General features: G+C 64.8%; 111 protein-coding genes, 3 tRNA genes and 1 pseudogene (2 of these 115 only partly in view). 53 read left to right on the top strand and 62 right to left on the bottom strand.

Annotation, left to right across the window (positions count from 1 at the left end):
• On the bottom strand, positions 1 to 741 hold the 5' portion of the coding sequence (locus BB28_RS05655; protein WP_046252788.1) for an FAD-dependent oxidoreductase. Its footprint begins 465 nt before the window's first position; 741 of the gene's 1,206 nt are visible here — the first part of the coding sequence; it begins with the start codon at positions 739 to 741; the stop codon falls past the left edge of the window.
• A 400-nt stretch (positions 742 to 1,141) separates the two neighbouring features.
• On the opposite strand from BB28_RS05655, the gene BB28_RS05650 reads away from it, so the two are divergent.
• Entirely contained in the window at positions 1,142 to 2,221 is a 1,080-nt protein-coding gene (locus tag BB28_RS05650; protein ID WP_046252787.1) for a beta family protein, read from the top strand.
• Here BB28_RS05650 and BB28_RS25780 read toward each other — a convergent pair.
• Both BB28_RS25780 and BB28_RS05645 read right to left on the bottom strand, forming a co-directional pair.
• Entirely contained in the window at positions 2,163 to 2,786 is a 624-nt protein-coding gene (locus BB28_RS25780; RefSeq protein WP_075874236.1) for a sce7726 family protein, read from the bottom strand. The genes BB28_RS05650 and BB28_RS25780 overlap by 59 nt on opposite strands.
• 97 nt (positions 2,787 to 2,883) lie before the next feature.
• Positions 2,884 to 2,957: transfer RNA gene (locus BB28_RS05645), tRNA-Leu, on the bottom strand.
• Between the two features lie 313 nt (positions 2,958 to 3,270).
• On the opposite strand from BB28_RS05645, the gene BB28_RS05640 reads away from it, so the two are divergent.
• From BB28_RS05640 to BB28_RS05625, 4 genes are all read left to right on the top strand, one after another.
• Complete coding sequence (locus tag BB28_RS05640; protein WP_046252786.1) at positions 3,271 to 5,112, top strand: fatty acyl-AMP ligase; 1,842 nt, start codon at positions 3,271 to 3,273, stop codon at positions 5,110 to 5,112.
• Between the two features lie 85 nt (positions 5,113 to 5,197).
• Complete coding sequence (locus BB28_RS05635; protein ID WP_030094602.1) at positions 5,198 to 5,677, top strand: hypothetical protein; 480 nt, start codon at positions 5,198 to 5,200, stop codon at positions 5,675 to 5,677.
• A gap of 2 nt (positions 5,678 to 5,679) precedes the next feature.
• On the top strand, positions 5,680 to 6,198 hold the full coding sequence (locus BB28_RS05630) for an ImmA/IrrE family metallo-endopeptidase (protein WP_030094601.1): 519 nt from the start codon (positions 5,680 to 5,682) through the stop codon (positions 6,196 to 6,198).
• Positions 6,195 to 7,382: an MAB_1171c family putative transporter gene (locus BB28_RS05625; RefSeq protein ID WP_046252785.1), complete on the top strand. Its 1,188-nt coding sequence runs from the start codon at positions 6,195 to 6,197 to the stop codon at positions 7,380 to 7,382. Before BB28_RS05630 ends, BB28_RS05625 begins: the two co-directional genes overlap by 4 nt.
• Here BB28_RS05625 and BB28_RS05620 read toward each other — a convergent pair.
• From BB28_RS05620 to BB28_RS05590, 7 genes are all read right to left on the bottom strand, one after another.
• Positions 7,309 to 8,181 (bottom strand): sulfite exporter TauE/SafE family protein, encoded by an 873-nt coding sequence (locus BB28_RS05620; RefSeq protein WP_081252214.1) that lies wholly within the window; start codon positions 8,179 to 8,181, stop codon positions 7,309 to 7,311. The genes BB28_RS05625 and BB28_RS05620 overlap by 74 nt on opposite strands.
• The gene (locus tag BB28_RS05615) at positions 8,178 to 9,068 is read right to left on the bottom strand and encodes an alpha/beta fold hydrolase (protein WP_052740111.1); all 891 of its coding nucleotides are present in this window, start codon (positions 9,066 to 9,068) and stop codon (positions 8,178 to 8,180) included. The genes BB28_RS05620 and BB28_RS05615 overlap by 4 nt, the downstream gene beginning before the upstream one ends.
• Before the next feature lie 216 nt (positions 9,069 to 9,284).
• Complete coding sequence (locus BB28_RS05610; protein ID WP_109550658.1) at positions 9,285 to 10,229, bottom strand: Ppx/GppA phosphatase family protein; 945 nt, start codon at positions 10,227 to 10,229, stop codon at positions 9,285 to 9,287.
• 5 nt (positions 10,230 to 10,234) lie between these two features.
• Positions 10,235 to 10,714, bottom strand: a complete 480-nt coding sequence (locus BB28_RS05605) for a DUF501 domain-containing protein (RefSeq protein WP_046252783.1) — start codon at positions 10,712 to 10,714, stop codon at positions 10,235 to 10,237.
• Positions 10,711 to 11,241 (bottom strand): FtsB family cell division protein, encoded by a 531-nt coding sequence (locus BB28_RS05600; RefSeq protein ID WP_030094595.1) that lies wholly within the window; start codon positions 11,239 to 11,241, stop codon positions 10,711 to 10,713. The genes BB28_RS05605 and BB28_RS05600 overlap by 4 nt, the downstream gene beginning before the upstream one ends.
• A 116-nt stretch (positions 11,242 to 11,357) precedes the next feature.
• On the bottom strand, positions 11,358 to 12,650 hold the full coding sequence (gene eno, locus BB28_RS05595; RefSeq protein WP_046252782.1) for a phosphopyruvate hydratase: 1,293 nt from the start codon (positions 12,648 to 12,650) through the stop codon (positions 11,358 to 11,360).
• 82 nt (positions 12,651 to 12,732) lie between these two features.
• On the bottom strand, positions 12,733 to 13,500 hold the full coding sequence (locus BB28_RS05590; RefSeq protein ID WP_046252781.1) for a lytic transglycosylase domain-containing protein: 768 nt from the start codon (positions 13,498 to 13,500) through the stop codon (positions 12,733 to 12,735).
• Between the two features lie 173 nt (positions 13,501 to 13,673).
• Between BB28_RS05590 and efeU (BB28_RS05585) the strand changes: the two genes are divergently transcribed.
• From efeU (BB28_RS05585) to efeB (BB28_RS05575), 3 genes are read left to right on the top strand one after another with little or no spacing between them, the layout of a single operon-like run.
• Positions 13,674 to 14,573, top strand: coding sequence for an iron uptake transporter permease EfeU (efeU, locus tag BB28_RS05585; RefSeq protein WP_046252780.1), 900 nt, complete (start codon positions 13,674 to 13,676; stop codon positions 14,571 to 14,573).
• Positions 14,570 to 15,724, top strand: coding sequence for an iron uptake system protein EfeO (gene efeO / locus BB28_RS05580; RefSeq protein ID WP_046252779.1), 1,155 nt, complete (start codon positions 14,570 to 14,572; stop codon positions 15,722 to 15,724). The genes efeU (BB28_RS05585) and efeO overlap by 4 nt, the downstream gene beginning before the upstream one ends.
• Positions 15,663 to 16,976, top strand: coding sequence for an iron uptake transporter deferrochelatase/peroxidase subunit (gene efeB / locus BB28_RS05575; RefSeq protein ID WP_419894510.1), 1,314 nt, complete (start codon positions 15,663 to 15,665; stop codon positions 16,974 to 16,976). Before efeO ends, efeB (BB28_RS05575) begins: the two co-directional genes overlap by 62 nt.
• On the opposite strand, the gene efeB (BB28_RS05570) is transcribed toward efeB (BB28_RS05575), so the two are convergent.
• From efeB (BB28_RS05570) to mfd, 4 genes are all read right to left on the bottom strand, one after another.
• Positions 16,973 to 18,199 carry an iron uptake transporter deferrochelatase/peroxidase subunit gene (gene efeB, locus BB28_RS05570; RefSeq protein WP_081252351.1) on the bottom strand — a complete coding sequence of 409 codons (1,227 nt, stop codon included), beginning with the start codon at positions 18,197 to 18,199 and terminating at the stop codon, positions 16,973 to 16,975. The two genes, efeB (BB28_RS05575) and efeB (BB28_RS05570), sit on opposite strands and share 4 nt — an antisense overlap.
• Positions 18,200 to 18,216: 17 nt before the next feature.
• Positions 18,217 to 20,271, bottom strand: coding sequence for an iron uptake transporter permease EfeU (gene efeU, locus BB28_RS05565; protein ID WP_046252776.1), 2,055 nt, complete (start codon positions 20,269 to 20,271; stop codon positions 18,217 to 18,219).
• A 104-nt stretch (positions 20,272 to 20,375) separates the two neighbouring features.
• Positions 20,376 to 21,365: a nucleoside triphosphate pyrophosphohydrolase gene (locus BB28_RS05560; protein WP_046252775.1), complete on the bottom strand. Its 990-nt coding sequence runs from the start codon at positions 21,363 to 21,365 to the stop codon at positions 20,376 to 20,378.
• Positions 21,362 to 25,015 carry a transcription-repair coupling factor gene (mfd, locus tag BB28_RS05555; RefSeq protein WP_046252774.1) on the bottom strand — a complete coding sequence of 1,218 codons (3,654 nt, stop codon included), beginning with the start codon at positions 25,013 to 25,015 and terminating at the stop codon, positions 21,362 to 21,364. The genes BB28_RS05560 and mfd overlap by 4 nt, the downstream gene beginning before the upstream one ends.
• Before the next feature lie 107 nt (positions 25,016 to 25,122).
• Here mfd and lysA point away from each other — a divergent pair, with 107 nt between their 5' ends.
• Positions 25,123 to 26,469, top strand: coding sequence for a diaminopimelate decarboxylase (gene lysA, locus BB28_RS05550; RefSeq protein WP_046252773.1), 1,347 nt, complete (start codon positions 25,123 to 25,125; stop codon positions 26,467 to 26,469).
• Here the strand turns inward: lysA and BB28_RS24425 are convergent.
• From BB28_RS24425 to BB28_RS05525, 7 genes are all read right to left on the bottom strand, one after another.
• Entirely contained in the window at positions 26,466 to 26,777 is a 312-nt protein-coding gene (locus BB28_RS24425; protein ID WP_046252772.1) for a hypothetical protein, read from the bottom strand. The two genes, lysA and BB28_RS24425, sit on opposite strands and share 4 nt — an antisense overlap.
• 33 nt (positions 26,778 to 26,810) lie before the next feature.
• Complete coding sequence (locus BB28_RS05545) at positions 26,811 to 27,110, bottom strand: hypothetical protein (protein WP_046252771.1); 300 nt, start codon at positions 27,108 to 27,110, stop codon at positions 26,811 to 26,813.
• 90 nt (positions 27,111 to 27,200) lie between these two features.
• The gene (locus BB28_RS05540) at positions 27,201 to 27,467 is read right to left on the bottom strand and encodes a hypothetical protein (protein ID WP_046255558.1); all 267 of its coding nucleotides are present in this window, start codon (positions 27,465 to 27,467) and stop codon (positions 27,201 to 27,203) included.
• A 118-nt stretch (positions 27,468 to 27,585) separates the two neighbouring features.
• Complete coding sequence (locus BB28_RS24420) at positions 27,586 to 27,825, bottom strand: hypothetical protein (RefSeq protein WP_046252770.1); 240 nt, start codon at positions 27,823 to 27,825, stop codon at positions 27,586 to 27,588.
• Positions 27,826 to 27,930: 105 nt separating this feature from the next.
• The gene (locus BB28_RS05535) at positions 27,931 to 28,230 is read right to left on the bottom strand and encodes a hypothetical protein (protein WP_030094581.1); all 300 of its coding nucleotides are present in this window, start codon (positions 28,228 to 28,230) and stop codon (positions 27,931 to 27,933) included.
• 93 nt (positions 28,231 to 28,323) lie between these two features.
• Positions 28,324 to 28,503, bottom strand: a complete 180-nt coding sequence (locus BB28_RS05530; RefSeq protein ID WP_044104543.1) for a hypothetical protein — start codon at positions 28,501 to 28,503, stop codon at positions 28,324 to 28,326.
• 128 nt (positions 28,504 to 28,631) lie between these two features.
• On the bottom strand, positions 28,632 to 29,225 hold the full coding sequence (locus BB28_RS05525; protein ID WP_030094579.1) for a TetR/AcrR family transcriptional regulator: 594 nt from the start codon (positions 29,223 to 29,225) through the stop codon (positions 28,632 to 28,634).
• A 151-nt stretch (positions 29,226 to 29,376) separates the two neighbouring features.
• Between BB28_RS05525 and BB28_RS05520 the strand changes: the two genes are divergently transcribed.
• From BB28_RS05520 to BB28_RS05505, 4 genes are all read left to right on the top strand, one after another.
• Positions 29,377 to 29,448, top strand: a tRNA-Gln gene (locus tag BB28_RS05520).
• Between the two features lie 16 nt (positions 29,449 to 29,464).
• Positions 29,465 to 30,913, top strand: a complete 1,449-nt coding sequence (gene glmU, locus BB28_RS05515; protein ID WP_046252769.1) for a bifunctional UDP-N-acetylglucosamine diphosphorylase/glucosamine-1-phosphate N-acetyltransferase GlmU — start codon at positions 29,465 to 29,467, stop codon at positions 30,911 to 30,913.
• Positions 30,914 to 31,086: 173 nt separating this feature from the next.
• Positions 31,087 to 32,073, top strand: a complete 987-nt coding sequence (locus BB28_RS05510) for a ribose-phosphate diphosphokinase (protein ID WP_046252768.1) — start codon at positions 31,087 to 31,089, stop codon at positions 32,071 to 32,073.
• A complete protein-coding gene (locus BB28_RS05505; RefSeq protein WP_046252767.1) occupies positions 32,066 to 32,716 on the top strand; it encodes an LpqN/LpqT family lipoprotein in 651 nt (216 codons plus the stop codon). The genes BB28_RS05510 and BB28_RS05505 overlap by 8 nt, the downstream gene beginning before the upstream one ends.
• On the opposite strand, the gene BB28_RS05500 is transcribed toward BB28_RS05505, so the two are convergent.
• Entirely contained in the window at positions 32,703 to 33,881 is a 1,179-nt protein-coding gene (locus tag BB28_RS05500; RefSeq protein ID WP_052740109.1) for an erythromycin esterase family protein, read from the bottom strand. The genes BB28_RS05505 and BB28_RS05500 overlap by 14 nt on opposite strands.
• 41 nt (positions 33,882 to 33,922) lie before the next feature.
• Between BB28_RS05500 and BB28_RS05495 the strand changes: the two genes are divergently transcribed.
• From BB28_RS05495 to BB28_RS05480, 4 genes are all read left to right on the top strand, one after another.
• The gene (locus BB28_RS05495) at positions 33,923 to 34,795 is read left to right on the top strand and encodes an oxidoreductase (RefSeq protein WP_046255556.1); all 873 of its coding nucleotides are present in this window, start codon (positions 33,923 to 33,925) and stop codon (positions 34,793 to 34,795) included.
• Positions 34,796 to 34,950: 155 nt separating this feature from the next.
• On the top strand, positions 34,951 to 35,604 hold the full coding sequence (locus BB28_RS05490; protein WP_046252766.1) for a 50S ribosomal protein L25/general stress protein Ctc: 654 nt from the start codon (positions 34,951 to 34,953) through the stop codon (positions 35,602 to 35,604).
• 37 nt (positions 35,605 to 35,641) lie between these two features.
• Positions 35,642 to 36,208, top strand: a complete 567-nt coding sequence (pth, locus tag BB28_RS05485) for an aminoacyl-tRNA hydrolase (protein WP_081252350.1) — start codon at positions 35,642 to 35,644, stop codon at positions 36,206 to 36,208.
• A 30-nt stretch (positions 36,209 to 36,238) separates the two neighbouring features.
• Positions 36,239 to 37,261 (top strand): beta-ketoacyl-ACP synthase III, encoded by a 1,023-nt coding sequence (locus BB28_RS05480; RefSeq protein ID WP_046252764.1) that lies wholly within the window; start codon positions 36,239 to 36,241, stop codon positions 37,259 to 37,261.
• Here the strand turns inward: BB28_RS05480 and BB28_RS05475 are convergent, their stop codons facing one another.
• A complete protein-coding gene (locus BB28_RS05475) occupies positions 37,262 to 37,870 on the bottom strand; it encodes a TetR/AcrR family transcriptional regulator (RefSeq protein ID WP_046252763.1) in 609 nt (202 codons plus the stop codon). It abuts the gene before it with no gap.
• Between the two features lie 85 nt (positions 37,871 to 37,955).
• Here BB28_RS05475 and BB28_RS05470 point away from each other — a divergent pair, with 85 nt between their 5' ends.
• Positions 37,956 to 38,855, top strand: coding sequence for an alpha/beta hydrolase (locus BB28_RS05470; protein WP_046252762.1), 900 nt, complete (start codon positions 37,956 to 37,958; stop codon positions 38,853 to 38,855).
• Entirely contained in the window at positions 38,842 to 39,489 is a 648-nt protein-coding gene (locus tag BB28_RS05465; protein ID WP_030094569.1) for a maleylpyruvate isomerase family mycothiol-dependent enzyme, read from the top strand. The genes BB28_RS05470 and BB28_RS05465 overlap by 14 nt, the downstream gene beginning before the upstream one ends.
• A 6-nt stretch (positions 39,490 to 39,495) precedes the next feature.
• Here the strand turns inward: BB28_RS05465 and BB28_RS05460 are convergent, their stop codons facing one another.
• Complete coding sequence (locus tag BB28_RS05460) at positions 39,496 to 41,145, bottom strand: fatty acyl-AMP ligase (RefSeq protein ID WP_046252761.1); 1,650 nt, start codon at positions 41,143 to 41,145, stop codon at positions 39,496 to 39,498.
• A 231-nt stretch (positions 41,146 to 41,376) separates the two neighbouring features.
• Positions 41,377 to 42,327: a 4-(cytidine 5'-diphospho)-2-C-methyl-D-erythritol kinase gene (locus BB28_RS05455; RefSeq protein ID WP_046252760.1), complete on the bottom strand. Its 951-nt coding sequence runs from the start codon at positions 42,325 to 42,327 to the stop codon at positions 41,377 to 41,379.
• 83 nt (positions 42,328 to 42,410) lie between these two features.
• On the opposite strand from BB28_RS05455, the gene BB28_RS05450 reads away from it, so the two are divergent.
• Positions 42,411 to 43,328, top strand: coding sequence for a bifunctional helix-turn-helix transcriptional regulator/GNAT family N-acetyltransferase (locus tag BB28_RS05450; protein ID WP_046252759.1), 918 nt, complete (start codon positions 42,411 to 42,413; stop codon positions 43,326 to 43,328).
• Here BB28_RS05450 and BB28_RS05445 read toward each other — a convergent pair.
• Positions 43,325 to 43,987, bottom strand: coding sequence for a TetR/AcrR family transcriptional regulator (locus BB28_RS05445; RefSeq protein WP_046252758.1), 663 nt, complete (start codon positions 43,985 to 43,987; stop codon positions 43,325 to 43,327). The genes BB28_RS05450 and BB28_RS05445 overlap by 4 nt on opposite strands.
• Positions 43,988 to 44,152: 165 nt before the next feature.
• Here BB28_RS05445 and BB28_RS05440 point away from each other — a divergent pair, with 165 nt between their 5' ends.
• The 4 genes from BB28_RS05440 to BB28_RS05425 are packed head-to-tail and all read left to right on the top strand — an operon-like array spanning position 44,153 to position 49,865.
• A complete protein-coding gene (locus BB28_RS05440) occupies positions 44,153 to 44,575 on the top strand; it encodes an MmpS family transport accessory protein (protein WP_109365295.1) in 423 nt (140 codons plus the stop codon).
• Positions 44,572 to 47,511, top strand: a complete 2,940-nt coding sequence (locus BB28_RS05435) for an MMPL/RND family transporter (RefSeq protein ID WP_044104209.1) — start codon at positions 44,572 to 44,574, stop codon at positions 47,509 to 47,511. Before BB28_RS05440 ends, BB28_RS05435 begins: the two co-directional genes overlap by 4 nt.
• Before the next feature lie 49 nt (positions 47,512 to 47,560).
• Positions 47,561 to 48,361, top strand: coding sequence for a serine/threonine-protein kinase (locus tag BB28_RS05430; protein ID WP_046252757.1), 801 nt, complete (start codon positions 47,561 to 47,563; stop codon positions 48,359 to 48,361).
• Positions 48,362 to 48,380: 19 nt separating this feature from the next.
• The gene (locus BB28_RS05425; protein WP_030094562.1) at positions 48,381 to 49,865 is read left to right on the top strand and encodes an amino acid permease; all 1,485 of its coding nucleotides are present in this window, start codon (positions 48,381 to 48,383) and stop codon (positions 49,863 to 49,865) included.
• Positions 49,866 to 49,869: 4 nt separating this feature from the next.
• On the opposite strand, the gene rsmA is transcribed toward BB28_RS05425, so the two are convergent.
• The 3 genes from rsmA to BB28_RS05410 all read right to left on the bottom strand — a co-directional run bounded on the left by rsmA (position 49,870) and on the right by BB28_RS05410 (position 52,809).
• Complete coding sequence (gene rsmA, locus BB28_RS05420; protein WP_030094561.1) at positions 49,870 to 50,760, bottom strand: 16S rRNA (adenine(1518)-N(6)/adenine(1519)-N(6))-dimethyltransferase RsmA; 891 nt, start codon at positions 50,758 to 50,760, stop codon at positions 49,870 to 49,872.
• The gene (locus tag BB28_RS05415) at positions 50,733 to 51,860 is read right to left on the bottom strand and encodes a resuscitation-promoting factor (RefSeq protein WP_046252756.1); all 1,128 of its coding nucleotides are present in this window, start codon (positions 51,858 to 51,860) and stop codon (positions 50,733 to 50,735) included. Before BB28_RS05415 ends, rsmA begins: the two co-directional genes overlap by 28 nt.
• A gap of 73 nt (positions 51,861 to 51,933) precedes the next feature.
• Entirely contained in the window at positions 51,934 to 52,809 is an 876-nt protein-coding gene (locus BB28_RS05410; RefSeq protein WP_046252755.1) for a TatD family hydrolase, read from the bottom strand.
• On the opposite strand from BB28_RS05410, the gene metG reads away from it, so the two are divergent.
• From metG to BB28_RS05385, 5 genes are all read left to right on the top strand, one after another.
• Positions 52,691 to 54,400, top strand: coding sequence for a methionine--tRNA ligase (gene metG / locus BB28_RS05405; protein WP_318278466.1), 1,710 nt, complete (start codon positions 52,691 to 52,693; stop codon positions 54,398 to 54,400). The genes BB28_RS05410 and metG overlap by 119 nt on opposite strands.
• 89 nt (positions 54,401 to 54,489) lie before the next feature.
• Positions 54,490 to 55,647 carry an NAD(P)/FAD-dependent oxidoreductase gene (locus BB28_RS05400; RefSeq protein WP_046252753.1) on the top strand — a complete coding sequence of 386 codons (1,158 nt, stop codon included), beginning with the start codon at positions 54,490 to 54,492 and terminating at the stop codon, positions 55,645 to 55,647.
• A gap of 2 nt (positions 55,648 to 55,649) precedes the next feature.
• Positions 55,650 to 56,555: an RNA polymerase sigma-70 factor gene (locus BB28_RS05395; RefSeq protein WP_046252752.1), complete on the top strand. Its 906-nt coding sequence runs from the start codon at positions 55,650 to 55,652 to the stop codon at positions 56,553 to 56,555.
• A 41-nt stretch (positions 56,556 to 56,596) separates the two neighbouring features.
• The gene (locus BB28_RS05390) at positions 56,597 to 57,415 is read left to right on the top strand and encodes a GNAT family N-acetyltransferase (protein ID WP_046252751.1); all 819 of its coding nucleotides are present in this window, start codon (positions 56,597 to 56,599) and stop codon (positions 57,413 to 57,415) included.
• 4 nt (positions 57,416 to 57,419) lie between these two features.
• Positions 57,420 to 58,685, top strand: a complete 1,266-nt coding sequence (locus tag BB28_RS05385; RefSeq protein WP_046252750.1) for an aminodeoxychorismate synthase component I — start codon at positions 57,420 to 57,422, stop codon at positions 58,683 to 58,685.
• Here the strand turns inward: BB28_RS05385 and rsmI are convergent.
• Positions 58,669 to 59,502, bottom strand: coding sequence for a 16S rRNA (cytidine(1402)-2'-O)-methyltransferase (gene rsmI, locus BB28_RS05380; protein ID WP_046252749.1), 834 nt, complete (start codon positions 59,500 to 59,502; stop codon positions 58,669 to 58,671). The two genes, BB28_RS05385 and rsmI, sit on opposite strands and share 17 nt — an antisense overlap.
• An 86-nt stretch (positions 59,503 to 59,588) precedes the next feature.
• Between rsmI and BB28_RS05375 the strand changes: the two genes are divergently transcribed.
• Positions 59,589 to 61,142 (top strand): dolichyl-phosphate-mannose--protein mannosyltransferase, encoded by a 1,554-nt coding sequence (locus BB28_RS05375; RefSeq protein WP_109550642.1) that lies wholly within the window; start codon positions 59,589 to 59,591, stop codon positions 61,140 to 61,142.
• A gap of 13 nt (positions 61,143 to 61,155) precedes the next feature.
• On the opposite strand, the gene arcA is transcribed toward BB28_RS05375, so the two are convergent.
• On the bottom strand, positions 61,156 to 62,370 hold the full coding sequence (gene arcA, locus BB28_RS05370; RefSeq protein ID WP_030094551.1) for an arginine deiminase: 1,215 nt from the start codon (positions 62,368 to 62,370) through the stop codon (positions 61,156 to 61,158).
• A 53-nt stretch (positions 62,371 to 62,423) separates the two neighbouring features.
• On the opposite strand from arcA, the gene BB28_RS05365 reads away from it, so the two are divergent.
• Entirely contained in the window at positions 62,424 to 63,035 is a 612-nt protein-coding gene (locus BB28_RS05365) for an alpha-ketoglutarate-dependent dioxygenase AlkB family protein (RefSeq protein ID WP_030094550.1), read from the top strand.
• Here the strand turns inward: BB28_RS05365 and BB28_RS05360 are convergent.
• Positions 63,032 to 63,718: a DUF5642 family protein gene (locus BB28_RS05360; protein WP_046252748.1), complete on the bottom strand. Its 687-nt coding sequence runs from the start codon at positions 63,716 to 63,718 to the stop codon at positions 63,032 to 63,034. The genes BB28_RS05365 and BB28_RS05360 overlap by 4 nt on opposite strands.
• 96 nt (positions 63,719 to 63,814) lie before the next feature.
• Between BB28_RS05360 and BB28_RS05355 the strand changes: the two genes are divergently transcribed.
• Positions 63,815 to 64,129, top strand: coding sequence for a hypothetical protein (locus BB28_RS05355; RefSeq protein WP_030094548.1), 315 nt, complete (start codon positions 63,815 to 63,817; stop codon positions 64,127 to 64,129).
• A 269-nt stretch (positions 64,130 to 64,398) separates the two neighbouring features.
• The gene (locus BB28_RS05350; RefSeq protein WP_030094547.1) at positions 64,399 to 64,710 is read left to right on the top strand and encodes a hypothetical protein; all 312 of its coding nucleotides are present in this window, start codon (positions 64,399 to 64,401) and stop codon (positions 64,708 to 64,710) included.
• A 53-nt stretch (positions 64,711 to 64,763) separates the two neighbouring features.
• Here the strand turns inward: BB28_RS05350 and BB28_RS05345 are convergent, their stop codons facing one another.
• The 4 genes from BB28_RS05345 to BB28_RS05330 all read right to left on the bottom strand — a co-directional run bounded on the left by BB28_RS05345 (position 64,764) and on the right by BB28_RS05330 (position 68,032).
• Positions 64,764 to 65,657: a metal-dependent hydrolase gene (locus BB28_RS05345; protein WP_046252747.1), complete on the bottom strand. Its 894-nt coding sequence runs from the start codon at positions 65,655 to 65,657 to the stop codon at positions 64,764 to 64,766.
• 90 nt (positions 65,658 to 65,747) lie between these two features.
• Positions 65,748 to 66,509 (bottom strand): phosphatidylethanolamine N-methyltransferase family domain-containing protein, encoded by a 762-nt coding sequence (locus BB28_RS05340; RefSeq protein WP_052740107.1) that lies wholly within the window; start codon positions 66,507 to 66,509, stop codon positions 65,748 to 65,750.
• Positions 66,510 to 66,538: 29 nt separating this feature from the next.
• A complete protein-coding gene (locus BB28_RS05335) occupies positions 66,539 to 67,171 on the bottom strand; it encodes a sensor domain-containing protein (protein ID WP_046252746.1) in 633 nt (210 codons plus the stop codon).
• Between the two features lie 51 nt (positions 67,172 to 67,222).
• Positions 67,223 to 68,032, bottom strand: coding sequence for a sulfite exporter TauE/SafE family protein (locus BB28_RS05330; RefSeq protein WP_046255553.1), 810 nt, complete (start codon positions 68,030 to 68,032; stop codon positions 67,223 to 67,225).
• Between the two features lie 88 nt (positions 68,033 to 68,120).
• Between BB28_RS05330 and BB28_RS05325 the strand changes: the two genes are divergently transcribed.
• From BB28_RS05325 to BB28_RS05315, 3 genes are read left to right on the top strand one after another with little or no spacing between them, the layout of a single operon-like run.
• Positions 68,121 to 68,876, top strand: a complete 756-nt coding sequence (locus BB28_RS05325; RefSeq protein ID WP_046255552.1) for an AraC family transcriptional regulator — start codon at positions 68,121 to 68,123, stop codon at positions 68,874 to 68,876.
• Positions 68,877 to 68,892: 16 nt separating this feature from the next.
• Entirely contained in the window at positions 68,893 to 69,168 is a 276-nt protein-coding gene (locus tag BB28_RS05320; protein ID WP_046252745.1) for a hypothetical protein, read from the top strand.
• Between the two features lie 56 nt (positions 69,169 to 69,224).
• A complete protein-coding gene (locus tag BB28_RS05315; RefSeq protein WP_046252744.1) occupies positions 69,225 to 69,449 on the top strand; it encodes a hypothetical protein in 225 nt (74 codons plus the stop codon).
• A gap of 29 nt (positions 69,450 to 69,478) precedes the next feature.
• On the opposite strand, the gene BB28_RS05310 is transcribed toward BB28_RS05315, so the two are convergent.
• Both BB28_RS05310 and sepX read right to left on the bottom strand, forming a co-directional pair.
• Positions 69,479 to 69,554: transfer RNA gene (locus BB28_RS05310), tRNA-Ala, on the bottom strand.
• Positions 69,555 to 69,638: 84 nt separating this feature from the next.
• Positions 69,639 to 70,643, bottom strand: coding sequence for a divisome protein SepX/GlpR (gene sepX / locus BB28_RS05305; protein ID WP_046252743.1), 1,005 nt, complete (start codon positions 70,641 to 70,643; stop codon positions 69,639 to 69,641).
• Between the two features lie 271 nt (positions 70,644 to 70,914).
• Here sepX and BB28_RS05300 point away from each other — a divergent pair, with 271 nt between their 5' ends.
• Positions 70,915 to 71,808, top strand: coding sequence for a DUF559 domain-containing protein (locus BB28_RS05300; protein ID WP_046255551.1), 894 nt, complete (start codon positions 70,915 to 70,917; stop codon positions 71,806 to 71,808).
• Positions 71,809 to 71,832: 24 nt separating this feature from the next.
• On the opposite strand, the gene BB28_RS05295 is transcribed toward BB28_RS05300, so the two are convergent.
• From BB28_RS05295 to BB28_RS05285, 3 genes are read right to left on the bottom strand one after another with little or no spacing between them, the layout of a single operon-like run.
• Positions 71,833 to 72,486 carry a GNAT family N-acetyltransferase gene (locus BB28_RS05295; RefSeq protein ID WP_046252742.1) on the bottom strand — a complete coding sequence of 218 codons (654 nt, stop codon included), beginning with the start codon at positions 72,484 to 72,486 and terminating at the stop codon, positions 71,833 to 71,835.
• Positions 72,483 to 73,790: a molybdotransferase-like divisome protein Glp gene (gene glp, locus BB28_RS05290; RefSeq protein ID WP_046252741.1), complete on the bottom strand. Its 1,308-nt coding sequence runs from the start codon at positions 73,788 to 73,790 to the stop codon at positions 72,483 to 72,485. Before glp ends, BB28_RS05295 begins: the two co-directional genes overlap by 4 nt.
• A gap of 23 nt (positions 73,791 to 73,813) precedes the next feature.
• Entirely contained in the window at positions 73,814 to 74,743 is a 930-nt protein-coding gene (locus BB28_RS05285) for a UTP--glucose-1-phosphate uridylyltransferase (protein WP_046252740.1), read from the bottom strand.
• Positions 74,744 to 74,772: 29 nt separating this feature from the next.
• Here BB28_RS05285 and BB28_RS05280 point away from each other — a divergent pair, with 29 nt between their 5' ends.
• The 4 genes from BB28_RS05280 to mscL all read left to right on the top strand — a co-directional run bounded on the left by BB28_RS05280 (position 74,773) and on the right by mscL (position 76,963).
• Positions 74,773 to 75,402: a 5-formyltetrahydrofolate cyclo-ligase gene (locus tag BB28_RS05280; protein ID WP_419894520.1), complete on the top strand. Its 630-nt coding sequence runs from the start codon at positions 74,773 to 74,775 to the stop codon at positions 75,400 to 75,402.
• 90 nt (positions 75,403 to 75,492) lie between these two features.
• Complete coding sequence (locus BB28_RS05275) at positions 75,493 to 75,819, top strand: FmdB family zinc ribbon protein (RefSeq protein WP_030094533.1); 327 nt, start codon at positions 75,493 to 75,495, stop codon at positions 75,817 to 75,819.
• Between the two features lie 64 nt (positions 75,820 to 75,883).
• Positions 75,884 to 76,558: an SAF domain-containing protein gene (locus BB28_RS05270; protein WP_046252738.1), complete on the top strand. Its 675-nt coding sequence runs from the start codon at positions 75,884 to 75,886 to the stop codon at positions 76,556 to 76,558.
• 9 nt (positions 76,559 to 76,567) lie between these two features.
• On the top strand, positions 76,568 to 76,963 hold the full coding sequence (gene mscL / locus BB28_RS05265; RefSeq protein WP_030094531.1) for a large-conductance mechanosensitive channel protein MscL: 396 nt from the start codon (positions 76,568 to 76,570) through the stop codon (positions 76,961 to 76,963).
• A gap of 26 nt (positions 76,964 to 76,989) precedes the next feature.
• Here the strand turns inward: mscL and BB28_RS05260 are convergent, their stop codons facing one another.
• The 9 genes from BB28_RS05260 to rpmF all read right to left on the bottom strand — a co-directional run bounded on the left by BB28_RS05260 (position 76,990) and on the right by rpmF (position 84,195).
• Entirely contained in the window at positions 76,990 to 77,661 is a 672-nt protein-coding gene (locus BB28_RS05260) for a porin MspA (RefSeq protein ID WP_157889426.1), read from the bottom strand.
• 222 nt (positions 77,662 to 77,883) lie between these two features.
• The gene (locus tag BB28_RS05255) at positions 77,884 to 78,489 is read right to left on the bottom strand and encodes a porin MspA (RefSeq protein WP_419952875.1); all 606 of its coding nucleotides are present in this window, start codon (positions 78,487 to 78,489) and stop codon (positions 77,884 to 77,886) included.
• 163 nt (positions 78,490 to 78,652) lie between these two features.
• A complete protein-coding gene (locus BB28_RS05250; RefSeq protein ID WP_371258715.1) occupies positions 78,653 to 79,258 on the bottom strand; it encodes a porin MspA in 606 nt (201 codons plus the stop codon).
• A gap of 369 nt (positions 79,259 to 79,627) precedes the next feature.
• On the bottom strand, positions 79,628 to 79,831 hold the full coding sequence (locus tag BB28_RS25490) for a hypothetical protein (protein WP_075874230.1): 204 nt from the start codon (positions 79,829 to 79,831) through the stop codon (positions 79,628 to 79,630).
• A 4-nt stretch (positions 79,832 to 79,835) separates the two neighbouring features.
• Positions 79,836 to 80,372 (bottom strand): MogA/MoaB family molybdenum cofactor biosynthesis protein, encoded by a 537-nt coding sequence (locus BB28_RS05245; RefSeq protein WP_070943063.1) that lies wholly within the window; start codon positions 80,370 to 80,372, stop codon positions 79,836 to 79,838.
• Positions 80,369 to 81,670, bottom strand: a complete 1,302-nt coding sequence (locus BB28_RS05240; RefSeq protein ID WP_046252736.1) for a S1C family serine protease — start codon at positions 81,668 to 81,670, stop codon at positions 80,369 to 80,371. The genes BB28_RS05245 and BB28_RS05240 overlap by 4 nt, the downstream gene beginning before the upstream one ends.
• A gap of 41 nt (positions 81,671 to 81,711) precedes the next feature.
• The gene (locus BB28_RS05235; protein WP_109550644.1) at positions 81,712 to 83,262 is read right to left on the bottom strand and encodes a HAMP domain-containing sensor histidine kinase; all 1,551 of its coding nucleotides are present in this window, start codon (positions 83,260 to 83,262) and stop codon (positions 81,712 to 81,714) included.
• A gap of 5 nt (positions 83,263 to 83,267) precedes the next feature.
• Complete coding sequence (locus BB28_RS05230; RefSeq protein ID WP_030094525.1) at positions 83,268 to 83,954, bottom strand: response regulator transcription factor; 687 nt, start codon at positions 83,952 to 83,954, stop codon at positions 83,268 to 83,270.
• Positions 83,955 to 84,021: 67 nt separating this feature from the next.
• Entirely contained in the window at positions 84,022 to 84,195 is a 174-nt protein-coding gene (gene rpmF, locus BB28_RS05225; RefSeq protein WP_005063395.1) for a 50S ribosomal protein L32, read from the bottom strand.
• 313 nt (positions 84,196 to 84,508) lie between these two features.
• On the opposite strand from rpmF, the gene BB28_RS05220 reads away from it, so the two are divergent.
• From BB28_RS05220 to BB28_RS05190, 7 genes and pseudogenes are all read left to right on the top strand, one after another.
• Positions 84,509 to 86,224 carry an acyclic terpene utilization AtuA family protein gene (locus BB28_RS05220; protein ID WP_046252735.1) on the top strand — a complete coding sequence of 572 codons (1,716 nt, stop codon included), beginning with the start codon at positions 84,509 to 84,511 and terminating at the stop codon, positions 86,222 to 86,224.
• 5 nt (positions 86,225 to 86,229) lie between these two features.
• Complete coding sequence (locus BB28_RS05215; protein WP_046255548.1) at positions 86,230 to 87,378, top strand: acyl-CoA dehydrogenase family protein; 1,149 nt, start codon at positions 86,230 to 86,232, stop codon at positions 87,376 to 87,378.
• Positions 87,375 to 88,970, top strand: coding sequence for an acyl-CoA carboxylase subunit beta (locus BB28_RS05210; protein ID WP_046252734.1), 1,596 nt, complete (start codon positions 87,375 to 87,377; stop codon positions 88,968 to 88,970). The genes BB28_RS05215 and BB28_RS05210 overlap by 4 nt, the downstream gene beginning before the upstream one ends.
• 13 nt (positions 88,971 to 88,983) lie before the next feature.
• Positions 88,984 to 90,993: an acetyl/propionyl/methylcrotonyl-CoA carboxylase subunit alpha gene (locus BB28_RS05205; RefSeq protein WP_046252733.1), complete on the top strand. Its 2,010-nt coding sequence runs from the start codon at positions 88,984 to 88,986 to the stop codon at positions 90,991 to 90,993.
• Positions 90,990 to 92,159: an acyl-CoA dehydrogenase family protein gene (locus BB28_RS05200; protein WP_046252732.1), complete on the top strand. Its 1,170-nt coding sequence runs from the start codon at positions 90,990 to 90,992 to the stop codon at positions 92,157 to 92,159. Before BB28_RS05205 ends, BB28_RS05200 begins: the two co-directional genes overlap by 4 nt.
• A 12-nt stretch (positions 92,160 to 92,171) precedes the next feature.
• Positions 92,172 to 92,957 carry an enoyl-CoA hydratase family protein gene (locus BB28_RS05195; protein ID WP_046252731.1) on the top strand — a complete coding sequence of 262 codons (786 nt, stop codon included), beginning with the start codon at positions 92,172 to 92,174 and terminating at the stop codon, positions 92,955 to 92,957.
• A gap of 86 nt (positions 92,958 to 93,043) precedes the next feature.
• Positions 93,044 to 93,648, top strand: a pseudogene (locus tag BB28_RS05190) (DUF1707 SHOCT-like domain-containing protein).
• Here BB28_RS05190 and BB28_RS05185 read toward each other — a convergent pair.
• The 7 genes from BB28_RS05185 to sfnG form a co-directional block, all read right to left on the bottom strand.
• Positions 93,602 to 94,837: a cupin domain-containing protein gene (locus BB28_RS05185; protein ID WP_046252730.1), complete on the bottom strand. Its 1,236-nt coding sequence runs from the start codon at positions 94,835 to 94,837 to the stop codon at positions 93,602 to 93,604. The pseudogene BB28_RS05190 and the gene BB28_RS05185 overlap by 47 nt on opposite strands.
• Positions 94,838 to 95,145: 308 nt before the next feature.
• On the bottom strand, positions 95,146 to 96,993 hold the full coding sequence (locus tag BB28_RS05180) for an ABC transporter ATP-binding protein/permease (RefSeq protein ID WP_046252729.1): 1,848 nt from the start codon (positions 96,991 to 96,993) through the stop codon (positions 95,146 to 95,148).
• Positions 96,994 to 97,015: 22 nt separating this feature from the next.
• Positions 97,016 to 98,569, bottom strand: coding sequence for a bifunctional phosphoribosylaminoimidazolecarboxamide formyltransferase/IMP cyclohydrolase (gene purH / locus BB28_RS05175; protein WP_046252728.1), 1,554 nt, complete (start codon positions 98,567 to 98,569; stop codon positions 97,016 to 97,018).
• Positions 98,566 to 99,264, bottom strand: a complete 699-nt coding sequence (gene purN, locus BB28_RS05170) for a phosphoribosylglycinamide formyltransferase (RefSeq protein WP_081252212.1) — start codon at positions 99,262 to 99,264, stop codon at positions 98,566 to 98,568. The genes purH and purN overlap by 4 nt, the downstream gene beginning before the upstream one ends.
• The gene (locus BB28_RS05165) at positions 99,261 to 100,592 is read right to left on the bottom strand and encodes a cell division protein PerM (RefSeq protein ID WP_046252727.1); all 1,332 of its coding nucleotides are present in this window, start codon (positions 100,590 to 100,592) and stop codon (positions 99,261 to 99,263) included. The genes purN and BB28_RS05165 overlap by 4 nt, the downstream gene beginning before the upstream one ends.
• Before the next feature lie 27 nt (positions 100,593 to 100,619).
• On the bottom strand, positions 100,620 to 101,633 hold the full coding sequence (locus BB28_RS05160) for a DUF5336 domain-containing protein (protein WP_030094512.1): 1,014 nt from the start codon (positions 101,631 to 101,633) through the stop codon (positions 100,620 to 100,622).
• 114 nt (positions 101,634 to 101,747) lie between these two features.
• A complete protein-coding gene (gene sfnG, locus BB28_RS05155) occupies positions 101,748 to 102,869 on the bottom strand; it encodes a dimethylsulfone monooxygenase SfnG (protein ID WP_030094511.1) in 1,122 nt (373 codons plus the stop codon).
• A 120-nt stretch (positions 102,870 to 102,989) separates the two neighbouring features.
• On the opposite strand from sfnG, the gene BB28_RS05150 reads away from it, so the two are divergent.
• On the top strand, positions 102,990 to 103,838 hold the full coding sequence (locus BB28_RS05150; RefSeq protein ID WP_030094510.1) for an LLM class F420-dependent oxidoreductase: 849 nt from the start codon (positions 102,990 to 102,992) through the stop codon (positions 103,836 to 103,838).
• Here BB28_RS05150 and BB28_RS05145 read toward each other — a convergent pair.
• The 3 genes from BB28_RS05145 to sucC form a co-directional block, all read right to left on the bottom strand.
• Positions 103,835 to 104,437 (bottom strand): hypothetical protein, encoded by a 603-nt coding sequence (locus BB28_RS05145; RefSeq protein ID WP_030094509.1) that lies wholly within the window; start codon positions 104,435 to 104,437, stop codon positions 103,835 to 103,837. The two genes, BB28_RS05150 and BB28_RS05145, sit on opposite strands and share 4 nt — an antisense overlap.
• Positions 104,438 to 104,728: 291 nt before the next feature.
• Positions 104,729 to 105,631 (bottom strand): succinate--CoA ligase subunit alpha, encoded by a 903-nt coding sequence (gene sucD, locus BB28_RS05140; RefSeq protein ID WP_030094508.1) that lies wholly within the window; start codon positions 105,629 to 105,631, stop codon positions 104,729 to 104,731.
• Positions 105,632 to 105,645: 14 nt separating this feature from the next.
• On the bottom strand, positions 105,646 to 106,809 hold the full coding sequence (gene sucC, locus BB28_RS05135; RefSeq protein WP_030094507.1) for an ADP-forming succinate--CoA ligase subunit beta: 1,164 nt from the start codon (positions 106,807 to 106,809) through the stop codon (positions 105,646 to 105,648).
• A 422-nt stretch (positions 106,810 to 107,231) separates the two neighbouring features.
• Here sucC and BB28_RS05130 point away from each other — a divergent pair, with 422 nt between their 5' ends.
• The gene (locus tag BB28_RS05130) at positions 107,232 to 108,278 is read left to right on the top strand and encodes a M23 family metallopeptidase (RefSeq protein WP_030094506.1); all 1,047 of its coding nucleotides are present in this window, start codon (positions 107,232 to 107,234) and stop codon (positions 108,276 to 108,278) included.
• 58 nt (positions 108,279 to 108,336) lie between these two features.
• On the opposite strand, the gene pcrA is transcribed toward BB28_RS05130, so the two are convergent.
• On the bottom strand, positions 108,337 to 110,691 hold the full coding sequence (pcrA, locus tag BB28_RS05125) for a DNA helicase PcrA (protein ID WP_030094505.1): 2,355 nt from the start codon (positions 110,689 to 110,691) through the stop codon (positions 108,337 to 108,339).
• A gap of 361 nt (positions 110,692 to 111,052) precedes the next feature.
• Between pcrA and BB28_RS05120 the strand changes: the two genes are divergently transcribed.
• The 3 genes from BB28_RS05120 to pgi are packed head-to-tail and all read left to right on the top strand — an operon-like array spanning position 111,053 to position 113,906.
• A complete protein-coding gene (locus tag BB28_RS05120; protein ID WP_030094504.1) occupies positions 111,053 to 111,343 on the top strand; it encodes a chorismate mutase in 291 nt (96 codons plus the stop codon).
• A 43-nt stretch (positions 111,344 to 111,386) separates the two neighbouring features.
• On the top strand, positions 111,387 to 112,226 hold the full coding sequence (locus BB28_RS05115; RefSeq protein ID WP_046252726.1) for a hypothetical protein: 840 nt from the start codon (positions 111,387 to 111,389) through the stop codon (positions 112,224 to 112,226).
• 42 nt (positions 112,227 to 112,268) lie between these two features.
• The gene (pgi, locus tag BB28_RS05110; protein ID WP_046252725.1) at positions 112,269 to 113,906 is read left to right on the top strand and encodes a glucose-6-phosphate isomerase; all 1,638 of its coding nucleotides are present in this window, start codon (positions 112,269 to 112,271) and stop codon (positions 113,904 to 113,906) included.
• On the opposite strand, the gene BB28_RS05105 is transcribed toward pgi, so the two are convergent.
• On the bottom strand, positions 113,903 to 114,244 hold the 3' portion of the coding sequence (locus tag BB28_RS05105; RefSeq protein WP_046252724.1) for a helix-turn-helix domain-containing protein. Its footprint extends 168 nt past the window's final position; 342 of the gene's 510 nt are visible here — the last part of the coding sequence; its start codon lies beyond the right edge, outside the window; it ends in the stop codon at positions 113,903 to 113,905. The two genes, pgi and BB28_RS05105, sit on opposite strands and share 4 nt — an antisense overlap.

Genomic DNA, 114,244 nt, shown 5'->3' with positions numbered 1-114,244 from the left:
GGACCACCCGGCGAACGTGGACCGGATCATGTCGATCGGGCGTTCGGGTCTGACAAAGCCGGACGACCAGGGCAGGTCGAACCACCACTGCACATCGGAACCTCCGGCAGGCCACAGACCGAGGCTTGCATGCTCGCCGATGACGACGAAGGCGACCTGCTCATCGGTGCCGTTCGGGAGGGTCGTCAACCCCTGCCAGCTGCACCATCCGGTCGGCTCCGCCTGGTCTGCGCCGACGACATCGCGAACGAGCGAATGCCTGCCATCGGCGCCAATCACCAGATCTCCCTCGGCCACGCTGCCGTCCGCGAACTCGACCCGCGCGCCGTTACGTCCACCCATCACGGAAACGGCCCGGGCATTACACCGGATACGTTCCGCCGGAAAACCTTTCAGCAGCCGCTCAAGTAGGACATAACGCGGGACCATCCGAATCGGCTCGCCCAGCCGGTCGGCGATCGAGGCCACGTCCAAGGTGGCCAGAGAGTGGCCCGTCGACGTCATGACCCGCACCGTGGACAGCTGCTGGCCGGCCCTGTCCATGTCCACGCCCAGCTGCCGCAGCACCGTGGCGCCATTGGACCAGATGGTCACCGCACCGCCACCGGCGTGCACATCCGGACGCTGCTCGTAGACGGTGACGTCATGGCCGTCGCGCAATAGTCCCCGCGCGATGGAGATACCGCCGACACCGGCGCCAACTACCAGGACCCGCAACGACGGCGCGTGCGCTGCTGGCATCAGCTTCGTGGGTCGGCTCGTGAGCCGTTTTGGCTCCACGGCTCAATGTATGACTGCGGCGAGCGCGCTGTACACGGAATCGAACGGAGGAGGCCGCCAGTAGTACGGCAAGTGCAGGAACGTCCAGCAAGGCCTTCCCCACAAGTGCAGCGACGCCTTCGGTCTAGACCGCCGATAGTGTGAAAGTCGCGTGTCAATCGCCTCGAGAGACGGCACAGTTAATGAGATGTAGTCGTTGACTCAACGGCTTCCCCCGTTTGTTTTCGGGTGCTAGTTCCGGTCCTACTGCCTGGACCTATGGGACCAATGCGCATCATCGAGCAGCAATACAAGCAATCCCTTGCAAACCCATTGCATCCGGCCTTACGATCTCGTCAGTTTGCCGCTAGGGGGTAGTCCTATGGACATGTTCGGACCAAATCATTACGTGCCTGTGCTTCTCACTAAAGCTGGCGAGCGCGATGCGTTAGCCGAGATCGACGATGCCCGCAAAAGCCAATTTGCACCCCTATTCGTGGTGCACCCTATCGACTGGGATTTCGACCTCGACCAACCGAAGAAAACGGTCGACGAGCACCTAAGCAAGCTGCCCACAGCACTTCTGGCAGCTTGGGGAAAGCACGACGCCTTCGTAGATGTCCTCCATATTGACCAGCAGATCATGGCTGACGGCCGGCACCCACTCGAATGGATTGTGGCCGAAGCGGCCACAATCGGCTTGCCGCTCGTACCCGTCATTTCACCCAGCCGCTCGGAGGGTTGCATAGAGGCCGCGCGAAACCTCCTGACCGCGGGCTCGTGCACCGATTTGTGTTTGCGTTTAGAGGCAGAGCACTGGCCGGTGCCACCGCAAAGCGAAGAAATCGACGCACTGATTGCCGCAATCGGTACGGAAAGATCCGCTGTGCATCTGGTCATCGACCTTCGTGACGACACAGCCGCACCGTCACGATTTGCGCTTACAGCAGCCCTACAATCGCTCATCGCACCGGGGGAATGGAAAACACTGACTGTGACCGCGACGTCCACTCCCAAAGCACCTCCCCCGAACCGGGGGCTCCACGAATACCTACGCCAGGAATGGGTGAACTACCGGGATCTCGTTGTTAACGCACGATATGGAGATCGTCAACCGACCTACGGTGACTACGGTATTGCCCACCCCGACCCATTCGAGGAAATCAATCCCCGATTCCTTCAGATCGCCGCCAAGCTTAAGTACACCTGCGATGAGAAATGGCTTGTCGGCAAGGGTGAACTCTTCAAAGCGACAGGCGGGCGCAGCGCAGGAGGCGAGGCCATTCGTGCTGTCGCGCGGGCAATCTCAGTTCACAACGAGTTCACGACAGGCCATTGTGGAAGCGAAGATTGGATTCTCGCCGCCGCTTCCGACGGCCCCGTCGGCAACCCCCAGACGTGGGTCAAAGTCGGCACACGGCATCATTTGCTGCGAGTGCTCGACCAGATTGAATCGAGCTAGAGTCAACCCGCCACCGCCGACGCGCTTTTAACTGCTCACGGACTACCAATCGGAGATCGTCAACTACCGTGACATCCGCTAGACGCTGCCAGAGAAGGTTTCGAGGCTTACTTCGGAAACCCTTTGCTGCACTGAGGGATTCAAGAGCAGCGAGCGCCTCCTCCCGCCACAACAACTGAGCTAGTGCGTATCCATCGATACAGGGGTTCAGCTCCGATGTGGAGAGCACCTCCAGAGCAACACTCTCGCCGTCCCATCTCGCCGCGATGCAGCCCCACCAGGGGGGAAGCATCGCGACCGCGCGGTCCAGATGACACTCCGCTACGACGATCGTGCAGTAGTCGAGTACCCGTGAATAGACCTCAATCTGCGTTGGGAGACGCCGAAGCGTGTCCGCTGCACTTTTCAGCTCAAAGCCCGACAAGGCAGCATTAACAACCGCGACATCCACCCGAACCTCGCCACACAAGCCAAGTTCATCTACAAACAATGTTGAGTCCAGGTCGTCGGCATGCTCCTTAATGAGGAGTGAATGCAGCGCGGAGCGCACGTCACTGTCCCGCATGTTGGCCACGGTAGACCTCACTCAAGTCGAACGACTCAATAGGTCCTGGTAATCCAGGTTGCGAACTGATTCCGATTCGGCGACAGCGGCAGCACCGTGCCCCCAGTCGGACTCGAACCGACACTTGGCGGATTTTAAGTCCGCTGCCTCTGCCAATTGGGCTATGGGGGCCTTGCAGGTCAGCCCTAGTTCTACCCGGCGTATCCCCATGCGCCAACTTCCGGTCCCCACCCCCGCTGACCTACGACGAAGATCACACCCCCGCGCGACACACCCTGGCGTCACATTGAAACTCTCCGATAGATAGTGATACCCCTTGTACAACACCAGGATTCGAACGGACTCTGGTGTGATTCGTCACCAGACCGTGCGAACGCCGACATTGAAAGTTGCCGCCCGCTCCTCGCCCGACGGGTCACCTGCGAACCAAGAGATTCCTTAGTTAGCGCAGGTAGTGTTTTTCATCGTGAGTCGGGAGTTGGATATGTCAGATGCAGTGGCGGTTCGCCAGAGTGGAATTGAGGATTATCTCGACGCCCAGGGCTCGATCGACCTTCCTCCCGGCACCACCCTGCTCTCCAACTTCGCACACAACATCGCCGAATTCGGCGCCACCGCCGCCTACCGCTACCTGGACTTCACCCGCGACGATGACGGTGTCGCACTCGAACTGAGCTGGCTGGAGCTGGACACCCGGATGCGCGCCATCGGCGCCCGCCTGCAACAGGTCACCCAGCCGGGTGATCGCGTGGCGATCCTGGCGCCGCAGGGCCTCGATTACGTCATCGGCTTCTTCGCCGCCATCCAGGCCGGAAACATCGCGGTGCCCCTCTTCGCCCCCGAACTGCCCGGCCACACCGAACGCCTCGACGCAGTGCTCTCCGATGCCACTCCGTCGGTCATCCTGACCACCGACAGTGCCGCCGAATCGGTGAACGCGTTCTTGCGCAAGCTTCCTCGTCAGCGGCGCCCGCGTGTTATCGCCATCGACGCGGTGCCGGACTCGGTCGGCGCGACATTCGTACCCGCTGAACTCGATTCCGAGGACCTCGCCTACCTGCAGTACACCTCGGGTTCCACCCGTACCCCGGCCGGTGTCGAGATCACCCATCGCGCGGCCTGTACGAACGTGCTGCAGATGATCCTGGCCGGCGGCCTGGACACCAACATCCGCAGCGTGAGCTGGCTGCCGCTGTATCACGACATGGGCCTGATCATGATCCTGTTTCCCCCGCTGTGCGGCGGCCACATCACCTTGATGTCGCCATTGGCCTTCGTGCGGCGCCCCCGGCGCTGGGTCAAACAACTGGCCACCGAATCCGCGTTCGGGCGGGTATTCGCCGCCGCCCCCAACTTCGCCTTCGAACTCGCCGCCCAGCGTGGCCGCCCACCGGCCGGCGAGACCTGGGATCTGAGCAATGTCGCGGGTCTGCTCAACGGATCTGAGCCGGTGACCATCTCCGCGATCGAGAAGTTCACCGAGGCCTTCGCTCCCTACGGATTCCCGGCCACCGCGATCAAACCGTCGTACGGCATGGCCGAAGCAACGCTGTCCGTGGCCACCATCGCCACCGACGCGCGCCCCAGCGTCATCTACCTGGACCGCGACCAGCTCGCCGAAGACCGCGCCGTACCCGTCTCACCGGATGCACCCATGGCGGTCCCGCACGTCTCCTGCGGTCAGGTGATCTCCAGCCAATGGCTGACCATCGTCGACCCGCGCACCGGAAACGAACTCCCCGAAGGGGAAATCGGCGAGATCTGGCTGCACGGCGACAACATCGGCCGCGGCTACTGGGGCCGCACCAAGGAAACGCAAGACACCTTCGGCAACACACTGAAGTCGCGACTCACCCAGCGCAGTCACGCAACCGGAACCGCCGCCGAGGCCCGCTGGCTGCGCACCGGCGACCTCGGGGTGTACCTGAACGACAACCTCTACGTCACCGGCCGCATCAAGGACCTCATCATCATCGACGGGCGCAACCACTACCCACAGGACATCGAGGCCACCGCCTCGGAGGCCTCGTCCGCGGTGCGCTCCGGCTATGTCGCGGCGTTCTCCGTCGCGGCCAATCAGCTCGCCGAGGCCGCCATCGCTGACACCAGCGAGCGCCTGGTCATCGTCGCCGAACGCGCGCCCGGATCGGGACGGGCCGAACACGCTCCCGTCGTCGAGGCAATCCGTGCCGCCATCTCACGCCAGCACAATCTGCCCGTGGCCGACGTCCGGCTGGTCGCGGCGGGAGCGATACCCCGCACCACCAGCGGAAAGCTCGCCCGCGGCGCGTGCCGCGCGGAATACCTCACCGACACCTACCGCTAAAACTGGCCTCAACTGTGCGTTGAATCACACTGGGAGTCCGCCCCCTCACGTTGAGAGCGTGCGGCATCGGTGTTTGACTTAGTAGATGGCCACTACGAGCCCGCCGCAGGTGTCCCTTCAGGACGCCAAAGCCGCCGACGCGAACCTCGCTGATCGCATCAATGCGCTCTTCCAGTCGCATCGTCGTCCCGACGGCCGGATGTGGACCAATGATGAGGTCGCCAACGGCATCAAGAAGGCTCACCCCGGCATCAAAGTCGGCGGTGCCTACCTCTCGGCGCTGCGCACCGGTAAGCGCGCCCGTCCCGCCATCGACCTGCTCGGCGCACTGGCCGACTTCTTCCGCGTTCCGCTCTCGGTGCTCACCGATCCCGAGCGCACCTACTCGCTCGATGAGCGTCTCGGTGCGCTGGATGAAACCACGCGGGACGAGGTGGAGCTGATCGCGTTACGTGCGATCGGCCTGAACAAGCAGAGCCTGGAAACAGTCGCCGCCGTGCTCGATCACGTGCGCGCGCTGCAGGGCCTGCCGACGGTGGACAACTCGGTCAGCAACGGGCAGTAATCATGCCGAAGATGCGTTGTGTCACAACCGATCTACGGTCCACTCGCGAACTTCAGGCTATCCACAAGCAGTGCACCCGCAAGCTGGCGGACCTGGGTCTGGACACACTCACGACCGTCGAGGACATCCGCGCCCGCGCCAGTGAACTCAGCGAGCGCGACATCCAGCTGGTGCCCTACGCGCTCTCCGGCAGCGGCGTGCACGGCCTACTGGTCCGCACCGATGCCACCGACTACGTGGTGTACGACAGCGACACCACCACCATGCATCGCGAGCACATCATCCTGCACGAGCTGAGCCATGTGATGTGTGGACACACCAGTTCAAGCAAGCGTGAACTGGCCGAAGTCCTGTGTCGCGAGACCTATCTCGACGACCAGGAGGTCGAGGCAGAAATGCTCGCCTCCATGATGGGGCAGCGCGTCAGTCCCGACAGCCACCGCCCCATTCCCGTCACGAACGCCAACCTGCGGCGCATCCTGGCATCACTCGTGCTGGAAGGCTCACCGGCGGCACCGTGACCTCAGTTTTTGAAGACTCCGCCGCGGCGTATTCGATAGCGGCCGTCTTCAGCTTTGGCGCCGTGGTTGTGGTTGCCGCCGCGATGCTGCGTTCCCGGGTCCGTCCACCCGCCTCGGTGGCACTGTTGTTGTCATTCCTCTTCAAGGGCATTGCCGTCACGTTGGCGACTCCACCGCTCTACGAGAAGTTCGACAACTTGGTCGGCGTGCACAACATGGGCCGGCTCGTCTTGAACCTCTCGGGCGGCATGGCGTGGACCGCATGCGTTCTCACCGTCATCACCTTCTGGGGTGAATCCGGTCCCCGTGCCGTGCAGCGCGCACGGCTCTGGGTCGGCATGGCAGTAGCCATCGGCGCCGCGCTGGTTCTCTGCTGGTTTGTGGCACCGACTTCCGAACTGCCACAGGACTTCTACGCCTCGCACGGCAACAAGCCCGCCTGGGTGCTCTACATGCTGATCTATCTGATCACCTACGGCCTGGGCGCCCTCCTGATCACCGTCAAATGCCTGCAGTACGCCCGTTTTCACGATGTGGCGTGGCTGCGACGCAGCATGCTGCTCACCGCGGCCGGAGCCGCCATGTGCCTGTTGTTCTGCATCATGCGGGCACACTCGGCCATCTACGGCATGATCACCAACGACAGCTACTCCTGGCAGCGTCTGGCCCCTCTGGCCGCCACCATCGGGCAGATCCTCATCGTGGTAGGCCTTGCCGGACCGTCCTTCTCACAGCTGGTCACGTCCGCACGCCAACGCATCCAGGCCTACCGGCAGCACCGTCAACTCGAGCCGCTGTGGACCGCGCTGTATGAGGGCAACGCCCAGATCGCACTGGCACCACCGCAGGCCGCCATCGGCGATCACAATTACCGGCTCTACCGCAGAATCGTCGAGATCCGCGATGGCCTGAGCGCCATCCGCCCCTACCTCACCGAAGACGCGTCCACCACATCCGCGGCGCGCCAAATTCATTCGGCCATCGAACAACAGCGCACCGCACCGCAGCACGACAAGACCTCCGGCACCAAGATCATCGGCGAACGTACGGGTGCCAACCGCAAGGAAGAACTGAACTGGCTCCTGGACGTCGCCCGGGAGCTGCAGAAGATCAACCGCCAACACACGCCTGCGACGCCGGCACCGGACTTGGTTTCTTCGTCGTCCGGGCAGACGAGCTCGTAAACACCCGCACGATCTCGCGGATGGCGATGAACACCAGATAGGACCCAAACACCAGCGCCAGCCAGCGCGCGTTCAGGGCGAGCGCCAGCAGCGCCCCGATGACGGTGCCCGGCAACGCGAATGCTGCCAACCGGAAACCAATCGGAGCATCAGCGGTGCCCTGACGCAGATGTGTAGTCGCCGCGACCAGCGCGTTGGGCAGCATCACCATCAACGAAGTGCCCTCTGCCACGTGCAGATCCGAACCAAACAGCACCAGCATCGCCGGAACCGTCAGCAGCCCACCGCCAAGACCCAGTGCAGCCGACCACGCACCGACCACGAAACCGACCACGGCACCGATAGCGATGACCGATGGCACATGGGCGAGCACAGCATCGGGAAGCAACGCCTCACCCGCCGAAGGGTCGATGCCTGCGGCGCTGAGCAGCAGCTTGAGCGCGGTGGCCAGCAGCACAAAAACGAACAGCGCCTTGAGGATCCACTCGGGAATGCGGGCCACCAGCTTGGCCCCCACCACCGCACCGATCACGCCGCCCGCCATCAGCCCGGCGCCCGCCACCACGTCCACCTTCGCCCCGTGCAGCGCGTAGACGGTGCTGCCCGCGATCGCGGCAGAGACGTTCGGCAGGGTCGAGGTGCCGTGAATGACGGCCCGGCTCAACGTGGTCGCCCGAGCCAGCGAGGGCACGGTGATCACCCCGGTGCCACCGCCCAGCAGCCCGCCCGACATACCGCCGAGCACCCCGATGCGGGCAAGCGTCGCCAGTCTCGGACGCGGCCCAGGATCTCCGGTCACCCGGCCACCCGCAGCTTCTCGATATCGGAGAACTCGGACAGCCGGAAGAACGCCTCGGCGCGATCCAGGATGCGCTCACGCATCGTCACCGTCTGCCCGTGGTTGCAGCCGGCCAGCAGGGCGAAGTAGGCACGCGGCATCCGGACCGCAGCCTCCCGCGACTCGGCCAGCCGCATGGGGTCTTCGGACCCGGCGAAAAACAGTGTGGGCGTCTCGATTTGAAGCAGGACATCTTCGGCGACACCCGGCTCGGCATCCCACTGCCGCAGCAGCGCTGCCAGGCCGCGCTGGCCCAGGGCCTCGATGGTCGCCCGGAATCCCGAGCCCATCTGCTGGCCGCGGTGTGCCTCCCAGCCGTCGACGAAGGCCTCCAGACCGGACTCCTCCACCACGCGAACGGCGTTGGGGAAGATCAGCACGTCCACCGCGCCACGCTGCGGCCGGTGCGAAGACCCCGCCACCACCAGTGAGGTGAGCCGCTCGGGCGCGGTGGCCGCCAGCGTCAGGCCGATCCGTCCGCCCAGCGAGTAGCCGATGTAGTGCGTCCGGTGGATGCCTAGGTGATCCATGACCGCGCAGACATCCCGCGCCGACGAGGCGATGGCGTATCCGCCGGGATGATCGGGCTTCTCGCTGGCGCCGTGCCCACGCACGTCGATGGTGGTCACCCGGTACTGCTGAGACAGCTGCGCGATGTAGCCGTGCTTGGACCACACGGCCGAGTTCTGCAGGCTGCCGTGCACCAACACCACATCGGCGACACCGGGCCGCGCGCGCCCATACGTCCGGTACGCGACCGCGGCACCGTCCGGGTCGGGCCGTCGCACGAAACCTGTTTCCGAAACCCCAATTTCGCGTACTTCGGCCTTCGACATCAATCCGGACATGGGATATCCAAACCTTCCGCACCTAATCAAACGTTGCTGATCCGGGCTCCGCGCGACGCTGCGCTTTCTCAACTGACCGTTCATGGAACTTCAACTGTCCGTTATCGGTCTGTGTTGATATATCAACTGTCAGTTGATTTGATCAACTTGTCAACTGGAGCAGGGGGTACATTGTCAACTGTTACGCAGGTCACACGGTTACGTGTTAAGGCCTGGTTACCTGCGTAAGGACATTGCGATGCCATCGAGGATGTCGTGCTCGCTGACCACCAGCTCGGTGATGCCGGCGCGGGCAGAAAACTCGCGCGCCAGTTCCTGCACGACGATCGATCCACCACCGATGACATCGACGCGTCCCTCATGCATCGGCCCCAGGGCGGCGCGCTGCGCGCGCGGCATCGCGATCAACTCGGACGTCACCTCGGACAAACGCTCCAGCGGCACCCGCGACAGGTGAATCGCGGCGGGATCGTAGGCATCCAGCCGGTGCGCCAGCGCCGCCAGCGTGGTGAAGGTGCCCGCCACCCCCACCCAGGTTCGCGCATCCTGGACCGGCACCACCTCGAAGGTCCGCGCCAGCTGCGCGCGCACCGCGTCGCGTGCTGCCTCGATCTCATCGTCGGTGGGGGGATCCGAGTGCAGGCACCGCTCGGTGAGCCGTACGCATCCGATATCGGCCGAGAAGCTGGCCCTCACCCCATCGGCATCGCCAATCACCGTCTCGGTCGATCCTCCGCCGAGATCCACCACGACATAGGGTCCGGCCGCCGAATCCAACTCGCCTACCGCGCCGGCAAATGACAGCCCGGCCTCCTCGGTGCCCGTGATCACCTCCGCCACCGCCCCCGGAACGACGGATCCGAGCAACTCAGCGGTCATCGCAAAGAATGCCTCGCGGTTCGTGACGTCACGCGCGGCCGAGGTGGCCACCATGCGCACACGCTGTACCCCAAGGGAGCTCATCAATTCCGTGTACGCCTTGAGCGCCACCCGGGTGCGCGCGATGGCCTCCGGCGCGAACTCCCCCGTCGCGTCCACGCCCTGTCCCAGCCGCACAATCCGCATTTCGCGGTGTACATCGGTCAGCCGTCCGGCGTCGTCGACATCCGAGACCAGCAGGCGGATCGAGTTGGTGCCGCAATCCACGGCGCCAACCCGCAGGGCCGTCACCAGACCTCCGGCAGCACACCCGGCATGGTGCCCAGCAGCTCTCGAATCGCCTCATCCCCCAGGGGATTGACTCCGGGCCCCACGGCAAGTGAATGTCCGATCAGCACATGCAGACACTTCACCCTGTCGGGCATTCCGCCCGCGGTCACCGTGGTGCCGAGCGGCTCGATGGCGTCACGCTCGGCGAGGTAGCTCTCGTGGGCGCGCTGATACGCGGCGGCCAGCTCCTCATCGGAGGCAAGGCGATCGGTCATATCACGCATCAGCCCGCCGGACTCCAGACGGCTCGCCGCGGCCGTGAGAGCCGGGTGCGTCAGGTAATACAGGGTGGGAAACGGTGTGCCGTCGGGTAGCCGCGGAGCGGTCTTGACGACGGCGGGCTCACCGTTGGGACAACGGTAGGAGACCTCCAGCATGCCTCGCGGTGCGCGACCCAATTGCCTTGTGACCGCGGCGATATCGTCGTCGGAGATCACGGGATCGGCGCCGGGGCGGTCGGTATGGCCGTGGGCGAGTCGGCGATGTTGTGCCACAGGTTGGTGTACCACGGGTTGCCGTTGTCCACGGGCCCCTGGCTCTGCGGCTTGGCATCGACGGGGGTGTTCGGCAACTGCACCTGGAACGGCACCTCACCCGGCATCACGAACCCCAGCCGCTCGCGTGCCTGGGCGGCGATATAGGCCGGGTCCGCCAGCCGGCGCTTCTTGTCCTCGAGCCCGGCGATCTGGTCGCGCAGCTGAGCTTCCGCCGCCGCAAGCTGATTCCGTTCGGCCTGTTGCGAGAAGTAGGTGCGAACCGGACCGGCCACGGTCAGGGTCAGCGCACACACCACGGCGGCAAGAACAGCGGCCCGGCGTGCGGTGGACCCCAGGCGCTGCTCGGACTGATGCTCGGCACTGCGTTCGATCGACGCGGCCACCGCACCGGTAGCTCCGCCGGTCTTGGCCGCCTTGGCAGGAGCCGCCGGACCGCTGCGGGCGGGGCCTCGGACGACCTTCTGCACCGGCCGCTTGACCGGTGTCCGTTTACGGGCAGCCGGAGCCGGACCCCGCGACCTACCGGACGCGGGGCGGCGCTTGGAATCAGCCATAGCTCGGCCTCAGCCCGTCGGCTTGTCCGCTAGTCGGACGTCTCGATCGAGAACCGCGGGAAGGCAAGGTCGCCCGCGAAACGGGCAGCGTCCCCAAGTGTTTCCTCGATACGCAGCAGCTGGTTGTACTTGGCCACCCGCTCGCTACGCGCCGGGGCGCCGGTCTTGATCTGACCGCTGCCCACCGCGACCGCCAGGTCCGCGATGGTGGTGTCCTCGGTCTCGCCACTGCGGTGGCTCATCATCGTCTTGTAGCCGCTGCTGTGCGCCAGTGTCACCGCATCCAGCGTCTCGGTGAGGGTGCCGATCTGGTTCACCTTGACCAGCAGGGCATTGGCGGCGCCCCGCTCGATGCCCTCTTCCAGGCGCTCGGGGTTAGTGACGAACAGGTCGTCGCCGACCAGCTGCACCCGGTCACCGATCGCGGTGGTCAGTGCCACCCATCCGTCCCAGTCGTCCTCGGACAGCGGGTCCTCGATGGACACCAGCGGGTAGGCGTCGAGCAGCTCGGCGTAGAAGGCGCCCATCTGCTCGGCCGTGCGCTTCTCCTTCTCGAAGCTGTAACCGTCTGCGGCGCTGTAGAACTCGGTGGCCGCGACATCCAGCGCCAGCGCCACATCCGAGCCCAGCTTGAGGCCCGTCGCCTCGATCGCGGTGCTGATCAGATCCAGCGCGGCCCGGGTTCCGGCGACGTCGGGGGCGAACCCGCCCTCGTCACCCAGTCCGGTGGACAGGCCCTGCTTCTTGAGCACGGACTTCAGCGAGTGGTACACCTCGGTGCCCCAGCGCAGTGATTCCTTGAAGCTCGGGGCACCGATGGGCGCCACCATGAACTCCTGGACATCGACCCCGGTGTCGGCGTGCGCGCCGCCGTTGAGGATGTTCATCATCGGCACCGGCAGGATGTGCGCGTTCGGGCCACCCAGGTACCGGAACAGTGCCAGCCCGGCCGAGTCGGCGGCAGCCTTCGCCACCGCCAGCGAGACGCCCAGGATGGCGTTGGCGCCGAGGCGCGACTTGTCCGGGGTGCCGTCCAGATCGAGCAGGGCCTGATCGATGAGGCGCTGATCATCGGCGCTCTCACCGATGATGGCCGGGGCGATCTCGTCGAGCACGGCGTTCACGGCCTTGGTGACGCCCTTGCCGCCGTAACGTGCATCGCCGTCGCGCAGCTCAACGGCCTCATGCTCACCGGTGGAGGCACCCGAGGGGACCGCCGCCCGTGCGAACGTGCCATCGGTCAAGGCGACCTCGACCTCGACGGTCGGATTGCCGCGTGAATCGAGGATCTCGCGGGCGCCTACCTGCTCAAGAATCGGCACTGTCTCTCCTTAGGGGTGCTGCGGTTCCGACGTCGTATGTTGATGAGCCACTCGGGCGAAGAACATCGGGTACAGACTAGTGCTACAGCGACCCGCCCTTGGCGTAGGCCGTGGCCCAATCCCGTACCTGCTCGGCGTACACGTCCGACATGTTGTACGCCCACAGCGCCTTGATCCAGCCCTCGGTGGTGCTCAGGTCGCCACCACGCGAGCACAGGTACCCCGCCGCCGACAGCGCCGCGTCGTCGATGTTGTCGGGACTGGGGTCGCCCTCACCTGCGGCGCGGACGCCGTAGATGCGCCAGGTCTCGGGGATGAACTGCATGGGTCCCATCGCCCGGTCCTGGTTCGCGTCACCGTCCAGCACGCCCTTGTCGGTGTCCGGAAGCCGCAGGTTTCCGTTGGATCCATCCAGGCGCACCCCACGGATCGGGGGCAGTGCGTCGCCGTTGGGGTGCAGCTCGGCACCGTGGTAGGTGCCGTTGTGGCTCTCGACAGTGCCAATTCCGGCCAGCGTCGTCCACGCGATCTTGCACCGCGGATTCTCACGCTCGGCAACCTTGGCCGCGTATGCGTACGCCTCCAGGGCGATGACGGGGATTCCCGTCTTCTGGGCACGCGGGGTGGACCAGTCACGGAGCTGGTCAGCGGGACGGCCATGAATCTGCGCGGGCGGCGTCTCGATATCGGGCACCGGATCTCCGGCAGGCGGCGGCACCCCCTGCGGTAGCGGGGTACGCCCACCCAACTGCCAGGAACAGCCCGCTGCCAGCAGAAACGTCGAAATGGAGACGACGAGCACGATCCGCACTAAGCGCGCCGACAGGGAGCGCACGGCGAGGGACGACACGACGGAACTCCTAGACGGTGCGATGGATTGCTCTCCATCGTCGCATGAGCTGGACACACACGGATGCAGCCGACGCTCTGCCATCGCTTCCACAGGACCTATTCAGGTAAGGTCAGCCGCACCTTGGCAAGCGTTGGCTAGCCAAAGTCACATGAAGGAAAAGGACCCTGGACATGGGCAGTATCGGCGTCCTAGCCGACGGGCCGACTCACTTCTCGCAATACTTCAGCAGCGGCCTCATCGGACTGCGCGAGGGCCTCGAATGCGGGATCGTCGTGATGATCCTGGTGGCGTTCCTGGTCAAGTCGAACCGACGCGACGCGCTGCGCTGGGTGTGGCTAGGTGTCGCCGGCGCCATCGCGATGACCCTGCTCGTCTTCCTGACGATCCACTTCGGCAGTAACACCATCAGCGACCTGGGCGCCGAAGCGATCGCCGGGGTGGCCTCGCTGGTCGCGGTGGCGATCGTGACCACCATGGTGCTGTGGATGCGCACCGCCGCCGCCAGCATCGCCGGCGAGCTGCGTCAGGGTATGGCCCAGGCATTGGAAGCCGGCTCGCTGGCGGTCCTGACCGTAGCGTTCCTGTCCGTCGGGCGTGAGGGCGTCGAGACGGCCCTGTTCATGGTCGGGTACGCCAAGGCCGAAACCGCCTGGCCCCTGGCCGGACTCGTCACCGGAGTCGCGGCCGCGGCCGCGCTGTCCTATGGCATGTACCGCGGCGCGGTCAAGATCAACTTGAGCAAGTTCTTCAAATACACCGGCGCCTTCCTGGTCGTGGTGGCCGCCGGCATCCTGTCCTATGGCATCGGCGCCCTCCAGACCGTCGGATGGCTGCCCGGACTGTCGCACAAGGCCTTTGACATCACCGGCTGGTTCGACTGGAGCGCCTGGTACGGCGAGCTGCTGCGCGGCATCTTCAACGTGACACCGACCCCGACGGTGCTGCAACTGGCGGGCTGGATCACCTACCTGGTGATCGTGCTCGGACTCTTCCTACGTCCGGTGGCCACTCAGCCCAAGGCGCCCACCACCGACACCACAGAAGCCCAACCCGAGAGGACCGCTGGATGAAACCATCACTCGCCTACGTAGCCGCCGCGCTTGCGATGGCCACCGGTACGACCTTGGCGGCCTGCACCCCCAAGGAGCCTGCCGAGAGCGGTGCCGCCGGTGCCGGCCAGGAGATCACCGTGACCGCCACCGACACCAGCTGTGAGGTGTCCAAGACCGAGGCCACCACGGGCCCAGTCACTTTCAAGGTGACCAACAACGGGTCGAAGGTCACCGAGTTCTACGTCTACGACAAGGGCGACCGCGCGCTCGGTGAGGTCGAGAACATCGGCTCGGGCATCAACCGCAAGCTCATCGTGCAGTTCACCGAGCCCGGCACCTACCAGACCGCCTGCAAGCCCGGCATGATCGGTGACGGCATTCGCGGCGACTTCACGATCACCGGAGCCGCGGTGAAGCTCGACGCCGAGGGCAAGTTCAAGGACGCCACGGACCGCTACCGGGGTTACGTGATCAGCCAGGTGGACGCCCTCAGTGAATCCGCCGGCAAGTTCGTCGAGGCGGTCAAGGCCAAGGACATTGCCTCCGCCAAGGCCCAGTACCCGACCAGCCGCGTGTACTACGAGCGGATCGAGCCGGTGGCCGAAGCCTTCCCCAACGACCTGGACCCGCGAATCGACTTGCGCGAGGCCGACCTTCAGCCCGGCGAGAAGTGGACCGGCTACCACCGCCTGGAGAAGGACCTGTGGGTGACCGGCCTGCAGCCCGATACCGACGCCATCGCCGATCAGCTGCTCAAGGACATCAAGGAGCTCTCGGACGGCGTGCGCGCCAAGGACTTCGACATCAACACCACCAAGATCGCCGGCGGAGCGCAGACGCTGCTCGACGAGGTGGCCAGGACGAAGATCTCCGGCGAGGAAGAGGCCTTCAGCCACACCGATCTGTGGGACTTCCAGGCCAACGTGGACGGCTCGCAGAACGCGGTCGCTACCGTGCGCCCCATCCTCGATGAGCGCAAACCCGAACTAGGACAGGCGATCGACAAGCGGTTCAAGGAAGTCGACACCCTGCTGGGCAAGTACCGCAAGGGTGACGGATTCGTCTTCTACGACACGGTGACCCAGGATCAGCGCATCGAGCTTGCACATGCCATCGACGCGTTGTCCAAGGAGGTCAGCGAGGTGCAGGGTGTCATCGCCGGACGGTAACGGCTTCAACCGCCGCAAGCTGCTGGGCGCGGCGGGAGTTACCGCCGCCGTGGCCGGCGCTGCGGGAGCCGGAGTGCTGGGCGGCCGCGCGAGCGCGGCAAGCGTCGGACCGGACAACGTCAAGGTCCCGTTCCGCGGCGAACACCAGGCCGGGATCACCACCCCGGCGCAGGACCGGATGCATTTTTGCGCCTTCGACGTGATGCCCAACGCCACCCGCGGCGAGGTGCAGGCCATGCTGCGTCAGTGGACCGAGATGGCCGAGCGGATGTCCCAGGGCGAGGAGACCACACCGGGCGGTGCGATCGACGGCAATCCCTATGCCCCGCCGACCGATACAGGCGAGGCATTGGACCTGGCCGCCTCCGCACTGACCCTGACGATCGGCTTCGGCCCTTCGTTCTTCCGCAAGGACGGAGTGGACCGGTTCGGCATCGCCGACAAGCTACCGGCGCCACTGCAGGAACTGCCGAAGTTCCGCAACGAGAAGCTGGACCCTGCCCGCTGCGGCGGCGACATCTGCATTCAGGCCTGCGCCGACGACCCGCAAGTCGCGGTGCATGCCATTCGCAACCTGGCCCGGGTGGGCTTCGGAACCGTCGCGGTGAAGTGGTCGCAGCTGGGATTCGGCCGCACCTCCTCGACCAGCCGGTCGCAGGTGACACCGCGAAACCTGTTCGGGTTCAAGGACGGCACCCGCAACATCAAGGCCGAAGACACCGGGAAGGTCAACACCAGCGTCTGGGTGGCCAAGGGCGACAACCCCGAATGGATGACCGGCGGCACCTACCTGGTGGCGCGGCGCATCCGGATGCTGATCGAGAGCTGGGACCGCACCGTACTCAACGAGCAGGAACGAGTCATCGGGCGCGCCAAGGGATCGGGTGCGCCGATCGGCCAGAGCGACGAGTTCGCGGCCATCGACTTCACCGGCAAGAAATCCGATGGGGAACCGCTGCTGGATGTGGACGCGCACGTGCGACTGGCCTCCGCCGAAGAACTGGGCGGTATCGAGATCCTGCGCCGCGGTTACAACTTCACCGATGGGTCGGACGGGTTCGGGCATTTGGACGCGGGGCTGTTCTTCATCGCCTTCGTGCGCAATCCGCAATCGCAGTTCATCCCGATGCAGCGCAAGCTGGCCACCGAGGACGCCCTCAACGAATACATCCTGCACACCGGTTCGGCGATCTTCGCCTGTCCACCGGGCCTGGGCCCCAAGGAGTATTGGGGTCAGTCGCTCTTCGGCTAGCTGAGCAAGGTCCTGCCGTACCAGTCGTTCTCGTCGACGACGCCCGGCAGCGCGAAGAAGTATCCGCCCCCGAACGGCTGCACATAGTCGACGAGGGGCTCGTCGTTCAACCGGTTCTGCACGGTTTCGAACTGGCGCTCGAGGTCCTGCTGGAAACAGACGAAGACATGTCCCGACTGCATGTTCCCGTTCGGTTCCACGCCCAGGTCGTAGTTGTAGGAACGCCGGACCAGCCGCTGGTTGTCAGTTTCGGCGGTGCGCGGGTTGGCCAGCCGGATATGCGCATCCAGGGGAATGGTCTGACCTTCGGGGTCAGTTGTGTAGTTGGGGTTATCGAACTCGTTGTTCCCGTCCAACGGGGCGCCGCTGTCGCGACGTCGACCGAACATCCGCTCCTGCTCGTTGATGGAAACCCGATCCCAGAACTCGACGAGCATCCGGATGAGGCGTACCACCATGTAGGTGCCGTCTGCGGTCCACGCGGGTTCGCCATCGCCCACCCAGATCAGCTTTTCGGCATCGTTTGACACCGGGTTGGCGGTGCCATCCTTGAACCCCAAAAGGTTTCGGCCCGTTCCGGACGGGCGCGGGGGCGAGTTGTACCCCTCGATCCGCCAGCGCATCTGCAGATCGCCCCGCACCGCGCGGGTGATATCGCGCAGTGCGTGATGCACGGTATCCGGATTGTGGGCGCACAGCTGAACCAGCAGATCACCGCGTGTCCACGCCGCATCGGGAAAGTCGTTGGGAAATACCGTCATTGGTTTGAGCTTGGCGGGCTTGCGGTCGGTCAGCCCGAATCGGCTATCGAACAGGCTGGACCCGACCGCCACTGTGACGGTGAGGCCGTCGGCCTCGACCACGGGCCCAACCACCTCGCTATCCGCCGGCGGTTGCCCGACCCCCAGCTCGGGCGGGGTGCCGCCGGTACAGAGGAACCGCGCCCGCTCGGTCAACTTCTTGAAGGCCCCAGCCAGCGCATCCCTGTTCTTGGACGTCACATCGAATGCCACGTGGCAGGCGAAGTTCTGCTTCTCTGCGGGCACCGGGGTGAGGATTCCCGACTGCTTGGCCCCGTGGAATGGGTACCGATTCGGGGGCGCGGCCACTGCCGCCGCGTTCGCGTCAACCTCGGCACCGTGCGCCAGCACCGCACCCGTGACGGCCGTGCCTGCGGCCCCGATGGCCGCGCCGCGGAGGAAGTTCCTGCGGTTGACATCCATATTGCGCGCCTCCTTGGTCATCGGCTCGGCGGAAGTTCGATGAGCAGTGGCACCGAGGCGAGCGTCTCGAGCACCTGCCCCAGCGCGGCATCCACCGCCTGGCGACCGGCCAGCGGCACCTGCTCGAGCGGACGCCACTGTCCACCCTGCTGCGTCGCCTTGAGTGCGGCGTCAAGGATATCGAGCTGGGAGTTGCTTTCCGCCAATAACTTCGGCGCGCGGGCATTGATCAGCGCAGAGAACTGGCCCAGCACCGCACGGGTGGCTTCGACCGCAGCTGCCGCCTCCGCGTACTCGGTTCCCGCTCCCTGGTTCGTGTAGCCCATGAGCTGGAATCGCAAGGTGTCCTCGAGGATTTCGTGTGGGCGTTTCGTCTGGTCGGCCGGCTCGGTCATCACGTCCGCCAGGTTGGCACGCAGCTTGTCGATGGTCGAGACCAATTCGTCTGCCACCGGCACCAACACCGGCGCGGGTTGCCCGTGCCACAACCCGTACTCCAGGCGGCGTAAGCCCTTGAAATCGGGATCGTGCACCCCATCGGGGAGCCCATGCGGCAGCCCGGCGATGGCATCCCCGTAGTCCTTGAAACTGCCGTACGCCGCACCGATTCGGTTCCAGGTCAGAATCGCCGGCAGCCAATCCTTCTTCGCCGCTTCGATGTTGCCCGCGGCGAGGTCGGCACGAAGTGCGCGCGCCTGGGTACCCAGCACCGCCAGGAGATTGTCGGCGTAACGCTGGTAGGCCTGCATCGGCGGCTTGAGATCGTCCTCGGTCACCCTGACCACCGGCTGCGGCGCCCCGGGGTCGGCCTTGCCCCGGACTTGTTGAGATGCAGAGTATCTGGCGGGCTCTCCGGCCATCAGGCACGCGAACTTGTACGTGCCGTCCGAGAGCGTCGCGGTGAGCGTGGCGCTGGTGGAGGGGCCCAGGGTCTCGATCTCGGCGACCACACCGTTGTTGCCGTCCACGAGGTTGATCTCACCGGTCTTGCCCGACTTGTTGACGACAGAGAACGTCTGCAGGCCGGTACCCGCGGACGTCCAGTCGTCGGCGCACCCGTCGGCCGTCACGGTGACTTGCGTATCGGCATCACGGTTGGCGGACGGCAGAATCGCAATCACCACGGCCGCCACGAGTACCGGTACCACCACGATGGTCGCGGCAACCGCGAAGGGGCGCTGGCCGATCACGCGCGCGAAGGCCGAGGGTTCCTCGTCGGGCTCGGACGCGGCAGCGGGCGAATGGTTTTCACGTGATACCCGCAAGAACGGGGGTATCACCAGTATCAGATATCCAGCCCAGGCCACCACCTGCAGCACGGTCATCCGCGGGGTGAGCTGGGTGATGCCGGTGACGATGGTGGCCCACCAGGAGTCCGCGGAGATGCGCTGACTCAGATCGAAGGCGTACCAGGTCCGCCCGGGCAACCAGCCCGCGGTCTGTAGATCCCCGATGCCGTAGGCCAGAATTCCGGCGGCGATCACAATGAGCACGACCGCCGTGCGGGTGAAGAACACTTTGAGGTTGAGCTTCACCGCGCGGCGATACAGCAGCCAGCACAACGTCACCGCGATCGCCAGCCCGAGGGCGCCACCGATCACCGGTCCGGTGGTCTCCCCCGCCGCCTTGGCCGCGGTCCAGAAGAACAGCGTGGTCTCTAATCCCTCGCGGGCGACCGCCAAGAACGCCGTCAGGGCCAGCGCGCCCGCACCGAGGGTGAGCGCGTGCTCCACCTTGCCGGACAGCTCACCGGAGAGGCTGGCGGCGGTGCGCGACATCCAGAAGATCATCGCGGTGACCAACCCGACGGCCAGGATGCTGAGCACGCCGCCCACCACGTCCTGGCCGGTTGCGCCCAGCGAGCTGGTCGTGGAGGTGAGCACCGCCGCGAAGCTGGCCGATACCGAGAGCGCCCCGAGCACGCCCAGCCACACCGGCGCCGTGGCCCGGCGCCCATTGGCCGCCAGCGGTGAACGATGGACGGCGGCAAGCAGGATGCTCACCACAAGTCCTGCTTCGAGACCCTCTCTCAGGCCAATCAACAGATTGGGGACCGCATCCGATAACACCACGTAGATAAGGTATGGCGTACCTAAATGCTGTGCAAATGCTGTGCGGACCATGGTCCCGCGAGGCCAGGCACAAAGTCCCGCCGCACGGTCTCCCGGGCTACGCCCTAGCTCTCGGCGGGTACCTCGACGGCATCGTCGGCAGGAGCCTCAACCGGATTCCTCAGCCAATGCTCGCGCCACTCCCCGGCAGCGACATCACGCAGATCGGCGCTCGCCAATCCGGCGGCGGTGTCCTCACCGCGGCGATCGGCCAGGATGCTCTTCTCGGCGCGACGCACGGTATCCATGAATTCCAAAACATCTGCCCGCAACTGGTTCTCGGCATCCCCATCCAGCTCGATGGTTACCGAAAGCAGCTGCGCCGGGATCAACTCGGTGGGCAGACCAGCGGCCGTCACGCGGCCGAGCACCTTCTGCGTGAGTGCCAGGGCCGGCTGGCTGCTGGACACGCCGTCCAGACACGAGTCGCGATCCTTCTCCTGCGCCTTACGCTCTTCCCATTGCGCCAGTTGCTCTTCCAGCGAGATCGAGCTGGAATCGCCACCGGCGCCGAGGATCACCGGAATGCGGTTACCCAACTTTTTCAGCAGCGCCTCGGCGACATCATCGATGTTGAAGGGATGCTCCGGGGCATCCTCGGCGATGCGCGCGTGGAAAAGCACCTGCAGCAGTACATCCCCCAGCTCTTCACGAAGCTCGTCGACGTCACCGGTACGCACCGCGTCGAACAGCTCGTAGGTCTCTTCAAGCAGGTATCGCCGCAGCGAATCGTGAGTCTGGGTGCCCTCCCACGGGCCGTTCGTGCGCAGCCTGTCCATTACCGCCACCGCGTCGATAAGCTTCTCGCCCTGCCGCACCGGCGGTGCGATGATTGTGGCCCCGGCCGCGATCCGCGCCTTCACCTCCGGATGGTTGCGGTCCGAGGACAACAGCGCCGGGGCGTCCTCACCGATGTACACCGGACGTGCGGTCGACAGCGACCACGCCAGCCGGACGGGAAGCTCCTCGGTGTACTGCAGATCACCGGCAAGCAAACCGACGGCCTCGACCGGCACCATCGACGGATGGCGCGGGTCCACAAGGATGACGGTCATTTGCTCACCTCCACTGGTGTTATATCAACACTGCCCGCCGGACGCCCCGACAACGCCAGCAGCAGATCGACAATCATGTGCACCAGCTCCAGGTCGCGGATGCGCTCTGAGCCCACGCCCCCGTCGCCGGCGCGCGGGATGGGAACCTGCACAACGGAAGTCGTCGCACGATACTGCGCCGCCGGGTGCAAACGCTTGAGGCGCAATTGCGCCGAATCCAGAAGCGGCAACGGCTGTATTCGGATGTTGGTACCGACCACCGAAAGATCGGTGATTTCCATCTCACGACACAGCAAACGCAGCGAGGCCACCGCGACCAGTCGCTGCACCGGAAGCGGCAGCGGACCGTACCGGTCGACGAGTTCCTCGACCGCCGCGCCGATCTGCGCGGCGTCCCCGGCCGCCGCCAGCCTGCGGTACGCCTCAAGGCGCAACCGGTCGCTACCGATGTAGTCGGTGGGCAGGTGCGCGTCGACCGGCAGATCGATACGCACCTCCTTGGGTTCCTCGGCGGTCTGCACCGTCTTGCCGTCGGCCGCCGCGCGATACGCCTCGACAGCCTCGCCGACGAGCCGGACGTACAGATCGAACCCCACCCCGGCGACGTGGCCAGACTGCTCGACGCCGAGCACATTGCCCGCGCCGCGGATCTCCAGGTCCTTCATGGCCACCGCCATGCCGGCACCCAGATCGTTGTTCTGCGCGATAGTCGAGAGCCTGTCGTAGGCGGTCTCGGTCAGCGGCACCTCGGGCGAGTACAGGAAGTACGCGTAACCGCGCTCGCGGCTGCGGCCGACGCGCCCGCGCAACTGGTGCAGCTGCGATAGCCCGAAGATATCCGCCCGCTCCACGATCAGGGTGTTGGCGTTGGAGATGTCCAGACCCGTCTCGATGATGGTGGTGCACACCAGGATGTCGTATTCGCGGTTCCAGAACCCCTCGACGGTGCGCTCCAGCAATTCCTCGGGCATTTGGCCGTGTGCCACAACAACTCTGGCCTCTGGAACCAGATCACGTATGCGCGCGGCGGCCCGATCGATGGAGCTCACCCGGTTGTGCACGTAGAACGCCTGACCATCGCGCAACAGCTCGCGCCGCAGCGCAGCTGCCACCTGTTTGTCGTCATGCGGACCGACGTAGGTGAGCACGGGGTAACGCTCCTCGGGCGGAGTCAGGATGGTCGACATCTCCCGGATGCCCGCCAGACTCATCTCCAGGGTGCGCGGAATCGGGGTGGCACTCATGGTCAGAACGTCGACATGGGTGCGCAGCGCCTTGATGTGTTCCTTGTGTTCGACGCCGAATCGCTGCTCTTCGTCGACGATCACCAGGCCGAGGTCCTTCCACCGCACCGCGGTCTGCAGCAGCCGGTGTGTGCCGATGACGATATCGACTGAGCCATCGGCCATTCCCTCGATGACCAGCTTCGAGGTGGCCGGATCGGTGAACCGCGACAAGCCTGCCACCTTCACCGGGAACCCCGCGGTGCGATTGGTGAACGTCTGCAGATGCTGATCGGCCAGCAGCGTCGTGGGCACCAGCACCGCGACCTGCTTACCGTCCTGGACGGCTTTGAACGCCGCGCGCACCGCGATCTCGGTCTTGCCGTAGCCCACGTCGCCGCACACCACCCGGTCCATCGGAACCGGCTTCTCCATATCGGATTTCACCTCGGTGATGGCGGTCAGCTGATCAACCGTCTCGACAAACCCGAAGGCGTCTTCCATCTCCCGCTGCCACGGAGTATCCGGCGCGAAGGCATGTCCGGGCGCGGCCTGGCGCGCCGCGTACAACGCCACAAGCTCACCCGCGATCTCACGAACAGCCTTGCGCGCCTTGGTCTTCGTATTGGCCCAGTCGCTGCCGCCGAGACGGCTCAGGCCGGGAGATTCGCCACCGACATACCGGGACAGCTGATCGAGGGAGTCCATAGGAACGTACAGGCGATCGCTCTGCCCACCGGCGGCGGCGCCACGCTTACCGGACGCGTATTCCAGCACCAGATACTCCCGGCGCGCCCCGCCGACGGTGCGTTCCACCATCTCCACGAATCGCCCGATGCCGTGTTGATCGTGCACAACGAGATCGCCGGCCGCGAGGGCCAGCGGGTCAACCTGGTTGCGGCGCTTGGCAGGTAACCGCTTGCCATCGGTGGCCGCGACCCGGCTGCCGGTGAGATCCGTCTCGGTGACGATGACGATGTTGGCGCCTGCGAGCACCACACCGTCAGTGAGGTGACCACGCAGCACGCCGACAACGCCCTCGACGGGCTCTGCCCCGGGCTCCAACAGCTTTGCCGGCGTTTCCGTTTCGGCCAGCTGCTCGATGATCCGGTGGGTGGTGCCGGCACCAGCGGCTACCACCACGGCCCGCCCGCCGGTCATCACGTGGGCGCGCAGCATCGCGAAGATCTCCGCCGCACCCTCCTTGTGGCCGCGCGAGGAGGGCGATGGCCGTACCGCGAGATCGATCGCCTGATCGTCGCCCATGCTCAGCGGGCTCAGTGACCACCACGGATGCCCGGTCTCGTCCGCCGCGTGCTTGACGCCATCAAGCTCCCGAAATCCCGAATCCGCCAGCGCAGCAACGTCAATTGGCGCATCGGCGCCGATCGCGGCAACCGACCACGATGCCTCCAGGAACTCCCGGCCGGTGCGCTCCAGATCCGCCGCCCGGGTGCGCACCTTCTCGGGATCGCAGATCAGCACGGGAGTGCCCTCGGGCAGATGGTCTACCAGCATGGTCAGCTCACCCGAATGCAGTACGGGCAGTAGCGATTCCATTCCGTCGACACAGATTCCGTCGGCCAGCTTGGCCAGCATCTCCCCCAGCCCGGTACCGAGCCGGTGCTCGCCCTCGCTACTACCGGAGTCTCCGGCCGCCGCCGCGAGCTCGGCCGCACGCGTGCGCACCTGTTCGGTGAGGAGCAGTTCGCGACAGGGCATCGCGAGCACTGAGGTGACCTGCAGTTCGGGGATCGACCGCTGGTCGGCAACGGAGAAGTAGCGCATCTCGCTGACCTCGTCGCCCCAGAACTCCACACGCACCGGATGGTCTGCGGTGGGACTGAAGACGTCGAGAATGCCGCCGCGCACCGCGAACTCGCCACGGCCGGCCACCATGTCCACCCGGGTGTACGCGAGCTCGACCAGTCGGGCGATCAGCCCGTCGAATTCCGACTCGGCACCCACGGTGAGCTCCACCGGCTCCAGATCGAACAGCTCGGGCGACATCGGCTGCAACAGCGAGCGAACCGTCGTGACAACCACCCGCAGCGGGGGCCCCATCCGGGAGTCCTCCGGATGAGCGAGCCGGTGCAGCACCTGCAACCGGGCACCCACGGTGTCGACGCCGGGTGACAGCCGTTCATGCGGAAGCGTCTCCCACGACGGCAGCAGGGTGACCGAATCGCCGCACACATCGCGCAGCTCGGCGGCGAGATCTTGCGCTTCCCTGGTGGTAGCCGTCACCACCAGGACGGGCGCATCGCTCGCATCGGCCATACCGGTGACGACGAATGGGCGGGCACACGACGGTGCGGTCAGATCAAGGCCGGTCTTGGCGGCGAGGGCCGGGGCAAGAACATCGAATGCGGGATCCCGCAAGGCTGTCCGGATCACCCCGGCGAGAGGCGGGGCAGTCACAGTCATGGTGCGTTCATTCTACGGCGCCCAGATCTCGAAAAGATCGGGCCCATCACCGTCAAGGCCACGTCAAGAAACTCCGCATGGGGTCGCCACAGGCGCACGGTAGATGCATGACACTTCTGGACCTGCTGCCGTCCTTACATAACGTGGCGCGACCTCGCGTCGACCCGGCCGTGTGGCCGGTCACCACACACCTGGACGAGCAGGGCCGGATGTGCGTCGGAGAGACGGCGCTCTCGGAAATTGCCGACCAATTCCGCACCCCCGCCTACGTGGTTGACGAGGAGGATTTCCGTCACCGCGCCCGTCACTATCGCCGCACCCTGCGCGAGATCGAGATCGCGTATGCCAGCAAGGCGCTGCTGACGACCGATATCGCGCGCTGGGTGGCGCAGGAGGGGCTGTCGCTGGATGTCTGCTCTTCCGGCGAGCTGGCGACCGCGCTCGCGGGCGGCTTCGACCCGGAACGAATCATCATGCACGGCAACGCCAAGACCCCTGACGAGCTCAGTGACGCGGCCGCGGTCGGCGTGGGCCGGATCGTGCTGGATTCCAACACCGAGATCATGTTCCTGGCGACTCGGCTCAAGAAACGCCAGCGTGTACTGGTACGGGTCACCCCCGATATCGACATCCACGGGCACGCCGCGGTAACGACGGGCATCACCGATCAGAAGTTCGGATTCCCGCTACACAGCGGGCATGCCACCGAGGCCGTCCGCCGCGTGCTGGACCAGCCCCTGCTGGACCTGGTCGGCCTGCACTGCCACATCGGCTCACAGGTCACCGATTGCACGCTCTACGGCGAAACCATTCGCCGCATGATCGCCGCGATGGCCGATATCCGCGCCAAGCACGGTGTGATCCTGGGTGAGCTCAATATCGGTGGCGGCCACGGCGTTCCCTACCGCTCAGGTGACCCCGAACTCGACCTCGCCGAGCTGCGCGACTTCATCGACGACGCCCTCGACGCCGCCTGCGCGGCCGAGCGCTTCCCGCGCCCGCGCGTCGTCGTGGAGCCCGGCCGCGCCATCTCCGCACGCGCGGGAGTGACGCTGTACCGGGTGGTTTCGGTCAAGACCCAGCCCGGCGGGCGTACCTTCGTGGCCGTCGACGGCGGCATGAGCGACAACCCGCGAGTCTCGCTGTATGACGCGAAATACAGTGTCGCGCTGGCAAACAGGCATCCTTCTGCCCCACCGCAACTCGTGACGGTGGCCGGGCGGCACTGCGAATCCGGCGACGAGATCGCCCGCGATGTCAGCCTGCCCTCTGATGTGCACCCCGGCGACGTGCTGGCAGTGGCCTGCACCGGTGCGTACAACCACAGCATGGCCTCGTCCTACAACCTGGTCGGACGGCCCCCAGTACTCGCGGTCCGCGACGGACGGGTGCGCGAGCTGGTACGCCGCGAGACGATCGCCGATCTGCTCTCACGGGACTGCGGCGCGCGTTAGGGCCAGTGCGCAGTAGGCACCGGTTTGGTCTGTTCGACCGTCAACGGCGGCGTGGCCTCGTGCGCAGGGTCCGGAGTCGAATGAATCTCGGCATTACCCGGCTTTGAACAATCCTGTTGGCTGGGAGCCGACTCCCGGCAACTCGGACGGCTTGTCGCCGACGGCGTCTCGGACGTCGTCGGCAATGAACACGTCGCTGCACCCGGTGCGCATGGATCGGCGTATGAAACGCCCACCACCACCGAACCTCCCATGACGAGGCTCGTCACTGCTACTGACACCGCGGCACGCCTCAGCGACAACCGCATGACTCCACCGTAGGAGCCGGGACTCGCATTCGTCTAGAGCGCGGCACCACTCTTGGTCGGTGCAACCGTCAACGGCGGTGCCGGGATGTGGGCCGTCGGGGTTGAGTGGAGCTCGGCATCACCGGGCTCGGCGCAAACCTCTTCACCCGGCTTGGGCGCACTGCACTTTTCGTGAGCACCCGCCGGCGGGACAACAGCCGTGGGCAGCGCGCATGCGGGCGCACCCGGCGCGCACGGGGGGTCGGCATGCGACACCCCCAAGGCTAGCGGCATACCGATGGTCACACCCGCCGCCACAAGCAGCGCCGCACGCCGTACCAGCACAAACATCATGAGCAAGACGATAAGTCGAGCCGTCTCAAGATGCCATCAGACCGGCACTATTCCCAGCCAGTTCACAGCTGATGCCAACGATGCCAAGGCTCAGGGGTGGTTACGCGCTTCCCCGGGGGCGTTGATCATCTGCCACGGCGGCATGCCGCTCTGCGGGGCCTGCGGCATGTCCGCTGGATTCGGTTTCGAGTGAAGCTCGGCATCCTCGTGCACCGGCCCCGGTGTCGGTGCCTGGCACATCGCCGGATCCGCGCACGGCTGCTCTGCCGCAGCCATCGGGGCAAGTACCGCGGGCGTGACGACCAACGCCGCCGCGGCGGCTCCCGCCACCACCCACCGCATCACTGTTGACGTCATGACGACCACCTCGCCTATCCATCGACCCCAGAGTCTGACTTTAGGCGCTTTTCGCACGTCATACAGCTAGTTCACAGCTTTTTCGAACGTATCGCGAAGGTTCTGGCCCTGAACCACCTCAGAGGTTGTCCGGGCGTAACGGAACGTCAGGCGGCGTCGGCAGATCGGCCGGATCCGGCCACGATCGCAGCTCGGCATCACCCGGAGTTATGCACACTTCCGATCCGGTCCGAGGCTGCGCGCAGTTTCCGTGTCCGCCACGGACGGCACTAGCCACATCCATTGAACTGGCACCGGCAGGTACCGCTGCCAGCAGACCCGCCACTACCACCGCCATGGCATATCGAAGGCCAGGCATGGGACAACACCCCTTAAATGCTTAGATTCCCTAACGACACAACATTAAACTCGTTAGGATCTGAAAGCAACCATCAAGGGCAGTGCTTCCCCCGGGTTTACCGGATTAGTGGCCGCCCATACCGGGGTTACCGAAAACCATCCAGGGCGGAGTCTCGGCCTGCGGCACCGGCGGAATGTCTGCCGGGTTCGGCGAAGAATGCAGTTCCGCGTCCCCCGCACGGGTGCACACCATGTCGTCAGGCCCACCGTTGCAGTTCTCGGGGTTGGGCGGCTCGGACTGACACATCGCCGGGTCCGCGCACTGCGGATCGGCCGCGGCAACCGAAGCCAGCGACACGGGCAAAACGCCCAACGCGGCCGCGGCGGCGCCGACCACAGCCCATCGCACAACTACTGACGTCATGACAAACACCTCATCCTGTGGTCAACCCCAACGACTTAAATTCTAGGTGATCGGCGCATGTCACGCACTGATTCGGTTCGACAGCGCGTGCGCTTATGGGATCCAGATACCCGAGCCGGTACCACCCACGACCAGCCAGGGCGAGGCCTGCGGAACATCAGGGATGAACTCCCGGTTCGGCGTGGAATGCAACTCGGCGTTGCCCGGCTTCACACACACCCGCGCGGTCAGCGGACCACTGCAGTCGTCTGCGGCCGCAACGGGAGCACCCATCAACGCGACCGCGACGGCGGCCGCGGCACCGAGAACCAGGCGAATCCCTGTCACCACCGACCACCTCCTGCGCGTACCACCCGTCATATCCAACGAAGCGCAGCGCTCAGATGTTCCGGTGTGAGGGCTCATTCCTCCTGTAGCTGCGGATCTGCTTCCAGGTGCTTCAAGCCGTGCCAACACAGGTTGACGATGTGCGCCGCCACCACTTCCTTTTTGGGCTCCCGCGCATCGAGCCACCACTGGGCTGTCATCGATACCTGCCCCACCAACGCCTGCGCATACAGCGGCGCCATCTCCGCATCCAGTCCCCGGCGCTGGAAGTCGCCCGCCAGGATGCTCGACACCTGACTGACCGCGTCGTTGAGCAGGCTCGAATATGTCCCCGAGCTGACCCCCGGCGGTGAGTCCCGGATCAGGATCCGGAATCCGTCGGTGCGGTCCTCGATATAGCTCAACAAGGCCAACGCCACCTGTTCCAGCCGCACCCGCGAGCGATAACTCGTCAACGACGAGGTGATGCCGTCGAGCAGCACCGACATCTCGCGATCCACCACGACGGCGTAAAGGCCCTCCTTGCCGCCGAAATGCTCGTACACGACGGGTTTAGAGACTCCGGCGCGTTGGGCGATCTCTTCGATGGACGTGGCCTCGTACCCACGTTCGGCGAACAAGGACCGCGCGACATCGATCAGCTGGCGGCGCCGCTCAGTACCGGCCATCCGGACGCGAGGAGTCCGCCCGGGGCCATCCGGCCTACTAGGTACCGACATGTGCCATCACTTTCCTCGGCCGCACGACCGAGCTTGTTGACCTGATGTCGCTCGGACAAGCCTCGCTCCTTGGTCGACTACAGTCTTCATTCTGTAACAGTCCGTCGTGGTGTAATCGGCAGCACCTCTGATTTTGGTTCAGATAGTTCAGGTTCGAGTCCTGGCGACGGAGCAGTAGGGAGTAGGAAATGCCAGGCAATCCCGCTGGGACTGCAGTAATCGTGCTAGCCGCGGGTGCCGGTACCCGTATGTGTTCGGACATCCCCAAGGTGCTGCATACCCTCGGCGGCCGCTCGATGTTGGCGCACTCGGTACATGCCGCCGCCAGTGTCAACCCCGAACACCTGGTGATCGTGCTGGGACACGACCGCGAACGCATCGCCACCGCGGTGGAGATACTCGCCGAATCGCTGCATCGCGAGATCGCTATCGCCGTGCAGGAACAACAGCTTGGCACCGGGCACGCCGTCGCATGCGGCCTGCAGGCGCTGCCCGCGGACTTCGCCGGCACCGTCGTCGTCACCTCCGGCGATATCCCACTGCTCGATGGGGAAACACTTGCCGGGCTGATCAACCGGCATCAGGCCGAGCCCGCCGCCGCCACCCTGCTGACCACCACCCTGGCCGATCCCACCGGTTACGGGCGCATCCTGCGCACCCAGGACCGCGAGGTCATCGCCATCGTGGAGCAGACCGACGCCACCGACAGCCAACGTGCCATCGGTGAGGTCAATGCCGGGGTGTACGCCTTCGACATCGGGCCGCTGCACGCGGCGCTGTCTCAGCTGCGCTCGGACAACGCCCAGCACGAGTTGTATCTCACCGACGCCGTGTCGATCATCCGCCAGGGCGGAAAAGCGGTGCACGCCAACCATGTTGACGACAGTGCGCTGGTGGCCGGCGTCAACGACCGGGTGCAGCTCTCTGAGATGGGCGCCGAGCTGAATCGGCGGATCATCCGCTTCCACCAGCGCGCCGGAGTCACCATCGTCGACCCGTCCAGCACGTGGATCGATGTCGACGTCCGGATCGGGCAGGACGCGACCATCGCGCCCGGCACCCAGCTGCACTCGCAGACCGTCATCGGCGGCCACTGCCACATCGGCCCCGACACCACCCTCATCGACGTGACGGTGGGCGACTCGGCCACCGTCATCCGCACCCACGGCCAGGGCGCCACCATCGGTGCGCGATCGGTGATCGGGCCGTACACCTACCTGCGGCCGGGCACGGTGACCGACGAGAGCGCCAAGCTGGGCGCGTTCGTGGAGGTCAAAAACTCGACGGTGGGCCGGGGCACCAAGGTGCCGCACCTGACCTATGTGGGCGATGCCGATATCGGCGAGCACAGCAACATCGGCGCATCCAGCGTCTTCGTCAACTACGACGGAGAAACCAAGCGGCGCACCGTCATCGGCTCGCACGTGAAGACCGGATCGGACACTATGTTCGTGGCCCCGGTCACCGTCGGCGACGGTGCGTACACCGGCGCGGGCACAGTCATTCGCGAGGACGTGCCGCCGGGCGCGCTGGCGGTGTCGGCCGGTCCACAGCGCAACATCGAAGGCTGGGTGGCACAGAAACGCCCCGGAAGCGACGCGGCCAGGGCCGCCGAAGAAGCGTCCAGGGATTCCTGACCTCCGAGGGCGAACACGGCCTCCGAAAACCGGGGTTGGACATCTCGCGTTCAAATTCCGGCAACCCGCTCCCAGTCACCGGGGGAAGGTCCGTACCATTATCCCGGCGGGCCGGTACCCGGCGCCGTCCTTGTGAAGCCCAAAATTACGAACCCAAGAGGACTAGCTGCGCCGTGAGCACCGACTGGACCGATAACCGCAAAAATCTGATGCTGTTCTCGGGTCGTGCGCACCCTGAACTGGCCGAACAGGTCGCCAAGGAACTCGACGTCCAGGTGACCGCACAGACCGCCCGCGATTTCGCCAACGGCGAGATCTTCGTGCGCTTCGAGGAGTCGGTACGCGGCTGCGACGCGTTCGTCCTGCAATCGCATCCGGCGCCGCTGAACACGTGGCTGATGGAACAGCTGATCATGATCGATGCGCTCAAGCGCGGCAGCGCCAAGCGGATCACCGCGATCCTGCCGTTCTACCCCTATGCGCGCCAGGACAAGAAGCACCGTGGCCGGGAGCCGATCTCGGCCCGCCTGGTGGCCGACCTGTACAAGACCGCGGGTGCCGACCGCATCGTCACAGTCGACCTGCACACCGACCAGATTCAGGGCTTCTTCGACGGACCGGTGGATCACATGCGCGCCCAGTCGCTGCTGTGCGGATACATCGCCGAGCACTACGTGAGCAATGGCGAAGATGTCGTCGTCGTGTCGCCGGACTCCGGGCGTGTGCGCGTCGCCGAGAAGTGGGCCGACTCCCTGGGCGGTGTGCCGCTGGCCTTCATCCACAAGACACGTGACCCGCGAGTGCCCAACCAGGTCAAGGCCAACCGCGTCGTCGGTGACGTCACCGGCAAGACCTGCGTCATCACCGACGACATGATCGACACCGGTGGCACCATCGCCGGTGCTGTCGGGCTGCTGCACGAGGCCGGCGCCAAGGACGTCGTGATTGCCGCCACCCACGGCGTGCTGTCCGACCCCGCCGCCGAACGCCTGGCCAATTGTGGCGCCCGCGAGGTGCTGGTCACCAACACGCTGCCCATCGGCGAGGAGAAGCGCTTCGCTCAGCTGACGGTGCTGTCGATTGCGCCGCTGCTCGCTAGCACCATCCGCGAAGTTTTCGAGAACGGTTCGGTAACAGGACTTTTCGACGGGAATGCGTAGCGCCGCGCTGGTCGCGGGGTGCCTGATGGCGCTCGCGGCGGCCGGATGCGAGTCGAAACAACCCGAGCCACAAGCCAGTTCGTCAAGCAGCTCGGCATCGAGTACCACGGCGACACCCACCACCACGCCGACGTCGATGAACGAGTACCTGCAAAGCGCCGGCGTCACAGTTGTCCCGGTATCGCCGGAGAGTTCCGCGAACGTGCGCGTCGAGATGCCGCTGCCCGAAGGCTGGGAGAACCTGGGTGCGTTCGAACCCGCCTACCTGGTCAGTGACAAACCCAGCGCGGCCGATCAAGGACGAACACCCAGCGCGGTGATCTACCTCATCAGGCTGGAGGGTGCCCTGGACGCGCGCACGGCGATCACCGAGCACGGGTTCGTCGACGCGCAGAACGCCCAGGGCTTTCAGAAGATCAGCTCCTCCCTGGACGACTTTCAGGGATACCCGTCGGCCGCCATCGAGGGCACCTACGACAACCAGAATGTCCGCGTGCACGCCTGGAATCGGGACGTCATCGTGCCGGACGGACCGCTGCACTACCTCGTGCAGCTCACGGTGACCACCACCGAGGCGCAGGCCTCGGCACTGGCCAAGGACGTCGCCCTCCTCACCGGAGGTCTGAAGATCACGAAGCGCTGAGGCACCGAATGAATGCGATGGCGTCCACGCCCGTGAGCTGGCCGGGGTCAACCGGGTAACAACCCGTCTGCGGGGCCACGTCCTGGCGGGCGAGCAGTCCGTCCGGTATCTCGCTCATGGGAAACAGGATCCGATCGGATTCCCAGCTCCACATCCATCCCTGCAGAGTGGCAGCGTGCGGCACACCGATGTTGGCGGCCTCATGGGTGCCGAAATCGCTGGCGATGACCGCGTACGGGACACGAGCGGCCGAAGCCACCAGCGCTCCGGCACACCACCAACTCGCCTGCGCAGGACCCATGGACACCGTGCTCTGATGTCGCTGCAGGTGCTCGTTGTGGGCGAACACCAACGTTGGGCCCCTATGCATTTCGGCCTCGGCGATAGCCTCCAGATTCTCGGCCATGAGCGCATCCCGGACACCCAGCATGGTGGACATGCGATCCGGGCCAGGATCGGCCATCGCGAAATGTGACCGCAGCAGGCTCACTGCCGCGCGAGCGACGGTGCACATCTGCCAGAACTGCTGCGGCGAGGTTGAGGCGCGCAACGCGGGGGCATGCCTGGACAACGCGATCACGAGTTCATCGGCGATCAGCCGCAATGCACGTGCCGGAGCCGAACGGCCGATCGAGACGGTGGCATCGAGCATGGCGTCCGGATGAGACCAGGCGGCATCGTCACCCGCCAGATCAGTGATCACCTCCTCCGAGTAGGGCAGGGCGGCGCCACCGTTCGACAGATACCTGTGCACCGCAAGGAGGGTGTCGCGCGGACTCGGCGACGCCATCATCTCGGTGGTGGCATCGAAACCGTAGAAACGCACCTGTTCATCGGGGCCTCGGCTGCTGTTCCAGTCGCGTAGCCACGCGATGAGCTCGCGGCTGGCCGGGTACGCACCGAACCCGTGACTGAATCCGGCGTCGAGCACGTCGTCGAGAGTGCCCTCCCCTGCGGTCACATACCGGTCGACGTCGAATCCGGCCACGGCATCACTCTCCAGCGCGACCGACCGGAAGCCACGCTCGACCACAAGGTGGCGAAGCAGCCGGTTGCGCAGATACCCAAACTCCTGCGGCCCATGGGTCGGTTCTCCGATACCGAGCAGGCGGGGCGGGGTGCGCAAGCCCGAAAGGAAGGCGTCGACGTCTGCCTCAAAAGTCACACCCTCGACGGTATCGGCCTTGACCGTTAGGGTCAGCTCCCGTGACCAAATGGACCGCCGCAGCGCTGCCGTCATTCGAAGGCCGCACCGTCATCATCACCGGAGCCAATAGTGGACTCGGTCTGGAGACCGCCCGCGAGCTGGCTCGCGTGGGCGCTCATGTCGTCATGGCGGTGCGTAACACCGAGAAGGGCAAGGCCGCCCAGGCCTCGATCACGGGAAGCACCGAGGTGCGTCAGGTCGACGTCGCCGATCTGGCATCGGTGCGCGCCTTCGCCGACACCGTCGATGCCGCCGACATCCTGGTGAACAACGCCGGCATCATGATGGTGCCGCAGGCCAAGACCGTCGACGGCTTCGAAAGCCAAATCGGCACAAACCATCTCGGCGCATTCGCACTCACCAATCTGTTGCTCCCCAAGATCACCGACCGTGTGATCGCGGTGGCCTCGGTCGCTCATCGCGCCGGGAAGATCGACCTCGCCGACCTCAACTACGAGCGGCGCGGATACACCCGCGCCGGAGCGTATGGCGCATCCAAGCTCGCCAACCTGCTGTTCACCAAGGAACTGCAGCGCCGGCTGAGCGCGGCCGGGTCGTCGGTGCGCGCGCTGACCGTCCATCCGGGTGTGGCCGCCACCGAGCTGCAGTCGCACAGCGGGAACCCGATCTTCGAGATCGCCCTGAAGACCGGCAACCTTTTCGCGCAGGACGCCGCACACGGCGCCCTGCCGGCGCTGTACGCCGCATCCCAGGACCTGCCGGGCGACACGTACGTCGGACCGGATGGCCCGTTCGAAGCCAAGGGCTACCCCAAGCAGGTGGGCCGCAGCCGCAGAGCCCAGGACGCCGAGAGCGCTAAGGGCCTATGGGACCTGTCCGAGCAGCTCACCGGGGTGTCCTTCCCGCTCTGACGACCACGCTGATTGGTCTTTCAGGCCCGGGCTCGGCTACTCTGAACGGGCTGTCACGGCGAGGGTGGGTCTTCCCACCGTTATCGACGGGATCATGGGCGTCATCCTGATGTCCTCCCTGCGCCGTGTCTCACGAAACGCAAGGAGTTGACCAGATGTCCAAGAAGAACGCCCCCACCAGCAATAACCTCGCTGTCACCGTCCGCACCGACACCGGTAAGGGTGCCTCGCGCCGCGCCCGCCGAGACGGCCTGGTGCCCGCGGTCCTGTACGGCCACGGCACCAACCCCGAGCACCTGAACCTGCCGGCACGCGACCTCGCGGCGGTGCTGCGCCACTCCGGCACCAACGCCGTCCTGACCTTGGACATCGAAGGCCGCGAGCAGCTGGCCCTCACCAAGACCATCGAGATCCACCCCATCCGCCGCAACCTGGTACACGCCGACCTGCTGGTCGTGCGCAAGGGCGAGAAGGTCACCGTCGAGGTGAACGTCCACGTCGAGGGCGACGCCGAGAGCGGCACCCTGGTCACCCAGGACGCCAACACCCTGGAGATCGAGGCCGAGGCCCTGTCCATCCCCGAGTTCCTCACCGTGTCGGTTGAGGGCCTTGCCGCGGGCACCCAGATCACCGCCGGATCGGTCGAACTGCCCAAGGGCTCCACCCTGGTCTCCGATCCCGAGACCCTGGTCGTCAACGTCGTCGCGGCCCCGACCGCCGACGAGATGGACGCTGAGGGTGGCGGCGGCGAAGGTGACGCCGAGGTTCCCGCCGCGGACGAGGCCGCCGAGGGCTCCTCCGAAGAGTAGAGCGGAGTAAGACGTGCCCGACGTATCCGACGACGCCGTGCTGGTGGTCGGCCTGGGCAACCCCGGGCCGACCTACGCCAAGACCCGGCACAACCTCGGATTCATGGTCGCCGACCTGTTGGCGGCCAAGGACGGCGCAACATTCAAGCCGCACAAGAAGTCCGGCGCCGAGGCGACAACGATTCGCCTCGGCGGCCGGGCCGTGAATCTGGCCAAGCCACGCACGTTCATGAACACATCCGGCCCTCAGGTGGCCGCGCTGGCCAAGTTCTTTTCAGTTCCCCCCGGGAACGTCATCGTGATGCACGACGAGCTGGATCTCGATTTCGGCACCGTGCGTCTCAAGCTCGGCGGCGGCGAGGGCGGCCACAACGGGCTGCGCTCGGTATCGCAATCACTGGGCACCAAGGACTATCTACGGGTCCGCCTGGGTGTCGGTCGCCCGCCCGGACGCAAGGATCCGGCCGCCTTTGTGCTGGAGAACTTCGCCAAGACGGAGACCGAACAGGTTCCGTTGCTCTGTGAACAGGGCGTCGACGCGACCGAGCTGCTGATCCGCCTCGGCCTGGAGGCAGCACAGAATCAGGTGCATGCCTGGGGTTAGACATCCGGGCGGCCCCGCTATGGTCTCCTCATGACCGACATCGCGGAGATCACCGGCATCAACAAGATCGGCCTGCTCAGCCTGGGGGCATACCGTCCCGAACGCGTCGTCACCAATGAAGAGATCTGCGAGCGCATCGAGTCCTCGGACGAGTGGATCTACACCCGCACCGGCATTAAGACCCGTCGGTTCGCTGCCGAGGAAGAATCCGCCCAGACTCTGGCCATCGAAGCCGGACGTAAGGCCATCGCCAACGCACTGCTCACCGGCGCCGAGATCGACGCGGTGATCCTCGCCACCAGCACGCACTACCTGCAGACGCCGGCGTCTGCCCCAGCCGTCGCCACCGCGCTGGGGGCCCAGGGTGTTCCGGCATTCGACCTGTCCGCCGGCTGCGCAGGGTTCGGATACGCGGTGGGCGTGGCGGGCGACATGATCCGTGGTGGCAGCGCCAGCAAGGTGCTGGTCATCGGCTCTGAAAAGCTCTCCCCCGCGCTGGATATGACCGATCGCGGCAACTGCTTCATCTTCGGCGACGGGGCCGGCGCGGTTGTCGTCGGCGAGACCGCCGAACAGGGCATCGGTCCCACGGTATGGGGCAGTGATGGCAGCCAGGCCAACGCCATTCGTCAGGACATCGACTGGATGGACTTCGCGGCAGCACCCGACCCGGAGGGCCCGCGCCCCTACCTGCGCATCGAGGGCACCTCGGTATTCCGTTGGGCCGCATTCGAAATGGGCAAGGTGGGCCAGCGCGCCCTGGAAGCAGCCAAGGTGGGCCCGGAGGATATCGACGTCTTCGTCCCACACCAGGCCAACAGCCGGATCAACGAACTGCTGGCCAAGAACCTGCACCTGCGTTCGGATGCGGTGATCGCCAACGACATCGAGCACACGGGCAACACCTCTGCCGCTTCGGTCCCGTTGGCCATGGAGGGCCTGCTGTCCACCGGCGCCGCCAAGCCGGGCGATCTGGCCCTGCTCATCGGATACGGCGCCGGACTGAGCTATGCCGCTCAGGTGGTCAGGATGCCACCCGTTCCGTTCGAGTAATCAGCGCTTACGCATCGCGATGCCATCGAGAAGCATCATGATGCCGAGCTCGAATTCTTTAGCCGCACTGGTTCGCCGTGCCACGTCCGCCAGGGCCGCCACGTTCGGATAGACATCACCGGCGACCCCGCCGATCCGAGTCGCGGCTCCGCTGCTGTCATCCCCCAGGCCGGCCTGCGCGGAGCCAAGCGCGAACCCCAGCACCGCCCGGAACGCGGCCAGCCGACTCTCCTCGTCAAGCCCAGCGCGGCCAAGTGCCGCAATAAGTGCATCGATCACCGCGAAACCGGCGGGCGAGGACATTCGACGTGTGAGCACCAACGGGATGGCCGCCGGGTGCTTACGTACCGCAGTCCAGATGCCCCGTGCGATCCGTTCGACGTCGACGCGCCAATCGGTAGATGACCTGGGTGTCGGCACGGCGGCCATCACCGCCGTCACCACCAGCTCCTCCAGTCCTTCCTTATCGTCGACATAGTTGTAGAGCGTCATCGGCCCGGTGCCCAGCGCCGTCGCCAGCGATCGCATACTCAGCGCAGCCAACCCCTTGGCATCCACGAGTTCCAGTGCGGTAGCGGCTATCTCATCCCTGGTGAAGCGCGCTTTCATCGACCTCCCTTGACAAGTACATCGTACGTATTGCAGTCTCAATCTATACGTACATCGTACCTATAGAAACCCAGGGAGCGACCTCATGACGCCGTCCACTACCGAACGTGTCGGATTCTCATCGGCGGGCGTTCGATGCGCCGGGTGGCTCACCCGTCCCGCCGAACCCGGGCGCCGTCCCGCGGTTGTACTAGTGCACGGCCTGGGCGCCACCCACGACATGATGCTGCCGCAGTACGAGAGGCACTTCGCGTCGGCCGGAATCGCCACGTTGGCATTCGACTACCGCTACACGGGCGCCTCCGGAGGTTTACCTCGCCAACAATTCTCAATGCGAAAGCAACGCCACGATGTCGAGTCGGCCATCGCGTTCCTGCAGAACCACCCGGATATCGATGGCGATCGCATCGCGTTGTGGGGCACCAGCCTCGGCGCCATGCACGTGACGCTGGTGGCCGCCGGTCGTGACGATATCGCCGCAGCGGTCATCCAGTGCCCCATCGTGCACGGGCCCGGGGCCGCGCGCACTTCCAGCCTCTGGTCGATGCTGCGGCTCGGCCTCCCAATCATCGAAGATCTGCTGCGCAAGGCATTCGGTCGGCCGAGACGGTACGTGCCGATTGCGGGGCCGCCGGGAGGCTCAGCATTGGTGAGCACCGATGGCGCCCTGGCCGGCTGGGAGTCCACCTGCCCACCCGGCCATGAGTTCGACAACCGGATGGCGGCCGCCGACGCGTCCACACTGGTATTCACCTCTGCCCTGCGTCGCGCACGGAGAATTACCGCACCGCTACTGGTCTGCGTCTGCGACCGCGAGGAACTGATGAATCCCCGCTACGCCGAGCTGGTGGCGCGTCGCGCGCCCCACGGCGTCGAATTCCACTACGAATCAGGCCATTTCGATATCTACCAGCCACCGGTGCTGGAGCGTGCGCTGGCCGACCAAACCCTGTTTCTTCGAGAGCACCTCCATGTCGCGCGCTGACATCCTTCGCGTCAATGACGCGAGATTCCTCGATGCCGTGGCGGATCTCAGCCAGACGGACTGGCTGGGCCCCAGCCTCTGTACCGAGTGGTCGAACCACGAGGTGTTGGCGCATCTAGTGATTGGATGCAGCGCCTCGGTACGAGGCATCACCGCGGGAGTGGTCCGACAGCGGTCCTTCGACCGAGAAAACACCAGGACGGCAAGGTGTCTGGCCGCCGATCGCTCGCCCGAGGAACTCCTGGACGATTATCGCGGGTTCATCAACCGACCCACCGGAATCGGCAAGGTGTTTCCGCGCAGCCTGCTCCTGGGCGATCACGTGGTCCACGAACTGGACATCCTGTTCGCGCTCGACCGCACCTCGTCGATACCCACGGGCATTCTCGTCAAGGTGCTCAACACGCAAGTGGGGCTGCCGAATCCGTTTGTCCCCGCGTACTTCACCGCACGTGGGCTCCAGTTGCGCGCGACAGACGCCCGCTGGGCTCACGGAAGGTCGGGCCCTGTCGTGCAAGGCCCAGCCGCCGCACTCACATCGGTACTGGCCGGCAGGCCACGAATGCTCACATACCTGACCGGTGAGGGCGCCGCGGTACTCGCGGAACGACTCGGATCACGTGCGCGACGCTAACGGCACCTAGATGACGAGGGCCACCGACGTCGAGCGGCGCAGCTTGCCCGACGGGGTCTTCGGAATGCTGCCCGGTCCGAGCACCACGACATTGCGCGGCCGCACATCAACCTCGGCAACGACCTCGTGCGCGACCTGCTGCTCGATCCGGCGAACCTCATCCGCATTCTCGAATGCGTTGGACTCCACCACAACCGCGAAGGTCTCGCGCTGATTCTTGGGATCCACCCCGGCTTCCAGTCGCACGGCGACCGCACAACCGGGCCGCACACCCTCGACGCGGCCGGCCGCACGTTCGATATCGGTCGGGTAGATGTTGCGGCCCGCCATGATGATGACGTCCTTGACGCGACCGCAGACCACCACGTGCCCACGCTCGGTCAGGTAACCGAGATCGCCCGTGTTGTACCAACCGTTTTCGTCCTGCGCCGCCAGGAATCCGCCCATGGTGACGTAACCGGGGGTCACCGACTCGCCCCGCAACTCGATGACGCCGACGCCGCGCGGGGGCAGCACATTCAAGTCCTCATCGATGACACGCGCCTCGATGCCGGGTAGCAGCGGGCCGAGTGTCGCCAGGTGGCGCAGATTTCCGCGGGTGGCGGGAACGGCGCGGCGCAGCGCGGCCAACAGGTCGGCGTCAACCTCGTCGACGATGAGACCGGAAGCCTCGACCTCCGAGAAGGACACGGCCAAGGCGGTTTCTGCCATGCCGTAGGCAGGAACCATCGCGGAGGGCTTGAAACCAAACGGCTTTCCGGCATCGCACAGGTCGTGGACCACGGCCGGATCCACCGGCTCGGCGCCGGAAAGCACGAATCGCAGGGTCGAGAGGTCGAAGTCGCCCGGCTTCGCCTGGTTGCGTAGCCGCTTGGCGAATAGCGAGTAGGCGAAGTTCGGGGCGGCCGTCATGGTGCCCTTGTACTTATCAATCAGCCTGCTCCACAACAAAACGTCGCGCATGAAGTCCATCGGGGTGATCTTCACCAGCTCGGCACCGAAGAACATCGGCACCGTGAGGAAGCCGACCATGCCCATATCGTGGAACAGCGGCAACCAGCTGACCATCACGTCGGACTCGGGCTTGTACTTGGAGGCGACGTACATGCCGTGCGCGTTGGCGTACAGGTTGCGGTGGGTGATCTTGACTGCCTTCGGGGAACCAGTCGACCCCGAGGTCAGCTGCATGAGCGCGACGGCATCCTCGTCGACATCCAGGGGCTCGATCGCATCGGCATCCCACAGATCCTTGATCTGGACGACGATGACGCCCTTCTCCTCCAGTACCGGCGCGGCGGCGTCGAACGGCGCGGACACGATGACGGCCTTGGCGCCGATCATGTCGACAACCTTGAGGGTGTCCTCGGCCCACACCGCGAGGTCGGTGCGTGGAGTCGGCTGGTGCAGCATCGTCAGCGAGGCACCACGCATCCACACCGCCTGGATCGCCGGGGCGATCTCGACGGGCATACCCACCAACATGCCGATCGCATCGTCAGGCCCGAGACCCGCGGCGGCCAGACCACCGGCGAGCTGCTTGGCGCGCTCGTGGACCTGCTTCCAGGTGTGCCGAACGGGAGTATCGGGTTCGCCGGTGACCATGCCCTTGCTGCTGGACAGCGCATTGGCGTAGAGCTCGTCGGTAAACCTGCTCACAGTTCCTCCTGGCCTAGGCCTGTTGGGCGAGTCACGCGTCCTTATCGGATGGTCCGCCACAGCTGCCGCGACGCGCGGTAGGCGCGCGCGGGGCCGTTAGCAGCGGATTCATATCGTTCAGGTGACAGTCCGGATGCCTTCGTACGATCCCGTAGCATCTTAGGCTTTTCTTAATCGCCGTCAAAACCCACTGTGATCTGGCCGTTCGGCGTGTCGCATTGTTCGGCGTGTCTAGCCGTCGCTGCGGCCCTGGATGACCTGCGCGCCATGCACGGGCCCGCTGGCCACCCGGACGGTCCGGCACACGCCGGCGCCCGCGAGTTCGGCACCCACCTGCACCGCATCGTCGGCCGAGGTGCACAAGAACGCACACGTGGGGCCGGAACCGGACACGATTCCGGCGAGGGCGCCCGCGGACTCCCCTGCCCGGAGCGTGCGCCGCAGCCCCGGATTGAGACTCACCGCAGCGGCCTGCAGCTCATTGCCCAGTAGCGGCGCCAGTCGGCGTGCGTCCCCGGCAGCGAGCGCCCCGAGTAGTTCGTCGGACTCGTCGAGCCGCGGCGGATCGCCGTTCTCACGCAGCCGGTCAATCTCCCGGAACACATCGGGTGTCGACAAACCCCCGTCGGCGAACGCGAACACCCAGTGAAAGACGTTGCGCGCCAAAACCGTGGCCAGCTGCTCGCCCCGGCCCGTGCCCAGGGCTGTTCCCCCGTGCAATGCGAACGGGACATCACTGCCCAGCCGCGCGGCCAGCTGGTGCAGATCGCGGCGCGGCACACCGGCGCGCCAAAGCTCGTTCATCGCGACCAGCACCGCGGCCGCATCGGCGGATCCGCCGGCCATTCCGCCCGCGACCGGTATGTCCTTGTTGATGAAGATCGACACGTCGGGGGCGCGGCCCACATGGTCGGCGAAGAGCTCGGCAGCCCGCCAGGCAAGGTTGCGCTCGTCGGTGGGGACCGTTCCCTCGCCCTGCCCGACGACGTCGACCGACAGCACGTCGGCATCCCGAACCGTGACGTCGTCGGCCAGTGACACCGCATGGAAAACGGTGGTCAGCTCGTGATAGCCGTCCTCCCGCAGGTCGCCGACGGCGAGGTACAGGTTGACCTTGCCGGGCGCCCGAACGGTCACCGCGCCGGTGGGCACCCAATCGGAGACGGTCTCGGACACGCCCATGAGGGTACGTTCTGGCGGCGCACTTGGCCGTGACCCGTCGAACAACGAAGACATCGCGGCTTTATCTGACTAAAGTCAGGTAAATGACCGATGCCCTGGTCGACGGGCTGCGCAGCTTCAACAGAACCGTCACCCAACGAATAGGCGTCCTCGAGAGCGAATACCTCACCCGGGACCGCCCGCTGGGGCAGTCGCGGGTGTTGTGGGAGATCGGCGCCAACGGTTCCGGACTCTCGGGGGGATGCGACATCCGCGAGCTACGCGCCCGCCTGGGACTGGACTCGGGGTACCTGAGTCGGCTGTTGCGCGCCCTGGAAGGCGGAGGGCTCATCGAGGTGAGCGCCGCGGACGGCGACACCCGGGTGCGCACCGCGCGCCTGACACCCGCCGGGCACACCGAACTCGCCGAGCTGGATCGCCGCTCGGACGACCTGGCGCGTTCAATCCTGGAGCCGCTCAGCATCAATCAGCGGCAACGGCTCGCCGATGCCATGGCCGAAGTCGAACGACTCTTTGTGGCCTCGCAGGTTCAGATCGCCGTCATGGACACCCGCTCCCCGGAGGCCCGGTATTGCATTCGCGCCTACTTCGAGGAGATCTCGGCCAGGTTCGCCGGCGGGTTTGATCCCGCACTGACGCTCCCCGCCGGCGATGCCGAACTCTGCGCTCCCGCCGGCCTGTTCCTCGTCGCAACTCTGCACGAAGAGCCCGTCGGCTGCGGTGGGCTCAAGCTGCTCAGGAACGCCGGCGGCATCATCGAAACGGCCGAAATCAAACGAGTGTGGATCTCCCCCAATGTCCGCGGCATCGGGCTCGGGAAGCGCATTCTCGCCGAGCTCGAGCAGCGGGCGATCACCCACGGCGCCCGCACGATTCGCCTGGACACCAACCGGGCGCTTACCGAAGCGATCGCGATGTACCGCTCGGCGGATTACGGCGAGGTCGCCGCGTTCAACGACGAGAAGTACGCACACCACTGGTTCGAAAAGCGCCTGGGTTAAGGCGTTTTCGCGGCGCCGATGCAGGTGGCGGTGAGCAGCCGCGTGAGCGTGCTGGCGAAATCCGTGTCCCAGTCTTGCGGAAAGCCCGGCTCTTCCTTGAAATCGTGCTCAAGCCCCTCGGGGGGATGAGTGAACTGCCACAGCATTCCGGAGAGCGCGAAGGCCGAAGTGACGATGTCGAGCGCGCTGTTGCGGTCCAGCTCCGGCACCGCGCGTTCTATCGCATCGACCATCGTCATCGCCGCCGCCTGGTTGACGCGCTGAGCCTCCCGGACCTGGCCGAGTTCCACCTCGTGCTCAAGGTGCAGATAATGGCTGCCCAGCAGATCGCAGAACAGCGGCGCCTCGATGAGAGCACGCGACAGCACGGCACCGACGTCTGCGGGCGACCGTTCCTGCGAGCCGTCCAGTGCCGAGCACACGGATTCGGCCAACGCGGCCATACCTTCTGTCGAGAGCCTCAGCAGCACCTCTTTATGGGAGCTGAAGTAGCGGCGCACCGCGGAGTGATGGACACCCGCACGATTGGCCAAACCCGTGAGAGTGACCGACGCGACACCGGACTCCAGCGCCAGCGAGCGCGCCGCTTCCACGATCGTTGCCGCACGTTGACGCTTGTTCTCCTCCGAACGTGCGCGCCGGAAACCCAGATGTGTCATCCACCTCAAGATAACGCACGGCGTGTGACTTGCGGGCGCACTTACCCGCTGGTAGGTTGCCTGTAACGCACACGCTATGCGTTATACGTGAACGCTTCATGCACTTTCCGGTAATCGATCTGTTCGACAGCACACGGGTGAAGGGGTCCTGCGATTCTCAGCGCATTGAAGCGGGCGTGGATCCCGGTGGTCATGGTGCTTGTCCTGGCCATCGCGGGTTTTGCGGTATGGCGCATTCGCGGCATCTTCGGCTCTCACCAGCTGCCCACCTACGCCGGCAGCATGACCGACGACAAAAACAACTCCAAGCCCAAGCACGTGGTCTACGACATCTTCGGCCCGCCCGGAACCATCGCCGACATCAACTACATCGACAAGGAAGGGGAGCCCCACCAGATCAACGGGGCGACGCTACCGTGGTCGATTGAGATCGTCACGACGGCACCGTCGATGACGGGCAACATCCTGGCTCAAACCCGCAATGCTGACGGACTGGGCTGCCGCATCACGGCCAATGGCGAGATAAAAGACGAGAGGTATACCAACGAGGTGAGCGCCTACGTCTACTGCTTTGTGAAGTCCGCATGAGCGGGGCACACGCCAACGGCGAGCCCACATTCATCGCCAAATGGATTCGGCGCCTGTCGGTTCCCATCGTCATCGCATGGGTGGCAGTCGTCGTCATCCTCGCTCTCTCGGCACCTCAGCTGGAACAGGTAGGCCAAGAGAACACCGTTTCGCTGAGCCCCAACGACGCGCCGTCGATGAAGGCCATGAAGAACATGGGACGGCTCTTCCAGGAGTCGGACTCCAACAGCGCGGCCATGATCGTGCTCGAGGGCGACCAACCGCTGGGCCCCGGCGCACACAAGTTCTACGACGAAATGGTGACGCAGCTGCGCGCCGACACCAAACACGTTCAGCACGTGCAGGACTTCTGGGGCGATCCGCTCACCGAGTCCGGCGCCCAGAGCACCGACGGCAAGGCCACCTACGTACAGCTGAACCTGGCCGGGGACATGGGCGAAACGCTCGCGAATGAATCGATCGAGTCCGTCCGCGCCATCATCAAGAAACTGACCACCGACGCGCAGGGCAACCCCAAGCCGATGCCGGACGGACTCAAGGTCTACGTCACCGGGCCCGCCGCCCTGCAGACCGACTTGGCCCACGCCGGCGACAGCAGCATGATCAAGATCACCGGGCTGACGTTCATCGTCATCATCGTGATGCTGGCGTTCTTCTATCGATCGTTCTTCACCGTGCTGTTGGTGCTGCTTATGGTGGGCATCCAGTTGGGTGCCGCACGCGGAGTGATCTCGGTGCTCGGCGACAACCACATCATCGGACTGTCCACCTTCGCGGTGAATCTCCTTGTGGTGCTGGTCATCGCGGCGGGAACCGACTACGCCATCTTCCTCATCGGGCGATATCAGGAAGCCCGGGTGAAGGGGCTGGATAGCGAAGCCTCGTACTACGACATGTTCCATGGCACAGCACATGTCATCTTGGGCACGGGATCGACGATCGCCGGCGCCATGTACTGCCTGAGCTTCACCCGCATGCCCTACTTCCAGACCCTGGGCGTGCCCTGTGCCGTCGCGGTTCTGACGGCCGTGGCCGTGGCCCTCACCCTGGGACCGTCGCTGATCACCATTGGAAGCCGCTTCGGCCTGTTCGAGCCCAAGCGCGCCATGCGAATTCGAACCTGGCGTCGCATCGGCGCCGCGATCACCCGCTGGCCGGGCCCGATCCTGGCTGCATCGATGGCGATCGCGATCATCGGACTGGCCGCGCTTCCCGGCTACCAGACCAGCTACGACGACAAGAAGTACATACCCAAGGACATCCCCGCGAACCAGGGCTTCCAAGCCGCCGACCGGCACTTCGACCCGGCCCGGATGAACCCGGAAATGCTGGTGCTGGAGTCAGATCACGATATGCGGAACTCCGCGGACTTCCTGGTGATCGACAAGCTGGCCAAGGCGGTCTACAAGGTGCCGGGAATCGCACGCGTGCAAGCTATTACGCGCCCCCAGGGCACCCCGATCGAGCACAGCTCCATCCCCTTCCTCATCAGCGCCCAGGGCGTCGGCCAGGTTCAGAACATGAAGCTGATGAAGGACCGGATGGCCGATATGAAGGTCCAGGCCGACCAAATGGGCCTCATGGTGAACACCATGAAAAAGATGCTGGCCAACATGACCGAGCTCACCGGCGTGATGCACCAGATGATCGTCGAGATGCACACCCTGCAGGGCACCATCCACGACATGCGGGACAGCCTCGAGAACTTCGACGACTTCTTCCGCCCCATCAAGAACTACTTCTATTGGGAGAAGCACTGCTTCGATATCCCGGTCTGCCAGGCGTTCCGATCGATCTTCGAGGTGCTCGACAAGATCGATGAGCTCACCGAGAACATGGACGGCATGGTCCTCTCGATGGAGAAGATGGACGTCATCATGCCCCAGATGGTTGCCGATATGCGGGACATGATCCCGCTCATGGAATCCATGCAAAACATGATGCTGACGATGTACAGCACCATGGGCGGCATGTACAACCAGATGGACGAGATGAGCAAGGACTCGACCGCCATGGGCAAGGCCTTCGACAAGGCCAAGAACGATGACTCGTTCTACCTGCCGCCGGAGATCTTCGACAACCCGGACTTCAAGCGCGGCCTCAAGATGTTCCTGTCCCCCGACGGCAAGACGCTGCGCATGATCATCTCGCATCGCGGTGATCCGACGTCGCCCGAAGGACTTTCACACATCGAGCCCATCAAGCTGGCCGCGATCGAAGCTGTCAAGGGCACTCCCCTTGAGGACGCCAAGATCGAATTGGGTGGCACCGCAGCGACATTCAAGGACATGTCCGACGGCGCCCGATACGACCTGATGATCGCCGGCATCTCCGCGCTGTGCCTGATCTTCCTGATCATGCTGCTCATCACGCGAAGCTTCGTGGCCTCGCTGGTGATCGTCGGCACCGTGTTGCTGTCCCTGGGCGCGTCATTCGGCCTGTCGGTCATCATCTGGCAGTACATCCTGGGGCAGGAATTGCACTGGATGGTCATGCAAATGGCGATCATCGTGCTGCTCGCCGTGGGCTCCGACTACAACCTGCTGCTGGTGTCCCGGCTCAAGGAAGAACTACCGGGCGGGTTGAAGACGGGCATGATCCGGGCGATGGGCGGCACCGGCAGTGTGGTGACCTCCGCCGGCCTGGTCTTCGCCTTCACCATGATGGCCATGGCCATTAGCGATCTGACGATCATCGGACAGGTGGGTACCACCATCGGTCTGGGTCTGCTCTTCGACACCCTGGTGGTGCGGTCGTTCATGACACCAGCCATCGCGACCCTGCTGGGCCGCTGGTTCTGGTGGCCGCTGAATGTGCGCACCCGTCCCCTGCCGCCGCCGAGGACACCGCAGCCGGCAGGTTCGGTACCGCCTCCCCCAGCGCCTGTCGGCGCGGGACCAGATCCGGTGACCACAGAGTTCCCCAGACACGCGTAGTAGGACGAAATCCGCCACCACGCTGGGCTACTCGTGACACCCTCGGTGCATGCCGGTACCGGGTGGCGAATTCCATGGCTACGTCATCGATGCTGTGGCGGGCCGTGGCGGGACGGCACAGGTCTTCCTGGCGCACCGCGATGACGGTCCGGACGTCGCCCTGAAGGTACTGGATCCACGGCATCGAAATCCCGAGAGTGTCGACCGTTTGCATCGGGAATTTGATTTGGCCCAACGGTTTTCGCACCCCCGCATCATCACGGTCTACGAACGCGGTGAGGATTGGCTGGCCATGGAGGCGCTCACCGGCGGTTCGGCGAAAGACTTGGTGGGCACAAATCAAAGCTGGATCATGCCCATAAAGCTAACTACCCTCCAGCAGATCGCCGGAGCGCTGGACTATATCCACGACGCCCAGGTGGTGCATTGCGATGTGAAGCCGTCCAACATCATGCGTCGGCGCTCAGGCGGCGCCGTACTGACCGATTTCGGTATCGCGCAGGAACTTACCCTCGCCTCCGGGCCGCGCAGGCCCGTCGTGCAGACATCCCTCCCCTACGCGGCACCCGAGGTGCTGCGTGGGCAACCCGTCACAGCGGCCACCGACCAGTATGCGTTGGCCTGCACCGCGGTCGAACTGTTCGACGGCAAACCCCCCTTCACCGCGCGCACCGCGATGAGACTCGCTGACCTGCACCTGAACGCCACTCCATGGCCGATCTCATACCGCCATAAGGACATCCCCCGAGCGTTCGATTCGATCGTCGCCAAGGCCATGGCCAAAGATCCGTTAAGCCGCTATCCGACATGTACGGAGTTCATAACACTTTTGACACACGCGATGACCTAATCCCCGGTACCGTCGCCCCATGGCATCTCCAGCTAATTACGATACGTCCGCCCTCACTCGCGAGGACGAGGGATATCACAAAGGCCTGAAGAACCGCCAAGTCCAGATGATCGGGATCGGCGGCGCCATCGGCACCGGCCTGTTCATGGGCGCCGGAAAACGTCTACATGAGGCCGGGCCAAGCCTGTGGCTCGTCTACGCCGTCTGCGGCATCTTCGTCTTCTTCATGCTGCGCGCCCTCGGCGAGCTGGTGCTGCACCGCCCGTCTTCGGGGTCTTTCGTGTCGTACGCGCGCGAATTCCTCGGGGAGAAAGCCGCTTACGTCGCCGGCTGGATGTACTTCGTCAACTGGGCGGCCACCTCGATTGTGGATGTCACCGCGATCGCCCTCTACATGCACTACTGGGGCTCCTTCAAGGCCATTCCCCAGTGGACCATCGCACTCATCGCCCTAGTCATCGTGCTCACCATGAACATGATCAGCGTCAAGCTGTTCGGCGAGATGGAGTTCTGGGCGGCACTTATCAAAGTCGTTGCACTCGTAGCCTTCTTGATCGTCGGCATCGTGTTCTTGGCGGGACGATTCACCGTCGAAGGTGCCACCACCGGGCCTTCAATACTCGCCGACAACGGTGGACTCTTCCCCACCGGACTATTGGCCCTGGTAGTGGTCACCTCCGGTGTGGTCTTTGCCTATGCCTCAGTGGAATTGGTGGGCACCGCGGCGGGTGAGACGGAAAACCCCGAGAAGGTCATGCCGAAGGCCATCAACGCCGTAGTGATTCGTATCGCCGTCTTCTATGTCGGCTCATTGATCCTGCTGGCACTACTGCTGCCCTACACCCTCTACAAGGAGGGTGAGAGCCCGTTCGTGACGTTCTTCTCCCGGGTGGGTCTGCCCTACGCCGGGGACATCATGAACTTCGTGGTGCTCACTGCCGCGCTCTCGAGCCTGAACGCGGGCCTGTACAGCACCGGCCGCATCCTGCGTTCCATGTCAATGAATGGCAGTGCACCGCAACTCTTGTCCCGCATGTCATCCAACGGCGTCCCTTTCGCGGGCATCGCACTCACCGCTTGCTTCACCGTCGTCGGCGTCTTCATGAACATGGTCATCCCGGCCAAGGCGTTCGAGACCGCGCTGGATGTGGCAGCACTTGGAATCATCGCCTCGTGGGCCACCATCGTCATCTGTCAGCTGCGGCTGTACCAATGGACACAGCGGGGCATCTTGCGACGCGGCAAGTTCCAGATGCCCGGCGCCCCCTACACCGGGTACGCGACGCTCATTTTCCTGCTGGTGGTGCTGGTGCTCATGTGTTACGAAAACTATTGGAACCTGGTGGCTCTGGGAATCTTTACGCCACTGCTCATCATTGGCTGGTACCTATCCAAGGAACGCGTCATGCAGCTGGCCCGCGAGCGAGTGGGCTACACCGGGCAATACCCGGTGATCGCGGAGACCCCGATGATGGACGACCCGCCCAACCTCGGTGACAAGTAGAAACCTAGACGATCGCCGAACGCTCCAGCAGCCGGGCGAAATCCGCCACATCCAAGGTCTCGCCGCGACGCGCCGGATCGATGCTGGCGGCCAGCAGCCGGCGTGCCGACTCGTCACCCGAGCCCGCCCATTCCGCGAAAGCGTTACGAGAGGTCTTGCGGCGCTGGGCAAATGAGATGTCGATCAGGTCGAAGAGCTCCTTACGGAACCCGGCATCAGAGGGCCAGATCGCCTCAGGATGGCGGTCGATGCGCACCAGACCCGAGTACACCCGCGGAATCGGCCAGAACACCGCAGGAGACACCGTGCCGAGACGCTTCACCTTGCCGAAGTAACGCACCTTGACACTCGGCACACCGTAGATCCGCGAGCCCGGCTCCGCCGTCAGCCGATCGGCCACCTCGGACTGGACCATCACCAAAATGGTCTTCACGGACTCGAATTCGGTCAGAATCCGCAGCAGCGCCGGCACCGCGACGTTGTAGGGCAGGTTGGCCACCATCGCCGTCGGCGGATCCCCGGTGATATCGGCGGGCGTGAGCTTCAGTACGTCTTGGTGAATCACCGAGAACCGATTGAACTCGCTGTGCGAATGTTCCTTGACGGTGGCCGGAAGGCGTCGAGCCAACACCGGATCCAACTCGACCGCGGTCACCGCGCAGCCCTTGTCCAGCAGCCCCAGCGTCAGTGAGCCCAGGCCGGGCCCCACCTCGATGACGTGATCGCCCTTACCGACACCCGATGCCGACACGATCCGGCGAATGGTGTTGGCGTCGTGAACGAAGTTCTGGCCCAGCGTCTTCGTCGGTCGGAAATCGAGATCCTTGGCCAGTTGTCGGATCTCGGTGCGGCCGAGCAGCCTGATGGTCAGCGGGCACCGACCCTCGCGCTGCATACCGGCCAAGCGCCCCAACCCTGCACAGCCAGCGTCTTCTCGGCGATGGCGATCTGTTCCTCACGCGTCGCGAGGTCGGCACGCGGTGCGTACTTGGCGCCGCCGTGGGCCAGCCAGGTCCCGTAATCGAACTGCACGCCGCCGTAGAAGCCGTTGCCCGTGTTGATGGCCCAGTTGCCACCGGCCTCACAGGAAGCCAGGGCGTCCCACGCCGAGCCACGGGTCACCGCGGGCACCTCGGTGCCCGGCTTGGCACCAACCCGCAGCACCGAGTCGCGGGCGGGGGTCAGCACGTTGTTGGACACCGGCATCCGCCCGGTTTCGCGGCCATTGACCGTCAGCACCGAGTACACGATGTCCTGGGTACCGGGAGCGCCCGGGTCTTCGACGACCGAGCGGCTCATGTTCATGTCGGCGTCTTCGATCTTCTGAGGAGTCGGAGCCAACGGAGCCTGTTCGGTCACCTTGCTGACGCGGATACGCGTCACAGTGATCGGCATATCGGCGGTCACGGGAGTGCTCGGCGCGGGATCGACGGTGTCGAACTGCTGCAGCGGGTTACCGGTGGCCTCCAGGAGCGTTCCCACGGTGGGCGCGGCGATACGCGGGGTGCTGATCGCGCCGCCGTCGTTCAGGCGCACGGTCTTGGCACTGACCACCGCCAGCGACATGCCCTCCAACGGGAGACGGCTGCCACGTGTGGCGGCGGTCGGAGCGGTGTCGGTCATGGACAGCTGAGACAGCGCGTCGTTCACCGTGTTGGCGGTGGTCCAGACCTGCTGGGTGCCCTGCCCGTCCACGGAGATGTCCAGCGGGCGCGAGCGCTTGAGCACGATGGTGTCGCCATCGCGCACCGCGTCGTGCTTGGCGGGAGCGACATCGTCACGATCCGTCAGCGCGTACCCGTAGTCGGCCAGGACCTCGGACACCTGCGACTTGACGGTCGTGACCGTCATGGCGTTCCCGTCGACGTTGAGAGTCAGAGTCTTGTGCGCAGCGATGGCGTAGCCACCGCCCGCGCCGATCACCACCAGCAGGGCGGCCACAAGAGCGCGCAGCAAGGGCGATCGCGTTGCGTTGAGCTTCGTCAGTGCATTCACGAGTAGGAGATTCCTGCGTTCGTTTCGGTGCCTCGATACCGGTAGTCAACGGTGACACCACCCGGCAATCTGATCACGACACGGTAACGAAAGCATCGCGCCGAGGCAACTCATCAACCATCTTGAACACCCTTACTGCCGTCGCCGTGGACGCGGCCGCTAATCGCTCCGGGCGTTGCCCGGTTATCTCGGCGAGGGCCCGGACGGTGTACGGCAGACAGTACGACTCATTCGGTGCACCCCGATACGGATGGGGAGTCAGGTAGGGGGCATCGGTCTCTACCAGCAGTTGTTCGTCGGGAATGAGCGCGGCGGCCTCCCGAAGCGCATGCGCGTTCTTGAAACTCACCGTCCCCGACAAGCTCAAGATCCAGCCCTCAGCGACGCATCTCTTCGCCATCTCAGCATCCGATGAGAAGCAGTGGAAGATAACCGTGGCCGGCGCGCCCTCGGACTTCAGCACATCGAGCACTTCGACGTCGGCATCGCGGTTGTGAATCATCAGCGCCTTGCCCGTCCGCTTAGCCAGTTCGATATGCCAAGCAAATGCTTCGCGTTGAACCGAGGGCTCCGCGCAGCCCTCCAATCGGCCCGGCCAATACAGATCCAAACCGGTCTCCCCGATGGCCACGACGCGGGGATGTGCGGCCAGATTTTCCAACTCCGCACGCGCGCCGTCGGTGAGATCACCGGCACGGGTGGGATGCAGCGCCACGGCGGCGTACACCCGCGGATCACTCGCGGCGGCCGACACCGCCCACCGCGCCGACTCAAGGTCATCGGCCACTGTCACCACACGTCCCACACCCACGGACTCCGCGTGATCGACGATGGCACGCACGTCCTGGTCCGTGACGGCGCCGCATGCATCCAGATGGGTGTGCGCATCGATGAGGGGCGCGAGCGGCTCAGGGTTGGGCGGGGCTTGCCTCTTATTGCCGGGCGTCATCAGAACACCAGTCTATAAAGTTGCTCAGACCATGCCTGAATCATTGGATCCGTTCTACATCACCACCGCCATCGCGTACCCCAACGGCGAGCCGCACATCGGCCACGCGTACGAGTACGTCGCGACCGATTCGGTCGCCCGCTTCAAGCGGCTGGACGGCTTCGACGTGCGTTACCTCACCGGTACCGACGAACACGGCTTGAAGGTGGCGCAGACGGCGGCAGCCGCCGGAATTCCGACGGCGGAACTGGCCCGGCGCAACTCCGACGTGTTCGAGGCGTTGCAGCGCAAGCTCAACATCTCCTTCGATCGGTTCATCCGAACCACCGACCCCGATCACTACGAGGCGTCGAAGGCGATCTGGCGCCGGATGGCCGATAACGGCGACATCTATCTGGACACCTACTCGGGCTGGTACTCGGTGCGTGACGAGGCGTATTACACCGACGCCGAAACCACCGTGGCCCCCGACGGCACCCGCACAGCCACCGCGACGGGAACCCCGGTCGACTGGACTGAGGAACATTCCTACTTCTTCAGGCTGTCGAACTACCAGGACAAACTGCTGGCGCATTACGAGGCCCATCCGGAGTTCATCGGCCCGGCAGTGCGGCGCAACGAGATCGTCAGCTTCGTCTCCGGTGGTCTGCGCGATCTGTCCATCTCCCGCACTACGTTCGACTGGGGTGTGCCGGTGCCCGACCACCCCGAACACGTCATGTACGTATGGGTGGACGCCCTCACCAACTATCTGACGGGGGTGGGCTTCCCCGACACCTCGTCGGACTCGTTCACGCGGTACTGGCCCGCCGATCTGCACATGATCGGCAAGGACATCAGCCGGTTCCACACCGTGTACTGGCCGGCATTTCTGATGTCGGCCGGAATCGAACTGCCCAAGCGGGTTTTCGCACACGGCTTCCTGACCAACAAGGGCGAGAAGATGAGTAAGTCGATCGGCAATGTGGTCGACCCGATCAACCTCATCGACACCTTCGGACTGGACCAGGTGCGCTACTTCCTGCTGCGCGAGGTTCCCTTCGGCCAGGACGGCAGCTACACCGAGGACGGTCTGATCGGGCGGATCAACGCCGACCTGGCCAACGAACTGGGCAACCTGGCACAGCGATCGCTGTCCATGGTCGCCAAGAATCTCGACGGCATCGTGCCCGAACCGGGCGACTTCGCACCCGAGGATCTGGAACTACTCAGCGCCGCGGATAGCCTGCTGGAACAAGCCCGCACCCATTTCGAGGTGCCGGCGATGCATCTCGCGCTGGAGGCGATCTGGCAGGTGCTGGGCGCGAGCAACCGGTACTTCTCGGCGCAGGAGCCCTGGGTGCTGGGCAAAAGTGACAGCGCCGAGGATCAGCTGCGGTTCGGCACCGTGCTGTACACCACGTTGGAGGTGGTGCGGATCGTCGCGCTACTGGTGCAGCCGGTGATGCCCGAGTCCGCGGCCAAACTGCTGGATCTGCTGGGCCAGTCCGAAGATCAGCGGGACTTCTCCGCGATCGGGACGCGGCTCAAGCCCGGTGTGAGCCTGCCCGCACCGACGGGTGTGTTCCCGAAGTATCAGGTGCCCAAGTAGGTCGCAAAAGTGATCCCGGTCACGGTCTGTCACAGATTTCGTCGCGCCGGTGTCTTAAGGGCATCAGCGACTGAAAGGAAGTCACCGAAATGACCGAGAACACCCGAGTGATCGTGATCGGCGGAGGCTACGCGGGAACCCTGGCGGCCAACCAATTGCTCGCCAACAAGAACCTGACCGTGACCCTCGTCAACCCCCGGCCGCACTTCGTCGAACGAATCCGGCTGCATCAGCTGGTCGCCGGAAGCAGCACCGCGACCGCCGACTACGACACCCTGCTCAACCCGGCCATCCGCCTCGTGGTCGACAAGGTCACCCATATCGATGCCGGTGCCCAGAAGCTGGAGCTCGCCTCCGGCACGGTGCTGCCGTACGACTACCTCGTCTACGCCGTCGGAAGTACCACCACAACCCCCGACATCCCCGGTGTGGCAGAACATGCGTTGTCCATCAACGAGTTCGAACACGCCCAGCAGGTACGGGCCCGGTACGAGAGGCTGGGGCCGGACGCGCCGATCGTGGTCGTCGGCGCGGGCCTGACCGGCGTCGAGCTGGCCGGAGAACTAGCCGAGGCCGGTCGCCGCGTGACGCTGATCTGCGGCACACAACTGTTGCCGTCCCTCGGCGATCCGGCCCGACGCGCGGCCGCCAAGCGACTGGACAAGCTGGGCGTCGAGGTGCTGGTGCCCGCCACGGTGGTGCGGGTGGACGAGGATTCGGTGACGCTGTCCGACGGACGCGTGCTGCCGACCGCGCTCACGGTGTGGACCGCGGGATTCGGGGTGCCACAGCTGGCCGCCGACAGCGGCCTGAGCACAGATGCCCTGGGCAGGCTGCTCACCGACGAAACGCTGGTCAGCGTGGACAACCCGCGCGTCATCGCGGCCGGGGACGCCGCCAGCCCCTCAGGTGTGCCGCTTCGGATGAGCTGCCAGGCCGCCGGACCACTGGCTGCCCGCGCCGTCAAGACGGTGTTGGCGCTGGTCGATGGTCTGCAGCCGGAGACACGGAGCCAAATCTTCACCGGACAGAATGTCAGCATCGGGCGCAACGCTGCCGTCATCCAGTTGGGCCACACCGACGACACCCCCCGCAAGCTGTATGTGGGCGGGCGCGCAGGCGCCGCCATCAAGGAAATGGTGTGCAACGGAACGCTTTCCATCCTGGCAACTGCCGCAAAACACCCCACGTGGTACTTCTGGCCCCAGGGCGGCAAGCGCGCCGAGGCCCTCAAGGTGCAGGCCTAGCGGTGTCCGACTCCGCCCATGCCGAGCTGTTCACCCACCTGCGCCCGCTGCTGTTCACCATCGCGTACGAAATGCTGGGTTCCGCAACGGAAGCCGACGACGTACTGCAGGAGAGCTATCTGCGGTGGGCGCAGGTGGACCTGAACACGGTCACCGACACCAAGGCCTATCTGGCGCGGATCGTCAGCCGCCAATCACTGAACACCTTGCGGGCCAACAGCCGTCGGCGCGAGGAGTACGTGGGACCATGGCTGCCGGAGCCGGTGCGGGTGACCTTCGACGGCAGCACCGACGACGCCTCGACCGACGTGGTTCTGGCCGAGTCGGTGTCCATGGCCATGCTGGTGGTGCTGGAAACGCTGGCGCCGGATGAGCGTGCCGTGTTTGTCATGCGGGAGGTCTTCGGCTTCGACTACGCCGAAATCGCCTCCACGGTATGCAAATCGGAGTCCGCGGTACGCCAGATGGCGCACCGCGCCCGCGAGCATGTGCAGTCGCGCCGGCGCCGGTTCACCCCTACTGATCAGCAGACCGAGGAACTGACCACCAAGTTCCTGCTGGCCGCCGCGGGCGGCGATGTCGACGCACTGGTGGAAATACTCGCCCCCGACGCGGTGTGGACATCGGACGGCGGCGGGAAGGTCAGTGCCGCGCGGCGGCCGGTGTACGGGGCCGACAGAGTGGCGCGCGTCGCCATCGGGCTTTCGCGGGCGGCCGCGTCATTCCCCGACGTGCGCATGGAACTGAGCACGTACAACAGCACGCCCGCGCTGCTGATCTACAGCGAAGGCCGCCTCGACGCCGTGCTGGCGGTATCGATCACGGACGGCAAGGTGGCGCACGTTTTCGCGATCCGCAATCCCGACAAGCTGGCCACCGCCGAAACAGCGCGCCACATCAGCAGATAACCGGTGGCGGCCCCGGCGGGTTGTCAGACACAATCACCGGCGTGTTCTGTGACATCGATACCGCCGCGCGCATTGAGCGCGCCGAAGCCGACACGATTGCCGCGGGAACCGCGCGATGTGACGACGGTGTCGTGATACCGCTGGCCGGGGGCGTCGCGTCCTATGCCGGACCCGATTCACCGATGAACAAAATCGCCGGACTCGGGTGGGGTGGCGTGCCCACCGCATCCGAGCTTGAGGCCGTCGAGCAGATGTTCGCCGACCGCGACACCCCGGTGCAGGCCGAGGTCTCGAGCCTGGCCGATCCGGCGATCGGCGAGCTGCTGACCCGGCGCGGTTACCTGCTGGTGTCGTTCGAGGACGTGCTGGGCCTGACGCTGCGCGATATCCCCGCGCCGGTGCTCCCGGATGACATCACGGTGCGCCACAGCGGGGTCGATGAGCTGGCCAGCTGGCTCGACGTCATCGTCGAGGGGTTCGCGGTCCCCGATGACCAGGGCGTGGCCTCCCACGAATCGTTTCCCCGCGAGGTGCTCTCCCGTGCGATCGATGCACTGTCGACGACGGAGGGTGTGCGGCGCTACATCGCCCTGCGGCAGGGCGTTGTGGCGGGCGGCGCAAGCATGCGCATCCTCGACGGGGTGGCCCAGCTCAACGGCGCGGCGACCGCCGCGCCACATCGCCGGCGCGGTATCCAGTCAGCACTGCTGACCACCCGGCTTCACGAAGCCGCAAGTGCCGCTGCGGATCTGGCCGTGGTCACCACACAGCCCGGATCGAAATCTCAGCAGAACACCCAGCGTCAGGGCTTCTCACTGCTGTACACCCGCGCGATCCTGGTGAAGGGTCTGCGAAACTAGACCCATGCGCGTCCAGCAGCTCGGCGATCTCGGCGCACCGCCAGCCGTGCTGCGATCCCTTGCCGTCGCCGCGCGCGAGACGGGACGCCCGGCACCTGCCGCATTGACCGGATGCTGGTTCGACTCACGGGCGATCATCGCCCCGTCCCTCGCCGCCCGTGCGGTGCTGCCGCGACAGGCGTTCAGTGGCAATACTTCTCATGTGAACACCGCTCCGCCGGGCGCGGTGGGAGGCGGTTGGATCGGCTATCGGGCATATCCGGACCTGACCGCAGACGCCCGGGCCCCACGGCTCCCCGCTTCGGCCGGAGGCTGGAGTGATGCGGTATTGCGCCTGGATAATGACGAATGCTGGTGGTATGAAAGCCTTCTCGACGAAGAATGCCCTGCGTGGATAGTCCAGGGGCTCACCCATCCCCGCGATCCCGAGGTGTGGTCCATCGAGTGGACAGCTCCCGATCGCGAGCGCCATCGCACCGCCGTCGGCCGCTGCCTGGAGGCCATCGCAGCCGGGGAGGTGTACCAGGCCTGCGTGTGCACGCAATTCCGCGGGGCATTGACGGGAGATCCGGTGGACTTCTTCGCCGATGCGATCACCCAGACCGCGCCGGCCCGAGCCGCCTTCGTGTCGGGCGCCTGGGGTGCCGTGGCCTCGCTGTCACCCGAATTATTCTTGCAACGCAACGGATCTGATGTGCGTTCCAGCCCTATCAAGGGCACCCTCGCGGCGACCGAGGACCCCGCCGCGTTATTGAACTCGGTGAAGGACGTCGCCGAGAACATCATGATCACCGACTTGGTGCGCAATGACCTCGGGCGCATCGCGATCACCGGCACTGTCACCGTTCCCGAACTTCTCGCCGTCCACCCGGCACCCGGTGTGTGGCATCTGGTGTCCACCGTCGCCGCGCAGATACCTACAGAGGCCACTGCAGCAGATCTGCTGGCGGCCGCATTCCCGCCCGCCTCGGTGACCGGAACACCGAAAACCCGTGCCCGCCAACTACTGCGCCAATGGGAATCGGATAACCGCGGGGTGTACTGCGGCACCGTCGGCATGCTGTCGCCGGTGGCCGGCCTGGAACTCAACGTCGCGATTCGCACCGTGGAAATCGCACCCGACGGATCCGCCGTACTCGGCGTCGGGGGCGGTATCACCGCAGACTCCGATATCGAAGCCGAATGGCAGGAGTGTCTGCACAAGGCCGCTGCCACGGTCGAGCTCACCGCGATCGCATTGCTCACACCCGGGCTCAAGCCCGCGCTTTGACCACCGCGTCGTAAAGGTCGCGCCTGGACAGCGTCGCGCCGGACTCCCCGATGGCCATCGCGCACGACTCACGCAACCCCATGCCGTCGTCCATCAGCTCCTCCACCCTGGTCACCAGGGTGTCGATTTCGGGGACGGCGGGGCGACCACCGTCGAGCACCACCGTGATCTCCCCCAGCACCTCGCCCTCGGCCCAGACGGCCAACTCACGCAGGGTGCCCCGCAACACCTCTTCATGGGTCTTGGTCAGCTCGCGGCATACCGCCGCACGGCGTTCGGGGCCCAGCACCTCCACCGCATCGGCCAGAGTCTCGGCCAGCCTGCGCGGCGACTCGAAGAACACACAGGTGCGGGGCTCCCCCGAAAGCTCGGCAAGCCAACGCCGCCGCGCCCCCTGCTTGCGCGGCGCGAACCCCTCGAAACAGAAACGGTCGACCGGGAGCCCCGAAACGGCCAATGCCGTCGTCACCGCCGACGGCCCGGGTAGGCATTTGATCGGTATCCCCTGTTTCACGCATGCGGCGACCAAGCGATACCCCGGATCACTGATCGAGGGCATCCCCGCGTCGGTGACCACCAGCACGTCGTACCCGGCCTCCAGATCGGCCAGCAGCGGCTCGATGCGGCTGGCTTCGTTCTGGTCGTAGAAACTGATGATCTGGCCGCTGATCTGCACATCCAGCGATTTGGCGAGCGCCCGGACCCGACGAGTGTCCTCGGCGGCCACCACCGCGGTCTTGGCCAGCGCCTCACGCAATCGGGGCGAGGCATCCCCAGGCTCCCCCAGCGGTGTCGCCGCCAGCAGCAAGTTCCCCATCACGCAAGACTAAATCCCCTCGTCGCTCTCGCTCCAGCCCGCCGCACCAACAGGCCCGGGCCGGGCCCTCCCTTACGATCGAGCGTGTGACCGTGCCCGCAACCCTGCCGCCTACGGGGGAGACGTCTCGGAGCTCGGACGGCACCGAGTCCCCGGGGCCCCGGATACCGCCTGCGGATTTCGGGCCCACCGACCGGTTCCAGGGCTGGGTGATGACCGCCGTCATCACGGCAATTGCGGCGCTCACACGATTCATCAATCTCGGCGCCCTCACCGATCGCGGCACCCCTGTCTTCGACGAGAAGCACTACGTGCCACAGGGCTGGCAGGTGGTCACCAACAACGGCGTCGAGGACAATCCCGGCTACGGGCTGGTGGTGCATCCGCCCATCGGCAAACAGATGATCGCCCTCGGCGAATGGCTCTTCGGATACAACGCATTCGGCTGGCGGTTCGCCGCCGCACTCTCGGGCACCATCCTGGTGCTGCTGGTTGCCCGGATCGCCCGGCGGATCGGCCGGTCCACCCTGATGGGCGCCATCGCGGGACTGCTGCTGATCGCGGACGGCGTCAGCTTCGTGACCGCGCGCACCGCACTGCTCGACGTGTATCAGGCACTGTTTGTGGTGGCCGCCTTCGGCGCGCTGATCGTCGACCGTGATCAGGTGCGGGAGCGGCTGTACAACGCATACCTCGACGGGCGCATCGGCGAGACCGCGTGGGGGCCGCGGCTGGGCGTGCGGTGGTGGCGTTTCGGCGCCGGAATCCTGCTCGGATTGGCCTGTGGCACAAAGTGGTCAGGGCTGTACTTCATCGCATTCTTCGGAGTGCTGTGCATCGCCTTCGATATCGCGGCACGGCGCGCCTACGGCGTGCAGCGTCCCTGGGCAGGCACCGGGGTACGCGATCTGGGGCCGGCCCTATATGCGCTGGTGGTCATTCCGTTCCTCGTGTACATGGCCTCGTACTGGTCGTGGTTCGCCTCCGAGACGGCCATCAATCGGCATGCCGAGGGCCGTCAGATCGGTGTCGGCAGTTGGGTACCCGATGCCCTGCGCTCGCTGTGGTACTACACGCACAGCGTCTACACATTCCATTCGACGCTCACCAACGCCAACGGCAATCATCATCCGTGGGAATCCAAGCCGTGGACGTGGCCGATGTCGCTGCGACCATTGCTCTACGCCATCGAAGACAAGAACATTCCCGGCTGTGGCGCCAATTCGTGTGTGCGCGCGGTGCTGTTGGTCGGCACCCCCGCCATCTGGTGGCTGGCGGTCCCAGTGCTGTTGTGGGCCACCTGGGCGACGGTGGTCCGCCGCGACTGGCGCTATGCGGCGGCACTGGTCGGCTACTGCGCGGGATGGCTGCCCTGGTTCGCCAACATCGACCGGCAGATGTACTTCTTCTACGCCACCCCGATGGTGCCGTTCCTGGTGATGATGATCGCGTTCATCATCGGCGATTTCCTGCGCAGGCCGGTGGCCAATCCGGAACGAAAAACGTTGCGAATGTTCATCGCCACGTTCTATCTGGCGGTAGTGGTCACCAACTTCGCGTGGCTGTATCCGATCCTCACCGGCGCCGCCATCTCACCGTTCATGTGGAACATGGAGATGTGGCTGCCCAGCTGGCGCTAGCCCATCTCGGCGACTAGAGGAGGTCGCGCGATATCGGACAGGACATGCAGCGGGGTCCGCCCCGGCCCGTGCCCAACTCCGATGCCGAGATGGCAAGCACCTCCACACCCGATTCCTCCAGGCGCGCATTGGTCTCCACATTGCGCTCGTAGGCGACAACCACACCGGGAGCCAAGGCCAGGGTGTTGTTCCCGTCATCCCACTGCTCGCGTTCAGCGGTCACCGGATCCAGACCGGTATCGATGACACGCAGCTTCCCGATGCCCATCGCGTCGGCCGCCGCCTCCACGAACGGTGCCGAACCCGAAATGCTGACCCCACCATCGTTACGACGAATGGTGAACGCCGACAGCGAATCCTGAATCGCCGGATACATCACGACGGCGTCGGTGTCGACCATGGTGCAGACGGTGTCCAGGTGCATGGACGCGCGTTCCTGCGCGATGGGCACCGCGAGCACGGTGTGGGCCAGGTCGTCGTCGAACAGGCTGCGCGCCAGGGCTTCCGCACCGGCGGGGGTGGTGCGCTCCCCCACACCGACTGCCACCACCCCGGGCCCCAGCAGCAGCACATCGCCGCCTTCGACGGGAGCCGAATGCGACTCATAGGCCCGCCGCACCCCAAGGAACCGCGGGTGGTGGGCATAGATCAGGTCGGTGAGCGAGGTCTCGCGGACGCGCGCCGGAAGTGCCAGCGAGGTGATCGCGAACTTACGCCCGATCCAGAAGGACGAGTCGCGCGTGAACAGCAGATTGGGTAGGGGTTCGATGACGAAGTCCGATCCGTGGTGCATGGTGCGCACCAACGATGGCTGCGCCACCTTGCCGCCCACCGGTAGTTCGTCGAACGTCATCCCACACATCAACACGTAGGCAAGATCGGCCGCGTCCAGCGACCGCAGGTATTCCGAAAGATCCTGCGCAAGCGCATAACCCAACCTGCGTGCGTTCACCGCCGCCGATATGCCCTGCACCCTGGCGGCGCCACTGGCCAGCGCCTCACGCAATAGTTCGGAGAGCAGCAGCACCTCGACACCCCGCGAGCGCAGCACCTCAGCGAAGGCATCGTGCTCCTCCTGAGCGCGCGCCACCCAGGGCAGACCATCGAACAGCAGTTGGTCGTTGTTGCGCGGAGTCAGCCGCTTGAGCTCGTCACCGGGCCGGTGCAACACCACCGCCCGCAGCCGTCCCACCTCTGAATTGGCACCCAGCACTGGCGCATCCGTCATGAGAAGACGCTAGCTTGCCGCGCAATCGAACATGTGTGCGATATCATGAAGGTGTGACAGCCTCTCCACACGCTGTGCAGGCATCCCTGTTCGGCGCCCCACCGGTCCCGCGCCGCGAGTTGGCAGGCGGCGCTTGGCTTGAGGTACACCATGAATGGCTTGGACGTGCCGACAATCTCATGGGTCAGCTGTTGGCGCAGGTACCGTGGCGCGCCGAGCGCCGCCGCATGTATGACCGCACCCTCGACGTCCCCCGGCTGGTCAGCTTCCATGATCTGACCGCGGGCCCGCCACCGCATCCGGTGCTGGAGGCGATCTGCGACCGCCTCAACAGCGAGTACACCGCCGAACTCGGCGAACCATTCACCACGGTGGGCCTGTGCCAGTACCGGGACGGCACCGACAGCGTCGCCTGGCACGGTGACACCATCGGGCGCGGGCTACGCGAAGACACCATGGTCGCGATCGTAAGCATCGGCGCGACACGCACTTTCGCGTTGCGACCACGCCTCGGGGGCGAATCGATTCGCATCCATGTGGGCCATGGCGACCTTTTGGTGATGGGCGGTACCTGCCAACGAACCTGGGAACACGCGATCCCCAAGACGTCCAAGCCGGTGGGTCCGCGGATCAGCTTGCAGTACCGGCCCCGCGATGTGCGTTAAGAACGGACGGCGGCCACTGCCTTGACCAGTAGATCCGATGCGCGCTTGCCGTCGGGCAACGCGGGCGGCACCTTGCCGACCGCAACCGGGCTGACCGTGACGACCACCATGTAGCGACCGAGATATGCCGAGTAGTTCAGCACCTCTTGGCCCACGGCCCTGCCCGAGGTTCCGCTGAGCACGTCCCGCTTCATCGCGAGGGTGCGTGCGCCCTCGATGGCGGGTGCATCGATCACCTCGGTCTGCCCGGCGATCCCATTACCGCGGAAGCCGACCTTCTTGCATTCCGCCGACACCGCCGGATCGAAGGGGACCTCCTGCGAGGTTTCCACCGCGACCGCCACGTACTGATTTCCGGCGCCCGTGGCGGTGAGTGCGGCCATGTTCCCCTTGAGCCCGGCGGGTACGGCACTGCCGCCGCTGTACTTGGCGCAGCCGGGAGGATCCACCGTCATCCCCGGAGGCAGCGGCGCCGGGGAGAGCAGCTTGGGGTCCATCCCCGCGGGTTCCATGGTCTTGACGACGAACTCCGGTCCGAACTGGCTCTTCAGTGAGGCGATGTTTCCGATCTTCACGTTGTGATTGACGGGGTTCTGGACGGTTCGGCCGCAGCTCGGCACAACGAGCGCCAGCACGCAGGTGGCCCAGATTCCCCAGCTCTTGACGGTCACCGGCTTCAACACCCGGCCACTGTATCGATTCGGGCCCAAAAATCGATGGCACCTATAGGGAACAATGTCTGTGTGGCCAAGAGTTAACACCTGTGAGGACGGTATGAGATGAAGACGGCGACTCGCCTAGCGGCTGCGGCACTCGGTGCCGGAGCGTTGATGGCTCTCACTACCGGGACGGCGCTCGCCGATGACGCGCAATCGGTCATCAACCAGTACCAGTCGCAGGGTTATCAGGTCATCATCGACCGAAACGGCTCAGCCCCCACCAACAAGTGCACGGTGTCCAACATCCGGAACGGGCAGGACGTCTACCGCACCGAGTATCAGCGCACCTGGATGCCCAGCGGCAAGTGGCTGGTGCTGCCGGTCCGCGTACTCGACCACAAATTGGTGTACATCTCCCTTAACTGCAACGCCTAGTTAGCCTAACCTAACTGGATTTGCCAGTTCGCTGGGTGCAGTGCGCCCCACGGGCCGTTACGCGCGCCGCCTGAGAGCGGCCGCAGACGTAAGTATGAATTTGGCGTTAATTTCCCCGATCGGGAATCAATCTGGGTATTAGTACGTTGGACTGGACAGATTCACGAGCGTTGATGATTTGGCGAGTCGGGGATCGGGCATTCGTGTGGTATGCGGACACATTTTCGTAACAGCGATGCCACGAGGAGTGAGGCGAGAGGAGTGAAATCGTGAAGAGATTGTTATTTGCAGGCATTGCCGCAGTTGGCGTCATCGGGGCGTCGCTGGGATCGGCAAGTGTCGCGCTCGCCGGACCGTCGGGATCGGGCGATGCCAACGCTGTCATCAATGACCTCAAGACCAATGGGTACCGAGTGATCGTGTCCAAGACGGGCGCTGCGGACCTGAGCAAGTGCACCGTGGCGTCGGTCACGCAGGAGTCGCCGGTGAACAACGTGCAGCCGGCCCGGGATGTGCGTAACAACCCCACCACCGTGCCGACTGTCGACCGCAAGGTCGCGCATGTCGCACTGAGCTGCTGACGCAGCAGACACCTGACAATGGCCCGGGCCACAAGCCCGGGCCATTGTTGTCTCTACTTCAAATGATCGACCAGAGTGCCCTCGGCACCGAACAGTTCGGCACGCCACTGCTCCAGGAGCACCTCGGTGTCGAGATCGTCGGGATGGAAGTCCTTCTTCATGTAAACCGCCAACCTGCCGATCATCCCGTCGTTCAACAGCGGTCCGCGGATCAATCCAACCGTCTCGCGCAGCACGCGCCCGGGTTGGCGCCGGCCATCCGGATCGCTCCACGCAATGGAGAACCAGGAGCCCGCGGTGGCGAATGGCACCGTGCCCGTCCAGATGGCGGCCATCACCGCACGTCGCAGCCATTCCGGCCCACCGACCGCGCGGTAGACGTCGAAGGCGACCGATTTGTGCTCGAGCTCCTCGATCGCATGCCAGTACAACAGGTTTCGCACCTCGTCGTCAGTCACCATGGCCTGCAGGTCGCCGCTTTCCAGCAGACGCTCCGCCAGAACCGCGGTGTAATGCTCAAGTGCCGCGGTCGCGGCCAGCATGGTCAACCGGACGTATTTGAGGCGGTCCATGTTGGGTAGGTATTTGTCGACCAGGTCTTCGACCTTGCCTGATCGCCGCCCGATGGTCTCGACCATCTTGCTGCGGTAGCCCATTTCCGTGAGCTTCTCATTGAGCTCGCGATGGTGCAGACCGTGCGTGACTTCTTGACCGATGAACCCAGCGACACGCTTTTTGAGCGTGGGCTCGGTGATCCTGTCGGCATAGCGACGCACGGATCGGACGAAGAACTCCTCCCCCGGCGGGAACACCGCGGAGGCACCGGCCAGTACATGACTCAACGCGATGTCATTGTCGGCGAAGTGCCTTCGCATCGGGACCGGGTCACCAAACCAAAACCTGATGCGTCGCGTCTTCGGGTATGAGGCCGTTACCGGAGCAGCCATATCGCACACCTCCACCTTGATCGTGTAACTCAGTGTTACACGAATCGCTTACGTATTGAAGTAGTGCGTAAAAGTTGGTGGCCTAGGTCCCTACAGCAGCCCCGGAATGATCGCCTTGCGCCCGCGCGGATACTCGTCAGGGAATGTTTCGCGGTACCACCGATGGATCGACAGCGCCCGCGGCAGCAGATTGGCAATGGAAAACAGCACGAAGATCAGACCGGGCAGCGTCCACGCCATCGATGCCCAGCCGGCCCAGAGGATGATCTCGCCGAAGTAGTTGGCCGCCGAAACCCACCGGAACGCACCGCCATACGGAATGCGGTATCCATCGAAACCATCGGCTCGCAGGTTGATGAGGATGCGGTCAGCCTGGAAGTTCACCAACCAGCCACCGAGGGCCACAAGGACTCCGAGAATGAACCGGGGGTCGGTGAACCAGGCGGCACTCTGCAGATGCGCGGCGAAGGCGACCGCATATCCGTTGGCAAAACCATTGACCGCGTTGAAGACGAAGCCGAAGGCAATCCCGCTGTAGGGGAATCGCTTTCCGCTGCCCTTTCGGGAGAGCGGATAGATCAGTCCGCGGTACAGGTAGTGGCTCTGCCACAACGCATACAGCACGAGCGCCGGTGCGCCGTGGTGGTGCGCGACGGTCCAGAAGGTGACGGTGAACGCCCACCACTGCGGGCATTCAAAGATCAGCCAACCGATCTTGGCGGGTGCGGTAAACCTCTCGTCAGGCTTGGCGAACCGGCCGTAGGGATTGGTGAACCAGAAGCCACTGACGAAGGTGACGATGGCCAGGACCACCAGAAAGACGACCGCAGCGTGATACAGCTCTGTAAGCACACCGGGACAGTACCGAGTGGACGCTCGTTCTAAGCAGGGTCGATGATGTTCGTCTTCATTTGATTGGCAATCTGACCGGCGACCTCAGCGTTGTCGGCGGCACCGGACGAGGTCACCCCGTACACCACATTGCCCGTGGTGTGGATGTGCGTGGCACCGGCGTTGTCGGCCCAGGTGATCGTGATCGGGTTGCGCATGCCGAACGTGTACGCGCCGGGCGAATGCGCCTTGCATGTGTTGAAAGCCTCTGTGATCCTGCGGAATTCGGCTTGAGCGGCGGGCTTGTCGGGATAAATCGCGATGGCCTCGTGCAGTGTCTGATGCGGGTCCACACTGCTGTCGACATTCAGCTGGCGAAATGCCAGCCAGCCGTCGCCCAAGTCACCCTGCGACGCCGCGTGCAACACACCGCAGGGGTCCGATGGGTTGATCGCAGGACCGTAGACCGGTGCCGTGTCGGTATGCGTGGTGTCCGCCGTCGGGAAGCCCAGCGACTTGACCACATCGATCCCGGCGAATAGCGAATCCGCGGCAGCGGCACTGACTTTGAGCTCGGTTACCTCAGGCGTGGAGGTTTCCACAACCAGACTCGCAGGCTGCGAGCAACCGGCAACTGCGACGAGTGCGAGGAGGCCCGATCCGACCCATACTGTCCGCGCCATCTGAGGATTGTGGACTCTGAACCTGGGAAATTCCTGGGTGTTCGGGGTCTATCAGGTGAAATCTGACGACAAGACCCCCGGCGAGAGCACCACCGCAAGGGCCGAAACGATGAGCAATGCGACATATGCCCAGGCATGCGTGACATCAGGAATCCGCGGCGGATGCCGCCGCAGCCACACCACGATCGGCAGCGCTCCGATCAGAAGCGCAGCGGCAGATCGCACATCCACCGCACCGATGACGTACGGATCGTCCGCAGCTGCTGACGTGCCGGTGAGAAAGACCGCCAATGCCGGCACGCTGATCGCCAGCGTCAACGGATTCGCCAGTGCGGTAGCCGTACTCATCGGCTGTCCGCTGCGGCGCAGCAAGGGAACCGTCATCACGCTGCCGCCCACTCCCAGGAATGATGCGAGCGCACCGATAGGCACACCCAGCAATGGCGAGATGGCGAACTCAGGTGGGAAACCCTCGATCCTGTTGGGGCGACGCAGAAATCCGGGACGTGCCAGCACATCGGTGATCGTCACCGCGAGATAGAGCACGAATCCCCACATCGCTAGGTGCGGTGGTGCCAACCTTGCCAGCCCCGCACCGAGGACGCCCCCGCACCCCAACAAGGCGATGAGCGCTGCCGCACTTCGCAAGTGCGCCAGTAATGCTCGTGAGGTTGCCACGGTGGCGGTCGCCGCGTTCACCACCATGACCACCGCCGAGGTCGCCACCGCCACCTCGGCCGTACCCGCGGCGAGCGCACTGTCGGCCCAGAGGATCACCGGAACAGTGATGAATCCGCCGCCGAAACCGAACAGCACCGTGGTGAGCCCCGCCAGAATCCCGATCACCACCAACACGATCACGCCCATGAGGCCAGTCCAGCCGACCGGAATCGTGCAGACAATCGAATGCCGGCTCGATTCATTCGAGTTTCAGCCATACCCTGTGGGGATGCGGAACGTGCCGCTCGCCGATGTCGACCATCTACCCCGCGATGTGCTGCCGATCGCCACGGACTACACCAACGGGCAGCTGCTGGATTGGCATGAGCATCGACGCGCACAGTTCCTCTATGGATCCACCGGGACGATGATCGTGGACACCGACGCCGGAACCTGGACAGTGCCCACTCGTCGCGCGGTCATGATCCCCGCGCGCACGCGCCATCGAGTCCGGATGCTGGAGGTACGCACCGGAAGCCTCTACATCGAGCCATCGGCCGTTCCGTGGTGGCCGTCGTCGTGCGTGGTCGTCGAGGTCAGCCCGATGGTGCACGAACTGCTGGGCGCGGCAGCGGATCTGGCCGCCGATTACGACCTCGCGGGACGCGACGGTGCACTTACCGCGCTCCTGCTGCATGAGCTGGCGTCCTTCGCCGCGCTGCCGCTGCATGTCGATGTGCCGCGGTCACCCGACCTAGCGCGGCTGTGTCACGAATACCTCGACGCTCCGGAGGTGTCGGTCTCCAATGCTCAATGGGCGCACCGGCTGAACACCAGCGAGCGCTCGCTGACTCGCCGGTTCCGCGATGAGGTCGCGATGAGCCCGGCGGCGTGGCGGGTGCGGGCGCGACTACTCGCAGCGGTTCCACTGCTGCGGCAGCAGTCGGTGACCCAGGTTGCCGGACGGCTCGGCTATGCCACACCCGCCGCGTTCTCCTACGCCTTCACCCGCGCATTCGACATTGCCCCGTCCAGCATCCGATGACCTAGAGTTCACAGCTATGAGCCGGACCGCGATCATCATCATCGTCGGAGTTATCGCAGCACTGGCGTTTCTCGCCGTCGGCGCGCTGGTCAAGCAAGTCGGCATACAAGCGGCCGTCACGCACTTCCTGGTTGCCTGGGCCAGCGTTGCCGTGTTCAACATGGGGGTGGGCGTGTTCGAGGCCGGGTACGGCGTCGCCGAGGAACTACCCGTGTTGCTGGCGGTGTTCGGGGTGCCGGCGGCGGTCGCCGGACTCGGCTGGCTTGGCGCCCGGCGCCTCGCGCGGTCCTGACGGCCCACGCCACAGCCTCGACGCACAGGTCAGCGCTTGACGATACTGTGGGGCGTATGACGACAACGTTCGTCGGGATAGCAGTGATCGTGGCGATGACCTTTATCGGTATCGGCATGAATGCTGGGCTCTTCAATACCCGCAGGGCACGACAGGCGATTCCGCCGTTGGTGGCTCGGGCGGCAGCTCCTGTGTATGCGCTTAACCGCCGTATCGGCAATCCGGGTCGCGCCGCCAAGCCCAAGGAAGAACCCGAATCACCGGGCGAACCGCAGAAATGAAAATCCCCCGGGCAAGCCGGGGGTTCTCTTGGTGGAGCTAAGGGGAATCGAACCCCTGACCTTCTCGATGCGAACGAGACGCGCTACCAACTGCGCTATAGCCCCAAGACGCTAAGACCTTACCAGCCGGTCCCGCGTCAGACCGAATCGTGCGATGAGCCGTAAAGAGCGAAGACCGTCAGCCCCGGCCTACTGACCGACAGCGTGCGGCATGCGGTACTGCCGTGGTTCGTCGTAGTAATCCAGGTGCTCGAAAACCGGGTCCTCGTCATCGATTTCGAGGACGGCGGCGCCCGGACGGCGCAGCCGCTGCGGGACCACATCGAGCTCGCGGTCCGCGACGTTCTCCACGCCGACCACACGCGCCCGCTGGTAACGCGCGGCGCGACGACGACGCAGCTGCTCCTCGATGCGGGTTTGGCGACGCAGGTAGCCCAGGTAGAGCACCGCCGCCACACCCAGACCGCCGCAGGCCCACCACGCGGTGCTGGTCGCGGTCGCCGCGACTACCCCGGCGATGACCATTGCCGCGACCAGACCCATCAGCACACGCTTACGGAAGGCGAACTTGCGCGCGTTCTCCTTGGCCATGACGTCGGGGTCGAATCGGCGGCGACGCGACGAGCTGTACACCGGCGGAGCCTGGTGCCGTTCCCGTGTGGGCTCGGCAGGGATCGCCAGACCGGAGGTGTCGTCCACGTACTCGTACTCATAGCTGCGCGAATCGGTTTCAGCGACGGGCGCCTCTTCCAGATCCTCGAGGTCGTCGGACAACGCGGCCTCGCCCGCCGGCAATGCGGTCGCGTCCTCGTCGATGACGTCGACGTCTACGGGCTCGTCGGTCTCGATCTTTTCGGGACGAACCTTGCGCACGGCCATGGCCTTGACGGCCTGCGCGGCGTCGTTGTCTTGCTCGGTGGGCTCGCTGGCGATGACGCCGGTCGAGTCTTCGTCATCCTCGTCGTCGAGTTCGTCGATGTCCTCGCGACGGAAGTCGGGGTCACTACGGTGGCCGGCAGCGGGGCCGGTGCGCCGCAGCAGCTTGGCGGCCTTCCCGTTGAGAACCCGGGTGGCGAGGGCGACGTCGCTTGTGCGCTTCACCACGTCACGCTTGTTGATCAGCATCGGCACCAGGACGAACAGCCACAGCACGACCAGTCCGATCCACAACACCGATTGGGGGATGCTCGGCATTTCGGCCTGCTCCTTTCTGTGCGCGTCAGGTGTGCCTCTGCGCCTTAAGCCTCAGGTCAAGGCTAGGTTGGCGATCTGCGCACGTTATGAGGCGCGCCGATACCAATTACACACCTGTAATTCTACAGGGGCAAGCATCACAGGCCCCAATAGTCACATCAGTCTCAGTAATATCTCGCGAGCCTGCGCCTCACGACGGTTTTTCCCCCGAAAGCGTCACGAGACGCAGACTCGCCACGGGGTGTCGGAGCGCGGTGGGACGCTGCGCGCCATGGGGGACATTCCGTGGCCATTCCGCTCAGCCGACGTACTCGCATCCGGTGCAATCTCCGAACGCCGGATGCGCCGGTTGTATCGGCAGCTGTACCCCGGCGTATTCGTGCCAAGAGATGCGCAGCTCTCGGCGACCGAGCGAGCCGTCGCGGCCTGGTACTGGTCGCGACGCCAGGGCATTGTCGCCGGACTGTCGGCATCTGCACTACACGGTGCGAAATGGATAGACGGCGATCGACCAGCTGAACTCGTGTTTGACAACTACCGGACACCGTCCGGATTAACAGTCCACCAGGATTCACTACTCGCCAACGAAATCACCGAGGTCCACGGCACGAAATCCACGACGCCCGCACGCACGGCGTTCGACCTCGGGCGGCGGCTGACCCTCGGCCACGCCGTGGAGAGAATCGATGCCCTGATGAACGCGACCGGCCTGACCACCCCCGAGGTTCACGCGGTGCTGGCCGGCCACCCCGGCGTCCGCGGCGTCGTACGCCTACGCGAAGTGCTTGAGCTCGTCGACGCGGGAGCCGAGTCGCCACAAGAGACCCGCACTCGCCTGCTCCTGGTCCGCAGCGGATTCCCTCAACCGCAGACGCAGATACGTGTGCTCGACAGATTCGGTGACTTCGTCGCACGCGTGGACATGGGATGGGAGGACGCGAAAGTAGGAATCGAGTTCGACGGCGCGCAGCATTGGACGGACCCACGCCAACGGTCTCGGGACATCGACCGTGCCGCAGCACTCACGGATGAGGGCTGGACGATCATCCGGGTGACCTCAGAACTGCTTCGGCACCGTCCCGGCACGATCGTCGGCCGCGTCGACGAAGCACTTCAGATGGCGAGCCTGCGTCTCACGACGGTTTTTCCCCCGAAAGCGTCGTGAGACGCAGACTCGGCAGGAACGAGCTCAGGCCCAGGCGGCGTTTCCGGATCGCACCAGCATCGCGGCCACCGATCCACGCACTTCCTCGACGGTCATCGCCACCAACAGATGGTCACGCCAGGCACCATCGACGTCGAGATACCGCTTGAGCAAGCCTTCCTCGCGGAAGCCGACCTTGGACAACACCGCACGGCTGGCCCCGTTTTCCGGCCGCACCGTCGCCTCCACCCGATGCAGGGTGACGGGCCCGAAACAGTGGTCTAGCCCCAGTGCGAGCGCTGCGGTTGCCACCCCTTGCCGGGTGACCGTACTAACCACCCAGTACCCGATCCAGGCCGAGCGCAACGCGCCATGCGCGATATTGCCGATCGTCAGCTGCCCGACGAAATTCCCGTTCAGCTCGATCGCGCACGGAATCATCCGCCCCTTACGCGCCTCGGCCCGCAGACCCGAACACAGCGCGGGCCAGGACGACACGCCATGTCGCGCCATCCAGTCGACCTCCGAGGACGGTTCCCACGGTTGGAGATGCGTCTGGTCGGCCAGCCGTGCCCGGCTCCACGCCATCCCGTCCCGCAACCGGATGGGCCGCACCGACACCACTCCCGTGGGCACGCGCAGTTTTCCCAGCGGCATCGGCCAACCAGGATGTGCACTCTCTTGACGCCAGACGCTCATCCGCGCTGCGCCAGGAACGCGACCTCGACGATCTCCCCGGTACGAACCTGTTCCACCTCGGCGGGCACGATCACGAGGCAATTGGCCTCCGCAAGCGTCGCGAGAAGATGCGAGGACGCACCCGGCGCGCCCAAGATCTGCACCAGATACTCGCCGGTGTCCTGATCGCGCATCAGCTGGCCACGCAGAAAACCCTTGCGCCCGGCGATAGAGGTAATAGGAGAAACTGTGCGCGCCTGGACAATTCGGCGCTGCGCGTGCCTGCGCCCCAGGGCAAGGCGGATCAGCGGCCGCACCATCACTTCGAACACCACCAAGGCGCCCACCGGGTTCGCCGGCAGCAGGAAGGTCGGCACCGCGTCACGTCCCAGCTGACCGAAGCCCTGCACCGAACCCGGATGCATCGCGATGCGCCCGACCTCCATATCCCCCAGCGCCGACAGCGCCTCGCGAATCCCTTCCGCGGCGGCACCGCCGACGGCGCCGGAGACGACAACAACCTCGGCCCGGTTCAGCTGACCCTCGAGCACCTCGCGGAATGCGGCAGGCTCGGCGCTGACGATGCCCACCCGGTTCACATCGGCGCCGGCATCGCGGGCCGCAGCAGCCAGCGCATAGGAGTTCACGTCATATACCTGGCCGTTGCCGGGCGTGCGGTCGACGTCGACAAGCTCGCCACCCACGCTGATCACCGACAGCCGAGGCCGCGGATGCACCAGCACCCGGTCACGCCCCACCGCGGCCAACAACCCAACCTGCGCGGCGCCGATGATCGTGCCCGCACGGACCGCGACATCACCGGGTTGCACGTCATCACCGGTGCGCCGCACATAGTCACCCGAACGCACCGCGCGCAGCACCTTGACCCGCGACTCACCACCCTCGGACCAGCGCAACGGCAGCACCGCATCGGCCAATGTCGGCATCGGGGCGCCGGTCTGCACCCGCACGGCCTGCCGGGGCTGCAGCCGAGTGGGGGTGCGCTCGCCTACCCGCACCGTCCCGACCACAGGCAATTCGACCGTTCCGATCTCGCCGCTAGATTCTTCGAGGTCGTCTTCGTCCTCCGGGGCGCCACCTTCACCCGGGCTGATCACGCGCACCACACCACCGGCGGCCTGCACATCAACGCTGCGCACGGCGTATCCATCGATGGCGGCCTGATCAAATCCGGGTAGCGGCCGCGCGGTCACCACTTCCTCGGCGCACAACAAACCCTGGGCTTCGGCGATCGCCACCCGAACCGGGCGCGGCGCGACCGCAGCCGCCGTCACTTTGGCCTGCTGCTCCTCGACCGAACGCACTGGTGCCCTTCTCTTCTTGAGCGTTACTCGGAATCAGGCAGCGTGGTCGGTCCCAAGCCCAGCCTCTCGACCAGCCACTGCCGCAAGCCCGGACCGTAATCGTCGCGGTCCAACGCAAAGTCAACAGCAGCCTTGAGATAGCCGCCAGGATTTCCCAGGTCGTGTCGTGATCCGCGATGCACGACGACATGCACCGGGTGTCCCTCGTCGATCAGCAAGGCGATGGCGTCGGTGAGCTGCAGCTCGCCGCCCGCGCCCCGTGGAATCCGCTTGAGCGCATCGAAAATGACCCGGTCCAGCAGATAACGCCCGGCCGCGGCATAGTTCGACGGCGCATCCTCTGCCTTTGGTTTCTCCACCATCCCCTTGACGCGCAACACATTTGGATTGGCCGCGTCGGGGACGATCTCGACGTCAAATGCGCCATAGGAACTGATCTCGTCGGGGCGCACCTCGATGGCGCAGAGCACCGAGCCACCGCGCTTGGCCCGAACCTTGGCCATGGTTTCCAATACGCCCCGCGGCCACACCAGGTCATCAGGCAGCAGCACCGCAACGGCGTCTTCATCGTCGTCAAGGACAGGCTCCACACAGCCCACCGCATGCCCGAGGCCTAGCGGCTCGGCCTGGACCACCGATTGCACCTTGATAAGTCCCGGTGCGCGGCGCACCTTCTCAAGCATGGCGTGCTTACCGCGGTCCTCGAGCGTGCCCTCCAGCACCAAGTCCTCGACGAAATGCGCGACGACGCCGTCCTTGCCCTCCGAGGTGACGATCACCAGGCGTTCGGCACCGGCCTCGGCCGCCTCCTCCGCTACCAGCTCGATACCCGGGGTATCGACCACCGGGAGTAGTTCCTTGGGCACAGTCTTGGTTGCCGGCAGAAACCGGGTGCCCAGACCTGCGGCGGGCACCACGGCGGTGCGCGGGATGGACACGTCAGGGGCCGTCATAGCCACTCACCCTAACCACTGACCACGGGATTGCGTGGGTAAGGCGGTACCGTCACGGAATCGGCTCTCCCCAGAACACCCCAGAGAACATCAAGGACGTCCTGCGGCAACAGATTGTGCAGGCACGACGGGCGATGTCGCCTACCGATCGCGAAAAACAGAACGCCGCACTCGCCGCGCATGTCGCAACCGCGACTTCGGGGCTTTCGGTGGTCGCCGCCTACCTACCGGTCGGATCCGAGCCCGGGACGGTGGAGATGCTCGACGCTCTAGCGACCCGCGGTGTCCACGTTCTGCTACCCGTCGCACGTCATGACGAGACGGGGACCCCAACATCACTGAGCTGGGGTCAGTACCGACCCGGAGAGCTCATGGACGCACCCTTCGGGCTGCGGGAACCGGCGCCGCCGGTGTTCGGTCCCGCTGCCCTTGCCGACGCCGAGCTGATATTCGTCCCGGCACTCGCGGTGGACAGACGGGGAAACCGGCTGGGCCGTGGCGCGGGCTTTTATGACCGATCACTGAGGTTCGCCGCGCCCTCCGTGGTGCTGATCGCACCCCTCTATGTCGGCGAGATACTCGATGACATCCCGGCCGGTCCGCACGATGTGCCGGTGGCCCAGGCGCTGACGGCAGACGGATTGGTCACACTCGGCTGAATCCCCAGGTCGCCCAGTGGCGGACCTAGCACTCCAAACGGTAGAGTGCTAGTGGCGTTTCATGGCTTGCCAGTTCCTGGAGGACCCCTCATGCCCACCTATTCCTATGCGTGTGCCGACTGCGGCGACAAGTTCGACATCGTCCAGGCGTTCACCGACGATGCCCTGACCGTGTGCCAGAAGTGCTCGGGCAAGCTGCGCAAGCTGTTCAACTCGGTGGGCATCGTGTTTAAGGGCAGCGGCTTCTACCGCACCGATAGCCGCTCGGGCAGCGTGGACGCCGCCTCGAAGAGCGATTCCGGCAGCAAGAGTGAATCCAAGTCCTCCGAGTCCTCGGCGAGTAGCTCATCGACGTCGAGCACCTCAAGTTCCTCCAGCTCGACATCCACCGCCACCGCATCCGCTGCCGCCAGCTGACGAGTTATCCACAGCGGCACATTGCCTGCTGACGTGGGGATGCACGTCGACCTAGCGTGAGGGCATGGCCCGTTCGCCTCTCGATCCCACTGCGCTGCAGCGCGTATCGGCGGCACTTCGCCCCGATTGGGCACGCTCAGCATTGGCCCGGCGAATCGCGGCGGCGATCCTGGTGCTGTTCGCGGCCGTGCTGGCATTTCGTCCCGATCCGGCGAACGATCGCGTCGAGGTGTTGGTCGCCGTCCATGACCTGCATCCCGGCACGATCCTGACCGGCGATGACGTACGACTCGAAAGGCGTTCCTCGACAATCCTTCCCGACGGGGTCAGTACCAACACGGGAACCCTTGTCGGTGCGACGCTCGCCGGGCCGGTTCGTCGAGGGGAAATGCTCACCGATTTACGCGTGTTGGGCCCGCGATTGGCCGAGTCGGCTGCCGGCAAGGACGCGCGCATCGTCCCGGTGCCGCTGGGCGATGCCGCCACCCTCGACATGATCCGCACCGGAGATATCGTCGACATCCTCACCGTGGCCGATCACGGGCCCGGTGCACCGGATGCCGCGCCACCCGAACCCGCCGTGCTGGCCACCGGCGCCGTGGTGGTGCTGGTGTCACCGAAACCCTCAACCAAAGGCGTTGGGACGCAGCGGGTGGTAATGGTCGCATTGCCGCCGCAGCAGGCAAATCGTGTCGCCGCAACTGCGTTAGTACAAGCGATAACGCTGACCTTGCGTTAGTGTCAGACCATGCTCAAGGGATTCAGAGATTTTCTGCTGCGCGGCAACGTCATTGACCTCGCGGTCGCTGTGGTCATCGGCGCGGCCTTCACCGCGTTGGTCACCAAGTTCAGCGACGCCGTCATTCAGCCGCTGATCAATCGGATAGGCACTGGCCCCGATTCGGATCACCCTGCGCTCAAGGTGGGGATTGGCGGCGGCCAGTATCTGGACTTCAACGTCCTGATTACCGCCACCATCAACTTCATCCTGATCGCGGCGGTCGTCTACTTCCTGGTGGTGCTGCCGTACAACACGATCAAGGAGCGGTTGGCCAAGTCGGGTGAAGAGCCTGCCGCTCAAACCGAAGCCGAATTGCTCGTCGAGATCCGCGACCTGCTGGCCGAGCAGAAGAAGACGTCCTAACTCTTCTGCCCGGCCCGCCAGGGCAATTACTTCATGTCCCAGGTTTCGCCGTAGGTGGTGACACTGTCACCAGCGCTACTGATCAACCGGGCGTAGGGACGCAGCAGCACACCACCGGCCGCACCGGTCACCGTGCCATGCGCATTACTGACCGCAACGGCACCCTTAGGGCCCGCGATCGCCACAGAGAACGTCGCCACTTCCTGGATGCCAGGGCCGTTGCCCAAGTCAACATTGATACCCGCCGAAGGCAACAGGTTGGTGGTCTGAATGTAGGAGGCTTCCGGATTTCCACCGAAGGCGTTCGGAATACCGTAAAGAATCGAGGTATTGGGGGTCGTGTAGTTGAAGTTCAACCCCACACCCAGCGACCAGGGGTAACCCACCTGATAACCCAGCTCCAAGGTGCCCTCGAACGCATCGGCTCCAGGGCCAGTCACCTCATAGACCGCACGGCCCGAATGAAACCACTCACGGGTGAGGCGGTTGCGGTCGAGCGGAAACACACCATTCAAGAACGTGTCCCACTGCTGAATCCGCAGCGTCCGACCCTTGCCATCAACCAGCGTCAGCTCATCATCCAAACCCGCATGCGCCGTCGCCGTCCCGATCACTGCCAGCCCCACCACGCCAGCCACCGCGAGTACCAATCGCATGAGGGTGTTGTGCATGACCTGCCAGATGCCACCTGTTCTCATTTAGCTCCCTCAATACTCGGGCGGATACACGCCTGGACAATGCCTGTTTCGCCAGGACCACATTGTTGCCCAAGCGGGCCAAACGTAACGGCCAAATCATCCCTGCGAGTTTCCCGAATGTTTCCGGCAAGCTAACTCACAGCCGATACACAGATTCTGTGATTACGCGCCGTTATTAACTGCGCAGCGTCCGGCCGCAGCATTCCTATTAAGTAATGGCAATTACTTCATGTCCCAGGTTTCGCCGTAGGTGGTGACACTGTCACCAGCGCTACTGATCAACCGGGCGTAGGGACGCAGCAGCACACCACCGGCCGCACCGGTCACCGTGCCATGCGCATTACTGACCGCAACGGCACCCTTAGGGCCCGCGATCGCCACAGAGAACGTCGCCACTTCCTGGATGCCAGGGCCGTTGCCCAAGTCAACATTGATACCCGCCGAAGGCAACAGGTTGGTGGTCTGAATGTAGGAGGCTTCCGGATTTCCACCGAAGGCGTTCGGAATACCGTAAAGAATCGAGGTATTGGGGGTCGTGTAGTTGAAGTTCAACCCCACACCCAGCGACCAGGGGTAACCCACCTGATAACCCAGCTCCAAGGTGCCCTCGAACGCATCGGCTCCAGGGCCAGTCACCTCATAGACCGCACGGCCCGAATGAAACCACTCACGGGTGAGGCGGTTGCGGTCGAGCGGAAACACACCATTCAAGAACGTGTCCCACTGCTGAATCCGCAGCGTCCGACCCTTGCCATCAACCAGCGTCAGCTCATCATCCAAACCCGCATGCGCGGTGGCAGTGGCCGTGAATGCCATCACGACGAGCATGAATACCGCGGCCAGCCATTGCAGTGGCCGACGCACACCACCTCGCATAAAAGTTCCCCTTGAGTGACTGCGCGACGGCGCCTCGACCTACGTAAGGCCGTCAATCTAGCAGGAGGAACCCCAGTGTGAAAACGCTTGTTGTCCAGACGTCAGCGAAGTCCCGCTACTTCATGTCCCAGGTTTCGCCGTAGGTGGTGACACTGTCACCAGCGCTACTGATCAACCGGGCGTAGGGACGCAGCAGCACACCACCGGCCGCACCGGTCACCGTGCCATGCGCATTACTGACCGCAACGGCACCCTTAGGGCCCGCGATCGCCACAGAGAACGTCGCCACTTCCTGGATGCCAGGGCCGTTGCCCAAGTCAACATTGATACCCGCCGAAGGCAACAGGTTGGTGGTCTGAATGTAGGAGGCTTCCGGATTTCCACCGAAGGCGTTCGGAATACCGTAAAGAATCGAGGTATTGGGGGTCGTGTAGTTGAAGTTCAACCCCACACCCAGCGACCAGGGGTAACCCACCTGATAACCCAGCTCCAAGGTGCCCTCGAACGCATCGGCTCCAGGGCCAGTCACCTCATAGACCGCACGGCCCGAATGAAACCACTCACGGGTGAGGCGGTTGCGGTCGAGCGGAAACACACCATTCAAGAACGTGTCCCACTGCTGAATCCGCAGCGTCCGACCCTTGCCATCAACCAGCGTCAGCTCATCATCCAAACCCGCATGCGCCGTCGCCGCCGTCGCAAAGAGAGCAACAAGAGTCATGACTAGGGCGCCAACCGCCAACAGACCGTGGCGGGCCCAGCCCGATACCTTGCTCAACAGCTTCATTCTGTTCCTATCAGTCCACTCATGGCGAACATGAGAAATTCCTAAGCGACGGACAGAAGGATGATATCGGCACGGTGACCACGCGGCAATCTGAACGCGAGTTCTGTTCGCGGTGGAGTCACCCAACTCCTGGCACGTATGTGAAGCCGAAGTTAGCCGAACCCAAGACATCCCCGGGTTAACAATTGGGTGAACGAGCAATTTGCTGGGAAACGCCCCGGTACTACGGGGGAACCGACACCCCGAATGGGTATCCCGACTTCGCGACCTGCCAGATTTACGCGTTCGATATGCGGGAATTCCTTAGCCGTGATGGGGCGGCACGTTATCGCGCAACCACCGATCACTTTCGTGCACGCCGCGCGAATCGTTCACATCGCGTTCATCTGGACCCAAAGACGGCATCGCCTGGCCGAAGATCCTGTCGATGTCCGCATTGCTGACCCTTGTTCCCCCTTCGCCACTTTTGTGGCGAAGGTCACAATCAGGGCCCTCGGGGGTCGGCACCCGATCAAATCTCCAGACTCGATAGCTGCTCGATGATCTGAATCGCCATCGGTGTCACCGTGGCCATTCCATCGCGCACCGCAGCACGCGTTCCCGCAATGTTGACCACCAGGGTGCTTCCCGAAATACCCGCCACGCCGCGTGACAGACCAGCCTCGGTGACACCCGCCGCAAGCCCCGACGACCGGATGGCCTCAGCGATCCCGAGCAGCTCGCGGTCGAGCAGCGGCTGAGTGGCCTCAGGGGTGACATCACGCGGGGTGACGCCGGTGCCACCCACGGTCACCACGAGATCCACACCGCCGATGACCGCGGTGTTGACCGCGTTCTGAATCTCGGTCAGGTCTCCCTCGACCGCCACCACACCGTCGACCACAATCCCGGCCTCCGAGAGCAGCTCAGTGACCAGCGGACCACTGGTGTCCTGGTCGCCGTGGGCCGTTCTGTCGTTGACGATGACGACCAGAGATCGCCCCACCGGTAGCACCTCAAGCTCTGTCATGGAAGCAACCGTAACGGCTCGCAGGGACATCTGAGTCATCGGGCGACCTCACCCAATGTCACATCCACGGTCTTCTCCGGGCCGCCGTTGCCATCGGTGTACGTCAGGGTCACCTTGTCGCCCGGCGCCTTGGAACGCACTGCGGCTACAAGTCCGTCGGCGCTGTTCACCGGGCGGTTGTCCACCTTCGTGACGACCGACCCGTTGGGCACTCCGGCCTTCTCGGCGGCACCACCGGCAACCACCTCGACGATCTTGGCGCCCTGGATCTCCTTCTCATTGCCAACCCGAACTCCCAGGGAAGCGTGGGTGGCGTGGCCGTTGGCGATCAGTTGATCGGCGACCCGCTTGGCTTGGTCGACCGGAATCGCAAAGCCCAGGCCGATGGATCCACCTTGTGTCTCGCCGCTGGAATCTCCACCCATGGTCGCGATGGCGGAGTTGATGCCCACCAGCTCGCCGTTCAGGTTGACCAGCGCACCACCGGAGTTACCCGGGTTGATCGCGGCATCGGTCTGGATGGCGTCCAGCACGGTGTCCTGGTTACCTGCCTGTCCCGCGGTGAATACGGGGCGGTTCAGCGAGCTGACGATGCCTGTGGTCACCGTGCCGTCCAGACCCAACGGAGAACCGATCGCGACAACCGACTGCCCCACAACAAGATTCGCGGACGAGCCGAGTGCGACGGGCGTCAGGCCCGAAGCGCCGGTGATCCGGATCACGGCGATGTCGGTGGCGGGATCGATCCCCACCACGGTGAAGGGCGAGTTCTTGCCGCCCGCGATGGTGGCGGTGGTCTTGGCGCCGGGTTCGCCCGCCGCCTGAACGACGTGCGCGTTGGTAAGCACCAAACCGTCGGCCGAGAGGATGACCCCTGATCCCTCTTCACTCGAACGACCCATGATCGTTTCGAGCTTGACGACACTCGGAAGCACCTTGGCCGCAACCTGTTCCACCGATCCCGCGGGCAGCGCGGACACCTGTTGCGCGGCAGGCTGACGGCCCGGAGCGATAGGCGTCAAGCCGGTGCTGCCGCTGGTGACGACGGGCGCCTTGTGTTGGCGGTCGGCGACGACGGCACCCACGGTTCCGCCCAGCCCACCGGAGACCAGGGCCAGGACGGTCGCACCCACCACGAGCCCACCGCTGCGCTTCCCCCGGGGCGCTTGATTCTGCGGCTGAGGGGGACGCTGCTGATTCGGCGGCTGCTGCGGCGAGTATCCGTATGCCTGGCCCTGATAGTGGTGGCCGGACTGCGCATGATGCGTCGGCGCTTGTTGCCCGGAGTAGTGACCGGACGGCCGGTAGGCCCAATTGCCGTGGGGGTCGTTGGTCATAGGTACTTCCTCACCCGTCCTTCATAGGCGTTCACGATCGACTAGCTCGGGTGCCACGCTGCCGGAGCGGACTGAGAATCCACTGAGATCTCCCTCGCGTTTGGCGCAGACTTCCGGCGCCCGGCGGCGCCACCCCCGTCGGGGTGCCCGATGGGTCCGGGACGGCCCGGAAGGAGCACGTGCATCGACGTACCCGGGGCCGGACTGCCGTCGACCACCGCACCGGGTTCCGTCTCCTCGACCTTGATCGCGCCACCATGTTTGAGCACAACTTGCTTCACGATGGCCAACCCCAAACCCGATCCCGGCATTCCCCGGGCCGGGGTGGCCCGGTAGAACCGTTCGAAGACCAGATCCCGTTCGGCGGGCGGAATCCCGGGCCCACGATCGGAGATCACCAGCTCGGCGTGCGCCGCGTCCACCTGGGCCAACCGCACCGACACCGTGGTACCCGATGGGCTCCACTTCGCCGCGTTGTCGAGCAGATTGAGAACCGCGCGCGAAAGTCCTGCCGCGTCTCCGTAGACCTGCCACGGCTGCATGACGACGTCGAATTCGATGTCATTGCGGCGGCGGCGGACTCGTTCCAAAGTGCCCTCGACCACCTCGACCAGGTCTACCGGCTCATGCACGATGTCGGCACCGTCACCACGCGCCAGATCGACCAAATCGCCTACCAAGGTGGACAATTCCTCGATCTGGGCGATCACATCGAGTTGCAGCGCTTCCATTTCCTCGTCGGGTAGGCGGGGGGCGCCCGGTTGCATGGCGGCCATCAGTAGCTCGGTATTGGTGCGCAACGAGGTCAGCGGCGTGCGCAGCTCGTGACCCGCGTCGGTCACCAGACGTGCCTGGCGGTCTCGGGACTCAGCCAGGGCCCGCAACATGGTGTTGAAACTGATTGTGAGCCGCGCCAATTCGTCGCTGCCGGTGACGGCAATGGGGCGCAGATCATCTGTTCGGGCTACGCGTTCGGCGGCATCGGTGAGCCTGGCCACCGGCCGCAACCCGGTGCCGGCCACCACGGCTCCAGCGGCTGCCGCTACCGCCACGCCCACGCCGCCGACAATCAGCAACACCCAGCCCAGTCGGCGTAGCACGGTATCGGTGGGGTCGAGCGATTTCGCCATGATCAGCGTGCTGCCATTGTCGAGCCTAAGTGCAAGCACGCGTTGATGATTGACGGTGCGCAGCGACTGCTCCAGCTCGCCGCGGGTCACCGCCTGCTCGGGAGCGCCATAGGGAATGATCTGTCCCTGCTGTGTCGCCGAGAACGTGATGAGCCCCGGAAAGATCAGCTTGGCGTTGACATCGGCGGAGTACGCGGTCCCTTCGATTGCGCGACGTGGGTCCACCGACAGCAACCCACTGCCGATAAGCAGGTTGGCACGATCGTTGAGCTGCTTGTCGACATCGCGATACAACGCCGTGGACACCAACAGGTATGAAGCCACGGCCATCAGCACCACGACCATCGCCACCATCGACATCGCAAGCAGCATCACGCGCCAGCGCAGCGATACCGATGAGCTGGTTGCCCGTAGTGGAGAGAACATTGCAGACGTCGGTCTGCGCATCCGTAGTGTCGCCATAGGGATTACGGAGGGGTCTCCCGCAGCACGTAGCCGACACCGCGAACGGTGTGGATGAGCCTGAGCTCCCCCTCGGCTTCGGTCTTGCGCCGCAGATAACCGACATACACCTCAAGTGCATTACCGGACGTCGGAAAGTCGAATCCCCACACCTCTTCGAGGATGCGGCTGCGCGTGAGCACCCGCCGGGGGTTCGTCATGAGCATTTCCAGCAGCGCGAATTCGGTACGGGTCAGGCTGATCGACCGAGTGCCCCGGTACACCTCGCGGGTAACGGGGTCGAGCGTGAGATCACCGAAGCTCAGCGTGGCAGCGTCTGCCGATTCGTCGACAGTGGTCCGGCGCAGCAGCGCCCGCATCCGGGCCAAGAGTTCCTCAAGCGCGAAAGGCTTGGGGAGGTAATCATCCGCGCCCGCATCCAGACCCGCCACGCGCTCGGAGACCGAGTCTCGTGCGGTGAGCACCAGGATCGGCAGATCATCTCCGGTGCTGCGCAGGCGACGGCATACCTCGAGTCCGTCGAGCTTGGGCATCATCACGTCGAGCACCAGCGCATCAGGCCGGTCGGCCGCGATGACATTCAGCGCATCGACGCCGTCCTCGGCCAGATCCACCGAGTACCCATTGAAGGACAAAGACCGTCTCAACGACTCGCGCACAGCGCGGTCATCATCGACTACAAGAATTCGCACAGGTACCAGTGTTAACCGTGCGGCTGAGATATTACTGAGGAAGCCTGAGAATCAGGTCTCGCGTCGTTCAGCGACGGTCGAGATCGATGAGCCCGAGGCGGGCAGCCTTGAGCAGGCGACGGGGAACCTTGTGGTTCTGTCCGCCGACAGTGACATTGACCAGCTCAGTGGCAGTGGCCTTCCACTGCGAGCGCCGGCTACGGGTATTCGAGCGGGACATTCTCCGCTTGGGGACGGCCATGGTCGCGCCCTCTCCTTATTTCTCAGGTTTCTGTGTCATTCGCCCGCGCCGCGCCAACATGTCGGGCGCAGCGAGCGACAATCACCACACGATAGCCGGTGGCGGACGTGAGCTGCAAATTTGCTCGGATCAATCCGCGCCGACACGCCGTATCGCGGCGGATTCGTATCGCATTTCCTCACCACAAGACGGCGTGTCGATGCCGCCACCTGGGCTCGGCCAACCACTTGGTTGGACCGCTAGATTGACGTTTTAGTGCGTGGGGTAATTTGGCAGCGCACGAGCAGTCGATGCCGACCTCGAGAGGACCACCGTGACCACTGCGCCGGTACGAATTGGGAACTGTTCAGGCTTTTACGGTGACCGAATATCGGCCATGCACGAGATGCTCACCGGCGGTGAACTCGACTACCTGACCGGCGACTATCTGGCCGAACTGACGATGCTCATCCTCGGGCGCGATCGCGCCAAGGCCCCCGAACGCGGCTACGCCAAGACGTTCCTGCGCCAGCTCGAGCAGTGCCTGGGCCTGGCCCAGGACAAGGGCGTCAAGATCGTCGCCAACGCCGGCGGTCTGAACCCCGCGGGTCTGGCGGAGGCCATCCGCGCACTCGCGGAAAAACTGGGAATCGCGGCCAACGTCGCACATGTCGAGGGCGACGATCTGCTGCCCCGTGCCGCAGAGCTCGGACTGGGGTCACCACTGACCGCCAATGCCTATCTCGGCGCCTGGGGCATCGTGGAATGCCTCAATTCCGGGGCTGACATCGTGGTCACCGGCCGGGTCACCGACGCCTCCGTGATCGTCGGCCCCGCCGCCGCACACTTCGGGTGGCGCCGCGACGACTACGACAAGCTCGCCGGTGCGGTCGCGGCCGGGCACATCATCGAGTGCGGCACCCAGGCCACCGGCGGCAACTACGCCTTCTTCACCGAGATCCCTGACCTTTCGCGTGCCGGGTTCCCGCTGGCCGAGGTACATGAGGACGGTTCGTCTGTCATCACGAAGCACACGGGTACCGGCGGCGCGGTCAGCGTGGGCACCGTCACCGCACAGCTGCTCTATGAGATCACCGGGGCGCGGTACGCCAACCCTGATGTCACCACCCGGATCGACAGCATCGAGCTGACCCAGGAGGGCCCCGACCGGGTGCGGGTCTCCGGTGTGACGGGCGAGGCACCACCGCCGGACCTGAAGGTGTCGCTGAACGCCTTGGGCGGCTTCCGCAATCAGATGACGTTCGTGCTCACCGGACTCGATATCGACGCCAAGGCGGATCTGACCCGCAAGCAGTTGGAATCCGCCCTGTCGTCCCCCTCCGGAGCACCGCAGGACATCCAATGGACGCTGGGCCGCACCGATCATCCGAATGCCGACACCGAACAGGCGGCCAGCGCCCTGCTGCACGTGATGGTGCGCGACTCCGACCCGAACAAGGTGGGTCGGCAGTTCTCCAACGCCGCGGTGGAGCTGGCCCTGGCGAGTTACCCCGGCTTCCACGTCACCACCCCTCCCAAGGACGGCGAACCGTACGGCGTGTTCACGCCGGGATACGTCCCCGCAGAGAAGGTTCCGCACGTGGCCGTGCTGGCCGATGGCTCGCGTATCGATATCGCACAGGCCTCCCAGACGCTGCCCCTCGCCGACGCGCCGGCAGCGGCGCTGCCCGAACCACTTCCGGCCGGGCCGGTACGCCGAATCCCGCTGGGCACCCTTGCGGGTGCTCGCAGCGGCGACAAGGGCGGCAGTGCCAACGTCGGCGTCTGGGTGCGCACCGATGAGGAATACCGCTGGCTTGCGCATGCCCTGACCATCGACGCGCTGCGAGAGCTGCTGCCGGAAACCGAGCAGTTGGAGGTGGCGCGCTACCTGCTGCCCAAGCTGCGGGCCGTGAACTTCGTCATCCAGGACATCCTCGGCAAGGGTGTGGCCTATCAGGCCCGGTTTGACCCACAGGCCAAGGGAATTGGCGAATGGCTGCGTTCCCGTGAGATCGACGTCCCCGAATCCCTATTGGAAGGAAAGTGACCGCCGTGAATTCCTGGAACACCCCGGAGCGCAAGGCGCTTCGGGAGACCGTGCGCGACTTCGCCGAGCGCGAGATCTTGCCGCATGTCAACGAATGGGAACGTGACGGCCTGCTTCCTCGTGAATTGCACCGCAAGGCTGGCGATCTGGGCCTCCTCGGCCCAGGTGCGCCGGAGGAGGTCGGCGGTGGCGGCGGAGATGCCATCGATCCCGTGATCGTGTGCGAGGAACTGCACTATGCCGGTGTACCCGGCGGCGTGTTCGCGTCCCTGTTCACCTGCGGCATCTCCACACCGCACATCATCGCCTCCGGCGATCAGCGACTCATCGACGAGTACGTGAAGCCCACCCTGGCCGGTGATCTCATCGGATCGCTGGCCATCACCGAACCCGGCGGCGGGTCCGATGTCGGGCATCTGACCACCGCGGCCAAGAAGGACGGGGATCACTACATCGTCAACGGCGCCAAGACCTTCATCACCTCCGGCGTGCGCGCGGACTACGTGGTGACCGCGGTCCGCACCGGCGGCCCGGGGGCCGCCGGAGTCTCCCTGCTGCTGATCGACAAAGACACGCCGGGATTCGAGGTCGCCCGCAAGCTCGACAAGATGGGCTGGCGCTCCTCGGATACCGCCGAGTTGTCCTTCACCGATGTGCGGGTGCCCGCCGAGAACCTGGTGGGTGGCGAGAACACCGGCTTCGCGCAGATCGCCGGTGCCTTCGTATCCGAGCGAATCGGTCTTGCCGCCCAGGCATATTCGAGTGCGCAACGCTGCCTGGACCTGACTGTGGAATGGTGCAGAAACAGGGAGACCTTCGGGCGCCCCCTCATCTCCCGTCAATCCGTACAGAACACCCTCGCGGAGATGGCCCGCCGCGTCGATGTGGCGCGGGTGTACACCCACGCGCTGGTCGACCGCGCGATTGCCGGTGAAACCAACCTCATCGCCGAAGTCTGTTTCGCCAAGAACACCGCCGTCGAAGCCGGCGAGTGGGTGGCCAACCAAGGCGTTCAATTGTTCGGAGGCATGGGCTATATGACCGAGAGCGAGATCGAACGGCAGTACCGCGACATGCGCATCATCGGGATCGGTGGCGGCACTACCGAAATCCTCACGTCGTTGGCGGCCAAGCTCCTGGGGTTCCAGTCGTGACAATCCTGCGCACCGCCGTCAACACCAACTCTCCCGAATACGTCGACGCAGCCGCGGCCATGGCGACCAAGCTGGTCGAGGTCAATGCCGAGACCGCGAAGGCGCTCGCCGGTGGCGGCGACAAATACGTTGCCCGCCATCACGAACGCGGCAAGCTGCTGGCACGTGAGCGCATCGAGCTGCTCATCGACCCCGACTCCCCGTTCCTGGAGCTGTGTCCGCTCGCGGCCTGGGGCAGCGACTTCACCGTCGGGGCCTCGCTGGTCACCGGCATCGGCGTGGTCGAGGGCGTCGAGTGCATGATCGTGGCCAACGACCCCACCGTCAAGGGTGGCACCAGTAACCCCTGGACACTGCGTAAGGTACTGCGGGCCAACGATATTGCCTTCAAGAATCGCCTGCCTGTGATCTCACTGGTGGAATCCGGTGGCGCGGACCTGCCCACCCAGAAGGAAGTATTCGTTCCCGGCGGACAGATGTTCCGCGACCTCACCCGGCTCTCGGCCGCGGGCATCCCGACGATCGCCCTGGTGTTCGGAAACTCGACCGCCGGTGGTGCCTACATTCCCGGCATGTCGGACCACGTCGTGATGATCAAGGAACGCTCCAAGGTGTTCCTGGCGGGCCCGCCGCTGGTCAAGATGGCGACCGGCGAGGAGTCCGATGACGAATCGCTCGGCGGTGCCGAAATGCACTCCCGCGTTTCCGGTTTGGGCGACTACCTGGCAGCCGATGAACAGGACGCCGTACGGCTCGGACGGCAGATCGTTGCGCGCCTGAACTGGGTCAAGAAGGGCCCCAAGCCCGCGGCGGTGATCGAGCCCCTCGCAGACCAGGAGGAGCTACTCGGCATCGTCCCCGGGGACCTGCGTATCCCGTTCGATCCGCGCGAGGTCATCGCGCGGATCGTCGACGGTTCGGAATTCGACGAGTTCAAGGAGCAATACGGCTCCTCATTGGTCACCGGCTGGGCAAGGCTGCACGGGTACCCGATCGGCGTCCTCGCCAATGCGCGCGGCGTGCTGTTCAGCGAAGAAGCGCAGAAGGCCACTCAGTTCATCCAGTTGGCCAATCAGACCAACACACCACTTCTTTTCGTACACAACACCACCGGATACATGGTGGGTAAGGAGTACGAAGAGGGCGGCATGATCAAGCACGGGTCGATGATGATCAACGCCGTGTCGAACTCGACGGTGCCCCATCTGTCCTTGATCGTCGGGGCCTCCTATGGCGCCGGGCATTACGGCATGTGCGGCCGCGCTTACGACCCCCGGTTCCTGTTCGCCTGGCCCAGTGCGAAATCCGCGGTCATGGGCGGCACTCAGCTGGCTGGCGTCATCTCCATCGTGAGCCGTGCCGCCGCGGCGGCACGCGGCCAGGCCGTCAACGAGGACGCGGACGCCGCCATGCGGGCTGCCATCGAGGCACAGATCGAGGCAGAGTCGCTGCCCATGTTCATGTCCGGACGCCTGTATGACGACGGGGTCATCGACCCCCGCGATACCCGAGCGGTGCTCGGTATGTGCCTGTCCGCCATTGCCAATGGACCGATCGAGGGGACGTCGAACTTCGGCGTCTTCCGGATGTGAGGGTTTGAAACACATGACTGCGCCTTCGATCACCTCTGTTCTGGTCGCCAACCGCGGCGAGATCGCCCGCCGCGTCTTCGCCACCTGCCGCAAGCTTGGGCTCGGAACTGTCGCCGTCTACTCGGATGCCGATGCCGACAGCCCACATGTGTCCGAAGCCGATGCCGCGGTGCACCTACCCGGCACCTCGAGTGCCGAGACCTACCTGCGCGGTGAGCTCATCATCGCCGCGGCCAAGGCCACCGGAGCCGACGCGATCCATCCCGGTTACGGATTCCTCTCCGAGAATGCCGATTTCGCTCGCGCGGTGGCGGACGCCGGTCTGACCTGGATCGGCCCACCGGTCGCGGCAATCGAGTCAATGGGCTCGAAGATCGAGTCCAAGAAACTCATGGAAGCCGCCGGCGTACCGGTGCTGGGCCAGCTCGACCCCGACACCGTCACCGCCGACCAGCTTCCGGTGCTCGTCAAGGCCTCCGCCGGCGGCGGTGGCCGTGGCATGCGGATCGTCGACAAACTCGCTGACCTGCCGCACGAAATCGCTGCCGCACAGCGGGAAGCCCAATCGGCGTTCGGGGACCCGACGGTCTTCTGCGAGCGCTACCTGGGCACCGGCCGGCACATCGAAGTACAGGTGATGGCCGACACCCACGGCACCGTGTGGGCCGTGGGTGAGCGCGAGTGCTCCATCCAGCGCCGTCACCAGAAGGTCATCGAGGAAGCACCGTCCCCCTTGGTGAACCGAATCGATGGCATGCGAGAGCGACTCTTCGAGGCGTCACGTACCGCCGCGGCGACAATCGGTTATGTGGGCGCGGGCACCATGGAATTCCTGGCCACCGAAGACGGCGAGTTCTTCTTCCTCGAGATGAACACCCGCCTGCAGGTGGAGCATCCGGTGACCGAGTGCACCACCGGTCTGGACTTGGTGCTGTTGCAGATTCAGGTGTCCGACGGAGGACGACTCGATCCGGAACCTCCTGCCATTCAAGGCCATTCGATCGAGGCGCGGCTGTATGCGGAGAATCCCGCCGCCGAGTGGCAACCACAAAGCGGTACTGTGCGGCGCTTCCACATACCCGGGGCCAGCTCGGAATTCCAGGTGCCCGGACATCCGGGGCGCAATGGGATTCGCCTGGACTCGACCATTGTCGACGGCAGCGTGGTGTCGGTCCACTACGACCCGATGCTCGCCAAGGTCATCACGGTGGCACCGACGCGCACCGAGGCCGCCCGGCTGTTGGCCTCGACGCTGGAACGCGCCCGGATACACGGGCTGACCACCAACCGTGATCTGTTGGTCAATGTGTTGCGTCACCCCGCGTTCGTCGCCGGCGACACCGACACGTCATTCCTGAACAAGCACGGCCTCGACATCCTTGCCAAACCGCTGGCTGACGATGCGGCACACCAGTATTCGGCGCTTGCCGCAGCACTTGCCGACGCCGCCGCGAACCGGGCCTCGGCGGTGGCCTGCGCCGCCCTTCCGAGTGGCTGGCGCAATCTGGCGTCGGGCTTCCAGACCAAGGAATTCGCGGCCGGCGAGAGCGTCATCTCCGTTCGGTACCGCCTGACCCGATCCGGCCTGGAGCTTGACGGCGACTGGCCATCCGTCGACTTGGTCTCGGCGACACCGGATCATGTGGCGCTCGTCATCGACGGCGTCCGGCGTGGATTCGACGTGTCCTTCTACGGGGCGACCGTGGATGTCGACTCCCCACTCGGTCCGGTGGCACTGGCCGTGGTGCCCCGATTCACCGACCCCAGCACCGAGGTGGCGGCGGGCTCGCTCATCGCGCCGATGCCGGGAGTGGTGCTGCGGGTGGGTGCCGCGGTGGGAGACACCGTCACCGCGGGCACACCCATTGTCTGGCTGGAAGCCATGAAAATGGAACACACCATCGTCGCCCCCGCCGACGGCGTTCTGGAGATCCTCAACGTCGAACCGGGACAACAGGTCGAGCTCGGCACCGTACTAGCCCAGTTGGCCGCGGAGGCCAACACCGAAGGAGAGCCCACATGACGCAGACCAATCCGTACGTAGAGTCCGACGAGCGTAAGGCGCTGCGCCAGGCGGTGGCCTCGCTCGCCGGTAGCTACGGCCACGAGTACTACCTGGAGAAGTCCAAGACCCACGCACACTTGAACGAGCTGTGGGATGAGGCAGGAAAGCTCGGCTTCCTGGGAGCGAACATTCCGGAGGAGTACGGCGGCGGCGGCGCCGGCATGTACGAGCTTGGACTCGTGTTCGAGGAGCTCTCGGCGGCCGGGTGTCCGCTGCTGATGATGGTCGTCTCCCCCGCCATCAATGCCACCATCATCGCCCGTTACGGCACCGATGAGCAGAAGAAGAACTGGCTGCCCTCGATGGCCGACGGCACCTTCACCATGGCGTTCGCCATCACCGAGCCCGACGCCGGCTCGAACTCCCACAACATCATCACCACCGCCAAGCGCGACGGCGGCGACTGGATTCTCAACGGGCGCAAGGTCTTCATCTCCGGCGTCGACCAGGCCAATGCCGTGCTGGTGGTGGCGCGCACCGAGGAGGCCAAGACCGGCAAGCTCAAGCCGGCGCTGTTCGTGGTGCCTACCGACACCAAGGGATTCGAGTACACACCCATCGATATGGAGCTCACGCTCCCGGAACGGCAGTTCCAGGTGTTCCTCGACGACGTGCGCGTGCCGGGCAATGCGCTCGTCGGCTCCGAGGATGCCGCGCTGATGCAGCTGTTCGCCGGTTTGAATCCCGAGCGAATCATGGGCGCCGCCAGCGGGGTTGGCCTCACCCGGCTCGCGCTGAACAAGGCAACCGACTACGTCAAGACGCGCCAGGTGTGGAAGACACCGATCGGCGCACACCAGGCCATCGCGCACCCGCTCGCCGAGATCAAGGTCGAGCTGGAGCTGGCCAAGCTCATGATGCAGAAGGCCGCCACCCTCTACGACCACGGCGACGACTGGGGCGCAGCTGAGGCCGCCAACATGGCCAAGTACGCCGCGGCGGACGTGGCCTGCCGGGCCGCCGACCGGGCCGTGCAGTCCTTGGGCGGCAACGGATTGACCTCTGAGTACGCCGTGGCGCCGCTGTTGAACCTGTCACGCTTCGGGCGTATCGCCCCGGTGAGCCGGGAGATGATCCTCAACTTCGTCGCGCAGACATCACTCGGCCTGCCCCGCTCGTACTAAAGGAGACACCCCATGAGTGACACTCTCGTCCAGTACGAGGTGGACGGTCGCGCCGCCCGCCTGACGCTCGACTCACCGCATAACCGCAACGCGTTGTCCAGCGGCTTGGTGCGGCAATTGCGGGAGGGACTGCAGCGGGCCGCCGCCGATAAAACGGTGCGTGCCGTGGTGCTCACCCACACCGGCAACACGTTCTGCGCGGGCGCCGATCTGTCGGAGAGCTCAGCGGCATCATCCGATCCTCAGGATGTCGCCAAGGATCGGGCGGGCCAACTCACCGCACTGCTGCGCGACATCCTGGAGCTGCCGCTACCCGTCATCATCGCCGTCAACGGCCATGTGCGAGCCGGTGGCTTCGGCCTCGTCGGTGCCGCCGATATCGCAGTGGCGGGACCCGACTGCACCTTCGCACTGACCGAGGCACGCATCGGCGTGGCGCCGTCGATCATCTCGCTGACGCTGCTGCCGCGGCTCACCGGCCGGGCTGCCGCGCGCTACTTCGTCACCGGCGAGAAGTTCGACGCACGGGTGGCCGCGGAGATCGGGTTGGTCACCAAGTCCGTCGACAGCTCCGAAGCAGTCGAGGCCGCGGTGACGTCGTTGGTCGATGACATCGCGCTCGGTTCGCCCCAAGGGCTGGCGGAGTCCAAGAAACTCACGACCGCGCCGATCCTCGCCGATTTCGATGCTCGTGCAGTCGAGTTGACAGAAACGTCGGCGCGTCTGTTCGTCTCGCCGGAGGCTCAGGAGGGCATGTTGTCGTTCCTCCAAAAGCGTCCTCCCGCCTGGCAAGTGTGAACCAGTCGGCACTACGCGTGTAGTGCGCTGAGCAACACGAATGAACCGCGTGCCTTTAAGCGCCGTTCGTCGTAGGCTCGGCGGTGATGAGCAACCTCCCTGAGCGGGTTACCGCATCGATGCGGGCCGCAGACGCCGATCGCATGCGTGTCGCGCAGCTGTTATCCGACGCCGCGGCGCAGGGACGGCTGGAGCTCTCCGAATTCGAGGAACGTCTCACCAAGGTGTACTCGGCAAATACATACGGTGAGCTTGATCAGCTCAGCGCGGATCTGCCCGCAGTCGCTACCGCCCAGGTTCGAGGTAAAGACAGCAAGCCAGCACCCTCGACAGTGCTGATGGCGATCATGAGTGGATTTGAACGACGGGGCCGCTGGAACGTGCCCGGCAAGCTCACTTCATTCGCGCTGTGGGGTGGCGGCGTGCTGGACCTGCGTTACGCCGACTTCACCTCCAACGAGGTCGAGATCCGCTCGTTCTCCATCATGGGTGGCCAGACGATCCTCTTGCCTCCAGAGGTCAATGTGGATGTCAGGGGTGTCGCCGTGATGGGTGGCTTCGATCACTCCGCGAGCGGCACCGGGGTACAGGGCGCACCACATGTGACCGTCACAAGGGGTTCTCACTGTGGGGCGGGGTAAACGTCAAGCGGAAGCGGCGCAAGCGTCGCGAGTCGATGGAAGAGCGCTGACGGCATCCAAAGCACCGAAGCGCCACAGCGTATTCACAATCTGACGGCGCCGATCGACATCCAGCGCTGATGCGAGGACGGCATCAAGGTCATTCAGGGTGAACTCGCCGGCCAGCGCTAGGAGTCCGTCAAGATTCACCACGCCTCCGAACGCTATGTCGCGACCACGGGCCACCAGATGGGTCCGATCCGCACCGGCGATCGATTGCACCACCGCGGGGTAGGCCCAGCCGAGCGGGACACCCGCAGGGGGATCGTCGGTACGCAAGGCCGCCACCTTCGGGGGCCGCAGATACCCGGCGGTGCGCTGCTTGGCCGCCGCCAGTTCCATGGTTGTCGCCAGTCCCGATATGGCCTCGGGGTCGCCGAGCGTGTCGAGCACCAGCCGGCGGACGTCATCGAAGCTGCGCGGCGCGTGTGCTGCGTCGAGCCGCGCACCGAAATGGTCGATCATCCAGTCCGAGAATGACTTCCGGATGTTGGGCGGGAAGAGTGTAACTCCCAGGAATACAGAGGGGCCGGCGTTGCGGAACAGGTGATAGCGCCCCCGGGGAATGCATATGAAGTCACCCGGGGTCAGGGTGTAGCGGTGCGCGCCGGGCAGCAGTCGGTCGAAGTCAAACGAGACCTTGCCCAACGACGGGTTCTCGAACAACTGGTGGTGGTCGATTCCATCGGCGGGCCACACCCAGAGGTCCTTGACACCGGGGCCCAGATGGAAGATCAGCGATGGCTCGTCGTCCTTGTGTATCCCGAAGGGAGTCCATTCCACATCGGCGATAAACGTGTAGATATCGGCGCCGGACACCAGATCTCGTCCCGGAACAAGGCTGCGCACCAGGGTCTGAGCGAACGCGCCGAGGCCCAGATCCCATGAGGAGATGTCGTTGATGGCGACGCATGCCGGACGGTCATCGGAGTTCTCGGCGAGCCATTCGGTCAACGGCTGCGCGCCTTGCGGCGCGGTGCGGGCAAGCCGCTCGGTGAGCTTGAAATCGAATTCGCTGCCCCGGAATCCGCGTAGTCGCAACCCCTTTCCACCTGCAATGGTCGCCGTAGCCACCGCCGCGGCGATCCGGCCGCTGATCACACTCGGGTCTGTCACCAATCCGGGGAGGAAGACCGTTTCCTCATACCCGGGGGCCCACTCCCGGACAAACTGACGCCAGCGCGGGTCTTCGACGAACACTATTTCGCCTCCATGGCTGCGTCCGGGCGTGCATAGCCGGGGGACGACCATGCACGCCCGGCGTCCACTCTTAGTGGCTGGCAACCATTTCCGTTGCGGTAACGATCTCTTCGTCCTCGACAACGATCTCAACAGCGATTTCGCGCATGGCGGTTCCTTTCCTTCGAACGGTTAACTGCCGAACTCATCACAGGCACCGTGCTGGCATCCGTCGCGTGGAGCCACCGCGGTGGACGTACGCCCAGCCCACAGACGCCGTCATTAGATCAGTCGCGCGGTCGTGGCCGAAAGTTCCCGCCCGGCTCGATTCACACCGGTGAGAGCTCCCATGCGCCGCTGCCGGTCAGCTGCAACCGCGACCGGTGGTGACGGTCGATCGTCGACCTGTGTCCCACGCTGACAACCACACACTCGGGTAGCCGTTCCCGCACCAGTGCGTACATCGCATCCTCCAGCCCCTCGTCCAGCGCCGAGGTCGACTCGTCGAGGAACACCACCGTCGGGCGCACCAGTAGCACCCTGACGAAGGACACCCGCTGCTGCTCCCCCAGCGAGAGCACGGCGGCCCAGTCGGCTTCCTGATCCAGCCGCTCGGTTAGGTGCCCGAGCGAGACATCGCGCAGCGCCTGCATAAGCTCCTCGTCCGAAACATCCTCCACGGGAAGTGGATACACCACGGTTTCGCGCAGGTTGCCCAATGGCAGATACGGCAGCTGCGGCAGGAACAGTGTCGCCCACCCGTCGGGGCGCTCGACCAGTCCGGAGGCCTGTGGCCACAGCTGCGCCAGGCTGCGCAGCAAGGTGGTCTTCCCGCAGCCCGATGGACCCTTGACCACGACACTGTCACCTGCGGTCAGCGTGAGGTTGAGGTCCGCGATCATGTCCAGCCCCTGGAGATCGCGGACCTGGACATCGGTGAGTATCAGGGCGTCGTCGGCGCCGGTCACGTTGATCCGTGGCAGTTCACGGGCGCGATGATCGCTATCGAGCATCTGATCGATACGCAGGAGCGCAGCCCGGTAGACGGTGAATTCGTCGTAACTGTCTCGGAAGAAGGACATTGCGCCGCAGACGTTTCCGAATGCGGCGACGGTCTGCAACAGGTCACCGACTTTGATCTGCCCGGTGAAGAATCGAGGCGCCTGCACGATGTACGGAATCATGCCGGTGGTCACGTCGCCGATACCGCGGTTCCATCCGTTGAGGCGCAGCTGTGCGTACACGATGCGCCACATATTGGCGATGATCTCGCCGAAACGTGAATGCAGCAGCCGTCGTTCACGTTCGCCGCCCCGATAGAAGGCCACCCGCTCGGAGCTATCGCGCAGCCGCACCAGCGCGTACCGGAAGCTCGCGCTGAACCGTTCGTTCAAGAAGTTCAGCCGCACCAGTGGACGGCCGATCCAGAATGCGATAACGGTCACCGTGATCGAGAAAACGAACGCGATGAAGACCATGGCTCGAGGGATCTCGATTCCCCACAACAACAGTGGACCCGAGAGCTGCCACAGCACCCCGGTGAACATGACGATCAGCAGTGTCTTGTTCACCGCACCCAGCGTCAGATCCACCGATTTGGTGGTGTGCGTCTCGATGTCGATCTGGATCCGCTGGTCGGGGTTCTCCACCGGAACATCCAGAAAACGGTTGCGGTAAAAGGCATCCTTGCTCATCCAGTCGTCAACGAGCCGTGTGTTGAGCCACACCCGCCACCGGATGGCGAACACTCTGCGCAGGAAGAAGTCCACCACCGTATAGGTGACCGTGAGCACCACGAGAATGCCGCTGATCGCGAATGAGGTGAAGAACGCCTGGCGCGCATCGGCCAGCAGAGCCGAGTTGTGGGTGACGAGCGCCTCCGAGCCAACCTGCAGCGCATTCATCAGGTCCTTGTACTGGTACGTGAAGATCACCGTCACGCGTGCCATGTACACCGTGTGCCACATGATGAATGCCAGCAATGCCCACGTGCGCCAACTGTCACGCCCCCGGAAGAAGGGCGCGTTGACTCGCCAGAATTGCTGTCCCCATTGGGTAAACCGGGCGATAGCGAAAGCCACCGCAAGGAATACCACCATGGTGACCGCCCAGGCTTGCAGCGTCCACACCAGAGAGCGCAATGGCTCGCCCGGCCAATCCAAACTGGGCTGAACCATGGGCTCTCCCTATCGTTGCGCCCTAATGGGCGAAGTGACGTGCTCCAGTGGTGTACAACGTGATTCCCGCAGCCTTAGCAGCATCGGTCACCAACTCATCGCGCATGGATCCGCCCGGATGCACGATCGCTCGAACTCCGGCCTGCGTCAGCACCTCCAGGCCATCGGGGAACGGGAAGAAGGCGTCCGAGGCCGCTACCGCGCCGGAGACTCGATCCCCACCACGAGACACCGCCAGCTTGGCGGCGTCTACCCGGTTGACCTGTCCCATTCCGACGCCGATGGTGGCGCCGCCGGAGGCCACGACGATCGCGTTGGACTTGACGGCCCGCCCCACCTTCCAGGCGAAAGCCAAGTCCGCCAACGTGTCCTCGTCCACAGCGGCGCCGGCCACCAACGTCCAGTTGGCCGGATCGTCACCCTCGGCGTCGAGCGCATCGCGCTCCTGCACGAGCAGGCCACCACTGATTTGTCGCCACTCGGTGTACCCGGACTGCGGCGGCGCCGCGCGCAGCAGACGCACGTTCTTCTTGCGACTCAGCACCTCCACCGCGCCGTCCTCGTAGCCCGGCGCCACAATCACCTCGGTGAAAATGTCGGCGACCCGCTCGGCCATCTCCACGCTCACCTCGCGGTTGACCGCGATCACGCCGCCGAAGGCACTCAACGGATCGCATTCGTGTGCCTTGAGATGCGCATCGGCGATCGAGATGTCCGACACCCCGATACCGCATGGGTTGGCGTGCTTGATGATGGCCGCGCAGGCCTTGTCCTGGTCCCACGCGGCGCGCCAGGCAGCATCGGCGTCCGTGTAGTTGTTGTACGACATCTCTTTTCCGTGCAGCTGCTCGGCCTGCGCCAGACCATGCCCCGCGGCGCCGGTGTACAGGGCCGCCTGCTGGTGCGGGTTCTCCCCATAACGCAGCACCGCAGAACGATTCCACGTGCCGCCGATCCATGACGGCAACTGGGCGCCCTCGGGCTCCGCCACGGACGACAGCCAGCCCGCGACCGCCACATCGTACTCGGCGGTGTGGCGGAACGCCTTGGCCGCCAGAATCTTCCGCGCCTCCAGGGTGAATCCCCCGGCATCGACCGCAGCCAGGACCGCACCGTATGAGGCGGGGTCCACGACCACCGCGACGCTCGGGTGGTTCTTCGCAGCGGCACGCACCATCGAGGGGCCACCAATGTCGATTTGTTCGACACATTCGTCCTCGGACGCGCCCGAGGCCACCGTGGCGGCGAACGGGTACAGGTTGACGACCACCAGCTCGAAGCCCTTGACGCCCAGCTCCTCGAGTTGGGTCAGGTGCTCCTCGCGGCGGGTGTCGGCCAAGACGCCGGCGTGCACATGCGGATGCAAGGTCTTCACCCGGCCATCCAGCACCTCCGGAAACCCGGTGACCTCTTCCACAGGTGTCACCGGAATTGACGCGGCAGCAATGGTTTTCGCGGTCGATCCGGTGGATACCAGTTCTACACCGGCGGCGTGCAGCCCGCTGGCGAGCTCTTCCAGTCCGGTCTTGTCGTAGACACTGATCAATGCCCGCCGTACGGGTCGCTGCGTACTCACTTGATGGAGGCCCTTCTTCCGTTCCAAATCAAACCTCTGGTGGCCACCGCGGCCAGCACATCTACCAGCAGCGCGCGTTCCACCACCTTGATGCGTTCATGCAGGCTGGCCTCGTCGTCATCCCCATGCACGGCGACGGCCTGCTGGGCAAGGATCGGCCCGGTATCCATCCCGTCATCGACCAGGTGCACCGTGCAACCGGTGACCTTGACCCCATGCGCCAGCGCGTCGGGGACGGCATGCGCGCCGGGGAAGGACGGCAATAGCGCGGGATGGGTATTGATGACCCGACCCAAGAACTGTGAAAGAAACCGTGGCCCAAGTATCTTCATGAATCCGGCCGAGACCACCAGATCGGGCCGGTGGGCGGACGTGGCGTCGGTGATGGCGGCGTCCCATTGTTCACGGGAGTCGTAGTCCGAGAGCCGCACGGTGTAGCTGGGCAGCTGCGCGCCGGTGGCGATATCGACGGCGGCGCATTGCCGGTCGGTACCTACGGCGACGATCCGGGCCGGGAAGTCATCCGTCGCCGCGTCAAGCAGGGAACGCAGCAGGCTTCCAGTGCCGGACGCCAGGACCACGACCCGCGCCGGGGCAGATGGGGCGATCTCAACGGGCGACTTGGGCTCCGAGGAGCCACCCGCGCGAGGAGAATCCGACACCGACACGCCGCTGAGCGTAGCCGGACTGGTCACTTGGCCTGTTCCGGAGGGTCGCTGGAGTCACTCTCGGCTGGGGGTTGGGCCGGTGCCTCCGGGTCCGGTTCGGCTTCCACCTCTGATTCGGCTTCGGGTTCCGGCTCAGGCTCGGGCACCGGTTCGGGTTCTAGCTCCGTTTCCGGTTCCGGTGCTGGCGCTGGTTCCGGTTCGGGCTCTGGCCGGGCTTTAGCCGGGAGACGGGTGGCTCCGCCCAGCATGAACACCGTCAACAGGCCGATGACCAGGAACCAGAAGAACACCCCGGGGCCGAACGTGCCCTGATCGATCCCCAGGCGTCCGAAGTTCCCCAGCTGCCCGCCGGCAAGCTTTCCGGCGATCGCCAGGAATGTTGCCGCGAGCAGCGCCGCCGTGACCACCTTGTGGATCGCCGTCGGCCACGGAACGGGTCGGCGCGCGCATTGCTGACCGACGGCCACTCCGGACGCCGCACCGATGATCATCAGGGCCACCCACGCGGGACCGAGAGGTGGCGTGGGGACCGCTGCCAGGATCGGCACCGCCGGCAGTTGTCCACCGAAAACAGCGAACGCACTAAAGGCCGCGGTACCCACATGCGCGCTTGATCCGACCGCCAGGGCGCAGCCACCCAGAATGACGTTGGGCGCGTAGAGGATCGCCAACAACGTCAGGCTCAGCTGACCCACGAAATCGTTGGTGACCGAGTACAGCTGATCCATAGTCGCCCAATGGACCACCAAAGACCCCGCGGTCACGGCCGCGGACAGCCCGAAGAGTGCGAGCACCCCGGCGACAGCGCCGCGAGCCGCGTCCATTGGCCATGACGGCAGCTGTAGGAGCACCGCAAGCCGCCTGCCGACCCGCAGCAATACGCCGACAATCGCACCGGCGGCATGGACTCCGAGGACAGAACCGAATGCGCGCAAGGCATTCGGTGATTGCAGCTGCGTCAGAACCGTCGATGCGTCGTGAATGATCGCCAGCGATATCGCCGTCATCAAGAGCGGGCCGGCCAGTGCCGAGGCGATCACCCACCGAATCACGTACCAGGAAGCGGTGGGTGCGATTGTCGAGGCGACCGTTCGGGCAACGCCCCAAACCATCGCCGCCGTCGGCAACAGCGGCAGCACCTCGATGACTCGCCCACCGATCGAGATGGGTACCAGGTGGGTGCCCAGCCACATGCTGGCCACCGCACCGAACGTCCCGGTCATATCGCTGTTGGCAATTACCAACTGCACCAAGACGATTGCCGCAATGACGACCAACGCAACTGCTGACGGGCCAAAGGCAACCGTCAGCAGTGCGCGAGCCTGTGCGGGATTGGCGCGCGAGGTTTGATTCACGCGCCGATCACGGCAGTAAACACGGTCTTAGTTGGAAGGACGCGAGGTGCCGAACAGATCGTCACCACTGGCAGAGGACGAACCACTGCTAGCGCCCGCGCCGCCCTGCTCGCCTCCGGGAGCCTGACCACTGGCACCACCGAAGGTTGGGTACTGCTGGGTCGGCTGCGAGGATCCGGCCTGCTGGGTCGGCTGCGCTGACGGCGGAGTGAAGCCGGAGCTGCTGAAGCCCTGCGGCGGGGTCGGAGGCGCAGACTGCGGCTGCTGCTGACCGTAGCCACCGTACGACGGCGGGGCGGCAGGCGTGGGCTGCTGCTGGCCGTACCCCTGAGCGCTGGCCTGGCCATAGCTCGGAGCAGGCTGCTGGCCGAAGCTCTGCTGCTGGCCGTACCCCTGAGCACCGGCCTGACCGTAGCCCTGCCCCTGCTTGGGCAGTTGCTGCTGGGGCTGCTGCTGCGCCGGGGTGTAGTACTGACTCTGCTGCGGCTGGTACTGGCTACCGAACGGATTGGTTGCGGGCGAGGCAGTCTTGGCCTTGACCACGCCGACCTCGCTGAGCAGGGCATACACGGCGGCTGCGGCCTGCAGGCCGGACACCACGGCGAGCGTGATCAGGCCCCACCCAATACCGACCTCACCGAAGGCGGCCGCAAACGGGTTGCCGAACAGGCCGCCGAGAACAAAGAGGAATCCGACGATCGACAGGATGGCGACGGGCGCCTGCTTGTCGTCCTTGCCGGAGAGGAGCGAGACTCCTGCGGTCAGACCGGCGAGCAACAGCGCGAACTGAGCGAAGCCGAAGACCGGCGACAGCGCCAGCAGGTCGAATCCGCCGAAGCTTCCCGACGTCCCCGAGCTGGCCTTCCCGGTGTAGAACGGCCCGAAGCCGGCAATGAAGCCGATCAGGCTCAGCACCAGGACACCACCGGGCAGGTAAACCCCTAGCGCGCCCGTGTTGGGCTCGGCCACAAAGGACGGGGTGCCGTACGGATTGGACGGCTGCGCGGGCTGGTATCCGGGCCCACCGGTCGAATACGTCATTACATCTCCTACATCACGGTTTCGGTCGTGGTCTCGGGGTGGATCGCCTCCACGCTACTGCACCCGGCGTCGGTACGGACGCAGACAAGGCCAGACACGGCCGAGGCACATCGGTTAGCTCAAAACCGGTACGCGATATTCGCTGTGGGTTTCCTGAGCATCGGCTGCCTCGATCTCGCGGACCAGTGGCAGCACCTTGGCGCCGAAGTATTCGATCTCCTCCTGGAAGTGCAGGAAGCCGCCCAGGATCAGGTCCACACCCCGTCGGCGGTAGGCGACGATCCGCTCGGCGATCTGTTCCGGGGTTCCGATGAGCTGGGTACGAAATCCGTCGTTGTACTGCACCAGATCCTCGAACGAGGAATCCGCCCACATGCCCTTCTTGTCGCCGGTGGCCGAGCCCGCCTGCTGAACGGCCGCGCGGAAGCCCTCGACGGCGGGGCGATTGGCCTTCGCGACGATTTCCCGCAGGACCTCGCGCGCTTCGGCCTCGGTGTCTCTGGCGATGATGAAGCCGTTGAGCCCGACGCTGACCTCGCGGCCGGCAGTGCGGGCGTGGTCACGGACCTCCACGATCTGGTCGGTGATGCCCGCGAAGTCCTTGCCGTTGGAGAAGTACCAATCGGAATAGAGGCCGCCGTTGCGCCGCGCGGCCGTGGAGTTGCCTCCCTGGAACAGCTCGGGAGTGTGCAGTGGCTTCGGCTTCAGCGTGAAGTCGTGGATTCGATAGAAATCGCCCCGGAAGTCGACGTCGTCCTCGGTCCAGATCTTGCGCAGCACCTGAAGGAATTCGCCACTTCGGCGGTACCTCTCGTCGTGCTCTAACCACGGTTCGCCCAAGTGAGTGAACTCGTCCTTGAACCATCCGGATACCACGTTGACGGCGAAGCGACCGCCGGATAGGTGATCGGCGGTTGCGCCCAGCTTGGCGAGCACGCCCGGCTGCCAGAGTCCGGGATGGACGGCGGCGATCACCTTGAGGCGCTCGGTGGCCAGCAGCAGAGCAAGAGAGAAGCTGGTGGATTCGTGTTGGTACTCGGCGCCGTAGCTGGCCTCGTAACGCACCTGGGTGAGCGCGTATTCGAAGCCGTTCTTCTCGGCCGTGCGTGCCAGCGTGACGTTGTAGTCGTAGCCCCAGTCCGTGCGCTGCTCGATGGTGCTGGTGACCAGGCCACCGCTGACATTGGGGACCCAGTACGCAAATTTGACGTGGTCGGATATCCGTTCGGTCGTCATGGAGTTATGCAAACAGCGAACCCTGCGGACGGTCATCCGTCTTACTCACCGTGATCCGTTCCCGGCACCATTTGGAGCCCCACCCTCGACAACAAAACTGGAACACGTTCTAATTGGTGGATGGACTACGGCCTCGTTCTGTTCACCAGTGACCGCGGCATCTCGCCGGACATCGCCGCCAAGGCCGCCGAGGACGGCGGGTTCAGCACCTTCTACGTGCCCGAGCACACGCACATCCCCGTCAAGCGCGAGGCCGCCCACCCCGGCACCGGCGGCGCCGAACTGCCCGACGACCGCTACATGCGCACCCTGGACCCCTGGGTGTCCCTCGGCGCCGCGTGTGCGGTGACAACAAAGATCCGGCTTGCGACCGCAGTCGCGATCCCCGTCGAGCACGATCCCATCACCCTTGCCAAATCGATTGCCACCCTTGACCACATGAGCGGCGGACGGGTCACCGTCGGTGTCGGATACGGCTGGAACACCGACGAGTTGGCCGACCACAACGTTCCCGCGGGTCGTCGCCGCACCATGCTGCGCGAGTACATCGAGGCGATGCGCAAGCTCTGGGAGAACGAAGAGGCCAGCTACTCAGGCGAATTCGTCAATTTCGGCCCCAGCTGGGCCTGGCCCAAGACCGTGCAGAAGCATGTGCCGGTGATCGTGGGCGCGGGCGGCACCGAGAAGAACTTCAAGTGGATCGCCAAGAACGCCGACGGCTGGATGTCCACCCCACGCGACGAGGACATCACCGGCAAGATCGTGGCACTCAAAGCGGAATGGACGGCGGCAGGCCGTGAGGGCGATCCGCTGATCTACGTACTGGCCGGCAAGCCGGACCCCGAACAACTCGCCGCCTGGCGCGAGTTGGGCGTCACCGAGGCGATTTTCGGGATGCCCGACCGCTCCGAGGAAGAGGTGCGGGCGTACATCGAGCGGTTGTCCGGAAAACTGGCCGCGTTCGCCTAAGGCACCGAGAACGGCGGCAGCGCGGCGAACTTCTGTTCCACACTGATGGTCGGCGTCACCCTTGCCACCCATCGCCGCAGGCGCGACAGCGGGTGGTCAGGGAACCTGATGTCCCAACGTATTTCGTCGGCGATGTTGTACGGAATACCCGGCTCCAGATCGGGTGCGTAGGGATGCGGCGGCCACATTTTCGACGACGGACCACCGGCCGCCAACAGCTCCTCGAGCACGGCCGCCTCACGCAGCCCGGTCACCGGCCCCTCCGCGAATGCCCCGCAAACCATCGCATATGAATGCGCGCGCGGAACAACTATCGAGGCCATGAAGGTGAGCCCCTGCGGGGCATCGGTTTTCGGAACCTTCACCACATACAGCAGTCCGGGCAGCGTATCGACGCCGACGATGTACGCCTCGATCACACCCGCACGGCGTTTGAGCACCGCCTCGACAAGCGCGCGGCGCACGGCGTTCAGATCGTCCAGTGGTACCGACAGGTAAGCGCCGCGCGAGTGGGAGACCCAGAACTGATCGCCCGTCGCCGGGTCGTACCAACCATCCTCACTCGGCACCAGTCCGGATGCGTCGAACGAGAGGTCCACGAATCGAGAAGATAGTCGCTGATCAGCGGTTCACAGGCAGCGTCATCCGATTGTTCATGCGTAAGTCACACAATCTCATTGAATGAAACCGAATATCGCCTGCCAGGAGATTCATTGTCTTCAGAGGGGCGAATTACCCTGCCGCGGAGCAAATTTCACCGGCAGGCGACCGCGCGCGAGCGCATACCGTACGCGGCGCCCAGGCCTGAATCAGCCGCACCAGGTATGCGGTCGGCGAAACAACAAGGGCCCCAACCGGAAATCCGGTCGGGGCCCTCGCGTAAAGAACCGTTACAGGCTCTGCAGGATCTCGCGAGCCAGCTTGGCAGTCTCGGACGGCGTCTTGCCGACCTTCACACCGGCGGCCTCCAGGGCCTCCTTCTTGGCCTGGGCGGTACCCGAGCTGCCGGACACGATGGCGCCGGCGTGGCCCATGGTCTTGCCCTCGGGGGCGGTGAAGCCCGCGACGTAACCGACGACCGGCTTGGACACGTTGGCCTTGATGTAGTCGGCCGCGCGCTCTTCGGCGTCACCACCGATCTCGCCGATCATGACGATGATCTTGGTCTCCGGGTCCTTCTCGAACGCCTCGATGGCGTCGATATGGGTGGTACCGATGACCGGGTCGCCGCCGATGCCGATGGCGGTCGAGAAACCGAAATCGCGCAGCTCGTACATCATCTGGTAGGTCAGGGTGCCGGACTTGGACACCAAACCGACCGGACCGGTGCCGGTGATGTTGTTGGGGGTGATACCCACCAGGGCCTCGCCGGGGGTGATGATGCCGGGGCAGTTGGGCCCGATGATGCGGGTCTTGTTGCCCTTCTCGACGTTGTAGGCCCATGCATATGCGCTGTCCTGCACCGGGATTCCCTCGGTGATGACAACCAGCAGCGGGATCTCGGCGTCGATGGCCTCGATGATCGCGTCCTTGGAGAACGCGGGCGGCACAAAGGCGATCGACACGTCGGCGCCGGTCTCCTTGATGGCCTCGGCCACGCTGCCGAACACCGGCAACTCGACGTCGTTGCCGTCGGCGTCCTTGTGCGACACGGTGGTTCCGGCCTTGCGGGCGTTGACGCCACCCACGACCTGGGTACCGGCCTTGAGCATCAGCGCGGTGTGCTTGGTGCCCTCACCGCCGGTGATGCCCTGGACGATGACCTTGGATTCTTTGTTCAGGAAAATGGACATTGATTCAAGCTCCCTTACTTGCTCGCCAGCTCGGCGGCCTTGTCGGCACCGGCGTCCATGGTCTCGGCCTGGATAACCAGCGGATGGTTGAACTCGGCCAGGATCGCCCGTCCTTCTTCGACCTTGTTGCCGTCGAGACGGACCACCAGCGGCTTGCTGGCCGTGTCGCCGAGGGTCTTGAGGGCTCCGACGATGCCGTTGGCCACCGCATCGCATGCGGTGATGCCACCGAACACGTTCACGAAGACGCTCTTGACCTGAGAGTCGCCCAGGATGACGTCGAGACCGGCGGCCATCACCTCGGCCGATGCGCCACCGCCGATGTCCAGGAAGTTGGCGGGCTTCACACCGTTGTGGTTCTCGCCGGCATAGGCGACCACGTCCAGGGTGGACATGACCAGACCCGCGCCGTTACCGATGATGCCGACCTGGCCGTCAAGCTTGACGTAGTTGAGGTCGTGCTCCTTGGCCTTGAGCTCCAGCGGATCGGTGGCGTCCTTGTCCTCGAACTCGGCGTGGCCGGGCTGACGGAAGTCGGCGTTGCCGTCCAGGGTCACCTTGCCGTCCAGCGCCAGGATCTGGTTGTCGGGGGTGCGCACCAGCGGGTTGACCTCCACCAGGGTGGCGTCCTCGCCGACGAACACCTCCCAGAGCTTCTGAATGGTCACCGCGGCGGAGTCCAGCACCTCGGCGGGCAGCTTGCCCTTCTCGGCGATCTCGCGCGCCAGAGCCAGGTCAACGCCCTTGACCGCGTCGACCGGCACCTTGGCCAGCGCGTCGGGGTTCTCCTCGGCGGTCACTTCGATTTCCACGCCGCCCTCGACCGAGCACATAGCCAGGTAGGTGCGGTTAGCGCGATCCAGCAAGAAGGAGATGTAGTACTCCTCGGCGATATCGCTGGCCTCGGCGACGAGGATCTTCTTAACGATGTGGCCCTTGATGTCCAGGCCCAGGATGTTCTCTGCGTGAGTGAAAGCGTCATCGGGAGTGGCGGCGTACTTCACGCCACCGGCCTTGCCACGTCCACCGACCTTGACCTGTGCCTTGATCATCACTGGCTTGCCGATTTCCTCGGCAATCGCCTTGGCATCCTCGGCGGTGGTGGTAACCCGGCCCGGGGTCGTCGGCACGTTGTGCTTAGCGAACAGCTCCTTGGCCTGGTACTCGAATAAATCCATCTAGCTAGCCCATCTTCCTCGTCGAACGTCGGGTCGGCACTATTGCACTAGGGACTGTAGCCAAGGCCACAGCGAGGCCCCTCACTACTTCTGAGTAAGTGGCCGAATTCACCACCTGGTCACCCGCAGAATTCACCCGCTGGCCATCCCCCGGCAGGACTCGAACGCATCTGTAACCGGTTTCAGTTCGGTCACGAGGGGTCGCCATACGGCCGTGATCTGTGGTGAGGTAGCCCCGGCGAGATTCGGCAACGATGCCCGGGCTCGGGAGCCCTATCAGCGACTTCGTGACACAAGTCACATTTATATGCGTTTCCACGCATTGAGTTGCGACTCCCCTTGCCCAACCGTTACCTTCTCTTGGGTTAGATCACGTTTTGGTCACGCTAAGTCGTGACGCCGAACGGAAGACTGGCAGGGTTTTGACACAGCATCGAACGACACGCACGCGTGGTGGTCGGAGCACGGCACCGACCGAGAACGAGATCACCAACATCGTGCCGATCGACGAGTTCGGCCTGAGTGACGCTCTAGAGCGCCCAGAGCTCGAGGACTACGACGTCTACGAGGACGCTCCCGAAGAGGGCGCCGAGACCGAGCAACAGACCGCTCTCGATCAGATCGAGCAGGACTGGGAAGAAGACACCGACGAGTCCGATCGGATTCGTGCCTCCATCGAGGCCACCGCGGACTGGTTCGCCGCCTCCGCGGCACGCACCAGGGACCCCCGTGACACCCCCACCGACAAGCTGCCCCGGATCAGCAGCGGAGGCGTTCATCGCCGCCGCGAGATCGGCCAGGTAGGCAAGACACGCATCGCCCTGGCGGCCATGGCCGCCGGCGCCGCTGCCGCCGCCGGATACACCGCCCTCAGCGAGCACGATGCCGCGACGGCCGCCGATCATCACAGTCTCGCGTTGGGTAGCTCCGCAGCGGTGATGGCCGCCCACGGACCGCAGTTGATCTCCGCTCCGCTGGCCACCGACACCTCGATCACCGACGAGCAGCTGGCGAAGGCCACCGCCTTCGCTTCTGAGCGGGCGGACCGCGAGAAGCGTCTGCTGGCTCCGCGCTTCGTGATGCCGACCAACGGAACCTTCACCTCCGGTTTCGGATACCGCTGGGGTGCGCTGCACGGCGGCATCGACATCGCCAACAGCATCGGCACTCCGATCGTGGCCGCCGCCGACGGCGTCGTCATCGCGACGGGCCCGACCGCTGGTTACGGCGCCTGGGTCAAGATCCGTCACTCGGACGGCACCGTGACGCTGTACGGCCACATCAACACGTGGGAAGTATCGGTGGGTCAGCGCGTGATGGCGGGCGATCGCATCGCCACCATCGGTAACCGCGGTAACTCCACCGGCCCGCACCTGCATTTCGAAGTGCTGCTGGGTGGTTCGCAGCGCATCGACCCGCAGGGCTGGTTGGCCAACAAGGGCATCACCTTCAGCCGCTTCGGCGACTGATACATAGCTTTCAACACCGGGTGTGAGCATCGACGCTCACACCCGGTGTTTTTTTGTTCTAGAGCTTCTGGACGGGCGCGAAGTTATGCATCAACTTCACACGTCCGTCACTGCCGAAGTCGATAAGCGATGTGGCACTCTCGCCGACACCGGTGACCTCCATGACCTTGCCCAGCCCGTACTTGTCATGACTCACGCGGTCACCGGGCTCCAACACCAGCAGCGGCTTGGTGCGCTTCTTGGAGGGAGCACCCAACGATCCGCCGCCACCGCCGAATCCTCCGCGTGATCCGCTGGAGCCGTAACCACCGCCGCCGTAGCTTCCGGCGCCCGTCGCGATACGGCCCGGCAGCGGATCGGTGCGCCGCCAGTCGATCAGGTCTTGCGGAATCTCTTGCAGGAAGCGCGATTCCGGATTCATCATGGGCTGCCCCCACGATGAACGCACCTTGGCCCGACTCAGATACAGCCGCTGGCGGGCGCGCGTGATCCCGACGTAGGCGAGCCGGCGTTCCTCGGCCAGCTCCACAGGATCACCGAGGGCGCGCATGTGCGGGAACATGCCGTCTTCCCAGCCGGTCACGAAGACCACCGGGAATTCCAGCCCCTTGGCCGTGTGCAGGGTCATCATCGTGACCACACCGGCGGTGGATTCGGGCAGCTCGTCGGCATCGGCCACCAGCGACACCCGTTCCAGGAACGCCTCCAGGCTTCCCGGGGGCGCACCGACATCCTCGTCGTCGACCGGCAGATCCTCACCGGCCGCCTGGGCGTTGGCCGCATCAGCACTGAATTCGTGTGCAACGCTGACCAATTCATTGAGGTTGTCGAGTCGCGCCAGCTCCTGCGGGTCGCTGCTGTTCTCCAGCTCGTATCGATACCCGGTGTGGTTGAGCACGGCGTCCACCACATCTCCGATATCGGGAAGCGCCCCCGGATCAGTGCGCAGTGTGGCCCGAATTTCATCGAGCATATCCATGAAGGCGGCAATTGCCTTCTCGGAGCGAGAGTTCAGCATCGCTACCTTGCCCGCCGCGGCGTCCGCGAGCGCCTCCCCGAAACCGATCCCGGCGGTCTCGGCGTGTACGGCAACGCACGCCTCGGCACGGTCCCCGATACCCCGGCGCGGGGTGTTGAGGATTCGCCGCAGGCTCACCGCGTCACCCGGGTTGGTCAGCACTCGTAAGTACGCGACGATGTCGCGAATTTCTTTACGCTCGTAGAACCGCACTCCCCCAACGACTTTGTACGGAATACCGGTTCGAATGAAAATCTCTTCAAGCGACCGGGAGTTGTTGTTGGTGCGATAGAACACCGCGACGTCGCCGTAGTTGGCGTCGCTGCGATCGAAAAGTCCGTCGATCTCCCGGGCAATGAACGACGCCTCGTCGTGTTCGTTGTCCGCGACGTAGCCGACGATCAGCTCGCCCTCACCGGAATCAGTCCACAACCGCTTCTCCCTGCGGTTCGTGTTCTTGGCGATAACAGCGTTGGCGGCACTCAATATGTTCTGCGTGGATCGATAGTTCTGTTCCAGCAGAATGGTTTTCGCGTTGGGATAGTCGCGCTCGAATTCCTCGATGTTACGAATCGTGGCACCACGGAACGCGTAGATGGACTGGTCGGCGTCGCCCACCACGCACAGCTCCGCCGGTTCCGGGCTGTCCGGATCAACCGCGCGGTCCACGTGCGCACCCGCTAGTTCACGGACCAACACGTACTGGGCGTGGTTGGTGTCCTGGTACTCGTCAACCAGGATGTGCCGGAACTTGCGGCGGTAGAACTGCGCGATCTGCGGAAACTGCTGCAGCACGGCCACGGTTTCACCGATGAGGTCGTCGAAGTCCAGGGCATTGGCCGCACGCAGGCGCCGCTGATATTCGCCGTACACGTCGGCGACGATTCGGCGCAGCTCACCGGCATCGTCGTCGACGCTGAGGTTGGCCACCGCCTGCTCCGGTGAGATGAGCTCGTTCTTCAGGTTCGAGATCGCGGTGGCCAGCAGGCGTGGTGAGTAGCGCTTGATATCCAGGCTCATATCGCGCCCGATCATCTGCAGCAGCCGCCGGGAGTCGTCGGAGTCGTAGATCGAGAAGTTGGAGTTCAATCCGGGCAGCAGCGAAGCCTGGTTCCGCAGGATGCGCACGCAGCTGGAGTGGAAGGTCGAAACCCACATGGAGTTGGCACGTCGGCCCACGAGGTTCGCCACGCGCTCGCGCATCTCGGCGGCGGCCTTGTTGGTGAAGGTGATGGCCAGGATCTGACCTGGGCTCACGTCACGCTCGGCCAAGAGGTAAGCGATGCGACGGGTCAACACCGCGGTCTTCCCGGACCCGGCGCCGGCGACGATCAGCAGCGGCGTCCCCTGGTGTGCGACGGCGGCCCGCTGCTGCGGATTCAGGCCATCGAGCAAGGCATCGCTGTGCGAACTCGAGTCGCTGGGCATGTCGAAGAGCGCGGGCTCGGGGAGGGCCGATGAACCGCTGGAGCGAAGAGAATCAGGTGTAGCCATGACCGATCTAACTTACCGCTGACGAGGGACAATCTTGGCCTGACGCTCTTCGCATCGGCGTTCATCGCACGTCAGCTACACTCTTTGATGTGCTTGACCACCACGAGCGATTTTTCTACGGGTACCGGACTCCGGTGCCCGTGGTCTAGCCGATTCACGAGCCCCGCAGTCCGCTACCGGACTACGGGGCTCCTCTCTTGTGAGGCCGGATTCCGGGGCGCCATTGCGGATCGAACCGCTCCAAGAGAAAGTGTGAGACAGAATGACTACTCAAATGACCGAGAACGCCGCCAACAACGCTGCCGAGCCCGCGCCGGACATCGATGAGCTGCGCAAGGAGATCGACCGGCTCGACGCGGAGATCCTCGCCGCGATCAAGCGCCGCACGGAGGTCTCCCGTGAAATCGGCAAGGCCCGGATGGCCTCGGGTGGCCCGCGCCTTGTGCACAGTCGCGAGATGAAGGTTCTCGAGCGCTTCAGCGAACTCGGCCAGGAAGGCCATACCCTGGCCATGCTGCTGCTGCGTCTGGGTCGCGGCAGATTGGGACACTGATCCGACGCATCCCAGCGGGGATCGGCGATGAGGGAGGGATCCGTTGAGCGACCAAGACAAGAGTGCGGATAAGCCTGATGCCGCGGATGACGTCGCCGCGGACAAGCCCACCCCGGAGGACGGCACGACCGGAGATGGCGACCGTGAACCGGTGGACTACGAGCTGGAGGCGGCCGTGGCCGCCGAGCCAACGCCCACGCGCCGGTTCGTCGCCAGGCACGCCACGAAGATTGTCATCGGGGTACTGGCGGTCTGCCTCGTCGCGGTGACGGCAGTTGCGGCGGGCCTCTGGGTCGAGAACAACCGGACCATCGAGGACACACCCCAGTCTCGACCGACCGTCAAGCTCGGTGTCCCTCTGGTGAACCCTGCGGCGCCCAGCACCAGCACGACGACGACCACGAAGAAGTCGCGGACCCGCACGAGCAGCGCCACCACCAGCTCCGCCAGCACGTCGACCAGCGGCGCAAGCTCAACCTCTGCCACGCCAACCACGGCCACCACCACAACGGGCACGGGGACGGCCACCACCAGCATCTCGGTACCGGGCCCCACCACGTCGTCGGTGCCGCGCGAGGGCACCAAGGAAGAGGAGCGTGAGCTGACGAACGTGCTCAAGGCGTTCTATGCCGCGCTGGGCGCCAAGGATCTCGACGTGCTCAACGCGCTGTCCTGCGTGAAGATCACCGACGAGGACCTCCAAGGCCAGCCCGATGATCTGAAGATCAACGTGGACAAGGTGGAAAAGACGGTCGTGAACGGCGATACCGCCTCTTCTCGGGTGACGATCACCGCGTCGGCCGACGGGAAGACCGAGACCAAGACCGGTATCGCCGGGTTCGCCCGGATCAGCAGTCGATGGGTGACCTGCGCCAACCAGTAGGCAGCACTGCGCCGTCCGAGCCCCACTACTAGGCTCGGTCGCATGACACTCGCAGCGGCGTGGCAGGCACTGGAAACTCATCACAAGCAGATCGCCTCCACCCACCTTCGAGAGTTCTTCGCCGACGACCCGACCCGGGGAACCGACCTGACCGTGACGGTCGGTGACCTGTACATCGATTACAGCAAGCACCGCCTGACTCGCGAAACGCTTTCGCTGTTAGTCGATTTGGCCAAAGCGGCCGATCTCGAAGGGCGCCGCGATGCGATGTTCGCCGGCGCGCATATCAACACTTCCGAAGACCGCGCGGTCCTGCACACGGCGCTGCGCCTGCCGCGCGACGCGCAGCTGGTGGTCGACGGGCAGGACGTTGTCGCCGATGTGCACCAGGTGCTCGATGCCATGGGCGACTTCACCGACCGGGTACGCAGCGGCGAGTGGGCCGGGGCCACCGGGCAGCGCATCACCGCCGTCGTCAATATCGGGATCGGCGGTTCGGACCTGGGGCCGGTGATGGTCTACCAGGCACTGCGACACTATGCCGACGCCGGGATCTCGGCGCACTTCGTCTCCAATGTCGACCCCGCGGACCTGGTGGCCACACTCGCCGGCCTGGACCCGGCGACAACGCTGTTCATCGTCGCCTCGAAGACGTTCTCGACGCTGGAGACGCTCACCAACGCGACGGCGGCACGGCGCTGGCTCGTGGACGCACTCGGTGAGGATGCCGTCTCCAAGCACTTCGTGGCCGTCTCCACCAATGCGAAGCTGGTGTCGGAGTTCGGAATCGACACCGCGAACATGTTCGGCTTCTGGGACTGGGTCGGCGGTCGCTACTCGGTGGACTCCGCGATCGGTCTGTCCGTCATGGCGGTGATCGGACGTGCGGCATTCGGTGAATTCCTGGCCGGGTTCCATACGGTCGACGAGCATTTCCGCACCGCACCCCTGACGGAGAATGCGCCGGCGCTGCTCGGCCTCATCGGTCTGTGGTATTCGAATTTCTTTGGCGCACAGTCACGTGGGGTGCTTCCCTACTCGAACGACCTGGCACGCTTCGCGGCCTACCTGCAGCAGCTGACCATGGAATCCAATGGAAAGTCGGTGAAGGCCGATGGCGCACCCGTGACCGTCGATACCGGCGACATTTATTGGGGCGAACCCGGAACCAACGGTCAGCATGCCTTCTACCAACTGCTGCACCAGGGCACCCGGTTGATTCCGGCCGACTTCATCGGCTTCAGCGAGCCCACCGACGATCTGCCCACGGCCGACGGCACGGGCAGCATGCACGACCTGCTGATGAGCAACTTCTTCGCGCAGACGCAGGTGCTGGCCTTCGGCAAGACCGCCGAGGAGATCGCCGCCGAAGGCACCGAGCCTCATGTCGTGCCTCACAAGGTGATGCCCGGAAACCGGCCCAGCACAACCATTCTCGCCAGCAAGCTGACCCCCTCGACGGTAGGACAGCTGATCGCGCTCTATGAGCACGAGGTGTTCACCGCGGGGACGGTCTGGGGTATCGACTCCTTTGACCAGTGGGGTGTGGAGCTGGGCAAGAAGCAGGCCATCGCCCTGCTGCCGGTCATCACCGACGACGCATCCCCGGCCCAGCAGACCGACAGCTCCACCGACGCACTGGTGCGTTACTACCGTGAGGCGCGGGGCCGAACCCGTTAGGTTGCGGCGACGATGACCACCAGCGCCTGCGTCTTGGATATGCGGCGAATCCGGTGGGTGCGGGTGGCGTCAAGGTAGGCACTGTCCCCTTCGTCGAGGACATAACTGACGTCCTCACACTGCAACTCGATCGACCCGCGGTGCACAAACACGAACTCCTGGCCCTCGTGGGATGACCTGTGTTCGGCGAACTCCGTGGAGGGGCTGGCCAGGAACGGCGTCATGATCTTGCCGAGCATCTCGGTGCTCAGCGCGTGGAACTTGCTGTCATCCCATTCATCGGCGCCGCGATCCACCACCACGCGGGACTCATGGGCGTCGTTGGTGAACAGCCGACT

This window comes from Mycobacteroides chelonae CCUG 47445, assembly GCF_001632805.1.
Lineage (GTDB): Bacteria > Actinomycetota > Actinomycetes > Mycobacteriales > Mycobacteriaceae > Mycobacterium > Mycobacterium chelonae.
The sequence above is the reverse complement of the archived record's forward strand: the minus strand, read 5'-3'. Positions and strand labels throughout refer to the sequence as shown.

What these genes read in the sequence shown, in the direction of transcription:
- sucC (WP_030094507.1), bottom strand. Translation starts at nt 106,809, where the DNA reads ATGGATTTATTCGAGTACCAGGCCAAGGAGCTGTTCGCTAAGCACAAC.
- efeU (WP_046252780.1), top strand. Translation starts at nt 13,674, where the DNA reads ATGGGCAGTATCGGCGTCCTAGCCGACGGGCCGACTCACTTCTCGCAA.
- BB28_RS05475 (WP_046252763.1), bottom strand. Translation starts at nt 37,870, where the DNA reads ATGAAAGCGCGCTTCACCAGGGATGAGATAGCCGCTACCGCACTGGAA.
- BB28_RS05455 (WP_046252760.1), bottom strand. Translation starts at nt 42,327, where the DNA reads ATGGGCGTGTCCGAGACCGTCTCCGATTGGGTGCCCACCGGCGCGGTG.
- efeB (WP_081252351.1), bottom strand. Translation starts at nt 18,199, where the DNA reads ATGGATGTCAACCGCAGGAACTTCCTCCGCGGCGCGGCCATCGGGGCC.
- BB28_RS05465 (WP_030094569.1), top strand. Translation starts at nt 38,842, where the DNA reads ATGTCGCGCGCTGACATCCTTCGCGTCAATGACGCGAGATTCCTCGAT.
- efeB (WP_419894510.1), top strand. Translation starts at nt 15,663, where the DNA reads ATGCCATCGACGCGTTGTCCAAGGAGGTCAGCGAGGTGCAGGGTGTCA.
- BB28_RS05345 (WP_046252747.1), bottom strand. Translation starts at nt 65,657, where the DNA reads ATGGCTGCTCCGGTAACGGCCTCATACCCGAAGACGCGACGCATCAGG.
- BB28_RS05270 (WP_046252738.1), top strand. Translation starts at nt 75,884, where the DNA reads ATGGCCCGTTCGCCTCTCGATCCCACTGCGCTGCAGCGCGTATCGGCG.
- BB28_RS05180 (WP_046252729.1), bottom strand. Translation starts at nt 96,993, where the DNA reads ATGGTTCAGCCCAGTTTGGATTGGCCGGGCGAGCCATTGCGCTCTCTG.
- pgi (WP_046252725.1), top strand. Translation starts at nt 112,269, where the DNA reads ATGACACTCGCAGCGGCGTGGCAGGCACTGGAAACTCATCACAAGCAG.
- BB28_RS05260 (WP_157889426.1), bottom strand. Translation starts at nt 77,661, where the DNA reads ATGAGAACAGGTGGCATCTGGCAGGTCATGCACAACACCCTCATGCGA.
- mfd (WP_046252774.1), bottom strand. Translation starts at nt 25,015, where the DNA reads ATGACTGTGACTGCCCCGCCTCTCGCCGGGGTGATCCGGACAGCCTTG.
- BB28_RS05285 (WP_046252740.1), bottom strand. Translation starts at nt 74,743, where the DNA reads ATGACGGCCCCTGACGTGTCCATCCCGCGCACCGCCGTGGTGCCCGCC.
- BB28_RS05630 (WP_030094601.1), top strand. Translation starts at nt 5,680, where the DNA reads ATGCCGAAGATGCGTTGTGTCACAACCGATCTACGGTCCACTCGCGAA.
- BB28_RS05250 (WP_371258715.1), bottom strand. Translation starts at nt 79,258, where the DNA reads ATGACTCTTGTTGCTCTCTTTGCGACGGCGGCGACGGCGCATGCGGGT.
- BB28_RS05525 (WP_030094579.1), bottom strand. Translation starts at nt 29,225, where the DNA reads ATGGCCGGTACTGAGCGGCGCCGCCAGCTGATCGATGTCGCGCGGTCC.
- BB28_RS05505 (WP_046252767.1), top strand. Translation starts at nt 32,066, where the DNA reads ATGCGTAGCGCCGCGCTGGTCGCGGGGTGCCTGATGGCGCTCGCGGCG.
- BB28_RS05480 (WP_046252764.1), top strand. Translation starts at nt 36,239, where the DNA reads ATGACCGACATCGCGGAGATCACCGGCATCAACAAGATCGGCCTGCTC.
- BB28_RS05450 (WP_046252759.1), top strand. Translation starts at nt 42,411, where the DNA reads ATGACCGATGCCCTGGTCGACGGGCTGCGCAGCTTCAACAGAACCGTC.
- BB28_RS05435 (WP_044104209.1), top strand. Translation starts at nt 44,572, where the DNA reads ATGAGCGGGGCACACGCCAACGGCGAGCCCACATTCATCGCCAAATGG.
- BB28_RS05320 (WP_046252745.1), top strand. Translation starts at nt 68,893, where the DNA reads ATGAGCCGGACCGCGATCATCATCATCGTCGGAGTTATCGCAGCACTG.
- BB28_RS05245 (WP_070943063.1), bottom strand. Translation starts at nt 80,372, where the DNA reads ATGACTCAGATGTCCCTGCGAGCCGTTACGGTTGCTTCCATGACAGAG.
- metG (WP_318278466.1), top strand. Translation starts at nt 52,691, where the DNA reads ATGGCACGCACGTCCTGGTCCGTGACGGCGCCGCATGCATCCAGATGG.
- BB28_RS05195 (WP_046252731.1), top strand. Translation starts at nt 92,172, where the DNA reads ATGAGTGACACTCTCGTCCAGTACGAGGTGGACGGTCGCGCCGCCCGC.
- BB28_RS05635 (WP_030094602.1), top strand. Translation starts at nt 5,198, where the DNA reads ATGGCCACTACGAGCCCGCCGCAGGTGTCCCTTCAGGACGCCAAAGCC.
- rpmF (WP_005063395.1), bottom strand. Translation starts at nt 84,195, where the DNA reads ATGGCCGTCCCCAAGCGGAGAATGTCCCGCTCGAATACCCGTAGCCGG.
- sucD (WP_030094508.1), bottom strand. Translation starts at nt 105,631, where the DNA reads ATGTCCATTTTCCTGAACAAAGAATCCAAGGTCATCGTCCAGGGCATC.
- BB28_RS05315 (WP_046252744.1), top strand. Translation starts at nt 69,225, where the DNA reads ATGACGACAACGTTCGTCGGGATAGCAGTGATCGTGGCGATGACCTTT.
- glmU (WP_046252769.1), top strand. Translation starts at nt 29,465, where the DNA reads ATGCCAGGCAATCCCGCTGGGACTGCAGTAATCGTGCTAGCCGCGGGT.
- BB28_RS05540 (WP_046255558.1), bottom strand. Translation starts at nt 27,467, where the DNA reads ATGACGTCAACAGTGATGCGGTGGGTGGTGGCGGGAGCCGCCGCGGCG.
- BB28_RS24420 (WP_046252770.1), bottom strand. Translation starts at nt 27,825, where the DNA reads ATGCCTGGCCTTCGATATGCCATGGCGGTGGTAGTGGCGGGTCTGCTG.
- BB28_RS05355 (WP_030094548.1), top strand. Translation starts at nt 63,815, where the DNA reads ATGAAGACGGCGACTCGCCTAGCGGCTGCGGCACTCGGTGCCGGAGCG.
- BB28_RS05335 (WP_046252746.1), bottom strand. Translation starts at nt 67,171, where the DNA reads ATGGCGCGGACAGTATGGGTCGGATCGGGCCTCCTCGCACTCGTCGCA.
- BB28_RS05235 (WP_109550644.1), bottom strand. Translation starts at nt 83,262, where the DNA reads ATGGCGACACTACGGATGCGCAGACCGACGTCTGCAATGTTCTCTCCA.
- rsmI (WP_046252749.1), bottom strand. Translation starts at nt 59,502, where the DNA reads ATGGGGAACTTGCTGCTGGCGGCGACACCGCTGGGGGAGCCTGGGGAT.
- BB28_RS05295 (WP_046252742.1), bottom strand. Translation starts at nt 72,486, where the DNA reads ATGAGCGTCTGGCGTCAAGAGAGTGCACATCCTGGTTGGCCGATGCCG.
- BB28_RS05650 (WP_046252787.1), top strand. Translation starts at nt 1,142, where the DNA reads ATGGACATGTTCGGACCAAATCATTACGTGCCTGTGCTTCTCACTAAA.
- BB28_RS05385 (WP_046252750.1), top strand. Translation starts at nt 57,420, where the DNA reads ATGCGCGTCCAGCAGCTCGGCGATCTCGGCGCACCGCCAGCCGTGCTG.
- BB28_RS05410 (WP_046252755.1), bottom strand. Translation starts at nt 52,809, where the DNA reads ATGACGCCCGGCAATAAGAGGCAAGCCCCGCCCAACCCTGAGCCGCTC.
- arcA (WP_030094551.1), bottom strand. Translation starts at nt 62,370, where the DNA reads ATGACGGATGCGCCAGTGCTGGGTGCCAATTCAGAGGTGGGACGGCTG.
- BB28_RS05615 (WP_052740111.1), bottom strand. Translation starts at nt 9,068, where the DNA reads ATGTCCGGATTGATGTCGAAGGCCGAAGTACGCGAAATTGGGGTTTCG.
- BB28_RS05430 (WP_046252757.1), top strand. Translation starts at nt 47,561, where the DNA reads ATGCCGGTACCGGGTGGCGAATTCCATGGCTACGTCATCGATGCTGTG.
- BB28_RS05445 (WP_046252758.1), bottom strand. Translation starts at nt 43,987, where the DNA reads ATGACACATCTGGGTTTCCGGCGCGCACGTTCGGAGGAGAACAAGCGT.
- BB28_RS25780 (WP_075874236.1), bottom strand. Translation starts at nt 2,786, where the DNA reads ATGCGGGACAGTGACGTGCGCTCCGCGCTGCATTCACTCCTCATTAAG.
- BB28_RS05160 (WP_030094512.1), bottom strand. Translation starts at nt 101,633, where the DNA reads ATGACGTATTCGACCGGTGGGCCCGGATACCAGCCCGCGCAGCCGTCC.
- BB28_RS05120 (WP_030094504.1), top strand. Translation starts at nt 111,053, where the DNA reads ATGACTACTCAAATGACCGAGAACGCCGCCAACAACGCTGCCGAGCCC.
- BB28_RS05425 (WP_030094562.1), top strand. Translation starts at nt 48,381, where the DNA reads ATGGCATCTCCAGCTAATTACGATACGTCCGCCCTCACTCGCGAGGAC.
- BB28_RS05545 (WP_046252771.1), bottom strand. Translation starts at nt 27,110, where the DNA reads ATGATGTTTGTGCTGGTACGGCGTGCGGCGCTGCTTGTGGCGGCGGGT.
- BB28_RS05640 (WP_046252786.1), top strand. Translation starts at nt 3,271, where the DNA reads ATGTCAGATGCAGTGGCGGTTCGCCAGAGTGGAATTGAGGATTATCTC.
- efeO (WP_046252779.1), top strand. Translation starts at nt 14,570, where the DNA reads ATGAAACCATCACTCGCCTACGTAGCCGCCGCGCTTGCGATGGCCACC.
- rsmA (WP_030094561.1), bottom strand. Translation starts at nt 50,760, where the DNA reads ATGCAGCGCGAGGGTCGGTGCCCGCTGACCATCAGGCTGCTCGGCCGC.
- BB28_RS05300 (WP_046255551.1), top strand. Translation starts at nt 70,915, where the DNA reads ATGGGGGACATTCCGTGGCCATTCCGCTCAGCCGACGTACTCGCATCC.
- BB28_RS05470 (WP_046252762.1), top strand. Translation starts at nt 37,956, where the DNA reads ATGACGCCGTCCACTACCGAACGTGTCGGATTCTCATCGGCGGGCGTT.
- BB28_RS05490 (WP_046252766.1), top strand. Translation starts at nt 34,951, where the DNA reads ATGTCCAAGAAGAACGCCCCCACCAGCAATAACCTCGCTGTCACCGTC.
- sepX (WP_046252743.1), bottom strand. Translation starts at nt 70,643, where the DNA reads ATGCCGAGCATCCCCCAATCGGTGTTGTGGATCGGACTGGTCGTGCTG.
- BB28_RS05400 (WP_046252753.1), top strand. Translation starts at nt 54,490, where the DNA reads ATGACCGAGAACACCCGAGTGATCGTGATCGGCGGAGGCTACGCGGGA.
- BB28_RS05255 (WP_419952875.1), bottom strand. Translation starts at nt 78,489, where the DNA reads ATGCTCGTCGTGATGGCATTCACGGCCACTGCCACCGCGCATGCGGGT.
- BB28_RS05560 (WP_046252775.1), bottom strand. Translation starts at nt 21,365, where the DNA reads ATGACCGTCATCCTTGTGGACCCGCGCCATCCGTCGATGGTGCCGGTC.
- lysA (WP_046252773.1), top strand. Translation starts at nt 25,123, where the DNA reads ATGACACTTCTGGACCTGCTGCCGTCCTTACATAACGTGGCGCGACCT.
- BB28_RS05205 (WP_046252733.1), top strand. Translation starts at nt 88,984, where the DNA reads ATGACTGCGCCTTCGATCACCTCTGTTCTGGTCGCCAACCGCGGCGAG.
- BB28_RS05150 (WP_030094510.1), top strand. Translation starts at nt 102,990, where the DNA reads ATGGACTACGGCCTCGTTCTGTTCACCAGTGACCGCGGCATCTCGCCG.
- BB28_RS05535 (WP_030094581.1), bottom strand. Translation starts at nt 28,230, where the DNA reads ATGACGTCAGTAGTTGTGCGATGGGCTGTGGTCGGCGCCGCCGCGGCC.
- mscL (WP_030094531.1), top strand. Translation starts at nt 76,568, where the DNA reads ATGCTCAAGGGATTCAGAGATTTTCTGCTGCGCGGCAACGTCATTGAC.
- BB28_RS05530 (WP_044104543.1), bottom strand. Translation starts at nt 28,503, where the DNA reads ATGGGTGCTCCCGTTGCGGCCGCAGACGACTGCAGTGGTCCGCTGACC.
- sfnG (WP_030094511.1), bottom strand. Translation starts at nt 102,869, where the DNA reads ATGACGACCGAACGGATATCCGACCACGTCAAATTTGCGTACTGGGTC.
- BB28_RS05240 (WP_046252736.1), bottom strand. Translation starts at nt 81,670, where the DNA reads ATGACCAACGACCCCCACGGCAATTGGGCCTACCGGCCGTCCGGTCAC.
- BB28_RS05275 (WP_030094533.1), top strand. Translation starts at nt 75,493, where the DNA reads ATGCCCACCTATTCCTATGCGTGTGCCGACTGCGGCGACAAGTTCGAC.
- BB28_RS05325 (WP_046255552.1), top strand. Translation starts at nt 68,121, where the DNA reads ATGCGGAACGTGCCGCTCGCCGATGTCGACCATCTACCCCGCGATGTG.
- BB28_RS05200 (WP_046252732.1), top strand. Translation starts at nt 90,990, where the DNA reads ATGACGCAGACCAATCCGTACGTAGAGTCCGACGAGCGTAAGGCGCTG.
- BB28_RS24425 (WP_046252772.1), bottom strand. Translation starts at nt 26,777, where the DNA reads ATGCGGTTGTCGCTGAGGCGTGCCGCGGTGTCAGTAGCAGTGACGAGC.